This is a genomic window from Actinomycetospora sp. NBC_00405 (genome assembly GCF_036044095.1).
In the GTDB taxonomy this organism is placed as follows: Bacteria; Actinomycetota; Actinomycetes; order Mycobacteriales; family Pseudonocardiaceae; genus Actinomycetospora; species Actinomycetospora callitridis.
This window is the reverse complement of sequence record NZ_CP107938.1, coordinates 115,343-226,555: the sequence shown is the minus strand read 5'-3', so window position 1 is coordinate 226,555 and position 111,213 is coordinate 115,343. Positions and strand designations below refer to the sequence as shown.

The following is a 111,213-nucleotide window of genomic DNA, read 5'->3' as shown; positions in this document are numbered from 1 at the left end:
TCGGTCCGGTCGCTGCGGTCGCCGGCCATCTAGAGCGCCGCCTGCAGGGCGCGGCCCGCGCCGACACGCTCGGCGGCGAGCTCGCGCAGCCGGTAGCGCTGGACCTTGCCGGTCGCGGTGCGCGGGACCTCGTCGATGGCGATGACGTGGCGCGGGCGCTTGAACGACGCCAGGCCCTCGCGGCACCAGGCCACGAGCGCCTCGGGGTCGACGGTGTGGCCCTCGCCCGGGACGACGCACGCCACCGGGACGTCGAGGCCGTCGTCGTCCGACACCGCGACCACCACGACCTCGGCCACGCTCGGGTGCGCGACCAGGCGCTCCTCGACCTCGGCCGGCGTGACCCAGATGCCGCCGACCTTGAGCACGTCGTCGGTGCGCCCGAGGCAGGTGTAGGTGCCGTCGGCGTTGCGGACGTAGGTGTCGCCGGTGCGCAGCCACTCCCCCTCGAACACGAGGCGGTTGGTGGCGGTGCGGCACCAGTAGCCGGTGCAGATCGAGTCGCCGCGCACGTAGAGCGTCCCGGTCTCGCCGTCGGGGACGGGCCTGCCGTCGGTGCCGCGGATCTCGACGTCGTAGCCGGGAACCGGCACGCCCGACGTCCCGGGCACGACCTCGCCGGGCCGGTTCGACAGGTAGATGTGCAGCGCCTCGGTGGACCCGATGCCGTCGAGCACCTCGACGCCGAACACCGAGCGCATCCCGTTCACCATCCGGGCGGGCAGCGCCTCGCCCGCCGAAGCACCCCGGCGCACGGTCGCGAAGGCCGCGGCGTCGATCTGTCCGGACTCGGCGGCGACCAGCAGCGGGCCGTAGGAGCTCGGGGTACCGAAGAACATCGTCACCCGGTGCCGCGCGGCGAGCTCGGCGAGCAGCGCCGGGGTCGGCCGTGACGGCTCCAGCACCACGGCCGCGCCCACCGACAGCGGGAAGAACATCGAGTTCCCGATGCCGTAGGCGAAGAACAGCTTGGCCACCGAGAGGCAGAGGTCGTCGGGGCGGATGCCGAGGACCTGCTGGCCGTAGGTCTCGCACACCATCCGGATGTCGGCGTGGCGGTGCATCGCGGCCTTGGGCTTGCCGGTGGTGCCCGAGGTGTAGAGCCACAGCGCCTGGGACTCGTCCCACGTGTCGTACGCCGGCGGGGTGCCGCCCAGCGCGTCGCCGGCGGCGAGCATCTCGGCCCACGTGCGCGAGCCCACCTCGGGCCCGAAGCCGGACGGGTCGTCGCCGGTGACGACGACCTCGCCGACGTCGCGGCCCCGCTCCCGCGCCGCGAGCACCGCGGCGCGGGTGACGTCGGCGAAGGTCTGCGAGCAGAGCACGAGCCGGCTGCGCGAGTCGGCCACGAGCACCGAGAGCTCCGGGCCGCGCAGCATCGTCGACACCGGCACGGCCACCGCGCCGAGCCGCATCGTCGCGAGGATGCCGGTGAACAGCTCGACCTCGTCGACCATGCACATGACGACCCGCTGCTCGGGCTGGACGCCCAGCGCCGCCAGCCCCGCCGCCACGCGCCCGACCTCGGCGTCCAGCTCCGCATAGGTCAGCGTGCGCGAGGGCGCCCGCACCGCCACCCGGTCGCCCTCACCGGCCGCCAGACGACGACCGACGAGGTAGTCCGTGGCGTTGAACGACTCCGACATGGGCGCCAGCTCCGTGGTGGTCGGCGTGACGGGTGGTGACGGCGAGGATGTGGCTTTCCTGACGTCCAGTGCAAGCGTGGGGGCCACGCTGGCACTCAACGTCAGGAAAGCCCCCAGCTCGCCCCGAGCGGGGTGACGCTCAGTTGAAGTGCACGTACTCGAAGTCCATCGGCTTGTCGTTGATCCCGTTGGACGGCGGGGCGATCCAGCCGGCGATCTTCCCCGGCTCGAGGACGGGGTGCATGAGCCCGCGCACGTGGGTCTTGTCCACGTCGGTGGGCAGCCAGTTCGACTCCTGGGCCTTCCAGTCCTCCGCCGAGATCATCTTGCCCTCGGGGGTGATGTGGCTGCCGGCGAACGCGCCCACCTGGCGGTTGAAGCCGACGTGCGGCAGGGACAGTCGCGCGTCGATCCCGTGCTTCTCGAGGATGCGGTTCCAGCGCTTGAGCCCGCCGCGGCAGTCGCTCATGTACTCGCTGCGCAGGTCCTGGTTCAGGGCCAGCAGCGCCGGCACCTCGGTGGTGGTGATCTGCCCGTCGCGCACGGCGTCCACGGCGCCGGCGTCGTCGGTGAGCAGGTGGTCGTCCTTGCGACGCTCCTCCTGCCACCGGCCCTTGATGCCGGCGGTGAAGTAGTTCGCGGCGTTGGTGGACGACTCGTTGCCGAAGAGGTCCAGCGAGACCGTGTAGTGGAAGTTGATGTACTTCTGGATCATGTCCAGGGGGATGCCGCCGGCGCCGGCGACCTCCTCGGAGTCGTGCTCGTTCATCAGCTGCGCGGTGCGGGTGACGACGCGGTCGATGCCGGTGGTGCCCACGAACATGTGGTGGGCCTCCTCCTTGAGCATGAACTCGCAGGTGCGCGAGAGCGGGTCGAAGCCCGACTCCTTCAGCGTCCCGAGCTGGTACTTGCCGTCCCGGTCGGTGAAGTACGTGAACATGAAGAACGACAGCCAGTCCGGGGTCTCCTCGTTGAAGGCCCCGAGGATGCGCGGCGAGTCGTCCGAGCCGGAGTTGCGGGCCAGCAGCTGGTCGGCCTCCTCGCGCCCGGCCCGGCCGAAGTAGGCGTGCAGCAGGTAGACCATCGCCCAGAGGTGACGGCCCTCCTCGACGTTGACCTGGAACAGGTTGCGCATGTCGTAGAGCGACGGCGCGGTGGCCCCGAGGAAGCGCTGCTGCTCGACCGACGCGGGCTCCGTGTCGCCCTGGATGACGATCAGGCGCTGCAGGTCGGCGCGGTACTCGCCGGGCACCTCCTGCCAGACCGGCTCGCCCTTGTGCTCGCCGAAGGCGATCTTGCGGTCCGGGTCGTGCTCGGAGAGGAAGACGCCCCAGCGGTACTCGTTCATCGGGACGTGGTCGAAGTGCGCCCAGCCCTCACGGCCGACGTCGACCGCCGTGCGCAGGTAGACGTCCTTGGTGTCGACGGCCGGGCCCATGTCGCCCCACCAGTCGAGGAAGTTCGGCTGCCAGCGCTCGAGGGCGCGCTGGAGCTTGCGGTCGGACGCGAGGTCGACGTTGTTCGGGATCTTCGCATCGAAGTCGATCTTCGGGCGTGCAGAGGTCATGGTGTGGTCACTACTCCCGGGAATCAGACACGCTGGTGGTCGAAGTCGGCCTTGCGTCCCGTGCCGTAGCGGCGCAGCGCGCCCTCCGGTCCCGAGGCGTTGGGGCGGATGAAGATCCAGTTCTGCCAGGCGGTCAGGCGGCCGAAGATCCGCGTCTCCATCGTCTCCGGGCCGACGAAACGGTGGTTCGCCTCCATGCCGGTGAGGGCGTCGGGGCTCAGGGAGGCGCGCTCCTCGAGGAGGATGCGGATCTCGTCCTCGTAGTCGATGTCGTCGGGAGCGTCGGTGACCAGGCCGGCCTCCTCGGCCTGCGCGCCGGTGAAGCGCGAGCCGGACTCGAGCGCCGCGAGCGTCTCGTCGTCGCCGTAGAAGCGGGACTGCAGGCGGGTCAGGCCGTTGCCCATCGGGAACGTGCCGAAGTTCGAGGCGGTGAGGACGAGCTGGGCCGGGTCCTGCTCCTCGTCGTGGTCCTCGAACGTGCCCTCGAGCATGTACTGCCGGTCGCACGCGAGGGCCAGCTCGAGCAGGGCGCCGGCGAAGCAGCTGCCGGGCTCGATCAGCGCGATCAGCGTGCGGCTCGTGACGTCGAGGCGCTTGAGCGTCCGCTTGAAGTAGTGGCGGATCTCGTTGACGAGCCAGTCGGAGCCGGAGTGCTCGGCGATGACCCGCTCGAACGCGAGCGCGCCCTCGATCGAGCCCTGCGTCTTGACCAGCCAGGTGCCGATCTCGAGCTCGTTGGTGCGCAGCCGCAGGATCAGGTCGTCGAGCTCGCGGGTCATCGCCAGCGGCCAGAAGTCGGCGCCGAGGGCGTGGATGCGCTCGAGCGACTCGGGCACGGCGTGGGGCTCCGGGCCGAGCACCGTGATCGTCGCGGTGCGTGCGCCGCGGTCGATGTCGCAGCGCACGTTGGGGTAGCGGATGGAAGCCAAAGAATCAGACTCAGCGGTGACCTCGCGCGCCAGGGGCGGCAGGCTGATGCCGTGACCACCGACGGGGCGGTGCGACCCCGCCGCGGCCTCCGCCGCGCGCTCGCGCACCGTGACGTCCCACTGCTTGCGCGACACCGTCTCGTCGACGAGCTTCCAGTCGACGGCCTTCGGCCCCTGGAAGCCCTCGGACTTGGTGGCGAAGATGTCGGCGCGGTCCTTGCGGACGTGGCGCTTGTCGGTGACGCGGGTGAGGCCGCCGGTGCCGGGCAGCACGCCGAGCAGCGGCACCTCGGGCAGCGCGACGGCGCTCGACCGGTCGTTGACCAGCAGGATCGTCTCGCACGCGAGCGCCATCTCGTAGCCGCCGCCCGCCGCGGTGCCGTTGAGCGCGGCCACCCAGGTCTGGCCCGAGTGCGCGCTCATGTCCTCGATGCCGTTGCGGGTCTCGTTGGTGAACTTGCAGAAGTTCACCTTCCAGGAGTGGCTCGACTGGGCGAGCATCCGGATGTTCGCCCCGGCGCAGAAGTTGGACTCCTTGCCGCTGGTGAGCACCACGCTGCGCACCTCGGGGTGGGAGAAGCGCAGCCGCTGGGTGAGGTCGTAGAGCTCGATGTCGACACCCAGGTCGTACGAGTTCAGCTTGAGCTCGTAGCCGGGCACCAGCCCGCCGTCCTCGGCGACGTCGAGGTAGACCCAGGCGGTCTCACCCTCGACCTCGTACCGCCAGTGGCGGTAGCGCGAGGGGTCGGTGTCGAAGTCGACCTGCGGCGGAGCGTCGGCACCGGCAGCCTGCGGAGCGGCCGGAGCGTCCTCGAGAACGGTCACGGTGGTGGTCCTCTCTTGTCGTGCGGACCACACTCTACGAGAATTCGACGCCAGTGCATAGAGCTGTAGAACGTTGGAGGACCCGATGACGTGGCAGTGGATCGCCGAGCAGGAACCCCGCTGGGACCAGGGCAAGGCCGCGGCGCTGGGCGACCTGCCGCCGACGCTCTTCGGGCTCGGCTACCCCGAGGTGGGCCAGCACCTCGGGGACACGTGGTGGCGCGTGGAGGACGACGCCGGCGCGCCCGTGGGCTACGGGCGCCTGGACGACACGTGGGGCGACGCCGAGATCCTGATCGTGGCCGCGCCGGAGGCGCGCGGCACCGGCGTCGGGGCGTTCGTCCTGGAGAACCTCGAGCGCGAGGCCGCGTCCCGGCAGCTCAACTACGTCTACAACGTCGTCCCCACCCGCCATCCCGACGGCGAGACCGTGCGGGAGTGGCTCGGCGCGCACGGCTTCACGGCCACCGAGGTCGGCGAGCTGCGCAAGAAGGTCGCGTCGGGGGCGGCGCCGCGCGGGGCGTGACCCCTCAGGCGACGAGCGTCGGCAGCTGACGACGGACGCCGGCGCGCAGACCGTCGAGGGCGTCCGACGACCCGGCGAGGTGGCGCAGCAGCGCCTGCTGGAACAGGCCGTCGACGGTGGCGTAGGCGAACGACGGGTCGCACGACGGCGTCCGGCCGACCAGCCCGGCGTACGCGTCGACCGTCCGCCAGATCATCCGCTCGAGGCTGCCGTCGATCTCCGCGACGTCGGCGCGGAACGACTCCTCGAACAGCGACTGGGTGCGCAGGTCGTACCAGAGCCGGTGCATCATCGTGTCCTGCGCCAGCGTCCCCGCGAGGGCGTCCGCGACCCCGGCCAGCAGCGCCTCGGGGTCGTCGACCGTCGCCACGATGCCGTCGTAGCGCTCCACGCAGTGGGCCTTGTACTGCCGCACGCAGTAGGTGATCAGGTCGACCTTGTCGCGGAAGTAGTAGTGCAGCACCCCGTGGGAGAAGCCGGAGTCCTTCGCGATCTCGCGCAGGCTCGTGCGGGCGTAGCCGCGCTCGGACAGCGTCAGCAGCGCCGCGTCGGCGAGCCGGCGACGGCGCTCGGAGAACTTGTCCACCTGCCGCCGCGCGATGCGGTCAGCCGTCGCGGTCGAACCCGCCGCGGTCGGGCCGCTCGCGGTCGTGCTGGTGTCGTTCGTGCTGGTCACGGGCGGGCCCCTCGTCGGCGCCGGAGCACCTCAGCGTAGCTCGTGACCTGCGTTGGACACCCGTCCGAGGATTCCTTGACGATCGTCCAAAGCCCTCCCTACGTTGTGACCTGCGTCGCACCAGCGGAGCACGTGGATCTGGCGGCCGACGACACGGCCGGCGGGAGGGACAGCGGATGAGCGAGCAACTCGCCGGCCGGAGAGTGCTGATCACGGGCGGCGCCCGCGGGCTCGGCGCCGGGATGGCGACGGCGATGGCGGCCGCCGGTGCCCCGGTGATGCTCGCGGACGTGCTCAAGGACGTCGGCGAGCAGACCGCGGCCGAGATCCCGGGCGCGCGCTTCGTCGAGCTCGACGTCACCGACGACGCGCAGTGGGAAGCGGCCGTCGCGCACACCGTCACCGCGCTCGGCGGGCTCGACGTCGTGGTCAACAACGCCGGCATCGAGGTCACCTCGCTGATCGTCGACACCGAGCCCGACGACGTCCGTCCGATGCTCGAGATCAACCTCCTGGGCACGATGCTCGGGCTCAAGCACGCCTTCCGCGCCATGCGCCCCGGCGGCGCCGCCGGGCACGGCGGGTCGGTCATCAACATCTCGTCGGTGGCCGCGACCATCGCCTTCCCGGCGATCGGGGGCTACTCGGCCACCAAGTCCGGCGTCGACCGGCTCACCCGCGTCGCCGCGATGGAGTCGGGCAAGCTCGGCTACGGCGTGCGGGTCAACTGCCTCTACCCCGGCCTGGTGCCCACCGACATGGGCGTGAAGCTCGCGGTCGAGACCTCCGCCCTCGGCCTGTTCGAGAGCCCCGACGCCGCCGTCGGCGCGGTCGTCGAGCTCACCCCGTCCGGACGCCTCGCCGAGGTGTCCGACATCGCCGACGCCGCGGTCTTCCTCGCCTCGGACGCGTCCCGGTTCGTCAACGGCGTCGGTCTGCCGGTCGACGGCGGGATGGGCATGTAGTCGTGGCCCTGACGTCCTGGCTGGACAAGGGGGCGTCGCTCGGGCCGGACGCCCCCTGCCTGACCCTCGACGGCACGTCGCTGTCCTACGGCGACGTCGTCGACCTGAGCCACCGCGTCGCCCGGGCGCTGCGACGCTCGGGCGTGCGGCCCGGGGACAAGGTCGGCATCCTCTCGGCCAACGATCCCGTCGCGTTCGCCTGCGTCTTCGGCATCGCCCGCGCCGGCGCCGTCTGGTGCCCGATCAACCCGCGCAACGCCGGCGACGAGAACCGCGAGCTGCTGGACCTGTTCGACTGCGCGGCCCTGATCTTCCAGAGCGGGTTCGGCGAGCTCGTCGCGTCCATCGCCCCGGCGCTCCCCCAGCTGCACACCGTGGTGTGCCTGGACGGGCCGCGCGGCGACGCCCCCGGGCTCACCGAGTGGCTGGCTGCCGCCGACGGCGACCCGCCCGCCGAGGCCGAGCCGCCCGACGAGGTCGTCGCCCTCGTCGGCACCGGAGGCACCACCGGTCGGCCGAAGGGCGTGATGCTGACCGACCGCAACCTGGAGGCGATGTCGGCGATCACGCTGATGAGCTATCCGTTCGAGGGACGGCCCGTCTACCTCGCGCTCGCCCCGCTCACCCACGCCGCGGGCGTGCTCTGCTTCCCGGTGATGGCCCTCGGCGGCGAGATCGTCGTGATGGCCAGACCCGGCGTGGGCCGGTTCCTCGCCCTCGTCGAGCGCCACCACGTCACCCACACGTTCCTGCCGCCGACGCTGATCTACATGGTGCTGGGGCACCCCGACCTGGACCGGACGGACCTGCGCTCGCTGCGCTGCTTCTGGTACGGCGCCGCGCCGATGTCGGTGGCGCGCCTCGAGGAGGCGCTCGAGCGGATCGGGCCGATGGCGCAGCTCTTCGGGCAGTCCGAGGCGCCGATGATGGTCTCGACGATGTCGCCCGCCCAGCACCGCCGGCGGGACGGGTCCGTCGCGCGGTCCCGCCTCGCGTCCGCGGGCCGGCCGTCGCCGCTGGTGACGGTGGCGATCATGTCGGACGCCGGTGCGTTGCTGCCGGCCGGCGAGCGCGGCGAGATCGTCGTGCGCGGGTCGCTGGTGATGGCCGGCTACTACAAGAACCCCGAGGCCACTGCGGAGGTGTCGGCGCACGGCTGGCACCACACCGGCGACATCGGTTATCTCGACGCCGACGGCTACCTGTTCATCGTCGACCGGGCGAAGGACATGGTCATCTCCGGCGGGTTCAACGTGTACTCCGCCGAGGTCGAGCAGGCCCTCATGGCGCACGAGGCCGTGCGCGACTGCGCGGTGATCGGGCTGCCGGACGAGAAGTGGGGCGAGCGGGTGACGGCGGTGGTCGAGCTCGTGCCGGAGCGCTCGGTGTCCGGCGACGACCTCGTCGCGTTCGTCAAGGCGCGCATCGGCAGCGTGAAGGCGCCCAAGCAGATCGAGTTCTGGGACGCCCTGCCACGCTCCACCGTCGGCAAGATCCTGAAGACCGACGTGCGGGCGGCGCTGGCGGGGTCCTAGCCCTTCCCGGCCCCTTCCCACACCTGCCGCGTGCGGTGCGCGCGCAGCTGATCGGGCCGCTCAGCGGTGCCCGGCGACCCCGCGAGGCTCGTAGCGCTCCTCGAGAGCGCGGACCTCGTCGTCCTCGAGGCGCAGGTCGACCGCGGCGACGGCGTCGGCGAGGTGGTGCTCCTTCGTCGCGCCGATGATCGGGGCGTCGACGACGGGGTTGTTCAGCACCCACGCGAGCGCCACCTGCGCGCGGGAGACGCCGCGCTTCTCGGCGATCTCGGCGACGGCCTCGACGATGTGCCGGTCGGTGTCGCGGTAGAGCGACTTGCCGACCTCGTCGGTCTCCTGCCGGCTGGTCGAGTCGTCCCAGTCACGGGTGAGTCGACCGCGCGCGAGCGGACTCCACGGGATGGCGCCGACGCCCTCGTCGCCGCACAGCGGGAGCATCTCCCGCTCCTCCTCGCGGTAGAGCAGGTTGTAGTGGTCCTGCATCGTGACGAACCGGGTCCAGCCGTTGACGTCCTGCAGGTGCAGCGCCTTCGCGAACTGCCAGGCCCACATCGAGGACGCCCCGATGTAGCGGACCTTGCCCGCCTTGACGACGTCGTGCAGCGCCTCGAGCGTCTCCTCGATCGGCGTGCCGTGGTCCCAGCGGTGGATCTGGTAGAGGTCGACGTAGTCCATGCCGAGGCGCCGCAGCGAGGCGTCGATGCCGGTCATGATCGCCTTGCGCGAGAGGCCGCCGCCGTTCGGGCCCTGGCGCATCGGCATGAAGACCTTGGTGGCGACGACGATCTCGTCGCGATCGGCCATCTCGCGCAGCGCGCGGCCGGTGATCTCCTCGCTCGTGCCGTCGGAGTAGGCGTCCGCGGTGTCGAAGAAGTTGATCCCGGCGTCGAGGGCCTGGCGGAAGAAGGGTTTCGACGCCTCCTCGTCGAGGGACCACGGGTGGGTGCCGCGGTCGGGGACGCCGTAGCTCATGCACCCCAGACAGACCCTCGACACGTCGACACCGGTCATGCCGAGCTTCGTGAACTCCATGCCGTCAGCCTGCCCCACGAACCGCCGATCGATTCACACGTCCCCGCGGGAATCGACGGGACCCCGTCCGCGCTCGACCACAGCGTCGGCAGCCAGGGACAACGCCGTTCCCGACTCGGTCGAACCCCTCAAGAATCGCCCAGAACGGTCGTACGCCACGTGAGCACCCCCGAAGCACCACCCGCCCGGCGACGCTGGCTGATCCTCGCCGTGATCGGGATCGCCCAGCTGATGGTGATCCTCGACAACTCGATCGTGAACATCGCCCTGCCCTCGGCGCAGGCCGACCTCGGCTTCGACGACGCGCAGCGCCAGTGGATCATCACGGCCTACGCGCTGGCGTTCGGCAGCCTCCTCCTGCTGGGCGGCCGCCTCTCGGACCTCTTCGGCCGCAAGCGCGCCTTCCTCGTCGGCCTCGTGGGCTTCGCCGTGGCCTCGATCCTCGGCGGTCTCGCGCCGGGCTTCGAGCTGCTGGTGGCGGCGCGCGCCCTGCAGGGCGTGTTCGGCGCGCTGCTCGCCCCGGCCGCCCTCTCGCTGCTGACGACGACGTTCACCGAGGGACGGGAGCGGGCCCGCGCCTTCGGGGTGTTCGCCGCCCTCGCCGGCTCCGGCGCCGCGATCGGGCTCCTGCTCGGCGGCGCGCTGACCCAGTACGTCGACTGGCGCTGGTGCATGTACGTCAACGCGGTCTTCGCGGCGGTCGCCTTCTTCGGGGCCTCGCTGCTGCTCCCGGCGCAGCCGGTCGAGCACCGTCCGCGCCTCGACGTCGTGGGCACGGTGCTGGCCTCGGCCGGGCTGTTCAGCGTGGTCTACGGCTTCGCGAGCGCCGAGACCGACGGCTGGACCTCGCCGCTGGTCTACGCCTTCCTCGCCGCCGGTCTCGTGCTGCTCGTCGCGTTCGTCCTCGTCCAGCGCCGGGTCGAGGCCCCGCTGCTGCCGTTGCGTGTCGTGCTCGACCGCTTCCGCGGCGGGTCGTTCCTGACGATCCTCGTGCTCACCACGGGCATGTTCGGCGTGACGCTGTTCCTCGCCTACGTCATGCAGCAGGTCTTCGGCTTCTCGCCGCTGATGACCGGGGTCGCGTTCCTCCCGATGGTCGCCTGCATCGTGCTGGCGGCGAACACCGTGCCGGCGCTCCTGCTCCCGCGGACCGGGCCCAAGCCCCTCGTGGTCGCCGGGATGCTGCTCGGCGCGGGCGGACTCTTCTGGTTCTCGTTCCTCACCCCGGAGTCGGGCTACGCGGCCCACGTCCTCGGCCCGCTGCTGATGATCGGTCTCGGCATGGGCACGGCGATGTCGACGTCGATCAACACGGCCACCTACGGCGTCGATCCCGGCGACGCGGGCGTCGCGTCGGCCTCGGTGAACACGATGCAGCAGGTCGGCGGGTCGGTCGGTACCGCGCTGCTCTCGAGCATCGCGGGTACTGCGGCCGCCGGCTTCGCGGGGCCGCCGCTCGCCGCGGCGCTGCACGGCTACACGACCGCGTTCACGGTCGCCGCGGGCATCTTCGTCGTCGGCGCCGTCGTCGTCGGGTTCCTCATCCCTGCCGGCCGCACGACCGGACGGGGCGCCGTGACCACCCGGACGGCCCCCGCCGAGCCCGCGGAGCCCGCGGAGCCCGCGGAGCCCGTCGGCACGGGGCTGGTGGGCGCGGTCCGCGACGGCGGCGGCCGCGCCGTGGCCGGGGCGACACTGACCCTCGTCGACACGGCCGGGCGCGAAGCGGGCCGGGCGGTCACCGACGACGCCGGCGGCTACACGCTGCGGGCGACGCCCGGCGACCACCTGCTCGTCGCCGGGGCCGCAGGACGTGCCCCGACCGCGCAGCAGATCGTGCTCGTCGACGGCCTCACCACGCGCGGCGACGTCGTCCTCGACCTGTCCCGGGAGCCCGCCCGCACCTGACCCCGGACGAAGCGAACGGCACCCTCGCTCCGGTGAACGAAGCGAGGGTGCCGTTCGCGTCATCAGGCGACGGTCGGGCGAGGCCCGTCACGAGGTGTGGTGCGACTCCTGGAGCCTGTGCACCGGGGTCGGGATGCCCACCGCGCGGGCCTTGAGCTGCAGCGCGAGGTAGAGCGAGTAGAAGCGCGACTGGTGCAGGTTGCCGCCGTGGAACCAGAGGTTCTCCTGCTGGGTCGGCTTCCACATGTTGCGCTGCTCGCCCTCCCAGGGACCGGGGTCCTTGGTGGTGTCCGAGCCCAGGCCCCACACCTTGCCGACCTTGTCGGCCACGTCCTGGCCGATGATGTCGGCGGCCAGGCCGTTCATGGACCGGTAGCCGGTGGCCCAGACGACGAGGTCGGCCTCGAGACGGGTGCCGTCGTCGAGCACGACCTCCTTCTCGGTCAGCTCGGTGATCTGGCCCTTGGCGAGCTTGACCTTGCCGTCGGCCACGAGCTCGGCGGCGCCGACGTCGATGTAGTAGCCCGAGCCGCGGCGCAGGTACTTCATGAACAGGCCGGAGTCGTCGTCGCCGAAGTCGAGGTCGAAGCCCGCCTCCTCGAGGCGCCGGTAGAAGTCGGCGTCGACCTCGCGGGCCTTGTCGTACGCCGGCTTCTGGAAGTCGTGCATGATCCGGTACGGCAGCGACGCGAAGATCATGTCTGCGGTGTAGGTGTCGACGCCGTTGCGCACGGCCTCCTCGGAGTAGAGGTCCCCGAGCGCGTAGGTCATCAGCGTCTCGGACCGGATGATGTGCGTGGAGCTGCGCTGCACCATCGTGACGTCCGCGCCGACCTCCCACAGCGAGCCGCAGATGTCGAAGGCCGAGTTGTTCGACCCGATGACCACGACCTTCTTGCCCTTGTAGGCGTCCGGGCCCGGGTGCTGCGACGAGTGCTGGATCTCGCCCTGGAAGACGTCCTCACCCGGGACGGACGGGATGTTCGGCTTGCCCGAGACGCCGAGGGCGAACACGAGCTGGCGCGGCTTGAGCGTCACCGTCTCGCCGGCGCGGTCGACGACGACGTTCCACTGGCCGGACGCTTCGTCGTACGTCGCGCTCTGCGCGGTCGTGGAGCCCCAGTAGTTGAGCTCCATGACCTTGGCGTACATCTCGAGCCAGTCGCCGATCTTGTCCTTCGGCGAGAAGACCGGCCAGTTGTCCGGGAACTTCAGGTAGGGCAGGTGGTCGTACCAGACCGGGTCGTGCAGGGCGAGGCTCTTGTAGCGCTTGCGCCACGAGTCGCCGGGCTTCTCGTTGCGCTCGACGATGATCGTCTCGATGCCGAGCTGGCGCAGCCGCGCACCGAGGGCGATGCCGCCCTGGCCGCCGCCGATGACGACGACCTCGGGCTGGCGGGTGTAGCCGAGCTCGGCGGCCTCGGCCTCGCGCTGCTCGGCCCAGGTGACGCGGTCGGGGTTGGCGCCGTGCTCGGTGCCGAACGGCCGGTCGGCGTTCGGGCTCGCCGGCTCCTCGTGGCCCTTGATCTCGTCGAGGGTGGTGAGGAACGTCCAGGCCTTGTCGTCGGCGTTCAGCCGCAGGTGCCCGGTGCCGCGACCGATCGCGGTCTCGAACTTCAGCCACGCCTCGGTGATGCCGTCCGCCTCCGAGGGCTCACCGGAGACCTCGAAGGACACCGGCGCGACCTGCCGGGCGGCGTCCGCGGACACCAGCTCGGACACCTCGGCGGGGCCCTCGACGGTGACCAGGTTCCAGGTGAAGGACACGAGGTCGCGCCAGTAGGACTCGTCGGCGAACAGCGACGCGGCGCGGTCGGCGTCCCCGGCGTTGAGCGCCTCGGTGAACTGGGTCAGCCAGGCATCGACGCGGGTGCCGGCCTGGGTGCGGCCACTCTCGACCGTCTGGGTCACTGCTACCTCCACGCGGGCGACGTACGGCCGACCGCGGGCACTCGCCCACACCCGCCCGCGGTCGTGTGGCGTGAGGGACAGTGAAGCCGCTCACGCGCCCCCGCGGCAGGGGTTGCAGCCAGGTTGCAGCGCCCGTTCAGGTGCGCCGGCTGCCCCGGACCACCAGCGCCACCCCGCCCAGCAGCACCACCAGGCCGGCGAGGGTGGCCGGCGCGAGCCGCTCCCCCAGCCAGAGCGCCGCGACCAGCGCCGCGCCGGGCACCTCGAGCAGCGAGACGACGGCGACCACCGGCGCACCCACGGTCCGCAGGGCGCGGTTGAGCAGCGAGTGCCCGAGGAACTGCCCGCAGAGGGTGATCGCGACCAGCGACATCCACCCGGCCGCGGGCCAGCCCGCGAGCGGCACCCCCGCGACGAGGACGGCGGCGAGCAGGACCAGCGCCGCGGTCGCGTAGCAGAGCAGCGTGTACGTCGAGGTCGCGAGCCGTTCCCGTGCCGCGGCGCCCACCAGCAGGTAGCCCGCCATCGCGAGCCCGCCGAGCAGGGCGAGCGCGTCGCCGAGCAGGGCACGGGGCGAGCCCGCGAGGTCGACCCCGGCGACGAGCAGCACGCCCGCCAGCGCGACCGCCACGCCCGCCCACTCGGCACCGGCGACCCGCCCGCCGCGCAGCCGCGTCAGCACCGCGGTCCACAGCGGCGCGGTGCAGACCAGGGCCGTCGAGGTGGCCACCGAGGTGAGCACGAGGCTCGGCACCCACGTCCCGAAGTGCACCGCGAGCAGCACCCCTGCGACGGCGCAGGTGCGCGCGTCCCGGGCGCCGACCCGCCGACGCGCCGGACGCGCCCCCACCACCGGCGCGAGGACCGCCGACGCCATCGCCGTGCGCCAGAACGCGATGGCCAGCGACGGGACGGCGGCCGCGGCCGCGAGCGGCGCGGAGAACGAGATGCCGACGACCGCGAGGAGCAGCAGCCCCGCCTCGCCCAGCACCGCCTAGAAGATCGAGTACGCGCCGTCGACGACGATCTCGTCGCCGGTGTGGAACCCGCCGACGCCGCCGGCGAGGTACACGGCGAGCCGCGCGAAGTCATCGGGCTCGCCCCAGCGCCGCTGCGGCATCCGCGCCATGACCGCGCGCTCGAAGCGCTCGTCCTGCAGCCGCGGCGAGGCCAGCGGGGTCTCGGTCCAGCCCGCGACGATCGAGTGCGCGTGGATGCCGTACCGCGCCAGCTCGACCGCGCACCCCTTGATCAGCGCGGTCAGCCCCGCCTTGCTGGCCGCGTAGGCCTCCGCGCGCGGGGCACCGTGGACGGTGGACACGCTCGACGTGCCCACGAGCACGCCGCCTCCCCCGCGCTCGACCATGTGCCGGGCGGCGGCCCGCAGCGTCAGGAACGCGCCGTCGAGGTTCACGCGGGTCACCGCGCGGAAGTCCTCGAGGGTGGTGTCGACGAAGCGCGCGCCCGAGCCGGTCACCCCGGCGTTGGCGAAACAGGAGTCGACGCGGCCGAAGTGCTCCAGCGTCGCGGCGAAGGCCTCCTCGACGGCGTCCTCGTCGCCGACGTCGCAGCGCAGGGCCCGGACGCGGGTGCCGTACTCCGCGAGCTCGTCGGCCGCCGTCGCGTTGCGCTCGGCGTGGGTGCCCCAGAGGCAGACGTCGGCGCCGCAGCGCGCGAGCCCGCGCGCCATCCCGAGCCCGATCCCGGAGTTGCCGCCGGTGACGAGGGCGACGTGGCCGGTGAGGTCGAAGAGCCCCGTCACCGGATCGACCACTCCCCGGTGAAGTCCGGGTCGCGCTTCTCGGTGAACGCGGCGAACGCCTCGGGCGCGTCCGCGGTGGCGAAGTTGACGGCCTGGGTGCGCGCCTCGCTCGCGAGGGCCTCGCGCAGGGTGCGGTCGGCGTTCTCGTGCAGCAGGGCCTTCGACTGCGCCGCCGCCACGGGCGCGACGGCCGCGAGCCGGGTGGTGAGGTCGGCGACGAACGCGTCGATCTCCTCGGGCGTCTTCACCCAGGTCACCAGCCCGAGCCGTTCGGCCTCGGCGGCGTCGATCATCTCGGCGAGCAGCGCGAGCCGCTTGGCCTGCTGCATCCCCACGAGGCGGGGCAGCAGCCACGAACCGCCGAAGTCCAGCGAGAGCCCGCGCTTGGCGAAGATCTGCGAGAAGCGCGAGGTCGGGGTGGCGACGACGAGGTCGCAGCCGAGGGCGAGGTTCCACCCGGCCCCGACCGCGACGCCGTCGACGCGCGCGACGGTGGGCTTCGGGAGCTCGTGCAGCAGCAGCGCGATCTCGTTGATCGAGCGCATCCGGTCGAGCGGGTGGCCCTCCCGCTTCACGGAGAGATCGGCGCCCGCGCAGAACGCCCCGCCCGCGCCCGTGATCACCACGACCCGCGTCTCCGGGTCGTCGCGCGCACGCTCGAACCCTGCGCGCAGCGCGTCCCACGTCGGGCCGTCGATCGCGTTGCGGCGCTCCGGCCGGTTCAGCGTGAGGGTCAGGACACCGCTCTCGCGGTGGGCGAGCAGGACCTCGTCGGCCATGGTGCGAAACCTATCGATCGATCGTTCAGGTTGCCAAGCGATCGCCCTATGCTGACCCGATGAGCACCGCCGCGCCGGTGCCGCGCGGGGGCGGCCGGGACGCGATCACGCGCGCGGCGCGCGAGAGCTTCGCCGAGCAGGGGTACCACGGCACCTCGATCCGCGACATCGCCCGCCGGGCCGGTCTGTCCCTCTCGGCGCTCTACCACTGGCACTCCGGCAAGCAGGACCTGCTGGTGCTGCTCATCGAGGAGAGCACCGCCGAGTACTTCCGCCGCTGCGAGGGTGCGCTGGACGGCGTCGGCGACGACCCCTCCGAGCGACTGCTCGCGCTCGTGCGCGCCACCGTGGAGTACCGCGTGAGCCGCCGGGTGGAGAGCACGGTCGCCGCCGCCGAGTGGCGCAACCTCGCCCCGGAGCACCGGGTGCGGCTCGACGGGCTGCGGGAGTCCGCGGGCCGGCTGTGGACCGAGATCGTCGACGACGGCGTCGCGCGCGGGCACTTCCGGTGCGCCCACCCCGAGGACGCCCGGCGCGCGATCGTCGCCGCCTGCAACGCCATCGCGCAGTGGTACGACCCGGCCGGCGACCTCGCCGTGCCCGACCTCGTCGAGCGCTACGGCGAGATCGCCCTGCGGATCGTCGACGCCCCCAGATGACCAACCCCTAGCTGACCGACGCCGCGTCCAGCAGGTGCGCGAACTTGCGCCGCGCCGCCTCGCGGCGGGTCGGCACGTGCTCCGTGGGCACCTCGCGGGGCTCGTAGTCGCGCAGTACCCGGCGCGCGACGGTGACCTTGTGGACCTCGTCGGGGCCGTCGTAGATCCGTGCGGCCCGGGCGTGGCGGTACATCGACTCGAGCGGCAGATCGGTGGTGTAGCCGAGCGAGCCGTGCACCTGGATCGCCCGGTCGATGACGTTGTAGAGCACCGACGCGCCGTAGAACTTGATCATCGCGATGTCGGTGAGCGCCGCCTCGGTGCCGCCCTGGTCCATCTTCCAGGCCGCCTGCAGCGTCATGAGGCGCGCCGCGGTCATCTCCGCGGTCGACGTCGCGATCCAGTCCTGCACCATCTGCTTCTCCGAGAGCAGCGACCCGTGGGTGTGCCGGGAGACGGCGCGCTCGCAGAGCATGTCGAAGGCGCGGCGCGACTGCCCGAGCCAGCGCATGCAGTGGTGGATGCGCCCGGGGCCCAGCCGCTTCTGGGCGAGCAGGAAGCCGTCTCCCTCGGCGCCGATGAGGTTCTCCGCCGGCACGCGCACGTCGCGGTAGAGCACCTCGGAGTGCCCGCCGGCGTAGCCCGTGCCCTCCTCGGGGTGCTCCATGGTCGGGATGTCGCGCACGACGTCCACCCCGGGCGTGCCGACCGGGACGACGAACATCGAGGCGCGCCGCCGCGGCGCCGCGTCCGGGTCGGTGACGGCCATGAGGATGAGGAAGTCGGCCACCGAGCCGTTCGACGTGAACCACTTGTGCCCGTTGATCACGTACTCGTCGCCGACGCGCTCGGCCCGGGTGGTGAGCAGGGTCGGGTCGGCGCCGGCGTTCGGCTCGGTCATGGAGAACGCGCTGCGCAGGCGGCCGTCGAGCAGCGGCTCCATCCACTGCTTCTTCTGCGCCTCGTTCGCCCCCAGCGCCAGCAGCTCGGCGTTCCCCGAGTCGGGGGCGTTGTTGCCGAACACCGACGGCGCGTACACGCACTGCCCGAGGATCTCGTGCATCAGGCCCAGCTTGACCTGGCCGAACCCGCCCCCGCCCAGCTCCGGCGACAGGTGCGCGGCCCAGAGCCCGCGGGCCTTGACCTCCTCCTGCATCGGCGCCGTCGCCGCCCGGAGGGCGGGCCCGTCGAGGTCGAGGGTCTCCAGCGGGAGGATCTCCTCGCGGACGAACGTCCGCATCCACGCGAGCTGCTGCTCGAACTCCGGCTCGGTCGAGAAGTCCCAGGCCATGTGTCGCTCCTTCAGGCCCTGAAGGCCAGGTCGAGCCCCGGGGTGTCCCACTCCAGGGCGTAGAGGACGCCGCGTCCCGACGAGGTGACCCAGGCTGAGTGCGAGTCCGCGCCGGCGAAGCAGATGTTGGTGACGTAGGGGTCCGGGTCGGGCACGGGCACCTGCCGCAGCAGCGTGCCGTCGGGCGAGACGACGCTGATCGCGCCGGTCACCAGCGTCGCGACGCAGACGTTGCCCTCCCCGTCGACCGCCAGCGAGTCGAGCGGCTGGTGGCCCGCGAACCCGTGCAGGAGCCGCCGGGGCCCGTCGAGGCGCCCCGGGCCGGCGACGTCCCAGGCCCACAGCCGGCCCGGCCCGGTCTCGGCGACGTAGAGCCGCGAGCCGTCCGGGGAGAGGCCGACGCCGTTGGGCTCGACGAGGGGGTGCACGACCTCGGTGACCGCGCTGCCGTCGGGTCGCGCGTAGTAGAGCGCCCCGGTGTCCTGGTCGCGCTCGCGCTTCTTGCCGAGGTCGGTGAACCAGAAGCCGCCGTCGGCGTCGAAGACGATGTCGTTGGGTCCGCGCAGCGGGCGCCCGTCGCAGGCGGTGCAGAGGTCGGTGACCGAGCCGGCGTCCGGCCCCTCGAGGACGACGCGCTGGATGCGCCCGCCGATGTAGTCGGGCGGCTGGTGGCCGGGTGCGGTGATCCCGCCCTCGCGGTCGTGCCACGCGAAGCCGCCGTTGTTGCAGACGTAGACCGCGCCGTCCGGGCCGATCGCGGCCCCGTTGGGACCCCCGCCGAGCTCGGCGACCACCGTCGTGGTCCCGTCGGGCGCGACGCGCGTCAGCGTGCCCCGGCGGATCTCGACGACCAGGACGTCGCCGTTCGCCAGCGCGATCGGTCCCTCCGGGAACCGCAGACCGGCCGTCACCGCGCGCATGTCCGGAGCCTCCTTCGCGACGGCCGTCCCGCGCAACGGCCCGTCATCCGGGCGGTCATCCGGGCGGTCATCCGGGTTGGGCCAGGTAGCGCGGGTTGGTGACGGAGAGCCGGTCGGTCGTCGCCGCGCGTACGGTCGCGAGCAGCGCCGGGTCGGTGTCGTCGATCTCCCCGGCGCGGATGGCCGCGGCCAGGGCGGCCTGGTCGGCGTACCCCAGCGCGGCCAGCCGCTCGCGGTGGCGACGCTCGTGCTCGGGGCCCAGCCGCAGTTCCCGCCCGACGCCGCCGAGGACGTTCGCGGCGACGCGGGCGAGGAACGCCACCCGCTCGTCGTCGCCCGTCACGACGTCCTCGCGCAGGAAGGACGTCACGGCGTCGACGAGGTCGACCGCGCTCGGGCGCCCGTAGAGGTCGGAGGGCCCTGCTTCGACGGCCTCGGGGACGGCCCCCTTCTGCGCCGGGACGCCCAGCAGGAGCAGGAGGTCGTGCTCGTTCTCGGCGACCCGCCGCCCGATCGCCGCGAGCTCCACCGACGGCGTCGTCCCGTCCAGGTGCCGCTGCGCCATCTCGCGGCACCCCAGCGCCCACCACGTCGTGCGGTGGATCTGCCACCAGCGCACGGCCTCCGGGTCGGGCCGGTGCCCGGCCACCTCGGCGTAGCCGTCGAGCAGCTCGTCGACGGTGCCGAGGCCGGCGACGGGCAGTGGCGCGCCGAAGCGCCAGCACTTCACGCAGAGCCAGCCGAGGTCCTCGCGCGGGTCGCCGCGGTGCACCAGCTCCCAGTCGAGCACCGCGCGCAGCCCGGTCTCGTCGACGATGAGGTTGCCGAGGCGGAAGTCGCCGTGCACGAGGGTGTCGGGCACCGGCGCAGGCCGGTGCCGGTCGAGCCGGCGCAGCGCGATCTCGACGACGGGCAGCGGCTCGTCGAGGGCGTCGTAGGTCGCCCGGAGGTCCTCGACCGGGTCCCCCGCCGCCAGACCCGGGAGCGCGTTCGGCCGGATCGTGTGGATGCGGGCCAGGGTGCGGCCCAGCTCCGCGGCGAGGCCTTCCCGGGCGTGCGCGTAGCGCTCCTCGCGCAGTAGCCGCGGCCCGAGCGTCTCGCCGTCGACGTGCTCGGTGATCAGGTACGGCGAGCCGACCGTGGCGGTGTCGGTGCCGCTGTCGACGAGCCGCGGGACCCGGACGCCGGCGTCCGCGGCGGCGGCGATCGCGGCCGCTTCGAGCGCCATCCCCTCGGGCCGGTCGTTGCCCGGCGGGTCGCGGCGGAGCACGAGATCGTGCCGCCCGCCGGCGGACGTCGCGGTGAACGCCCACGTCTCGCGGCTGGCCCCGGCGGTGAGCCGGCGCAGGTCCGTCACCGCGACGGCGGCGCCGGAGATCTCGGCGAGGTGCGCCGCCAGCTGATCGCGCAGGGCGTCGGGGTCGTTGCTGCTCACCGCTTGTTCGGCCCCGCGAAGCCGAACAGGTACGCCGCCACCTTGCGCATCTGGACCTCCTCGGCGCCCTCGGTGATCCGGTAGCGGCGATGGTGGCGGTAGATGTGCTCGAAGGGCGTGTGCCGCGAGTACCCGAGGCCGCCGTGCACCTGCATCGCGCGGTCCGCGGCGTCGCACACGAAGCGGTTGGCCCGGTAGTTGCACATCGAGACGCGGTCGCTGATCTCCGTGTGCGGCACGCGGTCGAGCCCCCAGGCCGTCTTGCGCACCAGCCCGCGCAGCATCTCGGCCTCGGTCTGCAGCTCCACGAGCGGCCACTGGATCGCCTGCCGGGTGGCCAGCGGCTCGCCGAACGTCCGGCGCTCCCGGGCGTAGGCGACGCTGCGGTCGACGCAGTACTGGCCGGCGCCGACGCCGGACGCGGCCTGCCGGATGCGGTTCTCGTGCACGAACGTCTGCGCGACCGCCAGGCCGCCACCCTCGTCGCCGAAGATCGCGGAGTCGGGGACACGGACGTCGCGCAGGGTCACCTCGGCGTGGTCGGTGGGCATGTTCAACGTCCACCAGTGGAAGTCGACCGAGAACCCCGGTGTCTCGACGGGGACGAAGAACGCGGTGATGCCCCTCGCGCTCCCGTCGGTGCCCGACGTCCGGGCGAACACGACGTCGTGCGTGGCCGAGTGCATCCCGGAGTTCCAGCGCTTCGTCCCGTTGATCACCCAGTCGCCGCCGTCGCGGACGGCCGCGGTCTCCATCCACGTGGCGTCGCTGCCGTGGTCGGGCTCGGAGAGGCCGAAGCCGACGCGCGCGGTGCGGGTCAGCATCGGCTCGAGGAACTCCTCGCGCTGCTCGGGCGTCCCGTACTCGAGCACCATGTGCACGAACGGGAAGTTGCCGACCACTGACGACTCGTTCTGCAGGTCGTTGTGCAGGCCCAGCCCGCGGTGGGCGAGGTGCTCGCGGATGACGGCCATGTCGAGGTTCGTGCCGTCCGACCCGCCGACGGCCGCCGGCAGCCCGTAGCGCAGCCACCCCGCGGCGTCGGCCCGGCGGAACATCTCGCCGAGCAGCTCCTCCCAGTCCCGTCGCGGGACCCCGCCGCCCTCGAAGTCGGTGCGCGCCCACTCCCGCCGGTGGTCGAAGAAGCGGGCGTTGTCGTCCTGCTCCTCGAGCGGGCGGATCTCGGCCTCGATGAAGTCGTCGAGGTCGGCCAGCCGCTGCGTAAGCTCGGCCGGGAGCTCGAAGTCCACGCTGACCTCCTGCTGAACGGGCGTTCAGCGAGCATGCCAGCGCCGTCGACGCGGACGGAAGGGCGCCCGCGCTCGAAGATCACGGGCGCCTCATCCACGGTGCGGTCGACGACGAGGTGCACCAGGTGCCCGTGATCTCCGCGTCGTCGCGGCGGCCCGCCGAACCAGTCTGTGATCAACGCGGAGTTCGTGCGCCTAGAAGCAGCGAACAGGGCGTTCGCTGCGAAACTGGCGGCATGAGCGAGCAGCGGGTCCGGGTCGAGGTCGTCGACGGGGTCGCCGACGTGCGGCTCGCGCGGCCGGAGAAGCGCAACGCGCTCGACCCGGCCATGTTCGAGGGCCTGGTGACAACCGGCGAGCGGCTGAAGGCCGACCCCGCGGTGCGCGCCGTCGTCCTCTCCGGCGAGGGCCCCGACTTCTGCGCGGGCCTGGACTTCGGCTCGTTCCGGGCGATGGCGAACGGCGAGCGGCTCTCGGCGTCGGCGCAGCTCCCGCCCGCGGACGGGCCGGCGCGGGCCACCGGTCAGCGCGCGGCGTGGGTGTGGGCCGAGCTCGAGGTCCCGGTGATCGCCGCGATCCAGGGCAACGCGCTCGGGGGCGGCCTGCAGATCGCGCTGGGCGCCGACCTCCGCATCGTCGCCCCCGACGCCCGGCTCTCGGTGATGGAGGTCAAGTGGGGCCTCATCCCGGACATGACCGGGACGCAGGTGCTCCCCGAGCTCGTCGGCCGCGACGTCGCCAAGGAGCTGACGCTGACCGCGCGGGTCGTCAGCGGCACCGAGGCCGCGGCCCTGGGGATCTGCACGCGCACCGACCCCGAGCCGCGGGAGGCCGCGCTCGCGCTCGCCCGCGAGATCGCCGGGCGCAGCCCGCACGCCGTGCGCGCGGCGAAGCGCCTGATCGACGCCGCAGGCCGGGTCGACCTCGCCACCGGCTTCGCCGCGGAGCAGACCGAGATCGGCGCGTTGATCGGGAGCCCGAACCAGGTCGAGGCGGTCACCGCGGGCTTCGAGAAGCGGGCGCCGGTCTTCACCGAGGTGGAGTGATGTGAGCGTCGTGGCCATGGCCACGACGCTCACATCAGCCGTCGAGCACCGGCAGGAGCACGGCGGCGACGTCGACACCGAGCTCGCGCGGCGAGCGCGGGCCGGCGGGGTCGAACCACTTGTAGGTCCAGTTCGCGGCGCCGAGGCACGCGTTGACGTAGGTCCGCGGCGTCATCGGCAGCGTCCGCCCCGTGGCGCGCAGGTGGGCGTGCACCGCCTCGAGCACGAGGTCCTCGAACGCGCGGCGGCGAGCGAGGATCGGTGCGGCGAGCTCGTCGGGCAGCTCGGACTCCTCCTCGAAGCAGATCGTGAGCAGGTCCCGGTGCTCGCAGGTGTAGGCGACCCGCTCGACGATGAGCCCCCGCACGGCCTCGCGCGTCGACGACGCCCCGGCGACGATCGTGCGGGCGCTCGTCAGGCTCTCGTCGAGCACCTCCTCGTAGACCGCGACGAGCAGGTCCTGCTTGGTCCGGACGTAGTGGTAGAGCGTCGGCTTGCGCAGGCCGACCTTCTCCGCCACGTCGTTCATCGATGCCGCGCGGTACCCGCGGCGGCTGAACACCTCCACGGCGGCAGCCAGGATCCGCGCGCGGACCTCATCGGCACGACTCACCGCGGCCTCCCCCGGTCCGTGCGGTTGACCCGACTCCTGTGATGTGGGGTACTTTCGTCCGACCGGTCGGTCGAACGCAAGCGAAGGAGCCCGCGTGACCCACGATCTCGACGAAGTCCACGAGGACTTCCGTCGCAGCGTCCGCGCGTTCACCGACCAGCGGGTCCGCCCCGTCGTCGACGAGGCCGAGCGCGAGGGACGTCCCCCGGAGCGGCTCTGGAAGGAGCTCGGCGACGCCGGGCTCCTGGGCCTGCTGACCCCGGCCGAGTTCGGCGGGTCCGCCGGCGAGGGCGGTGAGGCGACCGCCGTGACCGTGCTCGCCGAGGAGCTCACCCGCGCCTGCGGCGGCATCGCCGTGAGCGCGCTGGTCAGCGCCTACATGGCCGCGCCCCACCTCGTGCGCCACGGCACCACCGAGCAGCAGGAGCGCTGGGTCGCCGCGCTCGCCGCGGGCGAGGCCATCGCGGCGATCGCCGTCACCGAACCCGGCGCGGGCTCCGACGTCGCGGGCATCTCCGCCCGCGCGCGCCGCGTGAAGGACGAGCACACCGATAGGGATGGCTGGGTGCTCGACGGCCGCAAGATGTACATCACCAACGCGGGCCTGGCCGACGTCCTCGTCGTCGGCGCGAAGACCGACCCCGAGGGCGGGCACCGCGGGATCACGACGTTCGTGGTGCCGGCCGGCACGCCGGGGCTCTCGTTCGGCGCCCCGCTGCAGAAGATGGGCTGGCACTCGTCGGACACCCGCGAGGTCGTGCTCGACGGCGTCGCCCTCGGCGAGGACGCGGTGCTCGGCGTCGAGGGCCGCGGCTTCCACCAGATCATGGACGCGTTCCAGCTGGAGCGCGTCGTGCTGGCCGCGATGGGGGTCGGCCACGCCGCCGAGGCGCTCGAGACGGTCACCGAGTACCTGCGCGGCCGCGAGGTCGCCGGCGAGCCGCTGACCGCGCGCCAGGCGATCCGGCACCGCATCGTCGCGATGGAGATCGAGCTCGAGGCCGCTCGCGTGATGACCTACAAGGCCGCCGACCGTCTCGACCGCGGCCACCCCGAGGCCGGCCGGTCCGTCGCGGCGGCGAAGTACTTCGCGGCGAAGGCGGCCGCGTGGATCGTCGACGAGGCGGTGCAGCTCTACGGCGGCGCCGGCTACCTCGAGGAGACGCCGATCGCCCGCCACCACCGCGACGTGCGCATCCTGCGCATCGGCGGCGGCACCGACGAGATCCAGCTCGAGATCCTGTCGAAGCGGCTGGTGCCGTGACCGAGACGGCGGCCAACGGCGCGGGTCCCGCGTGGGAGGTGTCGGCGCCCCATCCCCCCGGGGCGCCGGCACCTCCCTCGGGGGATGACGTGCTCGCGGCCGCCGACCGGGCGCGCCTCGGCGGAGACAGCGGGCGCTGGCCCGAGAAGCTCCCCGTCCGGCAGCGCCTCGACGTGCTGCTCGACCCGGGCAGCTTCGTCGAGGACGGGCTCCTCGCCGCGGCGACCGAGCCCGGGATGCCGGGCGACGGCGTCGTCACCGGCGTCGGGACGGTCGAGGGCCGGCCCGTGGCGGTGATCGCGCACGACTTCGGCGTCAAGGCGGGGTCGTGGGGCGAGCGCACCTGCGAGAAGCAGATCCGCATCCTCGAGCGGGCCGACCGCGACCTGCTCCCGGTGTTCTACCTCGTCGACTCGGCCGGCGGGCGGCTCACCGAGCAGATGGGCTTCTTCCCCGGACGCCGCGGCGCCTCGCGGATCTTCCACCTGCAGGTCAGGCTGTCCGGGCGCGTGCCGCAGATCTGCTGCCTGCACGGCCCCTCGGCCGCGGGCGGGGCCTACATGCCGGCGTTCACCGACTGGGTCGGGATGGTCGAGGGCCGCGGGTCGATGTACCTCGCGTCGCCGCGGGTGGCCGAGAAGGTCACCGGCGAGCACACCACCGCCGAGGAGATGGGCGGCGCGCGGATGCACGCCGAGGTCTCCGGCTGCGGCGACTCGGTGTTCGAGGAGGACTGGGAGGCGCTCGCCGCCGCCCGGCTGCTCCTGACCTACCTGCCCGACGACTTCACCGGAACGCCGCCCGAGGTCGAGCCCGTCGAGCCCGAGGCCACCGGCTGGGACGGGCTGGTCCCCGAGGACCCGAACATCGGCTACGACGTCATCACGGTGATCGACCGGCTCGTCGACGGCGGCACGTTCTTCGAGATCAAGCCGGACTGGGCCCAGGAGCTGGTGGTCGGGTTCGCCCGGCTGCACGGCCGCGTCGTCGGCCTCGTCGCCAACCAGCCGCAGGTGCGCAGCGGCGCGATCCACGTCGACTCCGCCGACAAGGCCGCCCGCTTCATCGCCCTGTGCGACGCCTTCAACGTCCCGCTGCTCTTCCTGCAGGACGTGCCGGGCTTCATGGTCGGCGTCGCCGTCGAGCGCCAGGGGATCATCCGCCACGGCGCCAAGATGATCCTCGCGATGTCCTCGGCCGAGGTCCCGAAGTTCACGATCGTCCTGCGCAAGGCCTACGCCGCCGGCTACTACGCGATGTGCGCGCCGGGCTTCGAGCCGCGGGCGACGCTCGCGCTGCCCAGCGCGTTCATCGGCGCCATGGGCCCCGAGGCCTCGGTCAACGCCGTCTACGCCGGCAAGATCGCCGCGATCGAGGACTCCGACGAGCGCGCCGCGTTCCTCGCCGCGCGCGTCGAGGAGCACCGGGCCGAGGTCAACCTGCTGCGCATGGGCGACGAGCTCGTCGTCGACGCCGTCGTGCCCGGCGAGGGCCTGCGCGACGAGCTGATCGCCCGCCTGCGCCACGCCGACGGCTGGACCCGCACCAGCGGGCGCCGTCACCACCCCGTCAGCCCTGTGTGATCCCCACGGAGGAGACCCGATCATGGACGATCGCGACACCCTCGCCACCCTGATCTCCGCACCGCTGCAGCCGCTGGACCAGCGATGGCGCTCTTCCGGACGGGTCGACGAGCTCGCGACGGCCCGCGCCCGCCACGACGCCGACCCCGACGACTACTGGGTCTGGGTGGCCGAGAAGCACCGGTGGCTCGAGCCCTGGCACACCGTGCGCTCGGGCGAGCTGGGCGACTTCCGCTACTTCGAGGGCGGGCGGATCAACGTCGCCGACAACTGCGTCGATCGCTGGGCCGAGGACCCGGCGACGGCCGACCGCGCCGCGATCGTGTGGGAGGGCGAGCCCGGCGACACCCGCACGGTGACCTACGCCGAGCTCGCCGACGAGGTGAACCGGCTGGCCGGCGGCCTGGTCGCCCTGGGCGTCGGGCGTGGCGACGTCGTCGCGGTCTACATGCCGAACCTCGTCGAGGCGTTCACCGCGATCCACGCCTGCAACCGGATCGGCGCGATCTACACGGTGCTCTTCTCCGGCTTCGGTCGCGACGCCGTCGCCTCGCGGCTCTCCGCCGCGCGGGCGAAGGCCGTCGTCGTCGCCGACGCGATCTACCGGCGCGGGAAGCCCGTCGAGCTGCTCGGGACCCTGCGGGCGGCGCGGTCGGACGCCCCGACCGTGGAGCACGTCGTCGTGGTCGACCGCACGGGTCGCGGCGTGCCGCTGGAGGGTGACGAGGTCTCCTACGCCGCCCTGCTCGCCGAGCACCCCGAGGGTGCCCCGATGGCCTCGCTCGACCCCAACGAGGCGGCGTTCCTGATCTTCACCAGCGGCACGGAGTCGAAGCCCAAGGGCGTCGTGCACTCCGTCGGCGGGTTCCTGCTCGGGACCTGGGCCAACGTGCACTGGCAGGCCGGGCCCGTCGACGGCGACGTCTACTGGGTCGCCGCCGACGTCGGGTGGCTGACCTTCCCGATCCAGGCGGTGATCGGCGGGCTGGCCCACGGCTCGACGATCGCCTGCTACGAGGGCGCGCTGGACACCCCGTCGCCCTCGCGGTTCTACGACGTCTGCGAACGCCACGGCGTCACCCAGGTGCTGTGCGCGCCGACGGTGCTGCGGATGCTGCGCAAGTTCGGCAGCAACGACCCAGACCTCGCCGCCGCCCACCCGCTCCCCCGCCTCGCGCTGATCACCGTGCAGGGCGAGCCGCTCGACGGGGAGACGTTCACCTGGGCGAACGAGACGTTCGGCGTCCCGATCGTCAACGCCTACGGGCAGACCGAGACCGGCTCGACGTGGACCTATCCGGTCACCGGCGTCGACGACCTCAAGGCGGGCTCGGCCGGCACCCCGGTGCCCGGCCACGCCTTCGACGTCGTCGACGACGACGGCGCGCCGGTGGCGCCGGGGGTGAAGGGCAACCTCGTGATGACCCGGCCGTTCCCCACCCTGGCGCGCACCGTCTGGGACGACCACGACCGCTACCTCTCCACGTACTTCGGGCGCTTCCCCGGGCGCTACGCCACCAACGACGAGGCCGTCGTGGACGCCGACGGGCACCTCTGGGTGCTCGGGCGCGCCGACGACGTCATCAACGTCGCCGCCCACCGCCTGTCGACGATGGAGATCGAGGCCGTCGTCGGCACGCACCCGCGCGTCGTCGAGGCCGCCGTCGTCGGGGTGCCCGACGCCACCAAGGGCACGGTGCCGGTGGCGTTCGTGACCGTGTCCGGCGAGGTCGAGGGAGTGCCCGACGAGGTGCGGGACCTGGTCGGCGAGACCATCGGCGGGCTCGCGCGGCCCGACCGCGTGATCGTCACCTCGGCGATGCCGAAGACCCGCACCGGCAAGATCATGCGTCGGCTGATGCGCGAGGTCCTGCTGCACGGCGAGGCCCGCAGCGACACCAGCGCGCTCGAGGACCCGGGCAGCCTGGACACCCTCGCCGCGGCGGTGCGCGGATGACCGGGAGACGAAGCGAAGCGGGAGCTCGACCCTGATGGCCGGCCTCTGGTTCGAGGACCTCACCGAGGGCCTCGTGGTCGAGCACGCCGTCCGTCGCACGGTCACCGAGACCGACAACGTGCTGTTCACGACCATGACGATGAACCCCGCGCCGCTGCACCTGGACCACCAGTACGCCGAGGGCACGGAGTTCGGGCGCCCGCTGGTGAACAGCATGTTCACCCTCGCGCTGGTGGTCGGGCTCTCGGTGCCGGAGCTGACGCTCGGGACGATCGTCGCCCAGCTCGGGCTCGACGAGGTGACGTTCCCCGCGCCGGTGTTCCAGGGGGACACCGTGCGGGTGACCACCGAGGTCGTCTCGGCCCGGGAGTCCCGCAAGCGGCCCGACGCCGGGATCGTGGTGTTCGCCCACCGCGCCCACAACCAGCGCGAGGAGGTCGTGTGCTCCTGCACGCGGACCGGCCTGATGCACCGGCGGCCGGGATGAGGGTTCCGCGGAGCCTGCTGTTCGTGCCCGGCGCGCGGCCCGACATGGTGGCCAAGGTGCCGCGCTGGTCCCCCGACGCGGTGGCCGTCGACCTCGAGGACGCCGTGGCCGCGGGCGACAAGGAGTCCGCGCGCGACGCCACGGTCCGCGCCGTCACCGAGCTGCCCCGCGACGGCGGGACGCTCGTGCTGATCCGCGTCAACGGCCCGACGACGCCCTGGTACGCCGACGACGTCGCCGCGGTCGCGGAGTCGGCCGCCGACGGCGTCGTGCTGCCCAAGCTGGAGTCCCCGGAGCAGCTCGAGGACCTGCGCGGGCGACTCGGTGACCGCCCGGTGATCGGCGGCCTCGAGAGCGCCCGGGGGGTGGCGCGGTGCCGGGAGCTGATGACCGGCCTGCTGGCGGCGTACTTCGGCGCCGAGGACTACATCGCCTCGGTCGGCGGCCGCCGCACGGCGGGCGGCCAGGAGGTGCTGTTCGCGCGCAGCGAGGTGGTGCTCGCAGCCGCGGTCGCCGGCGTCGGGCTGCTGGACCAGGCCGTCGTCGCCGCCCACGACGCCGAGGCCTTCCGCGCCGACGCCGCCGTCGGCCGCGACCTCGGGTACGACGGCAAGATCTGCATCCACCCCTCGCAGGTCGCGCTCGCGCACGAGACCTTCACCCCGACCGACGAGGAGATCGCCCACGCCCGCCTCGTGATCGAGGCCGGCTCGTCGGGCGTCGGGGTCGTCGACGGCGAGATGGTCGATGCGGTGCACCTGACGATGGCGAGGGCGGTCCTGTCGCGAGCGGGCGTCGAGGCGTGAGGGCCGACACGTGAGGATCGGCGTGGTCCTGCCGCCCACCGGCGACCCCGCCGACGTCCCGGACACCGCCCGGCGTGCCGAGGAGCAGGGCTTCGACCTCGTCGCGAGCGGCGAGCACGTGCTGTTCGGGAGCCCGACGCCCAACGCGTTCGTCGCCCTCGCCGCCGCCGCGGCCGTCACCACCCGCGTGCGCCTGCTGAGCGCCGTCACACTGCTGCCGCTCTATCCCGCGCCGCTCGCCGGGAAGATGGCCGCGACCCTCGACCGGATCTCCGGCGGCCGCTTCGAGCTCGGCGTGGGCGTCGGCGGCGAGAACCCCGTGGAGTTCGCGGCGTGCGGGGTGCCCGTCCGCGAGCGGGGGCGGCGCACCGACGAGGCGCTCGACGTCCTCGTCACGCTCTTCGCCGGCGAGCCGATCGACGTCGACGGCACGCCCGCCACGCTCGACCCGCTGCCGATCCAGCGCCCGCGCCCACCGGTGTGGGTCGGCGGGCGCTCCGAGGCCTCGATGCGACGCGCCGGTCGCGCGGGCGACGTGTGGATGCCGTACCTGGGCAGCCCGGACCGCGTCGCCCGGGGCCTGGCCACCGCCCGCGAGGAGGCCGAGCGCCACGGCCGCGACCCCGCCGAGGTCTCCGGCGCCTACTTCGCGTGGACGGCCGTCGACCCCGACCCCGCGGTCGCCCGTCGCCGCGCGCGGGACAGCCTCGCCGCGACCTACGGGCAGGACATGGACCGCATCCTCGACGCGGTCGTCCCCCACGGCACGCCCGAGCAGGTCGCCGCCCGTCTCGCGGAGTACGCCGACGCCGGCGCCGACTCGGTGGTCCTCGCGCCGGCGGTCGACGACGCCGCCCGCGAGCGGATGCTGGATCTCGTGGCCGGCGAGGTCCTCCCCCGCCTGCGCCACGCGTAGGCCGTGCCGGTGGGCGGAAGCCACAGTGACGGAGGGCCCCGCGTGGCGCAGAGTGCCGAGGTCATCCCCCTGCCGACGAGGAGCACCCGTGACCGCGGAGTTCGTGACACCGACGTCCGAGGAGACCCTGCCGGGGCGTCCGTCCCCGTTCTTCCTCGCGGCGGGTGAGGGCGAGCGGGCGCACCTGTTCGACCAGCTCTTCACCGTGCTCCTGTCCGGTGACGAGACCGAGGGCCAGTTCGGTGTGTTCACGATGGAGGCGCCGAAGGGGCAGGCCATCCCGGTGCACTCCCACGACGACGTCCACGAGATCTTCTACGTGCTCGACGGGCGTGTGCGCGTCGCCGTCGAGGACGCCGACGGCCGGCTGCTCGACCGCGTCCTCACCACCGGCGACTTCGGCTACGTCCCGGCCGGGCGCAAGCACACGTTCCGCGTCGAGTCGCACCGGGCGCGCACGCTCGGGGTGTCGACCGGCGGCTTCGAGCGCTTCTTCGCCGCCGCCGGCGAGCGGACGGCCTCGACGATGCCGCCCGCCGAGCCCGTCATCCCCTCCCGCGAGCAGCTCGGCGACGCCGCGCGCCGCTACCGCAACGAGTTCCACCACGATGTCCGCTTCCTCGGCTAGAGCACCGAGCGGGCCGCCGAGCGAGCCGCCGGACCTTCCCCAGCCCGTCCTCGCCGACGGCGTCACGACCTGGCGCGCGGTCGAGTACGCGGCCGTCCCCGGGTACCGGCCGCTGCTGCTCGACCTGCACCGACCCGACGGGCCGCTGCCGGCGCTGATCGTCTTCCTGCACGGCGGCGGCTGGCGCGGCGGCAGCCGTGCGGGCTTCGGGCCGGCCTACGCCGACTGGTCCCCGTCGCCGTTCCTGCAGCTCGCGGCGCACGGGTTCGCGGTGGCGTCGCTGGACTACCGGCTCAGCGGGGAGGCCCGCTTCCCGGCGCCGCTGGAGGATGCCGCCGCGGGCCTCGGCTGGTTGCGGGCACACGCCGAGCACCTCGAGATCGACCCCACCCGCATCGCCCTGTGGGGCGAGTCGGCGGGCGGGCACCTCGCCGCCCTGCTCGGCCTCACCGACCCCGGCGTCCGCGCGGTCGTCGACTGGTACGGCCCGGCCGACCTGACGACGGTCGCCGCCGACGCCGCCGCCGGGGGCATCAGCGCCGTCGACCCGGGCGCGCCGGACTCCCGAGAGGCGCTGCTGCTGGGCGTCGCGCCGTCGTCGGACCCCGAACGAGCCCGGGCCGCGAGCCCGGTGACGCACGTCCACGTCGACGCGCCGCCGTTCCTGCTGCTGCACGGCACGGCCGACCGCCTCGTCCCGACCCGGCAGTCGGAGCGCCTCGGCGCGGCCCTGGACGGCGTCGGCGCCGCGGTGACGCTCGAGCTCCTCGACGGCGCCGACCACCTGTGGCTCGGCCGGCCCGACGTCGCCCGGGCCGCCTTCGAGCGCTCCGTCGACTTCGTCCTGGAGCGCCTCACGAGCTGACCTGGCTGCTCGTCCCGGTGCGTGTAGACCTGGTGACGAGCGGTGCTCGGAGCGTTAGCATATGCGGCTCAGACGGCCGCACTCGGCCGTGCCGCGCCCCGGACCCCTGGCGCTCCGTCATCACTGCGTCGCGTCCAGGGGGCCACCGATGAGTCGGACCACCGTCACCCGCACGAGCTCCTCGCGATGGGTGGGCGAGCACCACCGCAAGACGATCTTCGTCATCGGCGGCGCCGTCGACGGTGCCGCCGTCCCGTCCCTGCGCGCCCGGGCGGAGTCCGAGGCCCGCGAGGGCTCGACGCGGGTGGTCCTGGACATCCGCGGGATCGTGTCGTGCGACCGCGCGGGTCTCCTGGGCCTCGCCCGCCTGCGCGGCAGGCTCGACGCCCATCCCGAGTGCGTGGTGGACGTGGTCGGCGCGCGCTGGCCGCAGTTCGCCGACATCCTGGCCCGCGAGGCCGCCGAGGGCACCGAGACGCTCCGGGGGACGGTCCGGGAGCTCCGCCGCCCGCTCATGATCGACCCGCACCGCGTCCCGGTCGTCGCACCCGCGGTCCCGGCACCGCGGTCGATGCCCCCCACCGAGATGCGCCCGGCCGACAGCTGATGATCACCAACCGCGATCTCGAGTGCCTCGGACGGTCCACGGGATGCGTGTGCCCGGCCGGCACGGACTCCGCCGGGGTCCGCGGGGCCTGGCTGTGGGAGCGCCGCCCGGCGCGGCCGGAGACCATCCTCGCGCTCCGCCGTCTCGTCCGGCGGTGGACGGTGGCGACGGTGCTGGACGAGGAGATCGGTGAGTCGATCGTCCTGGTGGTCGACGAGGCGGTGAGCAACGTCGTCGAGCACGCCTATCCGGGCCCCGTCGGGGACGTCTCGCTGTTCGCGGCGCCCCGCCCGTGCGGGAACGGCGTGGTCGTGGTCGTCGAGGACCAGGGGGTCTGGTCGCCGCCGGACGCGGACCCGGGCTTCCGCGGCCGCGGGCTCGACCTCGTGCGCGAGCTCTCGGACCACCACGCCGTGCTGGGGTCGGAGCTCGGCACGACGGTGCGGATGTGCTGGCGAGCCCTCGTGACGAGCTGAGCTCAGCGCAGGAGCGGGGCGGTGTCGAAGGACCCGTCGGTCACGGCGCGAGCCAGGTCGGAGAGGCGCTGCTGGGTCGAGCGGGCGTGGGCCCGCAGGCGGGAGAACGCCTCGTCGAGGGGGATCTGGCCGCGCTCGGCGAGGACGCCCTTGGCCTGCTCGATGATCACGCGGCTGGTCAGCGCCGCCTGGAGCTGCTCGGTGAGCCGCTCCCGCTCGCGGGTGTTGCGGTCCGAGAGGATGGCGATGGTGGCGACGTCGGCCAGGGCCTGACCGATGGCGAGCTCGTCGGCGCTCATGTCCGTGCGGCTGCGGTGGAACAGGTTGAGCGCGCCGATGGTCTCCCCCCGCAGCCGCATCGGGAGCGCGTGCACCGCGGTGAACCCGTTCTCGTCGGCGAGCGTGGCGAACCGCGGCCAGCGGGTGTCGGTCGCGAGGTCGCCGGCATGGATCTGGGCCGAGGTGCGGAAGCAGTCCAGGCACGGGCCCTCCTCGGCCTGGAGCTGGAACAGCTCGACCAGGTTGGCCGCCTCGGTGGACGCGGAGACGACCTGCAGGGTGCCGCGCTGGTCGGTCAGCAGCAGCCCCGCGGCGTCGACGCCGAGCAACGAGACACAGTCGCCGCACAGGCCGTGGAACAGCTCGATCACGTCGTAGTCCGCCACCAGGGTGTCGGCCAGACGGACGAACGCCGTCACCAACGCCTGTTCGCGGGCGGCTGACGGTGTGCTCATGATGGCTTCTCCTCGTCGTCCCGGCTGGGCGGGTCAACCGGGTCGTCGCTACGGGCGTCGCGGTGATCAGTGTGTCCGGAAGCATCGTTGCTCCACACCCCGTCGGGGTGCAGACGGAGGCGGCGGGCGACGACGTCGTCCGCGACCTCGGTGATCGTGCGTCCGGTGCTGAAGGAGTACGCGCGCAGCCGGGCCAGCGCCGACGGCGCGTCGAGCCGTGCCTGCGCCATGAGCATCCCCGTGGCCTGGTGCACCTCGGCGCGCACCAGCGCGGAGCCGTCCGGCGCGCCGGCCGACACGGCGCCCCCCGGGTCGCTGCGGTCGAGCAGGGACCACACCGCGGCGTCGGCCGTGCGGAGGGCTCCGGTCAGGTCCTCGTCGTCCAGCGGGCCGGGAGCGTCGCGGTAGCAGTCGAGCACCCCGATGCGCGCGCCGCCGACCTGGAGGGGGAACACGAACATGCCGCGGGCGCCGGTGGCGGCCGCGGCCGCGGCGAACACCGGCCACCGGGTCTCCGTCGGGTCGGCGATGTCGGGCACGAGCACGGCCCGGCCGGTGCGGAAGGACTCCACGCACGGGCCGTCGCCCAGGCCGAACTGCAGCTCGTCGATGCGGGCGGAGACCGCGTCGGTCGCGCAGACCGGCTCCTGCACCTCGGCCACGGTCATCATCGTGATCGACGCCCCGGTCATCGGCAGCCATTCCACGCAGGCCCGGCACACGGCCAGTGCAGCCTCGGAGCCGCCCCCGGCGACGGCGTCGGCGAGGGCCTGGCTCAACCGGGCCTGATCCACCTCGCACCCGCCGCCCATGGTCGCCGCGTGGGCGGGCTCCCCCGCTCACGCCCCGACGAGGTCCAGGCCGGGCTCCCCGCCCCCGCCGAGAGGTCCCGGAGGAGCAGGTCCGGCGAACCCTACACCCGGGCACGGGCCCCGCCCGGGCTGCGCACTCACCGCCACCACCGCCACGTGTCGCGGCGTTGCGCAGGGAACTGTGGCGCCACCGTGACGGCGGCATAGGCTCGCGCCTCCGGGTCGGCCGGGTTCCATCCCAGGACGTCGATCCCGTGGGCGGACAGGACGCGGACGGCCACCGCCTGCGCGACACGGGTGGGCGCGGCGTAGGCGGCACCGTGCGCGTCGAGGCGGATCGACCAGCTCCAGCGGCTGCCGTGGGCGGCCAGCACGGTCCACCCCGGCCCGCACAGGCCCAGCCCCGGGATCGGGGGCGTCAGGGCGGACGATGTCGGGTCGGGCGGCCGAGCGGGATCGGTGCCGGAGTGGACGAGCACGTACGACACCGTGGGTTCCGGCGGCTGCGGGCGCGCCGGCCCGGAGGGACCGTGGGACGGCTGCAGAGTGTTCATCGGTGCGTCAGGGGTCGAGCCGTGGCGGCGAGCTCGCGACCGCCGAGAGGTGGCGACCGGTGCGGACCGGACCGCGGAACGCCGGCTCGTCGTCCGCGGGGCTGTCCGAGAGGACGGCGAGGGCCGCCGCGTGGAGCGACACGCTCTCCGCGGCGGCGCGGCGACGGAGCGCCTCGGCGCTCTCGACATCGGTGAGGCCGCGCGCCAGACCGAGGAGGACCTGCGCGCGATGGATGTCGCGCCGGTCCTGCAGGTCTTCGGGACTCCTGTGGGCCATTGATCCCCCGGGTGCGATCGACGGGCCCCCGGATCTCGGCGGGGGCGGGTCGGCGACGGGGTCCTGGTCGTCCGCGTCCACGATTGCGCACGACCGCGACGACGTCCAGCCGAAACGAGCACGGTGCTAGGAAGGGTGGCGTGGCTCCGCCCTCCACGCTCGTCCTCGGGCTCGACCCCGTCACCATCCCGGGCCACGACCCGGCGCCGGTGCTCGAGGCGCTCGAGCGCGGACGTCGGCGCTTCGACGAGCTCGGGATCTCCCACACGATGTGCCTGGTGCCGCTCGACGACAGCGCCGAGGGGACGATCGTCGAGCACCTGCGGCGCGAGCCGTGGGAGTGCGTGGTCGTGGGCGGCGGCCTGCGGAAGGACGAGGAGCTGCTGGAGTTCTTCGAGGTCGTCGTCAACCTCGTCCGACGGCACGCGCCTCGGGCCGCGATCGCGTTCAACTCCACCCCGGCCGACTGCGCCGACGCCGCGGCGCGGTGGCTGACCCCCGCGCTGACCCTTCCCCACTGTTCAGTCCTCGCTGTACGGTTCAGCGCATGCTGACCGGTGAGACCCAGGACGCCGCCCTCGCGCGGGTCGGACGGGCGCTGGCCGACCCCACCCGCTGCCGGCTCCTCGTGGCGTTGCTCGACGGCCCGGGCTATCCGGCACAGCTCGCCGGGGCGCTGGGGCTGTCGCGGTCCAACGTCTCGAACCACCTGGCCTGCCTCCGGGGCTGCGGGCTCGTGGTCGCGTCGCTCGAGGGCCGCCAGACCCGCTACGAGATCGCCGACCCCCACCTCGCGACGGCCCTGCGGGAGATGGCCCGGGTCGTCCTCGCGGTGTCGCCGTCCCAGGAGTGCCTGGACGAGGTGGTCCGGCCGTGAGCGCCGGACACCAGGCGCGGCACTCGCTGCCCCTGACCTCGGGCGCGGAGTGCGACAAGGAGTGCTGCGCCGGCCCCGTCGCGCAGCGCGCAAGCGGCGACGCCGACCGCCGCGCCGTCCTCACACGGCGGGTCCGCCTGCTGGTCGCCGCGACGATCACCTACAACGTCGTCGAGGCGATCGTCGCGATCAGCGCCGGCATGGTGGCGTCGTCGTCCGCCCTCATCGGCTTCGGCCTCGACTCGACCATCGAGGTCGCCTCGGCCGCCGCCGTGGCCTGGCAGTTCTCCGGCCGCGACCCCGAGGCCCGCGAGCGCGCGGCGCTGCGCGTCATCGCCTTCTCGTTCTTCGCCCTCGCCGCCTACGTGGGCGTCGAGTCGGTGCGGACCCTGCTCGGCGCGGCCGACCCCCGGCCCTCGACGGTCGGCATCGTCCTGGCCGCGCTGAGCCTGGTCGTCATGCCGTTCCTGTCCGCCGCGCAGCGCCGGGCCGGCCGGGAGCTGGGCTCGAACTCGGCGGTGGCCGACTCGAAGCAGACGCTGCTGTGCACCTACCTGTCGGGCGTGCTGCTCCTCGGCCTCGTCCTGAACGCCACGCTGGGGTGGAGCTGGGCCGACCCCGTCGTCGCCCTCGTCATCGCCGCCGTGGCCGTGCGGGAGGGGATCACCTCCTGGCGCGGGGAGCACTGTTGCTGACATTCTGATCGCAAGCACTGACTGACTCGTCAGTTGAGGGCTTGCGATTCGCGGGACGGGCGACCTACCGTCCGGGGGTGTCCGAGGACGAGGAGGTCCGGCGGCGGGTGCGGGCGGCCGTCGACCGGATCGGCCCGCGACGCCGGGTGGCGAGCGCGATCGGGCTCGACGAGACCAAGCTGTCGAAGGCCCTGGCCGGTCGCCGCCGGTTCACGGCCGGGGAGCTCGCCGCGATCGCGGGCGTCACCGGCGTGCCACTCCCCTGGCTGACCCGTGGTGACGACCCGCCGGTGACGGCGACCCCCGGGCCGGCGATCCGCGAGAACGTCGCGCCCGACCCCGACGGTGCCCGCGCGCGCATCCTCGACGCCGCGTGGACGCTGATCGCCACGGCCGGATACCACCGGGTCCGCGTCGCCGACGTCGCCGAGCGCGCCGGGACGAGCAGCGCCGCGGTCCACTACCACTTCCCGGGACGCGAGGCCCTGCTCGGCGAGGCCCTCCGGCACAACGTGGAGCTCGCGTTCGCGCGCCAGTCCGACGCCCTGCGCGACATCGACGACCCGCACCGGCGGCTGCTCACGCTGCTCGACCTGCAGATGCCCGAGGGCCCCGTCCTGCGGCCCGAGTGGTCGATCTGGATGCAGGTGTGGGTCGAGGCGGTCGTCGACGCCGACCGTCGCGAGCTGTACGCCCTGGCGCAGGACCGGTGGAGCCGCACGGTCCGTATGACGCTGCGCGACGGCGTCGAGGCCGGGATCTTCTGGGCCGACCTGGACGTCGAGCTGCGGGCCCGCCAGCTGACCGCGCTCGTCGACGGGCTCGGCGTCGGCGTCATGACGGGGGCCTCCGACGCCGCCGCCATGCGCGCCGCGCTCCACGACGTCATCGACCACCTCATCGTCCGGAGGGACCTCTCATGCCCCGACCCGTGAACCGCCAGGTCGTCATCACGGCCGCGCTGACCGGGGCCGCCGACAGCGTCGGCAAGAGCCCCCACGTGCCGGTCACCCCGGCCCGGATCGCCGACGACGCGATCGCCGCCGCCCGGGCCGGGGCGGCCGTCGTCCACGTCCACGTCCGTCACCCCGAGACCGGCATCCGCTCCCGCGACGTCGCCCTCTACCGCGAGACCGCGCGCCGGATCCGCGCCAGCGAGGTCGACGTCGTCCTCAACCTGACCGCGGGCATGGGCGGCGACCTCGTGATCGACCAGGAGGACCCGCTCAAGCCGGTCGACGGCACCGACCTCGTCAATGCCATGGACCGGCTCCCCCACGTCGAGGAGCTCCGGCCCGAGATCGCCACGCTGGACTGCGGCTCCTACAACTTCGGGGACGGCAGCGCCCTCTACGTCTCCACCACCGACATGCTGCGCGCCGGCGCGAAGCGTTTCCAGGAGCTGGGGGTGAAGCCCGAGCTGGAGGTGTTCGACTCCGGCCAGCTCTGGTTCGCGAAGGTCATGCACGACGAGGGACTGATCGACGCGCCGGCGCTGGTGCAGCTCTGCATGGGTATCCCGTACGGGGCACCCGCCGACCCCGGCCTGCTCCAGGCGATGGTGAACCTGCTGCCCGAGGACGCCCAGTTCACCTCGTTCGCGCTGGGCCGTGACCAGCTGCCCTGGGTCGCGCAGTCGGTGCTGCTCGGCGGGCACGCCCGCGTCGGGCTCGAGGACAACCTCTACCTCGCGCGCGGGGTGAAGGCGACGAACGCCCAGCTCGTGGACCGCGCCGTGACGATCGTCGAGGGCCTGGGCGCCTCCGTCGCCACCCCGGCCCAGGCGCGCGAGATCTTCGGGCTGGCGGGTGCACGGTGAGCAGGCCGATCGCCTGCATCGGCGCCGGCGTCATCGGCGGCGGCTGGGCCGCGCTCTTCCTCGCCCGCGGCTTCGACGTCGTCGCGTGGGACCCGGCGCCGGACGCGGCGTCCCGCCTGCGCCGGATCGTCGACGCGGCCTGGCCCGCCCTGACGGAGCTCGGTCTGGACGATGCCGCCGACCGTTCCCGGCTTCGAGTGGTGGACTCGTTGGCCGAGGCGTGCCGGGACGCGGTCTTCGTCCAGGAGAGCGCCCCCGAGGACCTCGGGCTCAAGCGCGGGCTGCTCGCCGACCTCGTCGCGGCGACCACGGACGACGTCGTCGTCGCCTCGTCCACCTCGGGCTTCCCGATGGGCGAGATGGCGACGGCGGCGGCCGATCCTTCCCGGCTCGTCGTCGGGCACCCGTTCAACCCGCCGTACCTGATCCCGCTCGTCGAGGTCGTCGGCGGCCCGGGGACCGACCCCGCCGCTGTGCGCCGCGCCGCCGGGTTCTACCGCGGGGTCGGCAAGACGGTGATCGAGATGGAGCGCGAGGTCCCCGGCTTCGTCGCCAACCGGCTGCAGGAGGCGCTCTGGCGCGAGGCGCTGCACATGGTCGCGAACGGGGACGCCACCGTCGACCAGATCGACGACGCGATCACCCAGGGTCCGGGCCTGCGCTGGCCGGTCCACGGCCCATGCCTGACCTTCCACCTCGCCGGCGGCGAGGGCGGCATGGCCCACATGCTCGACCACTTCGGGCCGTCGCTGCGCGCGCCCTGGACCCACCTGGAGGCCCCGGAGCTCACCGACGCGCTGCGGGACGCGATGGTCGAGGGCACGGCGGCCGAGGCCGACGGGCGTGACTACGCGACCCTCGTCGCGGAGCGGGACCGGGCGGTGATCGCGGTCCGCCGGGCCGTCCAGCAGGCGCGCCGGACCTCCGTCAGGCCCTGATCAACGGCCGGTAACCGAGGACGGAGGCGGCGCCGTCGAGGTAGGTCCGGCGGTGGGCCCGCGGGACCCACTCCTCGACGGGGTGAACGGTGAGCATCCCGCCGCCGGCGACGCGCCGGTGCTCCTCCTCGGCCAGCGCGATCGCGGCGTCCTGCTCGCCCTGGGCCTGGGCCTGCTCCCGCTCGGTCATGTCCGGCACGGTGCCCGAGCAGGGCGGCGGCGTCCAGAGCGCCGTGGGTCGGCCCGGCCCCTCATCCGCGCTCGGCGCGCGGAGGGAGGCCGTCGAGGTCGGAGGCGAACGACCCGATGCCGAAGGCCAGGGCGTTCAGCATGCGTCCGTACGCGACGCGGTCGATGTTGCTCGCGGTGTCGCACGCCCGGTGGTAGCAGGCGTCGAAGGGCACGCCGGCCCGACCGCCCCAGAGCGCGGCCTGCTCCGGCGTCTTGCTCGGGGCGTCGCCGGTGAAGACGCCCCCGGACGGGATCGCGGCCTCGACGAACGGGCCGTAGTCGGAGTCACCGTTGAAGGGGGTCCCCTGCGCCGCGACGCCGAGCGAGGCGAGGCGGTCGACGAGCAGGCGTTCGATCGTCGGCGATCCCGCCGCCGCGTCCTCGGTGTTGCCCGCGTCCGACCCGTCGCCGTCGTAGACGAAGTACCCGGCGTTGGGGGACGCGATCATGTCGGAGTTCAGCATCAGGGCGATGTCCTGCCGCTGGTCGGCCGTCAGCCCCTGGACGTACTGCCGCGAACCGACGAGGCCCTCCTCCTCGGCCCCGAACCAGACGAAGCGCACCGCGTTCGTCACCGGCGCCGCGGCCCCCAGCCGCAAGGCGATCTCGAGGTTCGCGGCGACCCCGCTGCCGTCGTCGTTGATGCCCGGCCCCTCGGGGACGCTGTCGAGATGGGCGCCGCTCAGGATCACCTCGTCGGTCCGGCCGGTGCTGGTCTGGGCGATCACGGTGCGGGTGGTCCGGGCACCGGCCGTGCCCTCGGCGCCCTCGCCCTCGTCGTCCTCGCCGGTCACGGCGATGGTGGGGGTCTCCACCCGGAAGCCGGCGCGACGCAGCGTGTCCGCCACGTACTCCACGCTCTGGACGTAGCCGGCAGTGCCCACGGCGCGGTTGCCGCCGGTGCGGTCGGCGATGGCCTGGAGTGCCTCGAGGTGTCCGACGGCCCCGTCGACGGTCGTCTCCGTGGCGAGGCGCTCGGCGAGCGGGCCGCCGCCGACCGGGCCGCCCGGAGCCGGTGGCTGTCCGGATCCGCGTGCGCAGCCCGTCAGGACGAGGGACGCCACGACCGCGGCGAGCAGCGCGCGAGACGGCCGGCCCGAACTGCTCATGACGGGTTCCCCCTCGTGACCGGCCAGGCCGTCGTGCGCCGCTCGGCGCCCGTGCTGCCGCTGTCGGATGTCCGCTCCCGACGTCGCAGGCGCCCGCCGACGACGCCGACGCAGACCAGGGCGGCCACTGCGAGGGCGACATCGATCCACACCCGAGGACTCGACGGGGCGCCGACGGCTCCCGCCCAGCCGGAGCCGATCAACCCGGCGATCAGCACCGTCGCGACCAGGAGCCACCGACGCAGCGATCGGATCGTGGCGTGGTCCATGCCCCCAGGGTGGCCGCCGCCTCCGGAGTTGACCAGGTCGGAGGGGACGGCGACCACCGTCGGGGGACCGGGATGAGGGCGGGTTCGATCGGACGCCGGCGCTCGTGGACAGGTCGCCGCAAGGTCGGCTGTCAGGGTGCCGACCCGAGGGCGTCGTCGAGCCAGTGCAGCAGGGTGGTCGACACCGGCCCGGCGAGGACCGAGAGCAGCTCCCACAGCCCGAGGCCGTGCATGCGCTGGCGCTCGGGCCTGTCGACGATCTCGGCGGCCTTGGCGGTGAGAGCGAGCGCGTGAGCGGTGATCTTCTCCACCGCGGCGATCTGGAGTCCTTCGCCGACCAGCCGATGGACGTTCTGGAGGACGGCGTGCGCGACCACGCGCAGCTTCTCGTCGTCGATGCGTGTGCTCAAAGTCGGGGTCCTGTTCTCGCCGGCCTGCAGCGAACCGCCGGTCGGCCGACGGGTCCGGCGTACGTCAGTCCGCGTCGAGCAGGTGCGTCACGAACGAAGCCCCGGACAACCGGGACGCGCGGGCGTGTACCGCGAGGTCGAGGACGTCCTGGTCGCGCAGCCAGTCCGACATCGAGGCCGGCTCGGGGAGCGGCTCGTCGGCCGGGTCGTAGCCGTCGGCTCTCGGAGTGAACCGACCTCCCTGGGGCCCGCGCATCGATTGTGCCCAACCGATCTGGTGGCGGCGAAGCCGGGTCTCGCTCGTCCGGGTCACCGGTCGCGGCGGATCACAGGTGTGCGGCGGTCAGCGGCCGTCGATCTCCGACTTTCCGGTGGTCTGTCGGCCGCTCACCTCGTCGGTGAGCCACGTCGCGACGTCCGTGAGCTTCATGTTGGTGTCCTGGGAGGAGCTCACCAGCAACTGGAACGCGGCCTCGTCATCGAGGGAGAAGCGCTCCATGAGGATGCCCTTGGCCCGCCCGATCAGGTCCCGGCTGTCCACGGCCCGCTGCAGATGGGCCGCGGTGTCGGCGCCGTAGAGCAGCATCGCGGCCTGGATGCCGAACAGCCCCGCCAGGGTGCGGGCGTGCTCGTCGAACGCGTCCGCACCGGCCGAGTACAGGTTCAGCGCGGCCCGTGGACCCCCCTCGGACGACAGCTGGGTCGACATCAGTGCCCGGTAGCCGGCCTCGACCGCGTACGGCGCGAATCGCGGCCACCGCTGCGCGTCGTCGCCGGTGAAGTCGCGGGCGATGACGGTCCCGTCCTCAGGAGGGTCCTCGATCGCGGACAGGCAGGGCCCTTCGTTGAGCTCGCTCTGGGTGCTGTCCAGCTTGCCAATGGCCTCGGTGGTGGGGGTGCGGGTCTCGACCCGCCCGTGATGGGTGATCGAGATGCTTCCGGCGTCCACCCCGGGGATCGTCGCGACGGCCGAGGTGACGATCTGTCCGAGGGTGTGTTCGAGGTCGCGGATGCTACGGCGATCCCCCAGCTGCCGGGCGGTCCGTCGCAGGGCGGCCACGAGGTCGTCGTGGTCCTGGTCCTTCATGTGGCTGCTCCCGTGGGTTCGGCGAGGTGCGGGGTACACGGGGAGCAGCGCAGGACGAGCGCTGGTCGGGCAGAGCCGAAGCGACATGCGCCGCGATCTGCCCTCCCCACCGAACGGCGGAGGTCGGGGATGCACATGAAGTACGGGACCGGCGGGAGCGTCGAGGAGACAGCACCCCGTGTCCGACAAGCGGCCGTCAGGTCGACCGGACGTCGCGTTGGACGACGAAACGGGATAATTGCCGTCGCGGGGCCGTCGGCAAACGCGACGACGACCGCGTCCTGGCGGACGGGTCCGTCCCGGGGTCTTTCCCTCGGCGGCGCGGGCCATGCCGCTCGTGCGGTGCGAGCGCCCGGTTCGCCGATGGAGCACCGGGTGCGAGGAGCCGTCAGCTGTCAGTGCACCCACAGCGCTCGGGCTCGACGTGCATCGTCGTCTGCGGCTGACTGTCGTGGTCGACGCCGGCCCGGCGGGCCATCAGCGCGCCCACGTCCAGGTGCTCGGCCACGGTGAGCAGGCCGTGGGTGGTGGCGTTGGGGCGTACGCCGACGCCGACCGAGCGCAGGAGGCCGGCGACCGCGTCGAGCGTGACGGCGAGGTCCGCGGCCAGCGTCCGGTAGGCGGTCTCGGTCAGCTCGGCATGGGTGGTGCCGTCCCGGCGGACGCTGAGCGCCCGGGTGGCTTCACGGAGAGCGGCGTGGGCGCCGGTGTCGGTGTCCGAGGTACGCATGAGCTGTTCCCCCGCGATGGTCGTCGCGCTTCGGGTCGGACCCCACCGTGGTGGAGGCCGTCGCCATTGTGCCCCCGCCCGGCCCCTGGGTCGGGCGCGCGCGGCGGATCGGACACAGGAGCGGAAGCGCGCCCGGCCCGGAGGGGCGGGCGCCGGGCAGCAGCGCCGGCCGTCGCCACCTGCGGAGATGGTGGGGCAGGTCGGGCTCGAACCGACGACCTGACGGATTATGAGTCCGCTGCTCTGACCAGCTGAGCTACTGCCCCCCGGGCACCGCGGACCTCCGGCGACCCGCCCCCGGGCGTCGCGGCGGGGCGAGCGTACGACACCGCCGGGTGAGGCAGGCGCGACCACCGCGCCCGACCGTCCACCTCGCACGAGGGGCACCTTGAGCATGATCGACGGGCCGGAACCCCTGCGGAAACGTGCCCCTCGCCGGACGAGGCACCGCCACCGTGTCGATCATGTGACGCCCCGTTACCGAGGCGTGACATCCCCGAGATCCACCGGCACGCGAGCGAACACGGGCTTGACATGCGACATCGACGACGAGGGACGACGAGCGGTCGTCACGGCTCGTGATGATCTCGTTACCGACCGGCCGAAGGGGCCGTTCCGGCTTGAATCGGACGCCTGACGGCGGTCACGGTTCGGCCGTTCGGTCCACTGCTGGTCCGAACGTGTTCACCGTCCTGATCGGGAAGGACCCCCATGAAGAAGAGCACGATGCGTCTCGCGTTCGCCGCTGTCGCCGTTCCGGCGGCCGTCACCGGCTTCGCCGCCCCGGCGGCCAACGCGGTCGAGCTGGCGCCCTACGCCCACCAGCTCGACAAGGACGTCGCGGCCACCGAGGCCGAGGTCGGCGCGGTCGTCGACGACCTGGGCTTCGCCGCCGAGTAGGACAGCACCCACAGCACCACCAGCACGACGAGCCGCTCCCCACAGCAGCTTCGCGAGGGCCCGGGCCGGATCAGCTCCCCACGAGGAGCCCGACCCGGGCCCTCGGCGCTGCCAGGGTGGCGCAGGGGCTGGACATGGTCGCGATCGCCGACGACTCTGTGGGGACGTCACCCCGAACGCTCGGAGGCCGCCATGCGCCTGGGACGTCGACTCTCCGCCGGCATCGCGGAAGACCCGCCGGACACCCCGGAGGTCCCCGCGGACGAGGTCGCCCCGATCAGGGCCGACGACGTGAGGGCGGCGGAGACAGGGACGGGGCAGCGTGGGCCGGTCGAGCAGCTGGTCGATCGCTAGGCACCGCGGGCCGGAGGGTCCGCTCACCGGGTACAAGATCGCCTACCCGATGATCTCGGCGGACTCGCGGCGCGTCGGCTTCAACGGCGTGGCCCTGGGGCGCACCCAGGTCTACGGCCAGGTGGCCGACGCCGTCTGCATCCAGAGTCCCCGCCACCATCCGCCGTCGTCCTGGTGCGACTGCGGGTTCTACTGCTTCCACACCCTCGAGGACGCGCGCGACCTCGCCTGCGACCCGCAGTACCAGCACTGCGTCCTGCTCGAGATCGCCGCGTCCGGCCGCTTCGTGCGGTACGAGCTGGGACTGCGCTACGCGCGCCAGACGGTCCGCACGGTGCGTCTCGGGCGCTGTGGCTGCGGCCGGGTGTCGACGGCCCTGGCCGACGGCGGGCCGGGCGTCGTGGGCTGGCGGCGGCTGCACCCGGTGTGCGGTCTGTGCGCCGGACCGCGGCCCGTCCTCACCCTCGCGGCGTTCGGGACGCTGAGCGACGGCATCACGGTCTGCAGCGACCAGGCCGGCGACGACCCGGACGCCGTCTTCGCCCCGCTCGCCGGTGTGGCCGACGACGTCGACGAGGCCTCGCTGGTCCCGCTGCTCTCCGCCGAGGTCGCGCTCCTGCAGGCCCGCCTCGACCAGGTGCAGAGCCGCCTGGAGCAACTGACCCACCGCTCGGAGTGATCGCGCCACGCCCGGCCCCGGGCGACGTGCCGCGACCCCCCGGCTGGGGTAGGCAGGACCCGTGAGCACCCTGGAGCTGGGCCCCCTCCTGCGCCACGTCGGCACCACCACCGCCACGATCTGGGTGGAGACGAGCGAGGCGTGCACCGTCGAGGTACTGGGCGCGTCGGCGCCCACCTTCCAGGTCTGCGGGCAGCACTACGCGCTGGTCGTCGTCGACGGGCTCGAGCCCGGCACCTGCCGTCCCTACGAGGTCCGCCTCGACGGCGAGCTCGTGTGGCCCCTCGAGGGCACCGGGACGCCGCCGAGCTACCTGCGCACGCGCACGGAGGTCGAGGACACCGGGCGCCTGCGGTTCGTCTTCGGCTCCTGCCGCTACCCCCCGACCGACGACGCCGACCTCGAGGCGTCGCTGGGCATCGACGCGCTCGACGCCTTCTCGGTGCGCCTCATGGACGAGGTCCGGGCGACCGACGACCCGGCGTCGGTCCTGCCCGACGCCCTCTGCCTGCTCGGCGACCAGGTGTACGCCGACGAGATCACCCCACGCACCGAGCAGTGGATCCGCAACCACCGCGACCCCGACGACGAGTCCGGCCCGGGCATGGAGATCGCGGACTTCGGCGAGTACGCGCACCTCTACAGCGAGTCCTGGACCGACCGCGAGATGCGGTGGCTGCTCTCCACCGTGCCCACCGCGATGATCTTCGATGACCACGACGTCCGCGACGACTGGAACACCTCGCAGGCCTGGCGCGACGAGATGGCGAGCAAGCCGTGGTGGCCGCAGCGCATCCGCGCGGGGCTGTCGTCGTACTGGGTCTACCAGCACCTCGGCAACCTCGACCCCGCGACGCGGGACGCCGACCCGCTCTACCGCAAGGTCCTCGAGGCCGACGGCGACGTCTACGACCTGCTCGCGGACTTCGCCGGCCGCGCCGACGCCGAGGTCGGCGAGCCCAGCGGCGTGCGCTGGAGCTACCGCTGGGACCTCGGGAGGACCCGGCTGCTCATGGTCGACTCGCGCTGCGCCCGGGTGCTCAACGAGAACGACCGCCTCATGATCAACGATCACTCGTTCACCTGGATCGAGGAGAACGCGACCCCCGACGCGGGCGAGGAGGTCGACCACCTCCTGCTCGGGTCGTCGATCCCGTGGCTGATGCCGCCCGCGGTCAGCCACTTCCAGTCGCTCGACGAGTGGGCGGCCGCGCGGGGCAGCAAGCTCGCCGAGACCGTCCGCCAGGCCGTCGACCTCGAGCACTGGCCGGCGTTCCGGGCGTCGTTCGACCGGCTCGCGGACCTGGTGCGCGGCGTCGCGTCCGGCCCGGACGCACCCGCGACGGTCTGCGTGCTCTCCGGCGACGTCCACCACAGCTACGCCGCCGAGGTGCGCTACCCCTCCCCCACCCGCTCGCGGATCTACCAGCTCACCTGCTCGCCGGTGCGCAACGGCGTCCCGTGGTTCATGGAGTACGTGTTCGCCGTGGGCTGGTGGCAGGGCCTCACCTCCGCGCTGGCCCGCGTCGCCCGGGCCGCCGGGATCGGTGACCTGCCGATGAGCTGGTCGCCGATCGGCGGGCCGTGGTTCGGCAACGCCGTCTCCACGCTCGAGGTCAACGGCCGCGCAGCGCGGGTCCGGGTGGAGCGCTCGGGCACCCGCGGCGGCCTCGAGGCGGTCGCGGAGCTCCCTCTGACCTGACGGGTCCCTGGGGTTTGTCAGCCTGGGGGCCACGCTGACGTTCAACGTCAGAAAAGCCCCCAGCTCGGACGATTCGACGAGGACCGGGAACCGTCGGCGCGGTCGCTGCGTCGAACCCCATGCCGGATCGGGTGCGATCCGGTGCATGTCGCTACCCGCCCGGGTCGCGGCGTCGTTCTACGGTCGAAGGTCGAGCAGCGGAGGGAGGCGAGCGCGTGCGGTTCGTGCACACCGCCGACTGGCAGCTCGGCATGACGCGCCGGATCCTCGGCGCGCGCCCGCCCAAGGAGGCCGGCGGGCTCACCGGCGAGGCGCAGGCGCGCTTCGCCGAGGCCCGGCTCGACGCGGTCCGCGCGCTGGGACGCCTCGCCGACGAGCAGGACGCCGCGTTCGTGCTGGTGTGCGGCGACGTGTTCGAGTCGAACCTCGTCGGCCCGGACGTCGTCGCCCGTGCCTGCGAGGCCCTCGGCTCGTTCCGCACGCCGGTGCTGCTCCTGCCCGGCAACCACGACCCCGCCGACGCCGCCTGCGTGCTCCGCAGGCCGGACTTCGTGCGGCGGTGCCCCGCGCACGTCCGGGTGCTCGACACCCCGGGGGTGCACGAGATCGCGCCCGGCGTCGAGGTCGTCGCCGCGCCGTGGCGCTCCAAGCACCCGCTCACCGACCTCGTCGGCGAGCAGCTCGCCGCGCTCGAGCCTGCACCCGCGGGCACGCTGCGGGTGCTCGCGGGGCACGGCGAGCTCGACGTGCTCGACCCCGACGACGACGAGCCGGCCCGCATCCGCCGCGACGGCGTGCTCGCGGCGTTGGCCGACGGCCGCGTCCACTACGCCGCGCTCGGCGACCGGCACTCCGCCTGGACCGACGCCGTCGACGACCGCATCCGCCACGCGGGCACGCCGGAGGTCACCGACTTCGACGAGGTCGACCCGGGTCACGTCCTGGTGGTCGACCTCGACGACCGCGCCGCGCGCGTGAGCACGGAGACCGTGGGGCGCTGGCGGTTCGTGCGCCACGACGCCGCGCTCGACACCGACGCCGACCTCGACGCGCTCGACGCCCGGCTCGCCGCGCTGTCCGACAAGGAGCGCACCGCGGTGCGGCTCGCCCTGGTGGGCACGCTCTCGCTGCGCCAGCGTTCCCGCCTCGACGACCTGCTCGCCGGGCACGGGCTCGCGTTCGCGGCGGTGGAGGTGGTCGAGCAGCACTCCGACCTCGCGACCGTGCCCGACGACGCCGACCTCCACGAGCTCGACCTGCACGGCTTCGCCGCCGACGCCGCCTCGGAGCTCTTCGCCGCGGCTGCGCCGGCCGAGGGCACGGGCGACGCCGAGTCCCGGGACGCCCTCCGTCTGCTGCACCGGCTGGTCGGGAGCCCCCGATGAGGCTGCACCGGATCCGGCTGCGCGACTTCCGCGGCGTGCACGACCGCGAGGTGTCGCTCGCCGAGCACGGGGTCACCGTGCTGCAGGGCGACAACGAGGTCGGCAAGACCTCCACGCTCGTGGCGCTCGACCTGCTCTTCGACGCGGCCGACTCGTCGCGCCGCGCGGAGATCCGCGCCGCCCAGCCGGCGGGGGTCGACGCCGGGCCCGAGGTCGAGGCGGAGGTCTCCACCGGCCCGTACCGGTTCGTGTACCGCAAGCGCTGGCTGCGCAGGCCGCGCACCGAGCTGCACGTCACCTCGCCGGCCCCCGAGCAGCTCACCGGCGCCGACGCCCACGCCCGCGTCACCGCGATCCTCGACGAGACGATGGACCGGGCGCTCTGGCGGGGCCTGCGCGTCGAGCAGAACAGCGTCGTCGGGCAGGCCGAGCTCGGCGGGCAGGACGCGCTGACCCGCGCGCTGGACCGGGCCGCGTCGGGGCCGGGCGCCTCCCGCGCCGACCCGAGCGCCGACGACGGGCTGATCGAGCGCGCCGCCGAGGAGCTGCGCCGCTACCGCACCCCGAGCGGCCGGGCCACCGGCGAGCTGCGGGCCGCCGAGGTGCGCCTCGCCGACGCCGAGGCCGAGGAGGGTCGCTGCCGCGCCGCGCTCGAGGCGGTGGAGCGCGACGTCGCCGCCCGCGACCGCCTCGACGCGGACGCCGCGGCCCTCAAGGCCCGCAAGCACGCGCACACCGCCGAGGTCACGGGGCTCGAGGACACCTGGGCCGCCCTGCAGTCGCGGCTGCGCGAGGTCGAGGCCGCCCGCCAGCACGCGGTGCTCGCCCGGGAGCGTGCCGACGCGGCCCGCGAGCGCCGGGAAGCCCGCGACGCGTTGATCGCCGCCGTCGAGGACGAGGCCGGCGCGGCGGCCCGCGCGGCCGAGGCGGTCGCCGCCCACGAGGCCGAGCACGCCGGCGCTCGCGACGAGCGCGACGCCCGCCGTGCCGCCGACACCGCGGCCCGCGCACGGGCGGGCGAGGCCCGCCGGGCCTCCGATGCGGCCGAGCGGGCGGTGTCCGCCGCCCGCGACCGCGCCGAGCTCGCCGACCTCGCCGAGCGGCTACGGCGCGTCGACGAGGCCGCCGCCGGCCTGGCCGCCGCCGAGCGGGCCCTCGCCGCCGGCACCGTGGACGCCGACGACCTCGACGAGCTCGAGGACCTCGCGCGCGACGTGGTGCGCGCCGAGGCCGCCCGGGACGCGGCCGCCGCGCGGGTCGAGCTCGCGGTGCCCGACGGCGCCGGCGAGCTGACCCTCGTGGTCGACGGGGAGACCGTGGTGCTCGCGCCCGGCGGGTCGCGCACGCTGCCCGTCGCCGTGTCGCGGGCGCTATCGCTGCCCGGGGTCCTCGACGTGCGGGTCACCCCGGGCCTCGACGACGCCGGCCGCGACGACGCGGTTCGCGAGCGCTCCCGCGCCCTCGCCGAGGCGTGCGAGGACCTCGGGGTCGCCGATCTCGAGGCCGCCCGCGCCGCCCGCCGGGACGCCGAGGACGCGGCCCGCCGGGCCGACGAGCACCGCGCCGCCCTCGCCCGCGAGCTCGCCGGGCACGGCGAGGCCCCCTCGCTGCGCACCGCCCACGACGCGGTCCGGAGCCGGTTGCCGGACGACGTGACGTCCGCGACCCCGGCGGACGTGACCCCGGCGGACGTGACCCCGGCGGACGTGACGGAGCTGCGCGCCGCCGCCGACACCGCGCGCGCCGACGCCGAGGACGCCGCCCACCGGGCCGACGAGGCCGACGCGGCGTGCCGCAGCGCCGAGGACACGGTCCGCGAGGCCGACACCCGCGCCGCCGTGCTCGCCGAGCGCGCCGCCGAGGCCCGCCACGCGCACACCCGCCGGCTCGAGGAGCTCGACGCCGCCCGCGCCGCCGAGCCCGACGCGACGTTGGCCGAGGCCGAGACCACACGGCTCGCGCGCGCCCGCGAGGCCGAGCGCGAGCACGAGGCGATGGCCGCCGCGCTCGCGGACGACGACCCGGACACCGTCGAGGCCCGCGTCCTGAACGCCCGCGCCGTCGCGGAGCGCCTCGCCGGCGAGGGCGCGCGCCTGGAGCGTGAGCACGCTGAGACCACGGGCCGCCTGCAGGCCGCCGGGCTCGCGGGCTGGCACGACCAGCTGGCCGCCGCCGAGCTCGAGCTCGATGCCGCGGTGCGCGAGCACGCCGCGGTGGCCCGGCGCGCCGCCGCCGCGCGACGCCTGCACGAGACCCTGACGCGGCACCGCGAGCGTGTCCGGCGCTCCTACGTGGCGCCGTTCCGCGCGCAGGTCGAGCGGCTCGCGCGCATCGTGTTCGGCCCCTCGCTGGCACTCGAGATCGATGAGGATCTGCGGATCACCCACCGCACGCTCGACGGCACCACCGTGCCCTTCGGCGCGCTCTCCAGCGGCGCCCAGGAGCAGCTGGGGCTGTGTGCGCGGCTGGCCTGCGCGGCGCTCGTCGACCCGTCCGAGGGCGTCCCGGTGGTCATCGACGACGCGCTCGGCCACTCCGACCCCGAGCGGCTCGCCCGCCTCGGCGCCGTGTTCACCGCCGCCACCTCGGCCCACGGCGCGGCCCAGGTCGTGGTGCTCACCTGCACCCCCGAGCGCTACCACGGCATCGGCGCGGCGACGATCGTGCCGCTCGCGCCGTCCCGCAGGCCCGGCGAGCGTGCCGCCTCGGAGCGCTCGGGCCCCGACGTCGTCCACGCGGCCGAGGACACGCCGGCCGCAACGCCGGGCACGGTCCTCGACCTCCCCCGCGCACCCCGCGCGGGCTGACCCCACACGCGTCCCGCTCCGGGTCGCCGCACGCCCGTGGGGAGCGAAGGACGCCCCGGCTGCGTCCCGCGCGGTCAGGGTGACCCTCGCTCCGTCACCCGGACCGCCCGCGTCAGCGCCGCCGGCGCAGCGCCGAGCGGACACGCGCCCACGCCGACGGCCCGGGAGCCTCGGGGAGCGGCACGTCGGCCGTCGGCCCGGGCAACGACCGCGCCGCACGCCCGGCCCGCCAGGCCTCGACGACGTCGTCGGCGCGGGGCATGCGGACGCTGATCCGGGGGCCGTCGGGGAAGCGCAGCCACTCCGCGACACGGCGGGCGAGGGCGGCGACGGCGTCGCGGACCTCGCGCTCGGTGTCCATGTCCCGCACGGTCTCGGGGAGGCGGTCGATCTCGCGGCGCAGGCGCAGCGGTGTCGGCAGCAGGACGTCGTTGGGCAGGCCCTCGCGCTCGAGGTAGGACCGCAGCCACCAGTTCTCGTCGTGCGGGCCGTGCAGGCCGCGCAGGGGACGCCCGGCGCCGCGCAGGTTCTCGAACGCACCCTCGTCCTGCGCGTCGCGGATCCGCTGCTCCACGACCGATTCGTAACGTTCCCAGTAGGCCTCGTCCGCCATCGGGCACCACGTTACGTCGAGCCGGCCCCCACGGCGATCGCCGTGATCACCAGACCGTCGCGCACCACCCAGCGCCCGGTGAACGCCGTGATCTCGGCGTCGTCGACCACCGGGCCGGGCACGCGCAACGTCGCCCGGAAGGTGCCGTCCGGGGCGGGCGCGAGGTCGGCGTCCTCGAACCCCAGCCACCGCCCGGTCAGCGGGAACCAGGCCTTGTAGACGCTCTCCTTGGCACTGAACAGGACCTTGTCCCAGCGCACCTCGGGCTGCTCGCGGTCGAGACGCTCGAGCAGCGCGCGCTCCCCGGCGTCCGACACCGCCTCGAGCACGCCGTCGGGCAGGGCCGTGTGCGGCTCGGCGTCGAGCCCGACCGTGCGCACCTGCTCGCGCCACGCCACGGCCGCGGCGCGGAACCCGGCGCAGTGGGTGATCGCGCCGACCACCCCGTCGGGCCACACCGGCGCGCGCCTCTCCCCCACCGGCACGGCCGGGGCGGCCAGACCGAGCCGGGTGAGGGCGTCGCGGGCGCACGCCCGCGCGGTGGTGAACTCCGCCCGCCGGGTCGCGACGGCGTTCGCCACCGCCGGCTCCTCCTCGGGAGCGAGCACGGCGTGCGGGTCGTCGTCGGTGCGCGCGGCGACCACCACGGCCGACGGCAGGACGTCGGAGAGGGAGCCGAGGACGGGGGTCACGACCGTGCCCATCGGGCGGACCGCTCGGCGGCCCAGGCGGTGAAGGGATCGGGGCCCTCGTCGACGGGGCCCGGCAGGATCTCGCGCAGCGCGCCGCGCACGAGCCCGTGGCGCTGCCACTCGCGCGGATAGCCGACCGACACCTCCTCGAAGCGCACGCCGTCCTCCTCGGTGGTGCGCGGGATGTGCAGGTGGCCGTAGACGACGGCGACGGCGTCGTGGCGGACGTGCCAGTCGGCGCTCGCGGTCGTCCCGCACCACAGCGAGAACTCGGGATACCGCAGGATGCGCGTCGGCTCCGGGGTGAGCGGCCAGTGGTTCACCAGCACCGTCGGCATCCCCGCCGGACGCTCGGCGAGCCGCGCCTCGGTGACGGCGACGCGGTCGGCGCACCAGGCGGCGGCGTCGGGGAACGGGTCGCTGGACATGAGGATCTCGTCGGTGGCCACGACGCCGGACTCGCGGGCGACCTCGAGCGCGGCCTCGTTCGACCAGTCCGCGGGGATCGACGGCGGGCGCACCGAGTAGTCGTAGAGCAGGAACATCGGGCAGACGAGCACCGGCCCACCCGCCCCGTCCCACACCGGCCACGGGTCCTCCGGCGTGAGCACCCCGAGGTCGCGGGCGACCTTGACGAGGTGGTCGTAGCGGGCGGGACCGACGAGATCGACCTCGTCGCCGGGCGGGGTCCACAGCTCGTGGTTGCCCGGCACCCAGATCACCCGCGCGAAGCGCTCGGCCAGGATCTCCAGGGCCCAGGTGGTGGTGGCGACGCGGTCCCCGACGTCGCCGGCCACGATCAGCCAGTCCCCGGGGTGGGTGGGGTGGAGGTCCTGGACCAGGCTCTCGTTCTCCGAGCGGTTCACGTGCAGGTCGCTCGTGGCCAGCAGACGCGGGCCGCTGCTCATGGGGTCCTCCCTGTCTCCGACCTGCACGCTACGTGCCTGCTCTACCGGGACATCGCCCTCGTGAGCGGACTCCCACACCGTGTCCCCACCTCGCATGTTTGGCACCATGAGCCGGTGCCGCCCCGCCACCGCACATCGCTGCCGATCCCGGCGCGGATCCGGTCGGTGATGGCCGAGGGCGACTACGAGCGGGCCGGGCTCCTCCACGGCCTCACGGGCGAGGACCGCCGCACGCGGGTGTCGGTGCTCGAGTCGCTGGCCGCGGACGGCGTCGCCATCGACGCGATGCGCGACGCCATCGACGGCGACCGCCTCGGCCTGCTCCTGCTCGAGCGGACCCTGCGGCCCGAGGACGGGCACTCGTTCACCGACGTCTGCACGCTGACCGGGATCGAGCCCGACGTCGTCCGGCTCTGGTTCCAGGCCCTCGGACGACCGCTCGCCCCGAGCCCCGACGACCCGATCTACACCGACGAGGACGTCGAGATCGCCCAGCGGATCCACCGCTACCGGAGCCTCGGCTTCAGCGACCAGGAGATGATGCCGGTCGTCCGCGCGATCGGGCGCGGGGTGCTGAACATCGCCGACGCGCTCGGCGGGCTGCTCGGCGAGGCCCTCCTGCGTCCCGGCGAGCCCGAGCCGGAGCTGGCCCTGCGGTACGCCACCGAGGCCCGGCGCATCGTCGAGGACGACTCGCTGCACCTGGTGCACCTCGTCGCCGCCGCCCTCGCGGACCGCATCCGCTCGCACGCGCTGGCCGTCGAGGAGTCGAACGCGGGGCGGCTGCGCGGCGCGCAGGAGGTCACCGTCTGCTTCGCCGACCTCGTCGGGTTCACCGACCTCGGCGAGACGGTGACGGCGGTGGAGCTCAGCGAGGTCGCCGAGATGCTGTCCGCCTCCGCCACCCAGGTCGCGGTGTGGCCGGTGCGTCTGGCGAAGGTCATCGGCGACGCCGTCATGCTCGTCTCGCCCGACCCCACGGCCCTGCTGCGGGCCACGCTCGACCTCGTCGAGTCCTGGTCGGAGGCCGACGACGGCCGTCCCGCGCTGCGCGTCGGGGTCGCGATGGGGGTCGGGGTCCCGCACGCCGGCGACTGGTTCGGGCCGCCGGTCAACCTCGCCAGCCGCGTCACCGAGACCGCGCGTCCGGGCCACGTCACCGTCACCGCGGCCGTCCACGACGCGATCATGGCGAGCGCGCCGGACGACCCGCCGTTCCGCTTCCGAGCGGCGGCACCCCGCAAGTTCAAGGGCGTCCGTGGCGCGCAACGGCTGTACCGCGTCCAGCGTCGCCGGTCCGGGTCGCACGGCAACGCCGCGCTCGCCGATCCGGTGAACTAGCCCGTCAGCACGTGTGTCTTAGGCCATTCGGCCTGCCTCCTGTCCGGAATGTCGGGGAAGTACCGGCGTCACCGGCACGTCGACGACGCTCACGACCTCGACACTGCGGCTGACCATCCACGTGCGTGTCACGGCGAGCGCCGGGAAGTGGACGGGCACGCCGAGCAGCACCGTCAGCAAGACCGTGACCTGCCCCTGAGCTGCTCCGACCGCTGCGATGATGGTGGGCCGGGGCCCGCTCCCCAGCTGCCTGTTCCGGCCCACCACCACGCGGACGGTGCCCCCGGGCACCGGACACCGGGAAGGTCCTCACCGGTGTACGGAGGAGCGTGCGGGCAGTTCGGCCCGGGCACCAGGGGTTTCCCCCGAGGTTCACTCGACGAGGGCACGGGTTCACTCGACCTGGCTAATGACGACGGCGTCCCCGGGTACTGACCAGCGGTGACGTGGCGAGGTCGGGAAGCCGGCCCGGTCGTCGAGCAGGGAGCCCTCGTCGGACCCGTGCCCGGAGATTCGCGGGTTGAGCACCCGTCGTGTGACTGATACAGATATAGGACTACATAGTCCTCAGGAGTACTCATGACGTCGCCACCCCTGCTCGACTCCGCCCTGCCGCCCATCGTCGCGCCGGAGGAGTGGGCCGCCGCCCACGAGGCCATGCTGGTGGAGGAGAAGGCGTTCACCCGGGCCCGCGACGCCCTCGCGGCCCGGCGCCGTCGGATGCCGATGACGCCGGTGGAGACCGACCACCGCTTCGTGGGACCGGAGGGCGAGGTCGGCCTGCTCGACCTGTTCGACGGCCGGCGCCAGCTCGTCGTCTACCGCTTCTTCTACCAGCCCGACGTCGACGGCTGGCCCGACAAGGGCTGCCCGGGCTGCTCCTACCTGGCCGACCACGTCCCGTACCTCGACCACCTCCGCGCCTGGGACACGAACTTCGTGATGGCCTCGCCCGCCGACCAGGAGAAGATCGTCGACCTGCGGCGGCGCAGCGGCTGGGACCACGTCCCCTGGTACACGCTGGTCGGCGACGCCTTCGGCCACGACTTCGGTGTCGCCGAGATGTTCGGCCTCAACGTGTTCCTCCGCGACGACCACGACCGGGTGTTCCGCACGTACTTCGTCAACGGCCGCGGCGTCGAGCCCGTCCTCCCCACGCTGGGACTGCTGGACCTCACCCCGCTCGGCCGGCAGGAGACCTGGGAGGACACGCCGGAGGGCCGGCCGCAGCTCCCGCCGTACCGGGCGCAGCGCCGCGGGGAGTACTCCTGATGCTGATCATCGCCGGGCACGTCCGGGTCGCGCCGGATCGACGGGACGCGCTGGTCGCGGAGTTCGAGGACCTCGTGCGGCGTTCCCGGGCCGCCCCGGGCTGCCTCGACGTCGCCGTGACGGCCGACTCCATCGACCCGGGCCGGATCAACAACTTCGAGCGCTGGGAGTCGCAGGAGCACCTGGACCGGTGGCGTGCCGTGGCCGACGCGCCCGACGTCGGCGACGAGTTCGTCGCGGTCGACGTCGGCCTGTTCGACGTGTCCGGCGAGCGCCCGCCGTTCTGAGGGACCCACTCCACGAGAAAGCCCCAGGTCAGCGCTGTGACCTGGGGCTTCGGCTCCTCCGACTGGACTCGAACCAGTAACCCTTCGATTAACAGTCGAATGCTCTGCCGATTGAGCTACGGAGGACCGTCACGCCCGGACCGTCGTGCTCCCGGACGAGAAACACGCTACAACACCCGCCCCACCGCCTTCCCGCTCGGGGTGGGGCAGGATGGGCCCCGAGACGATGTCGGGGAGGAGAACGTCAGATGGTGATCCCGTTCCTGTTGGGCGCCGGTGTGGGGTACGTCCTCGGCACACGGGCCGGCCGTGAGCGCTACGAGCAGCTCTCCCGTGCGTACCGCCGGGTGGCCGACCACCCGAGCGTGCAGGGAGCCGCGGGTGTGGCTCGTGCGAAGGCCGGAGAGGCCGTCCAGGTGGGGGTGTCGAAGGCCCGCGAGCGGGTCGCGCCCACCGGTGGTCACGAGCCGGCGGCGCCGGGTCGCGCCGCGGCCAACGGGTCGCATGCCCCCGGGCGCTGAGGCCGGCTCAGCGAGCGCCGAGCACCGCGAACACGCGGCGGAACCCGAACCAGGTGACGCCCGCGTCGTCCGGTGGGTAGACGGCACGGAGGCGCGGGGCGAGCTCGGCACGCAGGCGGTCCCACGCCGCGTCGTCGAGCACCCCACGCACCGGCCGTAGCGTCGACCCCGCGATCCAGTGGCCGACGGGATCGTCGCCGGTCAGCGGGTGCAGGTACGTCGTCTCCCAGCAGTCCACGTGCGCGCCCGGCCGCGCGCAGGCGAGCAGTCGGGCGTACTCCTCGGGGGTGCCGACGCCGTACGCGGGCAGGCCCTCGGTGACGAGGCCCGACCACTCCGGGGACGCGAGCAGGTCCCGGGCGGTGGTGTGCGACGGCGAGACCTCGTTGCCCGGCACCTGGATCGCGAGCCAACCCCCGTCCGGGAGCGCCGCGGCCCAGCGGGCGAGCAGGTCCCGGTGCTCGGGCACCCAGTGCAGCACCGCGTTGCTCACCACGACGTCGGTCTCCGGGCCCGGCGCGAAGTCGCGGATGTCGGCCAGCTCGGCGTCGACCCCGTTCTCCCGCGCGGCGGCGACCATGTCCGGCGACGCGTCGGAGGCGTGCACCCGGGCGCCGGGCCAGCGCTCCGCGAGCACCCCGGTGAGGTGCCCCGGCCCGCAGCCGAGGTCGACCACCTCACGCGGCGCCTCGGCGCCCACCCGGGCCACGAGGTCGAGGAACGGGCGCGCCCGGTGGTCGTCGTGGTGGCGGTAGAGCGCCGGGTCCCACGTGTGGGTCACGGCCGGCCCGCGCCCCGGAGCTTCTCCCCCACCCCGGCGGCGACGGTGCGCACCGCCTCCGGATCGGTGCCGGGGTCGGGACGCACGTGGATGGTGATCCCGGCGCCCGGGACGCGTCGCTGCACGAACCACGCGCCGCCGTCGCCGATCTCGTGGTGCTGGCTGTCCTTCACCGCGCCGGTGACGCGGCGGTGCACGGTCTCGGGCAGGCGTCCCGGCGTCACCAGCGGCACACGGCGGGGCGGGCGGTCGGCGAGCAGGACGACACCGCCCTCGAGCTCCTCGACCTCGTCGGCCTCGACGACCTCGAGCGCGCCGCCCGACCACGTCGCCTTCGTCACGAGGTGCCAGTCGACGCGTCGCGAGCCCTCCCCCGACGCCGCGGGAGGCAGCCAGAGTCCGAGGTCGGTGGCGAGCACGACGGACCCGCGCGGCCCGAGGCCGTCGGCGAGCACGCGCTCGTCCTGGTCGAGCGTGCCCGTGAACCCCTCCGGCACGGGCTCGCGGCCGGTCAGCAGGGCCGCGAGCCGCGCACGCACCCCGCTCACAGCGCCACCACCCCGGCCGCCTGGCCGCGCAGGGCCTTCTTGTACTGCTCGAGCGCGACGAGGTCGCCGAAGAGCTCGTGGTACTCGTCGGCGTCGGTGACCGGCGAGAGCCGCTGGAGCCGCGACTTGATCTCGGCGACCTGCTTGCCGACCAGCGACTCCTGCAGGCCCGCGAGCATCCCCGAGATGTAGCGGTGATCGTCGGACTCCCGCGACTGCAGCGCCTCGACGGCCAGCTCGGAGACCAGCGGGCGGAAGCCGGTGGGGACCTCGTCGGCCACCGCGTTCAGCCAGCTGTGGCCCGACAGCCCGGACGCCGTGCCCCCGGCGGCGAGCACCGCCTGGTGCACAGCGAGATAGCCGGGGTGGCTGAACGCGTCGTCGGGCAGCGTGTCGTAGACCGGACCGGCCAGCGCGGGGGCCTGGAGCGCGGCCTTGATCACCTCGCGCTGCACCCGCAGGCGCGGATCGCGGCGATCGGGCATCTCCGGGCCCTCGGTGCGCGTGGCCTGGGCCTGCGTGCGGCGCTGGGTGCGGCGGGTGGGGGTGTCGACGGGCGCGCCGGCGCTCTCGCGCACCCGGCGCACCACGGTGTTCTCGTCCGGCCAGCCCGTCCACCCCGCGAGGCGGCGGGCGTACCCGTCGCGCAGGTCCTCGCGGCGGATCCGCGCCACCAGCGGCACGGTGCGCTGCAGCGCCGCGGTCTGGCCCTCGACGGTGGTGAGGTCGTGCTCGGCGAGGATCGTGCGCACGGCGAACGCGAACAGCGGCTGGCGGCGGGCCACGAGGTCGCGCACCGCGACGTCACCGGAGGCCTGCCGCAGCTCGCACGGGTCCATGCCGTCCGCGGCCGTGGCGATGTAGGTCTGCGCGGCGAACTGCTGGTCGCCCTCGAACGCCTTGATCGCGGCGGCCTGGCCCGCGGCGTCGCCGTCGAAGACGTAGATGACCTCGCCGCGGTCGAACGAGTCGTCCATGAGCAGGCGACGCAGCACGGCGACGTGGTCGTCGCCGAACGCCGTCCCGCAGCTGGCCACGGCGGTGGGGACGCCGGCGAGGTGCATCGCCATGACGTCGGTGTAGCCCTCGACGATCACGGCCTGGCGGGTCTTCGCGATCTCCCGCTTGGCCTTGTCGAGCCCGAAGAGGACCTTCGACTTGTGGTAGACGGGCGTCTCGGGGGTGTTGAGGTACTTGGCCTCGATGCGGTCGTCGTCGAACAGCCGGCGGGCGCCGAACCCGACGACGTCGCCGCCGAGGTCGCGGATCGGCCAGAGCAGCCGGCGGTGGAAGCGGTCGATGTGCCCGCGCTGGCCGGGGCGCGAGAGCCCCGCCTTCTCGAGCTCGTCGAGGGTGTAGCCCTGGGCGAGCAGGTGCTTGGTCAGCCGGTCCCACCCCGACGGCGCGAACCCGCAGCCGAAGTCCTCCGCCGAGGCCTGGTCGAACCCGCGCTCGGCGAGGAACTCGCGCGCCTTCTGCGCCTCCCCCGGCGTCCGCAGCTCGGCGGCGTAGAACTCCGCGGCCAGCTTGTTCGCGGCCAGCAGCCGGGTGCGGGTGCCGCGGTCCTTCTGGACGCTGGACCCGCCGCCCTCGTAGGTCAGCCGGAACCCGACGCGGTCGGCGAGCTTCTCCACGGCCTCGACGAAGCCCAGCTGCTCGATCTTCATGATGAAGTCGATGACGCTGCCGCCCTCGCCGCAGCCGAAGCAGTGGAACGTGCCGTGCGTGGGGCGGACGTTGAACGACGGCGACTTCTCGTCGTGGAACGGGCAGAGCCCCTTCACCGACCCCGCGCTGGCCCGCCGCAGGGCGACGTACTCGCCGACGACCTCGTCCACCCGGTTGCGGTCCCGCACCTCCGCGATGTCCGCGTCCCGGATGCGTCCCGCCATGGCCCCGAGTGTAGGGATCGGGCTCGGGAAGGGTGGGGCGTCCCGTGCGGTTGCAGCCCCAGCACCGCTCACGATCGCGAGGAGGACCCATGCAGCTCGACCTGTCCGGGCGGACGGCCCTGGTCACCGGCTCGACGGGCGGCATCGGCCGGGCCATCGCCGCCGACCTCGCCCGCGCAGGCGCCCGGGTGGTGGTCAACGGGCGGACCGAGCCGCGGGTGGACGGCGCCGTCACGCACCTGCGCGACGAGACCGGCGGCGAGGTCGTCGGCGTGGTCGCCGACGTCGCGACGACCGAGGGCGCCGCGGAGCTCGCCGCGCGTGAACCCCACGTCGACGTGCTGGTCAACAACCTGGGCATCTTCGGCTCGCAGCCGGCCCTCGAGATCACCGACGACGACTGGCGGCGCTACTTCGAGGTCAACGTGCTGGCCGCGACCCGGCTGATCCGCACCTACCTGCCGGGCATGACCGCCCGCGGTTGGGGCCGGGTGCTCGACATCGCCAGCGACTCCGCCGTCGTCACCCCCGCCGAGATGATCCACTACGGCATGTCGAAGACCGCCCTGCTGGCGGTGTCCCGCGGGTTCGCGAAGGAGGCCGCGGGCACGGGTGTCACCGTCAACTCCGTGATCGCCGGGCCCACCCACACCGGCGGCGTCGAGGGCTTCGTGCGCGAGCTGGTGGGCGACGAGCTGCCGTGGGACGAGGCGCAGCGCGAGTTCATGATCAAGCACCGGCCGCAGTCGCTGATCCAGCGGCTGATCGAGCCCGAGGAGATCGCCCACATGGTGACGTACCTGGCGTCGCCGCTGGCGTCGGCCACCACCGGCGCGGCGGTGCGCGTCGACGGCGGCTACGTGGACTCGATCATCCCCTGACGGATCGAGCTCACTGCCCGAACCCGACGTCCACGACCGCCCGGTCGATCTCGCCGTCGCCGACGACCTGGCCGTCGCCGTCCTCGGCCTTGACGGTGAAGCAGAGCTTGGCGCCGTCACGTTCGCGCAGCTCCGCGGTGACCTCGACCCGCCCGCCCACGCGCGTCGGACGGCGGTGACGGATGCGGACCCCGGTGCCGACGGTCGTCTCGCCGTCGGCGAGCAGGGGCCTGGCGGCCTCGACGGTGGCGCCCTCGAGCCAGGCGAGCAGCCGCGGGGTGCCGAGCACCTCGATCTCGCCGCTGCCCAGCGCCCGGGCGGTGTCGTCGGCCGGACCCTAGATCGGTGAGGGGCCTGCGGCCCACGTGTGGGATATGGGTCGTCGGGACGACCCATATCCCTCACGTGGCCGGAGGCCCTCATCCTCCCGGGGTGATGCGGCCCCGCCCGGTCGCCCGTCACCGTCACCGGAATCCCGTTCGTACGGCTGCGGGAGGTCGGGATGGTCACCGCGGGTGCCGCACCGATGGCTGACGGGTCGGTGCGCGGAGGGCCGGCCTGGGTCCGGTTCCTCGTCGGGTTCGGGCTGCTCTGGACGGTGCTCGCGGGCGCCGCGCAACTCGACCCGACGGCGGCGTGGGGCGTCGCGGTCCTCGCCGCGGTCCTGGTGGTCGGCGTCGTCGTCGAGGGCGTCCTGTACGGCTCCGGACGGCCGCTGCGCCGCCTCGGGTTCGGGCGTCCGACGACCCGCGGCCTGTGGCTCGCGGCGGGCGTGTCCGCCGTGATCCTGCTCGTCTACCCGCTCACCACCGCGGTGACCGGTGCCCCGATCGCGCTGCGTCCCGGGTGGCCGTTGTTGCTGGTCGGGGTGTTCGCCCTGCACGGTCTGGCCGAGGAGATCGTGTGGCGGGGCTACGTCTTCCGCCGGCTGCGCGTCGGCCGCTCGTTCCCCGCGGCGGCCGCCCTGTCGATGCCCCTGATCGCGGTCACGCACGTCCCGATCGCCGTGGTGTCGGGCCCCGTGATCGGCCTCGGCGCCATGGCCGTCGCCGCCACCACCGCGGTGCCGCTGGCCTACCTGTTCGAGACCGGGCGCGGCACCCTGTGGGCGCCCGCGATCGTCCACACCGCGATCGACTCGTTCAAGCTCGTGGTCATCCCGGTCGTGGCCCTCACGACCTTCTCGCTGCTGCTGGTGGCCGTCTCACTGCTCGTGCCCCTGCTGGCCCTCGCGGTCCCCCGCCGCGTGCTCGGGGGATGACGTGCTCGCCACCTACGGTCTGCTCGCCGCCGTCGTCGCCACCGCCCTGTGGTCGGGCCTGCTGCTGACCCTCACGACGATCCTGCACCCGCTCTACGTCCGTCGGGACGCGGCGGGGTTCGCGCGGGACATGCACCGGTTCCTGCCGATCGCGCGGCGCTCGCCCACCAACTACGTGCTCGTCGTCGCGATGGCCGTCGCCCCGGTGGTGGCCCTCGTGGGGCTGTGGCCGCCACCGGTCGGCGTCCCGTTCGTCCTGACCGCCCTGGGCCTCGTCGTGATCGTCGCCGGCCCCCTGCTGACCTCGCGCTACGGCGCGGAGCCGAACTACGACGTCATCCTCGCCTGGGACCCCGAGGCGCCGCCGGCGGACTGGCGCGACGTCCGGGCGCGCTACCTGCGCCTGAACTGGATCCGCGGCGCGGCCACGTGGACGGCGCTGGCGCTGTTCGTCGTCGCGGCGCTGTGGCCCGCGGGCTCGTGAGCTCACACCGCGGAGCGGTGCACCCCGAGCAGGTGGCGGTACGTCGCGGCGCCGGCGGCGATCATGGCGCGCTCGTCGTCGGTGACCTCGCGGCGGACCTTGCCCGGCACGCCGGCGACGAGGGAGCCGGGCGGGATCACGACACCCTGGGACACCACCGCGCCGGCCGCGACGATCGAGCCGCGGCCGATCGTCGCGCCGTTGAGGATCACCGCGCCCATCCCGACCAGGCAGTCGTCCTCGACCGTGCAGCCATGCACGACCGCGCGGTGCCCCACCGTCACGTTGTCGCCGATCGTCGCGGGGAACCCCGGGTCGGCGTGCACCACCGTGCCGTCCTGGACGCTCGTGCCGGCCCCCACGGTGACCGCCTCCAGGTCGGCGCGCACGACGGCCGTGTACCAGACACCCGTCTCCGGCCCGAGGCGCACGCGGCCCGCGACGACCGCGCCCGGCGCGACCCACGCGGCCTCGTCGATCTCGGGGGTGTGGCCGTCGACGGTGATCAGCTGCACGCGGGGCAGCCTAGCGTCCGGACGCCGCCGCGCCGTGATCTCGCCGACCGCCGCGTCGGAGCACGACCTACACGCCGGCCGAGGCGTTCGGGCCCGGGCTCGCCGTCGCCGCGGGCGGGGAGCTCCTGCTCGACGGGTCCCGCAGGCGCGCCCACCACCGCTCGGCGCCGGCGTCGGTGAGCACCGCGACCTGGTCGACCACGGCGCGCAGCCGGCCGGCGTCGTCGGCGGCGCCCTCCCACGCGGGCACGAACGCGGGGTCGAGGGCGTGCGGGGCGCCGGCCACCAGCCGTTCGACCAGCTCGGTGACTTGGTCGCGCTGCCGCGCCTGCACCGCGAGCCGGGCGGGATCGCGCATGACCCACCGCAGCGCCGCCGCCTTGAGCACCGCCACCTCCGCGCCCAGCGGGGCCGGGACCACGAGGTCGGCGTCGTACCCGGCGGGCACCACGTCGTCGCCGAGCTCGGTCCGGGTGGCCTCGACGGTGCCGGTGACGAACCGCCCGACGAGCTCGCTGGTGAGCCGCTTGAGCGCCGCGGTGGCCGCGAGCGAGCCGTCGTGCGCGCCGTGCGCCGCGGCGGCCCGCACCGACGGGAGCTCGGCGAGGGTGCCCGCGGCGTCCTCGAGGTCCCGGGGTGACGCGCTCGAGAAGGCCTCGGCGGCGAGGGCCGCGAGCTCGGCGCGCTCGGCCGGGCGTGCGAGCCAGCCCAGGACGATGCGGCCGGCGAGGATGCCGTCCTCGAGGTCGTGGACGGAGTAGGCGACGTCGTCGGCCCAGTCCATGATTTGCGCCTCGAGGCACCGGCGGTCGGCCGGCGCGCCCTCGCGCACCCAGGTGAAGACCGGCAGGTCGTCGGCGTAGACGCCGAACTTGCGGATGCCCGTCCGCCGGGGCCACGGGTACTTGAGGCAGGCGTCGAGCACGCCGCGGGTGAGGTTCAGCCCGCGACAGCGCTCATCGTCGAGCATCTTGGGCTCGAGCCGCGTGAGGATGCGCAGCGTCTGCGCGTTGCCCTCGAAGCCGCCGGCGTCGGCGGTGATCGCGTGCAGGGCCCGCTCGCCGTTGTGGCCGAACGGCGGGTGGCCGATGTCGTGGGCGAGGCCCGCGGTGTCGACGACGTCGGGGTCGGCCCCCAGGTCCTCGGCCATGCCCCGCCCGATCTGGGCGACCTCGAGCGAGTGCGTCAGCCGGGTGCGCGGCACGCCGGTGACCTCGGCGTCCTCGTCGGGACCGACGACCTGCGTCTTGCCGGCGAGGCGGCGCAGCGCCGCCGAGTGCAGCACGCGTCCCCGGTCGCGGGCGAAGGGCGAGCGCCGGTCGCGGCCCGGCTTGGGCGCCTCGTCGAACAGACGCGCGGCGCGGTGCCCGAGGGTGCTCATCCCAGCCCGGGGTCGGAGAAGTCCGACGAACCGTGGGTGAGGTGGTAGTAGATCAGCGCGCCGGTCTCGCGGACGATGTAGCGCAGCTGGGTCTCGCGGGTCTGCACCACCGGGCCGCGCTTGGTCGGCGAGGTGGTGGCCTCCAGCCCGACGTCCGAGGCCATGGTGCGCGACCGCAGCGAGTGCCACGGGTCGCTGACCAGCACCGCGGAGCGCCAGCCCCGTTCCTCGGCGACGCCGGCGACGGCCTCGAAGCTGCCGTAGGTGTCGCTGCCCTCGTCGACGGGCAGGAGCGCCTGACCCGGCACGCCGTTCTCGACGAGCCACTGCTCGCCGGCCTGGGCCTCGGTGAACGCGTCGCCTGCGGCGGCTCCGCCCACGGTGACGATGCGCGGCGCGACGCCCTGCTCGTAGAGCTCGAGCGCGTGCTGGAGTCGGGCCCGGAACACCGGCGAGGGCTCGCCGTCGTACTGCGCGGCACCGAGGACGACGATCATGTCGACCGGCTCGCGCTCGTCGACCCGGCCGAGCTGCCACACCCGGAACGCCGTGCCGCCGACGAGCAGCAGCGCGACGACGAGGGCGCCGAGGACGATCCGGGGCGCCCAGGCGACGGCCTTGATCGCGGACCCGGACGGGGCGGGAGCGGAACGGGGACCCGACATGCGGCTCACGCGCCGATCGGCCCCGCCGCCACGCCGAGCGCCGAGGGGTCGCGCCCGCTGCGGACGGCGAGCACCTCGCCGACGATCGACACCGCCGTCTCGGCCGGCGTGCGCGCGCCGAGGTCGAGCCCGACGGGGCCGTGGATGCGGGCGAGCCGGTCCTCCGTCACGCCGGCGGCGAGCAGGCGCTCGCGGCGGGCGGCCTGGGTGCGCCGCGAACCGAGGGCGCCGAGGAACCCGCGCCCCTCCAGGCCGGTGCGCAGGACGGCGTCGAACGCGGGGTCGTGGTCGAGCAGCACCAGCACGTCGGCGTCGGTGAACGCGGCGACCGCGGCGTCGGCCTCCGCGACGGTGTCGGCGCGGCCCGCGACCCAGCCGAGCAGTCCGGCCTGCGCGATCAGCGCGTCGGCGATCGCGCCGGGGCCGACGATCACCATCGTCGGCACCGGCACCCAGAGGTCGACGAGCACGTCGGCGCCCGCCTCGAGCCTCACCCGCTCCGTGACGGTGGCGCCGCGGCGCAGCAGCTGCCGCACGCGGGACGCCGCCTCCGCGTCGACCGTGGCGAAGCCCAGCGAGCCCTCGACGTCGTCGAGGTCGCCGCCGGTGATCGCGAGCGACGCCGAGCCGTCGGCGCGCGTCACGAGCGCCGCGGGCACCCCGGCCGCGAAGGCCTGCGCGAGCGCGCGGGCCGGCGCGGCGTCCAGGGGGTGGCCGAGCAGCGTGGCGCCGCCCGCGCACGCGAGGCCGGCGGCCACGGCGTCGTCCTCGGCGACGTGCGCCTCGACCACCGACGGCGCCCGCTGGGCGTCGCGGGCGAGGGCCGCGGCGCGGTCGTCGAGCGCGCCGCGCAGCAGCACCCCGCCGAGCGTCCCGTCGGCGCCCGCGACCAGGAGCTGGCCGGGTTCGACGGTGCCGAACCCGTGCCGGTCGAGCACGCGCACCACGGACCGCGCCTCGTCGCCGCGGGCGAGGACGTCGGCTACCTCGGTCAGGTCGCTCACGCCTCCCAGGGTAGGCGAGCGCGGCTCAGCAGCCGATCAGGCGGGCGGCGAGGTAGGACTCGAGCTGGTCGAGGGCCACGCGCTCCTGGGTCATGGTGTCGCGGTGGCGGACGGTGGCGGCCTGGTCCTGCAGCGAGTCGAAGTCGACGGTGACGCAGAACGGGGTGCCGATCTCGTCCTGGCGCCGGTAGCGACGGCCGATGGCGCCGGCGTCGTCGAACTCGACGTTCCAGTGCTTGCGCAGGGTGGTCGCGAGGTCACGGGCGACGGGCGAGAGGTCGGCGTTGCGGCTCAGCGGCAGCACCGCGGCCTTGACCGGGGCGAGGCGCGGATCGAGGCGCAGCACCGTGCGCTTGTCGACGCCGCCCTTGGCGTTCGGTGCCTCGTCCTCGGTGTAGGCCTCGAGCAGGAACGCCATCATCGGGCGCCCCACACCGGCCGCCGGCTCGATGACATAGGGCTTGTAGCGCGAGTCGGTGGCCTGGTCGTAGTAGCTCAGGTCCACGCCGCTGTGGTTCGAGTGGGTCGTCAGGTCGAAGTCGGTGCGGTTGGCGACGCCCTCGAGCTCGCCCCACTCCTGGCCGGCGTTGAACTGGAACTTGTACTCCACGTCCACCGTGCGCTTGGAGTAGTGCGAGAGCTTCTCCTTGGGGTGCTCGTAGTGCCGCAGGTTCTCCGGCGCGATGCCCAGGTCGGTGTACCAGCGGGTGCGCTCGTCGATCCAGTACTGGTGCCACTGCTCGTCGGAGCCGGGCTCGACGAAGAACTCCATCTCCATCTGCTCGAACTCGCGCGTGCGGAAGATGAAGTTGCCGGGCGTGATCTCGTTGCGGAAGCTCTTGCCGATCTGGCCGATGCCGAACGGCGGCTTCTTGCGCGCCGCGGACATGACGTTGGCGAAGTTGACGAAGATGCCCTGGGCGGTCTCCGGGCGCAGGTAGTGCAGCCCCTCCTCCGACTCCACCGGGCCCAGGTAGGTCTTGAGCATCATGTTGAACTCGCGCGGCGCGGTGTACTGCCCGCGCACGCCGCAGTTCGGGCAGGGCACGGTCGAGAGGTCGTAGCCGACCTTGCCCTCGGCGTCGACGGACTCCAGCGACGGGCCGCCGGTGCGCTCGCTGAAGTCCTCGGCGAGCTGGTCGGCGCGGAAGCGGCGGTGGCAGTTCGTGCACTCGACCAGCGGGTCGGTGAACACGTCGACGTGGCCGGAGGCGACCCAGACCTGGCGCGGGAGGATCACGCTGGAGTCCAGGCCGACGACGTCCTCGCGGCCGGTGACCATCGTCCTCCACCACTGGCGCTTGATGTTGTCCTTGAGCTCCACGCCGAGCGGGCCGTAGTCCCAGGCCGAGCGCGTTCCGCCGTAGATCTCCCCGGACGGGAAGACGAAACCGCGGCGCTTGCAGAGGTTGACCACGGTCTCGATGCGGGCGCTGCCGGTGGGGGTGGGCACGGTGGTACTCCGGGATCGCTGGGTGAAGGGATCGCTGGGTGAAGCGGGTGCACCCAGCGTAGCGAGCGCCCCGCCCAGCTCCGTGCCGCGGCTCGTGAGCGGCGTCAGCGGTCGGTGAGCAGGCTCGGGTGCTCGGTGACGCCGTCGGCGTCGGCGACGAGGGCGCGCTCGTGGGCGGCGGGCGCGTCGGTCAGCGCCTCGGAGAGCAGCGGCACCACGTGCTCGCGCACCTCGAACGGCTGCAGCGCGCGACGGTAGGCCGTGACGGTCGTGAAGCGGGCGACGAGCACCCACTGCCCCGGCTCCTCGATCGCGCGGCCCAGGTCGACGCCCTCGCACCCCGGCTGCGCGGCGAGCAGGGCCACGGCGCGCCGGGCGCGGGCGAGGAACGCCTCGTGCTCCGCCTCCGCGGGCACGAAGCGACAGACCAGCAGCATCGCGGACCTCCTCGCTTCCCCCAGGATCGACACCCCTTCGACAACGGGTGCCATTATCGGAGTGATACACCGACGAGCAGCATCGGGAGGCACCCGTGAGCGACCGGAGGACACCCCGCCCGGGGCGCGTCCGGGCGCCGTTCGCCCGCCGGCGGGGACCGATGGTCCCCGGCGAGGGGCCGCTGGCCCGCGTGCCCCCGCTGGTCGTGTTCCTGGCCGTGGTCGTGGTGTTCACCGCGGCCGTGATCCTCGGTGGCGTCGTCGGGGCGCTCCTGCTCGGGCTGCTCGCACTCGGGGTGGCCGGGCTGCTCGCCGCCACGTGGCCGCGCCTGACCCCGAGCGCGCGGGCCGTGCGCGTGCTGGTGCTCGTGGTGCTCGTGGCCATCGCCGTGGGACTGGTGTTCCGGTGACCGCCACCGGCCCCGCCGCGGTGGGACTGCACGACGACCACTTCGTGGAGCCGCCGGCCGAGGCGCCCGATCCCCCCGGCTCCGACGCGCTCGTCGCCGCGGGCGACCTCCTGCGCGCCCTGGCCGCACCGGTGCGCATCGCGATCGTGCTGCAGCTGCGCACGTCGCCGCGCTGCGTGCACGAGCTGGTCGACGCCCTCGCCGTCACCCAGCCGCTGATCAGCCAGCACCTGCGGGTGCTCAAGGCCGCCGGCGTGGTGCGCGGCGACCGCCGGGGGCGCGAGGTGGTCTACCGCCTCGTCGACGACCACCTCGCCCACATCGTCGTCGACGCCGTCGCCCACGTGGAGGAGGAGTCGTGACGACCTCCGGCTCGCGCACCCCCTCGGTGCCCGGCCTGCGGGCCACCCGACAGCGCGCCGCGGTCGCCGGGCTCCTCGACGAGCTCGCCGACTTCCGCTCCGCGCAGGAGATCCACGAGGAGCTGCGCCGGCGCGGCGAGGGCATCGGGCTCACCACGGTGTACCGCACGCTGCAGGCCCTCGCCGACGCCGACGAGATCGACGTCCTGCGCACCGGCACCGGCGAGGCGTCCTACCGGCGCTGCTCCGAGCACCACCACCACCACCTGGTGTGCCGCGTCTGCGGCAAGACCGTCGAGGTCGAGGGCCCGGCCGTCGAGCACTGGGCCGACCGCGTCGCCACCCTGCACGGCTTCGCCGAGATCTCCCACACCGTGGAGATCCTCGGCGTCTGCGCGGCCTGCCGCGCGACCGGCTGACCGGCCCGGCCCCGGCCCCGAGCAGCGAGGGCGTCCCTCGCTGCCTCCCACGCAGCCAGGGAGTCCCTCGCTCCTCCACCGGACCCGCGCAACGGGCCCGCTGACTCCGGACACGACGGGAGCCGGGCCCCCGCGAGGGGACCCGGCTCCGTCTGCCGTCGCGCGCGCCTACTCCCGGTCGGCGCTGGGCCGGCCCGCGGCCTCGGCCCGGGAACCCGGCCCGGTGTCGACGACCTCGGTGCCGCTCGGGTCGTCGTCCTTGGGCACGGAGCGGGCCCGGGCCCGCGCCTCCTCCGGGTCCGCGGGCACGGCCGGGGTCTCCCCCGTCGAGAACGGGTCCTGCACGCCGTACACCTCGGCGTACGTCGGCCCGGTGCCCTCGCCGGTGGCCCGCTGCCGGGCCCTCGTCGTCGGGAAGGCCTGCACGTTCAGGTAGAAGTCCTCGCCGTGCTTGTCGGTGCCGTGGTCGATCGCCTGCTCCATGACCTCGAGGCCCTTGCGCTCGCGCAGGATCACGGGGTCGTGGTTGAGGTCGCGCATGAAGGCGATGCAGAGGAACACCATGATCACGACGAACGGGGCCGCGACCAGGATGGTGAGGCTCTGCAGACCGGACAGGGCGTCCTCGCCGCCGACCAGCAGCATGATGATCGCGACGGCGCCCATCACGGAGCCCCAGAAGATCACGACCCACTTGGACGGCTCGTCCGTCCCGCGCTGCGAGAGCGTGCCGGTGACGATCGACGCGGCGTCCGCGCCGGACACGAAGAAGATCGCCACGAGGATCATGACGAGCAGCCCGGTGAAGGTCGCCCACGGGTAGGCCTGGAGCACCGCGAACAGCTGGGTCTCGGTGTCCGCCGCCGCCGGGTTCAGACCCGCCTGCTGCTGGGTGATCGCCGTGCCGCCGAAGATCGAGAACCAGACGAGGCTCACGAGGCTCGGCACGAGGATCACGCCGCCGACGAACTGGCGGATCGTGCGGCCCCGGCTGATCTTGGCCAGGAACATGCCGACGAAGGGCGTCCAGGAGATCCACCACGCCCAGTAGAAGACCGTCCAGCTGCTCAGCCAGTCGAGCATCGCGGTGCCGCCGGTGGCCTCGGTGCGCCCGACCATCTCCGCGAAGTCGCCGAAGTAGGCGCCGACGGCGGTGGGCAGGAGATCGAGGATGATCACCGTCGGGCCGACGACGAACACGAACAGCGCCAGGACGCCCGCGAGCACCATGTTGATGTTCGACAGCCACTGGATGCCCTTGGCGACGCCGGACACCGCCGACAGCACGAAGGCCGCGGTGAGCACGATGATCAGCGGGACCAGGACCTCGTTGCCGGCGCCGGGCAGGAAGCCCGTCGCGTCGAGGCCGCCGCCGATCTGCAGGGCACCGAGGCCCAGGGACGCGGCCGAACCGAAGATCGTCGCGAAGATCGCGATGATGTCGATGATCCGGCCGATGACCCCGTTGGCCGCCTTCTCACCGATGAGCGGGATGAACGCAGAGCTGATGAGCTGGCGACGGCCCTTGCGGAACGTCGAGTACGCGATCGCGAGGCCGACCACGGCGTAGATCGCCCAGGGGTGCAGCGTCCAGTGGAACAGCGACGTCGCCATCGCCGTGTTCAGGGCGCCGACCTGGTCCCCCGGCACGACCGAGCCGGGCGGGGGCTCCGTGAAGAACGACAGCGGCTCGGCGACACCGTAGAACATGAGCCCGATGCCCATGCCGGCGCTGAACATCATCGCGATCCACGAGACGGTCCTGAACTCGGGCTGCTCGTCGTCGCGCCCCAGTCGGATGCGCCCGAAGCGGCTGAACGCCAGCCACAACGCGAAGACCACGAAGCCGGTGGCCGCGAGGATGAAGCCCCAGCCACCGCCGCGGATGACGCCGCTGAGCATCGCGCTCGAGGCCGCGCTCAGGCTCTCGGTGCCGATGACCCCCCAGGCGACGAAGATGACCGCGAGCCCCGCACCGACGCCGAACACGACCCAGTCGGTGCCGTGCTTGCGGTCGGCCGCGGATTCGGCCGGGACGTCTCCGGGGTCGGCCCCGGGATCACCGGCCGGGGGGCCCGGCGGTGATGAGAGATCCTGTGTCATCGCGAGTCGCGCCTCCCCGTCGGGCTCACCGACGGGAGACGCCCCTCCTCTCCGGCTGGACGGCAGGTGCGGAGTCTACGTGTCGTTCCAGCGGGTTCGTCCCGCTTTCGGCCGTTCGCAGACCCCGCGCGTCGTTTCGGGTCAGTATTCGTACACCGGATCGGGTGTCGCAACAGGCCACCACCCGGTGACCGACAGTGTCGGCACGTGGCCGTCGGCCGGCGTCCCCGTCCCGGCGACGACGCGGCCCCGGATCGTCACCCAGCGGTCGCCCTCCGCGCCACCCGGGACGACCCCGGCGAGCCGTCCCGAGGGGTCGTCGAGGTGCAGACGGACCGCCGAGGCGTCGGCCGCGCAGCACGAGATCACCAGCCGTGCGACGTCGAGGCCCGTGGGGCCGGCGGGCGGGGTCGCGACCGACGGCGCGACGAAGCCCGTGACGGTGATCTCCCGCTCGGTGACCGGTCCGTGAGGGTCCGCCGCGGTCCGCGAGACGACGTCGAGCAGGCCCAGGGCGGGCGCCGCCCCCGGCGGCAGCGGCTCGTCGGCGGGCGTGGCGACGGTCGGGGCCGCGCGCGCCCCGAACCCGGCGAGCGCGCCCGACCCCAGCGCCGGGGGCACCACCAGCAGCAGCGCGAGGACCGGGAGCACCAGCAGCCAGGCGGCGGGGCCGGCGCGCCCGCCGGGGTGGTGATCGTGCCCGTGGTCGCCCGTCGGTGGCCGGCCCCGCAGGTCGCGGACCAGCGCCACGAGGGCCACCGCGACGAGGACGACTCCGGCGACGAGCACGGGCGTCGCCGACCAGGGCCGCACGTAGCGCAGGTACGAGCCGTCGAGCACGATCTTGATCAGCACGCCGCCGACGAGGACGAGCAGGACGTGCTGGGTGTCGCGGGTCATGCCGTCATCCCGTGCCCCCGAACACCAGCAGGCCCGCCAGCACGGCGCAGGACACGGCGACGACGAACGTCAGCGGCGCGAAGCGCAGCGCGAACGCGCGCCCGAAGGTGCCCGCCTGCAGTGCGATCAGCTTGACGTCGACCGCGGGCCCGACCACCAGGAACACCAGGCGCGGCAGCAGCGGCAGCGCCGAGAGGGAGGCGGCGACGAAGGCGTCGGCCTCGCTGCACAGGGCGAGCAGCACCGCGAGCAGCGCCATGACGGCGACGGCGAGGACGACGTGGCCGGCGAGGCCGTCGACCCAGGAGCGGGGCACGAGCACCGTGAACGCCGCGGCCGCGAGACCGCCGAGCACGAGGAACCCGCCGGCGTCGACGACGTCGTGGCGCACGGTCTCGGAGAACACGGCCCACCGCGGCGTGCCGTCGTCCGGCGGTGGCCGGCGCAGCCGGGCGGGGATCCATCCCGGGCGCCCGACCCGAGTCCAGAGCCACCCCACGCCCACGGCCGTGGCGGCGGACCCGAGCAGCCGCGCGCCGACCATCTCGGGGTGGTCGGGGAACGCGACGGCGGTGGCCACCAGCACCACGGGGTTGATCGCCGGGGCCGCGAGCAGGAACGCCAGGGCGGCCGCCTCGGGCACGCCCTGGCCGATGAGCCGGCGGGCCACCGGCACCGACGCGCACTCGCACCCGGGCAGGACCAGCCCCGCGGCCCCGGCGACCGGCACGGCGAGCGCCGGGCGTGCGGGCAGGACCCGGCGGAGCACGGCCGGCGAGACCCACGCCGCGAGCACCCCCGACAGGAGCGTCCCGAGCACGAGGAACGGCAGCGCCTGGACGCAGATCGCGACGAACACGGTGGCCCCGGTGCGCACGGTGGGGGCGTCGAGCAGGCCGACGAGCGGGCCCTGCAGGAGCGTCGCCAGCAGCAGCGTCGCGCAGAGCGCCACGAGAGACGCCGTCCCACGGGACGTCGTCGTGGCCGGACCGGGGGCGCTCACGGACGGCGATGCTGCCAGCCGCCACCGGGCCCGACCGCACCCCGCCGAGCGGCCTGTGGACGGCCGGGGTGCGTGTGGACGGCCGCGGTCCCGCGCCGGGACCGGCGCGGGACCGTTCAGCGGATCAGCTCTCCGCCACCAGGTCGTCCCGCACCCGCTCCGCCGTGGACACGACGAGCATGAGCAGCGTCCCGAGCGGGCCCGTCGCGAGGCCCTCCGCGGGGAACGCGTAGCGCAGGGTCACGTCCCACCCGCGGTCGGTCGCGACGGCGCCGAGCGTCCCGAACAGGCCCTGACCCGCGCGTTCGGCGACCCGGCGCGGGGTGTCGGCGTCCTCGAGGTCCCAGGCGACGACGCAGGTCAGGCTCAGGACGGCGAGGCCCTCGACGAGCTCGACCCCCTGCACCGCGCACGGCACGGCGCCGGACCGGAACGACAGGGCGCCGTCGTCGTCGACGTGCACCTCGACGAACTGCTCCAGCGACTCCCGCGCGGTGATGAGCAGCCCGGCGGTGGTCGCCGCCTCGCGGCTCACGACGTCCCGTTCGTGTCGGTGCGGTCGAGGGCGCCGCCGTAGCGTCGGTCGCGGCCTGCGTAGATCTCGCACGCCTCCCACAGGTGACGACGGTCGAAGTCGGGGAACAGCGTGTCGAGGAAGACCATCTCGGCGTACGCCGACTGCCAGAGCAGGAAGTTCGACGTGCGCTGCTCCCCCGAGCTGCGCAGGAACAGGTCGACGTCGGGCATGTCCGGCTCGTCGAGGTGCCGGGCGAGGGCCTTCTCGTCGATCTTGTCGGGGTCGATCTCCCCGCGGGCGGCCCGGCGGGCGAGCTCCTTCGCGGCGCCGACGATCTCCTGGCGCCCGCCGTAGTTGACACACATCGTCAGGGTGACGACGTCGTTGTCGCGGGTCAGTTCCTCGGCGATCTCGAGCTCCTTCACGACGCTGCGCCACAGCCGCGGCCGCTGGCCCGACCAGCGCACCCGCACCCCCATCGCGTGCATCTCGTCGCGTCGACGGCGGATCACGTCGCGGTTGAAGCCGAGCAGGAAGCGCACCTCGTCCGGGCTGCGCCGCCAGTTCTCGGTGCTGAACGCGTACGCGGAGATCCACTTGACGCCGATGTCGATGCACCCGCGCACGACGTCGAGCAGCTGGCCCTCGCCCTGGCGGTGCCCCTCGATCCGCGGCAGACCGCGCTGGTTGGCCCACCGGCCGTTGCCGTCCATGACGAGCGCGACGTGGTTCGGCACCAGCTCGGCCGGGATGTCGGGCGGGGTGGCGCCGCTCGGGTGCGGCGTCGGCGCCATCACCGTCGGGTCGTCGCGTCCGCGCAGCGCGCGGCCGGTCGAGCGTCCGCGCTCGGGGCGCAGGCGGGGGCTCACAGGGTCACTCCCGGTTCGTCTCGGAGGGCCGGCTCGTCGTCGTCGTGCGCACCTTCGACCGTCGCCGGGATGCCCCCGGCCAGGTCGACGCGGGGGATGCCGCCGCGGCGGTCGACGAGAGGGAGGGAACGCAGGGTCCGCTCGAGGTGCCACTGCAGGTGCGCGGCGACGAGGCCCGCGGAGTCGCGACGGGCGGCGGGGTCGGTGCCCTCTGCCGTGCCCCAGTCGCCGTCGCGCAGCGCCTCGAGCAGCCGCCACGTCTCCTCGGACGGGACGACGGCACCCGACGGGCGGCAGCCCTCGCACACCGCACCGCCCGCGGGCACCGAGAAGCGCCGGTGGTACCGCTCGCCCTCGATCCCGCAGCGCGCGCACTCGGTGATCGCGGGCGCCCAGCCGGCGATGACCATCGCGCGCAGGAGGAAGGCGTCGAGCACGAGATAGGGGTCGCGGACGCCGCCTGCGAGCCCCCGCAGGCCCCCGACGAGCAGCAGGAACAGCTCGCGGGCGGGCTCGCCCTCCTCGGACGCGAGGCGGTCGGCGGTCTCGAGCAGCGCGCACCCCGCCGTGTAGCGCGGGTAGTCGCCGGTGAGCCCGCCGCCGAAGGCGTCGAGGGTCTGCACCTGGGTGACGATGTCGAGGCTGCGGCCGGTGTGCAGCTGGAGGTCCACGTGACCGAACGGCTCGAGCCGGGCGCCGAACCGCGAGCTGGTGCGCCGCACGCCCTTCGCGACCGCGCGGACCTTGCCGTGGCGCTGGGTCAGGAGCGTGACGATCCGGTCGGCCTCGCCGAGCTTCTGCAGCCGCAGCACCACGCCGGTGTCGCGATAGAAGCCCACGCGGTCATCGTCGCACGGGGTGGTTCGCGATCACGTCCTGTAGGAGGCTCCGGGGATGAGCGGAACGATCGCGCGGCAGGTCGTCGAGGCCCTGGCCGATCCCTCCTCGACGCCGCCGGAGGGCCTGTTCGCCCCCGGCGCGGTCACCTGGCACTCGTTCGACGAGGTCGAGGCCCCGACGGTGCCGGACACCTTCGCGTCGCTGGTCGCGATCCGGGCGGTGGTCCCGGACTTCACGATGACCGAGCTACGCACCGGCGACGGCTACGCGCAGTACGTCGTCACGGGGACGCTGCCCGACGGGTCGACGCTGAGGGCCCCGGCGGCGCTGGTCGTCCACGTCGAGGGGGGCATGGTCACGCGGATCGAGGAGTACGTCGACACCGGCCAGCTGGCGCCGCTGTTCGCGCTCCTGGGCTGAGCGGGAACGCGAGCGACGAAGCGGCTTTCCTGGCACCCAGTGCAAGCGAGGACGCAGGGCTTGCACTGACGAGTGCTCAGAAGCCCAGGCGGCGGAGCTGGCGGGGGTCGCGCTGCCAGTCCTTCGCGACCTTGACGAACAGGTCGAGGTGGACCTTCTCGCCCAACAGGGCCTCGATCTGGCGACGGGCCTCGGTGCCGACGTGCTTGAGCCGCGAGCCGCCCTTGCCGATCACGATCGACTTCTGGCTGTCGCGCTCCACGAAGATCTCGGCGCGGATCGTGAGGACCTTGCCGGGCGTCATCTCCTCGACCACGACGGCCAGGGAGTGCGGGAGCTCGTCGCGCACGCCCTCGAGCGCGGCCTCGCGGACGAGCTCGGCGATCATCGTCGTCTCGGGCTCGTCGGAGAGGTCGCCGTCGGGGTAGAGCGGCGGGCCGGGGGGCATCTGCGCGAGCAGCAGGTCGGTGAGCAGGTCGATCCGCACGTTCCCGGTGGCCGAGACGGGGACGATCTCGGCGAACTCCGCCAGCTCCTGCAGGGCCAGCAGCCGCTCGGCGATCACCTCGGGCTTCACGAGGTCGGTCTTGGTGAGCACGCCCAGCACCGGGGTGCGGCCCGCGATCTCGCGCAGCTCGCCGGCGATGAACCGGTCGCCGGGCCCGATCGTCTGGTCGGCCGGGACGCAGAAGCCGATGGCGTCGACCTCGGCCCACGTCGTGCGCACGACGTCGTTGAGGCGCTCGCCCAGCAGCGTGCGCGGGCGGTGCAGGCCGGGGGTGTCGACCAGGATCAGTTGGCCGTCCTCACGGTGCACGATCCCCCGGATCGCGTGCCGGGTGGTCTGCGGGCGCGACGACGTGATCGCGACCTTCGACCCCACCAGCGCGTTGGTCAGCGTCGACTTGCCGACGTTGGGACGCCCGACGAAGCAGGCGAAGCCGGACCGGAAGCCCTCAGGAGACTCAGGCTGCGTCAACGGACTTCCCCTCCAGCCGCGCCACGATCTCGCGCCCGATGGGCAGGGCCGCGGTCGCCGCCGGGGAGGGGGCGTTGAGCACGTGCAGCACCGCCGGCCCCTCGCCTGCGCCGGAGTCCGTGTCCCCGTCCTGCACGAACAGGAAGTCGTCGACCAGCGACCCGTCGGGCCGGACGGCCTGCGCGCGCACCCCGGCGCGGCGGGCGACGTCGTGCGGGGGCCGCAGGTCGTCGGCGGTGACGCCGGGCAGCATCCGGGCGACCGCGGCGGCCATCGCGCGCTTCGACAGCGAGCGGTACATCTCCCCCAGCCCGTAACGCCACTGCTTCCCGGCGAGCTTGACGAACCCGGGGTCGACCAGCGTCCCGGCGAGCTCGCCCGCCCGCAGCGTCCGCCAGTCGTAGCCCTCGCGGGCCAGGGCGAGCACCGCGTTCGGGCCCACGTGGACCGACCCGTCGACCCCCCGCGTGGCGTGCACGCCGAGGAACGGGAAGGCCGGGTCGGGCACGGGGTAGACGAGCCCGCGGACCTGGTCGGCCAGTGACCCGACGAGGTCGGAGTACTCGCCGCGGAACGGCACGATGCGCACGCCGGGGTCGAAGCCCGAGGCCCGCGCGATCTCGTCGGAGCGCAGGCCCGCGCACACCACGACCTGGCCGGCGAGCAGGTCGCCGCGGTCGGTGTGGACGACGGCATCGCGGCGCCGCCGGGTCACCGACGTCACCGCCCGCCCCGTGTGCACGGTGGCGCCGCGGTCGACGGCGAGGCGCGCGAGCGTGCGGGTGATCGCGCCGTAGTCGCAGATCCCGGTGGACGGCACCCAGAGCCCGGCGAGCGCGGCGACGGCGGGCTCGCGCTCGCGGACCCCGGCCTCGTCGAGCTCGGTGACCTCGACGCCGTTCGCGCGCCCGCGGCGCACGAGCTCGGCCATCCGCGGCAGCTCCGCCTCCTCGGTGGCGACGACGACCTTTCCGCACTCCGACCACGGCAGGTCGTGCTCGGCGCAGAACGCCTTCGTCTCCGCGCAGCCCGTGACGGCGAGGCGCGCCTTGAGCGACCCGGGCGCGTAGTACAGCCCGGAGTGGATCACGTTGGAGTTCCGGCCGGTCTGGTGCGTCCCGGGGGTGTCCTCGCGCTCGACCAGCGCGACCGACGTGTGCCCGGCCGCGAGCAGCTCGTGCAGCACCGCGAACCCGACGATCCCGCCGCCCACGACGACGACGTCGTGACGCGGGTTGGACGCGACCGGCAGACTCACGACGACCTCACGACGACGCCACCCGGTGGACCGCCGACGCGTCCGGGCCCGCGACCAGCACCGTCGCCCCGGCCGTGACGTCGGCGACGGCGGCGAGGCCCGGGTCGTCGAACCCGTTCGCGAGGTCCGCGACCCCGACCACCGCGGCGGCCTCGAGGCCCGGCGCCCCGGCGGCGACGGCGGCGGCGACCGCGGCCTGCAGCGCCGTGAGCGACAGCGAGGGCAGCGCGACGGTGCAGGCGGCGTAGGTGCGGCCGTCGAGGTCGCGCACCGCCGCGCCGTGGGCCGCGCCGGTGCGCGCACGGGCGGAGCGCGCCAGCGTGACGATCTTCGCGTCCTCGGCGTCGAGCGCGTCGGGGGCGACGGGCTCGGTGAGGGTCGCAGCGGCGTCAGCCACGGTCGTCCTTTCCGTCGCGGGCGCCGGCCTGGGCCAGGTCGCCCTGGGTGTCGCTCGCGAAGTCGTCACTCATCGAGCCACCCGCATCGTCCCCATCGTCGCCGTCCCGGTGAGCGCCGTTCGTGGGGGCCCCGTCGGCGGGACGGGCCGGGGCGTCGTCGGTGGGCACCGGGTCCTCGTCCGGCGCGGGACGCCGGACCAGCAGGCTCCGGATCCGCATCCGGCCGCGGGCGTCCTCGCCGCCCTCGGCGCGCAGGCGCAGGCCGGCGATCTCGGCCTCGGCGCCGGGCAGCGGCACGCGGCCCAGGCGCTGGGCGAGCAGGCCGCCGACGGTGTCGACGTCCTCGACGTCGAACTCGACGCCGCAGGCCTCCTCGAGGTCCTCGACGGGCAGCCGCGCGGCGACCCGCCACGTCGACTCGTCGAGGTGCTCGAGCGGGCGGTGCTCGGCGGAGTCGTACTCGTCGGTGATCTCCCCGACGATCTCCTCGATCAGGTCCTCGATGGTCACGAGGCCCGCGGTGCCGCCGTACTCGTCGACGACGAGCGCCATGTGGTTGCGGTCGCGCTGCATGTCGCGCAGCAGCGCGTCGGCGCGCTTGGAGTCGGGCACGAAGTTGGCGGGGCGCATGACCTCGCCGACCGAGCCGGCCCCCGCTCCCGCACCCGGGGGGGTGTCCCCGTGGTCGACGGTGCGTCGCACCAGGTCCTTGAGGTAGACCACGCCGACGGTGTCGTCGACGTTCTCCCCGATGACGGGGATGCGGGAGTACCCGCTGCGCAGCGCCAGGGCCAGCGCCTGCCGCACGCTCTTCTCGCGCTCGATCCACACCATCTCGGTGCGGGGCACCATCACCTCGCGCACGCGGGTGTCGCCGAGGTCGAACACCGACTGGATCATCGCCCGCTCGTCGTCGTCGACGAGCCCGCCCGCCTCGGCCATGTCGACCATCTCGCGGAGCTCGACCTCGGAGGAGAACGGTCCCTCACGGAAGCCGCGCCCGGGCGTGATCGCGTTGCCGACGAGGATCAGCAGGGTGGCCAGCGGGCCGAGCAGGCGCGCGAGCATCCGCACGGGCCCGGCCACGGCGAGCGCGAGCCCGTAGGGGTGCTGGCGACCCAGGGTGCGCGGCCCGACGCCGATCAGCACGTAGGACACGAGCACCACGACCAGCGCCGCGACCAGCAGCGCGAGCCCGTCGGGACCGATCAGCTGCAGCGAGACGAACGCCCCGAGCACCGCGGCCGTCGCCTCGCAGGCCACCCGGAGCAGGAGCAGCAGGTTGAGGTGGCGCGGACGGTCGGCGATGATCGCCGAGAGCGCCTTCGAGCCCGTCGCCCCCTCGCGGACCAGGGCGTCGACGCGGGCGCGGGACACCGTCGACAGCGCCGCGTCGGCCGCCGCGAACACCCCGGCCAGGGGCACGAGCAGGATCGCCGCGACGAGCTGGCCGACCAGCGACCCCGTCACCGCGGCGCGCCGCCGGCGGCGTCGTCCCCGAGGCCCACGGTGCCCAGCAGACGGTCGTCCGCGGCCCGCTCGCGGGCGGAGCGCGCCGCGGCCGCGCGCTGGGTGCGCCAGTCGGCGAGCAGCTCGGCCTGCAGCCCGAACATCGTGCGCTCCTCGTCGGCCTCGGCGTGGTCGTAGCCGAGCAGGTGGAGCACGCCGTGGACGGTGAGCAGGTGCAGCTCGTCGTCGAGGCCGTGGCCCGCGGTGGCGGCCTGGTCGGCGGCGAACGCGGGGCAGAGCACGATGTCGCCGAGCAGCGCCGGGCCGGACGACGGCGCGTCCGGACGGCGTGCCGAGTCGTACTCGTCCATGGGGAACGACATGACGTCGGTGGGCCCGGGCTCGTCGAGCCAGCGCTCGTGCAGCTCGGCCATCGGCTCGAGCTCGATCAGCATGATCGAGAGCTCGGCGAGCGGGCTCACGCCCATGCGGTCGAGGGCGTAGCGGGCGACCTCGACGATCGGGCCCTCGGCCACCGCCACGCCGGACTCGTTCGCGATCTCGATGCTCATGTCGGTCCCGTCGGGCTCGGGTGCGGTCATCGTCCCCGGCGCTCGCGGTTGCGCGGGCCCACCGGCGGCCCGGTGCGCGGGGCGCTCGAGACGGCTTGGGGGCGCCGCTGCTCCTGGGCCGCGTCGTAGCGGCCGTAGGCGTCGATGATGTCGGCGACGAGGCGGTGGCGCACGACGTCCTGGCTGGTCAGCTCGGCGAACTCGACGTCGTCGACGCCGTCGAGGATCTCGCGGACGATGCGCAGGCCCGACGTCGAGCCGCCCGGGAGGTCGACCTGGGTGACGTCGCCGGTGACGACCATCTTCGAGTTGAAGCCCAGCCGCGTCAGGAACATCTTCATCTGCTCGGGCGTGGTGTTCTGCGCCTCGTCGAGGATGATGAACGCGTCGTTGAGCGACCGGCCGCGCATGTAGGCCAGGGGCGCGATCTCGATCGTGCCGGCCGCCATCAGCTTGGGCACCGACTCCGCGTCGAGCATGTCGTGCAGCGCGTCGTAGAGCGGGCGCAGGTACGGGTCGATCTTCTCCGACAGCGTGCCGGGCAGGAAGCCGAGCCGCTCGCCGGCCTCGACGGCCGGGCGGGTCAGGATGATCCGGTTGACCTGCTTGGCCTGCAGCGCCTGCACGGCCTTCGCCATCGCCAGGTAGGTCTTGCCCGTGCCGGCCGGACCGATGCCGAAGACGATGGTGTTGACGTCGATCGCGTCGACGTAGCGCTTCTGGTTCAGCGTCTTGGGCCGGACGGTGCGCCCGCGGCGGGACACGATGTCGAGGCTGAGCACCTCGGCCGGCGACGGGCCGGTGTCGCCGCCGTCGTCGCTGTCGTCCTGCAGCATGCGCACCGAGCGGCGCACCGCGTCGGGGTCGATCTGCTGGCCGCGGCTGGCCAGGACGACCAGCTCGGCGAACACCCGCTCGGCGAAGGCCACGTCGGCCGGCTCGCCGCTGAGGGTGAGCTCGTTGCCGCGGACGTGGACGTCGGCGGCCAGCAGGCTCTCGGCCTCGCGCAGGTTCTCGTCGCGCTTGCCCAGCAGCGCCAGCAGCGCCGCCTCGGGCACCACGATCCGGGAGGTTCCGTCACCGGTCACGTGCTGAACAGTCCTGCTTCCTCGCCGTCGTCCGTACCCCGTCATCGTACCGCCCGGTCCCCGGGCTCCGGACCGCCGCTCACAGCAGGCTCTCGACCTCCGCGCGCACGGCGGTCCACGCCGGCTGCGCGGGGTCGATCACGGCGAAGTGGTCGGCGCCGGGCACCACACGCAGGCGGGCGTCGCCCCGGGCCGCCGCCGCGGCGGTGACGTACCGCTGCGACTGGTCCAGCGGCACGATCGTGTCCGCGTCGCCGTGCACGCAGACCACCGGGCCCGCGGCCGGCACGAGGGCCGCGGGCGAGGCGAGCGCGTAGCGGTCGGCGACCGTCGCGGGCGTGCCCCCGAGCAGGTCGACCACCGCGCCGCCGCCGAGGCCCTGGGCGGCGCCGGCGACGAGGTCGAGCACCCCGGCCTGGGCGACCGTGCCGACCGGCCGGACGCGGGGGGCGGCGGCCACCGAGCCGTCGCGCAACCGGTCGCGGCTCGCGGCCCAGGTGGCCAGGTGCCCGCCGGCGGAGTGCCCGAGGAACACGACCCGGTCGAGGTCCAGGCGGCCCGCCGCGGCCTTCTGGACCGCGTCGGGCAGCAGGTCGATCGCGGCGGCGACGTCGGTGAACGTCGTCGGCCAGCCCCCGCCGGCGCCGACCCCGTCGGCGCCGACTCTGCGGTACTCGATGTTCCAGGCCGCGATCCCGCGGTTGGTGAGGTCGACCGCGAGCGGGGTGCCGAGCTCGAGCCCGTACGACGCCCGCCAGTAGCCGCCGTGGACCACGACGACCACGGGCAGGGACTTGCCGTCGCCGGGGGGCAGGTGCAGCACCCCGTACTGGGCGGGGTCGGTGCCGTAGGTCAGGCGGCCGGGCGTCGGGGTACCGGGCTGGGTGGCGGGGACCTGCACGCCGCCGCCGGGCGTCGGGACGGTCGAGCACGCGGCCAGGCCGAACGCCGCGCCGAGGCCCCCGAGTCCGACCGCACCGAGCAGGGTCCGTCGCGGCATGCTCACCCCCACCGCGCCGTCCGGGCACCCAGGGCACCGAGCGCGACCACGGCCGCGGTGGAGGTGCGCAGCACGTCCGGGCCCATCCGCACCTCGCGGGCCCCGGCGTCGGCGAGGACCGCGCGCTCGTCGTCGGTCACCCCGCCCTCGGGGCCGACGACGAGCACGAGCTCGCCCCCGTCCGGGAGCGCGACACCGGCCAGCGTCTCGGCCGCCGTGGCCTCGAGGACGAGCATCGCCGCGCCGCGGTCGGCCAGCTCGCGGGTGGTCACGGGGGCGGCCACCTCGGGCACGCGCGCCCGTCGGGCCTGCTTGGCGGCCTCGCGGGCGGTCGCGCGCCAGCGCGCGATGGCCTTCTCCCCGCGCGGGCCCTCGTCCCAGCGGGCGACGCTGCGCTCGGCGCGCCAGGGCAGCACCGCGTCGACCCCGGCCTCGGTGGCCGTCTCGACCGCGAGCTCCCCGCGGTCGCCCTTGACCAGCGCCTGGGCGAGGACGACGCGCAGCGCCGGCTCCTCGTCGTGGCGCCGCTCGAGCACCGTCGCCGTCACCCGGCCCTTGGCGACGTCGACGACCTCGGCGCGGGCCCGCGTCCCTGCGCCGTCGCCGAGCAGCACGACCTCGCCGGCACGCACCCGGCGGACGTCCGCGGCGTGCCGCCCCTCCGGCCCGTCGAGGACGACCTCGCCCCCGGCCGGCACGTCGTCGACCCAGAACAGCGCCGGGCGGGTCCAGGCCGCCGCCGTGCCAGCGCTGCGTCCACGCTTGCACTCAACGCCAGGAAAGCCGCTTCCTCGATCCGGGTCCGAGCTCTGGCTCACCGAGCGCGGCCACCCGACCGCCGCCGGCCGAACAGGCCGTTGCGGTGCGCGGCGAGGTCGGGGCGCTCCTCGCCGCGGAGCTCGGCGAGCTCGCGGAGCAGCTCGGTCTGGCGGGCGTCGAGCCGGTCGGGCACCTGGACGTCCAGGTGCACGAGCAGGTCGCCCCGCCCGTCGGTGCGCCCGGTGGACCGCAGCCGCGGCATCCCCTTGCCGCGCAGGGTGATCGTCGTGTTCGCCTGTGTGCCGGGCTCGATCGAGAGCTCCTCGTCGCCCTCGAGGGTGCGCTGCGGCAGCGTGGTGCCCAGCGCCGCCGCGGTCATCGGCAGGCTGACGTGGCAGTGCAGGTCGACGCCGTCGCGGGTGAAGTACTCGTGGCGCTCCTCGGAGACCTCGATGTAGAGGTCGCCCGCCGGCCCGCCACCGGGGCCGACCTCGCCCTGGCTGGCCATCCGGATGCGCATGCCGTCGCCCACGCCGGCCGGCACCTGCACGGTGACGGTCCGCCGCGAGCGCACGCGCCCGTCGCCGCCGCACTGGTTGCAGGGGCTCGGGATGATCTCGCCGGTGCCGCGGCAGACCGGGCAGGCCCGCGCCGTGACGACCTGGCCGATGAACGAGCGCTGCACGTTCTGGATCTCGCCGCGGCCGTCGCAGGTGTCGCAGGTCTCGGTGTGCGTGCCCGGCTCGGCGCCGCCGCCGTGACACTTCTCGCAGAGCACGGCGGTGTCGACGGTGAGGTCGCGGGCGACGCCGGTCGCACACTCCTCGAGCGTGAGGTCGATGCGGATCAGCGCGTCCTCGCCGGGCTGGACGCGGCTGCGCGGGCCGCGGCCGCCCGTGGCGCCCGCCGCGCCGAAGAACGCGTCCATGATGTCGCCGAGCCCGCCGAAGCCGGCCGAGGAGAAGCCGCCGCCACCGCTGCCGCCACCGCGCGCGGTCTCGAGCGGGTCCCCGCCGAGGTCGACGATCCGCCGCTTCTGCGGGTCGGTGAGGACCTCGTAGGCGCTCTTGACGTCGTGGAACTTCGCCTGCGTCTCGTCGTCCGGATTGACGTCGGGGTGCAGTTCCCGGACGAGCTTGCGGTAGGCCCGCTTGATCTCGCCGTCGTCAGCGTCCCGGGACACGCCCAGGATTCCGTAGTAGTCCTTCGCCACGCTGGTCCTCGTCCGTCCTGTCGTTGCGTGCTGTCGCCGCCCTGCGAGGCGAGCGCTCAGCGTCCCCCGACGATCTCACCGACGTAGCGGGCCACCGCACGCACCGCCGCGATCGCACTGGGGTAGTCCATCCGCGTCGGCCCGACGACGCCCATGCCGCCGAGGGCAGTAGTCCCCGCTCCGTAACCGATCGACACCGTGGCGGCGCTCCACAGGTCCTCGGACTCGTTCTCCTCGCCGATGCGCACGGTCACGGTGCCCGGGTCGCTCGCCGAGGTGAGCAGACGGAGTACCACCACCTGCTCCTCGAGCGCCTCCAGCATCCCCCGCAGCGCACCGGCGTCGGTGCCCGCCCGGGTGAGGTTCGCCGTGCCGCCGAGCACCAGGCGCTCCTCGGGCCGCTCGAGCAGGGCCTCGACCAGCACCGCGGCCACGCTGAGCAGCGGGGAGCGCAGGCCGTCGGGGGCGTCCTCGGGCAGCTCGGACATCCTCGTCGAGGCCGTGGCCAGAGGCTGGCCGACCAGCGAATTGTTGAGCAGGGCACGCAGCCGTGCGACGTCCTGCTCGTCGAGCACGTCGCCGAGGTCGACGACGCGCTGGTCGACCCGTCCGGCGTCGGTGATGAGCACCAGCATCAGGCGGGCCGGGGTCAGGCGGACGACCTCGAGGTGGCGCACGGTCGAGCGGGACAGCGTCGGGTACTGGACGACGGCCACCTGGCGGGTGAGCTGCGCGAGCAGCCGCACGCTGCGCTTGAGCACGTCGTCGAGGTCGACCGCGCCCTCGAGGAACTGCGTGATCGCCCGGCGCTCGGCCCCGGAGAGGGGCTTGACCTGGTGCAGGCGGTCGACGAAGAGCCGGTAGCCCTTGTCGGTGGGGATGCGCCCGGCGCTGGTGTGGGGCTGGGCGATGTAGCCCTCCTCCTCCAACGCCGCCATGTCGTTGCGCACCGTCGCGCTCGAGACGCCGAGGTTGTGACGGTCGACGAGGGCCTTCGACCCGACCGGCTCGTTGGTGGCCACGAAGTCGGCGACGATCGCGCGCAGGACGGCGACGCGGCGCTCCTCGGCGTTCACCGCGTCCACCTCCCGAGCCTCCGTGACGTCCCGGCTGACGTCCCGACCTTCCATGGTAGGCGAGGTGCGGCGGGCGGGTGGGGGCGTCAGGGCAGCGCCGGTTCTGTCGCCGGGACCGCTGCCGGGACCACTGCCGGGACCGCCGCCAGGATGCCCTCCACGCTGCGCGCGACGACGCGGGCGAGGTCGGTGCGGGCGCGGTCGGCGCGGGGGTCCTCCCCGGCGCGGCGCCAGCGAATCAGGGCGTCGAGGGCCAGCCCGCGGACGTCGGCCGCCGGGAGGTCCGGCGGGGCGCCGAGGCGGGCGGCAGCGGACGGCCCGTCGCCGCCGAGCAGCCGGCGGGCGTCCTCGACCTCACCGCGCTCGCCGGTGCCCGGTCGGGTGTGCAGGGCGACCAGCGCGTCCTGCTCGACGAACTCGTGGGCCCCGGTGAGCACCCGCTCGACGGCACCTCCGAGCTCGGTGGCGGCCGCCTCCCCGCCGGCCCGGGGGTGCGGGACGGCACGCAGGACGCGCTCGAGGGCGCCGAGGGCCGCGCGGGCCCGGAAGACGCGCGATCTCGACCCTTCTCGCCTGCGCGCGCGACCTGAACCCCGCCACCGAGCCGGTCGCCGACGACGCCACCCCGGACCTGCCGACGCCCCGGGTCGCCCTGACCGAGCGCGAGCGGGAGGTCGCCGCCCTGGTCGTCGAGGGCCTGACCTACCGGGAGATCGGCGCGCGGCTGTTCCTGTCGGCCAAGACCGTCGAGCACCACGTCGCCCGCCTGCGCCACCGGCTCGGGTCGGCGACGCGCAGCGAGCTCTTCGGCGACCTGCGCGCCGCGCTGGGGCGCTGAGACGCCACTTCGGTGGCGATACCCGCGCTCAGCGCGGGAATCGTCACCGAGGTCGTCCTGTCCTGAGTGGACGCCCACGCCGTCATTCCCTCCCTCGACCTGCCGAGCGAGACCCCGGAATGCTTCGGTTCCCGAAGCATCCGGGTCGGACGAGTCGAGCCTCCGGGGGTATGGGGAACTCCTCTGACGCAAGCACGCAGGGAACGCGGCGAGGGGCGGACAGCCGCCCTCCCTCGACGTCCGGAACACGGAGCGCGCCGGGCAGCCCTGACGGTCGTCGGCGGGCGCTGCAACGCCACCTCGGTGGCGAAACCCGTGCTCAGCGCGGGATCCGGCACCGAAGCCGCAGCGTCACGCCCCCGCGAGCGAGATCGCGACACCGTCGGCGAGCAGCCGCCCCCGCCTCGTGAGCACCGCACGCCCGCCCGCCCAGGCGTCGGGAGCGAGCAGGCCCTCCTGGGCGGCCTGTTCGCCGGCAGCCCGACCCGGTCCGTCGAGGGCCTCCGCGGCGAGACCGTCGACCGTGCGGACCTCGAGCAGCACCTGCTCGAGGTGGGCCTCCTCCGGCGTGACGCGCTCGCGGGCCTCGGCGGGCGAGCGCCCCTCGGCGAGAGCAGCCGAGTAGCGCGCAGGGTGGCGCACGTTCCACCAGCGTGTGCCGCCGACGTGGGAGTGCGCGCCCGGTCCGGCACCCCACCAGTCGCCGCCGCCCCAGTAGATCTGGTTGTGGCGGCAGCGGGCGTCGGTCGAGCGCGCCCAGTTCGACACCTCGTACCAGCCGAACCCGGCGGCGCCGAGCGTGTCGTCGACGATCTCGTAGCGGTCGGCGAGCACGTCGTCGTCGGGCATCGGCAGCTCGCCGCGTGCCACCCGGCGGGCCAGCGCGGTGCCCGCCTCGACGATCAGGGAGTACGCCGAGACGTGGTCGGCGCCGGAGGCCAGCACGGCATCCAGCGAGCGACGCAGGTCGGCGTCGGTCTCGGTCGGCGTGCCGTAGATGAGGTCGAGGTTGACGTGCCCGATCCCCGCGTCGAGGGCCTCCCCCACGACCCGCGCCGCGGCGCCGGGCGTATGACGGCGGTCGAGGACGGCGAGGACGTGGTCGACGTCGGACTGCATGCCCAGCGACAGGCGGGTGTAGCCGGCGTCGGTGATCGCGGCGAGGAGCTCGGGGGTCGTCGACTCGGGGTTGGCCTCGGTGGTCACCTCGGCGCCGGGCCGCAGGCTGAACGAGCTCCGGACCGCGTCGAGCACCGCGACCAGACCCTCCGCGCCGAGCAGCGAGGGCGTGCCGCCACCGAGGAAGACGGTGTCGGCGGCCGGGGGCGTGCCGAGCACCTGCGCGGCGAGGTCGAGCTCGCGGCGCAGGCCCTCGAGCCAGGAGGCGGGCGAGGCGGGGTCGTCGGACGACGTCAAACCCAGGTCGGACGCCGTGTAGGTGTTGAAGTCGCAGTAGCCGCACCGGGTCGCGCAGAACGGGACGTGCACGTAGATCCCGAAGGGTCGCGTGCCGAGCGCCGTGAGCGACGACGCCGGCAGGGCGCCGTCGGGGGGCGCCGGCTCGCCGGACGGGGGGACGGAAGGCACGGATCCAGTGTGCCCCCGCTCGTGGCGGGCCCGGCCGGCGCAATCCGTAGTCCCGTCGCGCGCTTGCCGTGGTCCACCCGGCGAGATCGCACTGACCTTCGCCGACGACCGCACGAGCACCGCGAAGTGGGCCGGACCTGGGCATCGACACGCAGAGCTTCGCGGGTCTGCCGATCGACGCGTTCGAGGTGATGCGACCACGGACCCGAGGTCCCGGTGACCTACGAGTGCGTGCGCTCCGGCCGCTGAGCGAGTGCGTGGCGTGACGGACACCCAGTGTCTGCGGCGCCACGCCGCTGACACTCCCGACGCCCCCCGGCCGCCGTCCCCGTCGCGCAACAGCACTGTGGGCGAAGGTCACGTGGAGAAAGACCCCTCCTCATGGCAGTCTGGGAGGCGTGCGCGCGACCGGACTGCTCCTCGTGAGCCGACGTCACGTCGACCTCGTGCGCCTCGCGAGCTCCCTCTGCCGGGCTCACTGAGCGCGAAGCACCGCCACCACATCCCAGCGGGTCCCGCGCGCCACGGCATCGAGGGCCGCCTCGTCATGCCTGCGCGCGGCCGTGCACCACCCCGGAGGAACCCCGAGACATGGCTGCTAGTTCTGGCGCCCCCTCGTCCGAGAAGGCCGCCACCTCGGAGGAGTCGTACGCGGAGACCACTCCGCTGCGTCACTCCGGGGCCACCGAGGACGCCCCGCCGCAGCCCAGGCCCGCCCGGGCGCGCAAGGGCAAGGCGGAGGGCCAGTGGGCGCTGGGCTACCGCGAGCCGCTGAACAAGAACGAGCAGTCCAAGAAGGACGACCACCCGCTGAACGTGCGGGCGCGCATCGAGAACATCTACGCCCACCGCGGCTTCGACTCGATCGACCCGGCCGACCTGCGCGGACGCTTCCGGTGGATGGGGCTCTACACCCAGCGCGCCGAGGGCTTCCCGGGCACCGACACCGGGCACGTCGACGAGGAGGAGCTCGACGCGCCGCACTTCATGCTGCGGGTGCGCGTCGACGGCGGCGGCCTGACCACCGAGCAGCTGCGCGTCATCGGCGAGATCTCCCAGACCTTCGCCCGCGACACGGCCGACGTCACCGACCGCGAGAACATCCAGCTGCACTGGATCCGCGTCGAGGACATGCCGGAGATCTGGCGTCGGCTCGAGGCCGTCGACCTCTACACCACCGAGGCCTGCGGCGACTGCCCCCGCGTCATCCTCGGCTCGCCGGTGGCGGGCATCAGCGCCGACGAGATCATCGACGGCACCCCGGCGATCGACGAGATCGTGGAGCGCTTCATCGGCGACCGCTCGCTCGCGAACCTCCCCCGCAAGTTCAAGACCTCGATCTCCGGGCAGCAGGACGTCGCCCACGAGGTCAACGACGTCGCCTTCGTCGGGGTGGACCACCCCGAGCACGGCCCGGGCTTCGACGTGCACGTCGGCGGTGGGCTCTCCACCAACCCCAAGCTCGCCGTGCGCCTCGGTGCCTGGGTGCCGCTCGACGAGGTCGCCGACGTCTGGCACGCCGTGGTGCAGGCCTTCCGCGACTACGGCTACCGCCGCCTGCGCACCCGCGCGCGCATCAAGTTCCTCATCGCCGACTGGGGCCCCGAGAAGTTCCGCCAGGTCATGGAGGACGAGTACCTGGGCCGGAAGATGCTCGACGGCCCGGCGCCGGAGGCCATCGCCGGCACCATCGACCACATCGGCATCCACGACCAGATCGACGGCAACCACTACGTCGGCGTGGCCCCGCCGGCCGGCCGCACCAGCGGGTCGACGCTCGTCGGCGTCGCGAAGGCCGCCGAGGAGGCCGGGTCGGGCCGCGTCCGGCTCACGCCGTACCAGAAGATCCTCGTGCTGGACGTGCCCGGCGAGGAGCTCGACGGGCTCACCGCCGCGCTCGACCACCTCGGCCTCCCGGCCCGCCCGACGCCGTGGCGCCGGGCGACGATGGCGTGCACCGGCCTGGAGTTCTGCAAGCTCGCGTTCGTCGACACCAAGAACCGCGCGGGCGAGCTCGTCGAGGAGCTCGACCGGCGTCTCGCCGACGTCCAGGACGCCCTCGAGCACCCGGTGTCGATCCACCTCAACGGCTGCCCGAACTCCTGCGCGCGGGTCCAGGTCGCGGACATCGGCCTCAAGGGCCAGATCGTCAACGACGCCGAGGGCAACCCGGCCGCCGGGTTCCAGGTGCACCTCGGCGGCGGGCTCGGCCTCGACGCGGGCTTCGGCCGCAAGCTGCGCGGTCACAAGGTGCTCTCCGCCGACCTCGGCGACTACGTCGAGCGCGTCGTGCGCGCCTACGCCGAGCAGCACGAGGCCGGCGAGCGCTTCGCCCAGTGGGTCGTGCGGGCGGAAGAAGGACAGCTGACATGAGGCTGGTCCTCCAGTACTGCCCCTACTGCGGCGAGCAGGACCTGCGGCCCCGGGAAGAGCCTGCGGGCGCCTGGGAGTGCGCTGACTGCCGCAGCACCTTCGTCGTCACCCCGGCACCGGCTCCGGCGAGAGGATCCGCATGACCACCACGACAGGCACGCGGGACGATCTGCGCACCGAGGCGCTCGCCGCCGGCGAGCGGTTCGCCGCCCGCGAGGGCAGCGTGAGCCACGAGGAGCTGACCCGCGAGATCCTCGCCTGGGCCGCCGAGACGTTCGGCGAGGGCCTGATCGTCGCGTCGAACATGCAGGACGCCGTGCTCGTCGAGCTGGGTGCCGCCGCCCGTCCGGGTGTCGACGTGCTGTTCCTCGAGACCGGCTACCACTTCGCCGAGACGCTCGGCACCCGCGACGCGGTGGCCCAGACCTACGGCGTCACCATCGTCCAGGCCGAGCCCGAGCTGACGGTCGCCGAGCAGGACGCGACCTTCGGCAAGGATCTCTTCAACATCGACCCCGGCCAGTGCTGCAACATGCGCAAGGTCGAGCCGCTGCGCAGGACGCTCGCGCGCTACGACGCCTGGGTCACCGGCGTCCGCCGCGTCGAGGCGCCGACCCGCGCGGCGACGCCCCTGGTCACCTGGGACGAGCGCCACGACCTCGTCAAGATCAACCCGATCGCCCACTGGTCCGACGAGCAGATGGACGCCTACATCCGCGAGCACGCGGTGCTCGTGAACCCGCTGGTCGAGGCGGGCTACCCCTCGATCGGCTGTGCGCCCTGCACCGCCAAGCCGGCCCCGGGCGCCGACCCGCGCAGCGGGCGCTGGGCGGGCTTCTCCAAGACCGAGTGCGGGCTGCACGGATGACCGCCGCCGCGGTGGAGACGCTCCACACCGACCAGCTCGACGCCCTCGAGTCCGAGGCGATCCACATCATGCGCGAGGTCGCGGGCGAGTTCGACCGCCCGGTGATCCTCTTCTCCGGCGGCAAGGACTCGATGCTGCTGGTGCACCTCGCGCGCAAGGCGTTCTGGCCCGCGCCGATCCCGTTCCCGGTGCTGCACGTCGACACCGGGCACAACTTCGACGAGGTGATCGAGTTCCGGGACGCCGTCGTCGAGCGCTACGGCCTCGAGCTCGAGGTGGCGCGCGTCCAGGACTACATCGACGACGGGCGGCTCGAGGAGCGCGCGGACGGCACTCGCAACCCGCTGCAGACCACCCCGCTGCTGGACGCCATCGCCGAGCACCGCCACGACGCGGTGTTCGGCGGCGGGCGCCGCGACGAGGAGCGGGCGCGCGCCAAGGAGCGCGTGTTCAGCCTGCGCAACGCCTTCGGCCAGTGGGAGCCGTCGCGCCAGCGGCCCGAGCTGTGGAACCTCTACAACGGGCGCCACAAGCCCGCCGAGCACGTGCGCGTGTTCCCGCTGTCGAACTTCACCGAGCTCGACGTCTGGCGCTACATCCGGCGCGAGGGCATCGAGCTCCCGTCGATCTACTACGCGCACACGCGTGAGGTGTTCTCCCGCGACGGGATGTGGCTGACCTCAGGGCCGTGGTTCGGGCCCCGCGACGACGAGGAGGTCGTCGCGAAGACCGTGCGCTACCGCACGGTCGGCGACGGCTCCTGCACCGGCGCCGTGGAGTCGGACGCGTCGACGCTCGACGAGGTGCTGGACGAGGTCCGCGAGAGCCGGTTGACCGAGCGCGGTGCCACCCGGGCCGACGACCGTCTCTCGGAGGCCGCCATGGAGGACCGCAAGCGAGAGGGCTATTTCTGATGCCGGACCTGCTCAAGCTCGCGACCGCGGGCAGCGTCGACGACGGCAAGTCGACGCTGGTCGGACGTCTGCTCTACGACACCAAGTCGGTGCTCGCCGACCAGATGGAGGCCGTCGAGCGCGCCACGCAGGGCGGCGGAGACCCCGACCTGTCGCTGCTTGTCGACGGGCTGCGCTCGGAGCGCGAGCAGGGCATCACGATCGACGTCGCCTACCGGTACTTCGCCACGCCGCGGCGCTCGTTCGTCCTCGCCGACACCCCCGGGCACGTCCAGTACACCCGCAACACGGTCACCGGCGCGTCCACCGCGGCGCTCGCCGTGCTGCTGGTGGACGCCCGCGCCGGGATCGTCGAGCAGACGCGCCGGCACGTCGCGGTGATGGGCCTGCTGCGCGTGCCGCGCCTGGTGCTCGCGGTCAACAAGATGGACCTGGTCGACCACGACGAGAACACCTACTGGCGCATCGCCAAGGAGTTCTTCGGGCTCACCGAGGCCCTCGGCTACGCCGACGAGGACGTCGTGGCGATCCCGCTGTCGGCGAAGAAGGGCGACAACGTCGTCCTGCGCTCGGAGAACACGGCCTGGTACGAGGGCCCGACACTGCTCGAGCACCTCGAGTCGGTGCCGGTCGCGGGCGCCGACCACTCCGCGCCGCTGCGCTTCCCGGTGCAGTACGTCGTGCGCCCCCGCACCGAGTCCCACCCCGACTACCGCGGCTACGCCGGCCTCATCGCCGCGGGCACGGTGCGCGCCGGTGACGAGGTGATGGTCCTGCCCGACGGGCAGCGGACCCGGGTCGAGGGCATCGACACCTTCGACGGCGAGCTCGACGCCGCCCACGACGGGCAGAGCGTCGTCCTGCGCCTCGCCGACGACCTCGGGATCGCCCGCGGCGCCGTCATCGCCGCCCCGGGGGCGGCGGAGCCGGTCACCGAGTTCGACGCGACGCTCGCGTGGCTGCACGAGAAGCCGCTCAAGCCCGGCGCGCGCCTGCTGCTCAAGCACGGGACGCGCACCGTGCAGGCGATCGTGAGCGCGGTGACCCACCGGCTCGACACCGAGACCCTCACCCTCGACGAGGACCCCGGCGAGCTGGCGATCAACGACATGGGCCAGGTGTCGCTGACGGTGTCCGAGCCCCTGCCGCTCGACGACTACGACGTCGTCGCCGCCACCGGCTCGTTCCTGCTCGTCGCCCCGCAGGCCGGCGACACCCTCGGCGCGGGCCTCGTCGGCCGCCCGCTCCTCACGGCGCCGCTCGACCACGCCTGAGGATCGCACTCCGCCGACACGTGCAAGAACGCTCGGCCGGGTGCGCATCCCTCGGGGTGGGGGTAGCCCTGCCCATGCCCGTCGAGTTCATCGGCCAGATCAGCACCCAGTTCGCCTCGGAGATCCACCCGTCGTCGGGCCCGGCGATCGACCCGGACTTCGTCCGCCGCTTCGTCGGCGCCCACGAGGACGCCGGGTTCGACAAGGTGCTGGTCGGGCACAGCGCGTCGTCCGCCGACGGGCTGCAGGTCGCGGCCTTCGCCGCGGCGCACTCCGAGCGTCTCGGGTACCTCGTCGCCCACCGGCCCGGCTTCATGGCGCCGACGATGGCCGCGCGCGCCTTCGCGACGCTGGACCGCTTCTCGGGCGGGCGCGTCGCCGTGCACACCGTCTCCGGCGGCAGCGAGGCCGACCAGGCCCGCGACGGCGACCACCTCGACAAGGAGGGGCGCTACCGGCGCACCGACGAGTACCTCGAGGTCATGGAGCGCACCTGGACCGCCGAGGAGCCCTTCGACCACCGGGGCGAGTTCTACGACGTCGCCGACGTCCACGCGGTCGCCCGGCCGGTGCAGCAGCCGCGCATCCCGATCTACTTCGGCGGCTCGTCGCAGGCGGCCTACCGCGTCGGCGGCAAGCACGCCGACGTCTTCGCGCTCTGGGGCGAGCCGCTCGCCGAGACCGCGGAGCAGATAGCCGCGGTGCACGAGGCCGCGCGCGCCGCGGGCCGGTCGACGATGCCCCGGATCAGCGTCTCCTTCCGCCCGATCCTCGGCACCACCGAGGAGCAGGCCTGGGAACGCGCCCACGACGTCCTCGACCGCATCGTCGCCGCCGACGGCGGTGGTGGGTCGTTCACCGGGCGGACGACCCACCGCCGGGGCCACGAGACCACCCGCACCAACGCCGGCTCCCAGCGCCTGCTCGCCGCGGCCGAGCGGGGCGAGCTGCACGACCGCGCGCTGTGGACCCCGACGGCGGCGGCCTCCGGGGCCGCCGGGAACTCGACCGCGCTCGTCGGCACGCCCGAGACGGTCGCGGCCGCCCTGCTGGACTACGTCGACATCGGCGCGACGACGTTCCTGCTGCGGGGGTACGACCCGCTCGACGACGTCGCCGACTACGGCCGGCGGCTGCTCCCCCTCGTGCGCGAGGAGCTGGCCCGGCGCGAGAGGGTCCCGGCGTGACGACGCCCTCCGCCGCCGTGAGCGCCGCGGCCCGCTCCCCCGACGTCCGCACGCTCCTGGCCGGGATCGCCGAGGGCGCCGCGGAGCGCGAGCGCCGCGACGAGAGCCCGTTCGCGCAGGTAGCGGCCGTCGCGAAGGCGGGGCTGGGCGCGTTGTCGCTGCCCGTCGACGAGGGCGGGCAGGGCGCCTCGGTGCGCGAGCTCCTGGCCTTCGTCATCGACCTCGCCGAGGCCGACCCGATCGTCGCCCACGTCCTGCGCACCCACTACAGCCAGGTGCTCGGGTTCCTGCGCAGCCCGCACCCCGACGTGCGGCGCCGCTGGCTCGACCGGATCCGCGCCGGGACGGTGCTGGGCAACGCGATCTCGGAGACGGGCCCGTCCGCGGCGGGCGGCCACGAGTACGACACGCGCCTCGACGAGGTCGACGGGCGCCTCGTGCTCAACGGCACGAAGTACTACAGCACCGGGACCCTCTACGCGGACTGGATTGCCGTCGCGGCCCGCGTCGAGGGCGACCTCGTGGCGACCGTGATGGTCCCGGCCGACCGCGCGGGTGTCTCGGTGGTCGACGACTGGGACGGCATGGGGCAGAGCCGCACCGGCACGGGGACGACGACGTTCACCGACGTCGTGGTCGACCCCGACGACGTCCTGTCGCGCCGCCCGCGTCTCGAGCCGCGGGCCCCCGGCGACGTGGCGTTCCTGCAGCTCTACCTGCACGCTCTGGTCGCGGGCATCCTGCGCTCGGTGGTCGCCGACGCGACCGGGGTGGTGCGCTCGCGCAGCCGCACGTTCGAGCACGCGCCCGCGCCCCGGGCCGTCGAGGACCCGATCCTGCACGAGAAGGTCGGCACCCTGGCCGCCACGGCGTGGATCGCCGAGTCGGCGGTGCTCGCCGCGGCGGACGCCGTCCAGGGGGCGATGGACGCGGCGGGGCGCGGCGAGCCGACCGACGAGCTGCGCACCGCCGCGGCGCTGGCCCACTGCGCCGTGAAGATCCACCTGGACCCGGCGTCGCTGGCGGCCGCCTCGGACCTCTTCGACGTCGGCGGCGCGTCGGCGTCGAGCCGCGCGCGCAACCTCGACCGGCACTGGCGCAACCTGCGCACGCTCACGCTGCACAACCCGGCGTCGTACAAGGCCGCCGCGATCGGGCGTCACCTCGTCACCGGCGAGCCGCTGCCGGTGAACGGCTACTTCTGACCCAGCTTCGCCACCGTCAGCAGCACGACCGCGTCCTCCACGGCCTCGAGGCGGTGGCGTTCGTCGGGGACGACGAGCAGGTCGCCGCGCCGCCCGTCCCACGAGTCCTTGTCCGACACGAGTCGGACGCGGCCGCTGAGGACGACGAGGGTCGCCTCACCGGGGTTCTCGTGCTCGCCGAGCTGGCGACCCTCGGTCAGCGCGATCACGGTCTGCCGCATGACGTTCGAGTGCCCGCCCACGACGGTGTGGGCGGCCCGGCCCGCGGTGCTCGCGCGCGCCGCCGTGAGCTGCTGGCGGGCCATGGCGTCGAGGGAGAGCTTCAGCATTGGTCGTCCTCGTCCCGGCTGTGGTGGTGGACGACCATGCTCGCTGCTCGGAGCCCCCGTGAGCGAACTTTGGGCCTATCGGCCCAGAATTCGCCCACGGACGAGGGCGGCGACGGCCGGGGCGGACTGGTCAGCCGGCGACGTCGTCGACGCCGAGGGCGAAGTCCCCGTGGCCCACCCCGTGGCCGGCGAGTCCCACCGTGACCACACCCATTCCTTCCAGCCAGTGCGCCATCGTCAGGCCGCCGACGTCGAGCGGACGCAGCCCGAGGCTCTCGATGAACGCCGCCACGCTCGCCTTCGCCTGCGCACCGTCGCCGGCGATGAAGACGTCGGGTCGGCCCTTCTCCAGGACGCCGCGGAAGATGGTGTTGAACGCCTTCACGACGCCGGCGCCGGCCGGGGCCACCTCGGCGACCTCCCGCGCGATCGAGGTCTCCTCGCCGTGGGCGAGCCCGTCGAACGTCGCATTGAAGGGGTTGCTGATGTCAACGATGATCTTGCCCGCGAGGGCGTCCCCGTACTCGACGACGACCGGGACGACTCCGTCGTACAACAGGGCCGTGATGACGATGTCCCCGGCCGGGACGGCGCCCCACTCCCCCGCCGTCGCGCCGCCGCCCAGAGCCTTGGCCAGGTCGTCGGCCTTGGACTGATCGCGGCCCAGGACCTCGACGGTGTTGCCGCCCGCGACCGCCAGCGTGCCGATGGTCCGTGCCATGTTCCCGGTACCGAGGATGGTGATGCTGCCCATGAGGTGCGCTCTCTTCCTTTATGTACACCGATCTGTTTCTGCAACGTAGGTGACCCCGGGCGGAAGAGCAAGCTAGGTACACCGCTGCGTACCCCACGGGGCTACAGTCGGGGACATGACGGAGCCGGAGAAGGGCCCCCTGGGCCGGCGCCGCGGCCGGGGCGCGCGCGAGCGCATCCTCAGCGCGTCACAGCAGCTCTTCCGTGATCAGGGCATCAACCGCACCGGCATGGACCAGCTCTCTGCGGTGGCCCAGGTGTCCAAGCGCACGGCCTACCAGCACTTCACCAGCAAGGACGAACTCGTCGCCGAGTACCTGCGCCGGTTCGATCCCGACGTCATGTCCGGAGTGTTCGACCGCACCGACCTCACGCCCCGCGAACGACTCCTCGCCGCCTTCGACGTGCCTGCGTCCACGCCCCTGTGCCCCTACATCGCGGCGGCCGTCGAACTCCACGACCCCCGCCACCCCGCGTCGCGGTACGCACGCGAGTACAAGACCGCCATCGCCGCGCGGCTCACCGAGACCGCCCGCGAGGCCGGTGCCTCCGACCCGGGACGACTCGGCGAACAACTGGCGCTCCTGCTCGACGGCGCCTCGGCCCGCACCCGGGTCCTCGACAGCGAATCCTTCTCCACCGCCGCCGCCATCGCCGCGGTCCTCATCGACGACGCCATCCCGTCGCCATCTCCCGGGCAACCCGGCGAGGACCGCGGAACCACCGGGTCTGCTCCGGTTCCGGTGGGAGGCTCGTGACAGCCGGGCACACCTCGCAGGCCGGCGGCGTCTCAGGTAGGTGCCGGGGGGACCTCGAAGGCGAGCACACGTCGCGCACGGCGGTGGCGCGGTACGACGAGCTCCGGAGACGCGGTCGGAGCAGTGGGTGCCGTCGACACCTCGCACCGACGCTTCGATTTCCGAAGCTTTCTCCGCAGGTCGGTGCGGCCTCGCCCGCTACGGCACCTCGGGGGACGGCTCCGTAGGCTCCCTGACCCCGAGCGCACGGCGACCGGGGGACCCGGCGGCCACCCAGGACAGCAGCACGGCCGGGCCGGCGATCTGCGCGGCGTAGAGGACGGCGAACAGCCAGCCCGAGCCGACGATGTTGGAGAACCCGATCGCCGTCAGGGCCCCGACTCCGAAGTGCCGGCGCAGCCGCCCTCCTCCTCACCGACGTCGGCGTCGACCTGCTCGTCCGGTGTCGTGGTCACCGTGCCCCTTTCCCGAAGTCGGGGTCGGCGCACGCACGGGTCGCGGAATGGTCGTCGGGACGGGGCGGTTGTCCTCGACGTGGCACCCGCAGCGACAGGACCGCTCGACGACCCGGTCCGGGCCGCCCTGCTCGGTCCGCACGCGCACCTCGCGCAGCGCCACGGGAACGCGGTCCGCTACCAGCCCGACGTCTCCCCGTTCCTCGCGGAGCCGCACAGCGTCGCGGAGTGGGACGACGTCGCCGCCCTGGTCGGCGACGGGCGCTCGGTGATCCCGGCGTTCGCGCCCCTCGACCCGCCCGATCCCCTCGAGATCGGCATGTTCCTGCCCGGCGTGCAGATGGTGGGCGACGCCGTCCCCGGCCGTCCGGACCCCGACGCCGTCCGCCTCGGCCCCGACGACGTGCCCGCGATGCTCGCCCTCGTCGCCCGCACGCGGCCCGGGCCGTTCGGGAGCCGCACCGTCGAGATGGGCACCTACCTGGGCTTCGTCGAGGACGGCGTGCTGATCGCCATGGCGGGTGAGCGCCTCCACCCGCCCGGGTACACCGAGATCAGCGCGGTGTGCACCGACGCGGCCCACCGCGGCCGGGGGCTCGCGACCCGGCTCGTCCTCGCGGTCGCGGCCGGCATCCGTGCCCGCGGCGAGGTCCCGTTCCTGCACGCCGCGGCGGACAACACCACCGCGATCCGGCTCTACGAGCACCTCGGGTTCCGGCTGCGCGCCCGGCCGGACTTCGTGGCGCTCACCGTCCCGAGCGACGTCGCGGCCCGAACCTGACGAGCCCTGAGACAGGAGGACCATGACCTTCCACCTCGCGGTCGCCCTCGACGGCACCGGCTGGCATCCGGCGTCCTGGCGTGAGTCCGGCGCCCGCGCCGACGAGCTGCTGACAGCGGGCTTCTGGGTCGACCAGGTCCGCGAAGCCGAGGCCGGGCTCGCCGACCTCGTCACGTTCGAGGACGCCTTCGCCCTGCCCGGCAGCGAGCGCGCCGACCGCGTCCAGGGCCGCGTCGACGCCGTGCTGACCGCGCTGCGCGTCGGGCCGGTCACCTCGCACATCGGGCTGGTCCCGACCGTGATCGCGACCCACACCGAGCCGTTCCACGTGTCGACGCAGATCGCGACGCTGGACTGGGTCACGTCCGGGCGGGCCGGGCAGCGGATCAAGGTGTCGGCGGACCCGGCCGAGTACGCGCTGTTCGGTCGCCGCGATCCGGAGGACCGCGAGTCGCTCTTCGGCGAGGCCGCCGACCACGTCGAGGTCCAGCGCCGGCTGTGGGACTCGTGGGAGGACGACGCCGAGATCCGCGACGCCGCGACCGGCCGGTTCATCAACCGCGACAAGCTGCACTACATCGACTTCGAGGGCCCGCACTTCTCCGTGCGCGGCCCGTCGATCACGCCGCGCCCGCCGCAGGGCCAGCCCGTGGTCACCGCGCTCGCGCACGTCGACACCGCGTACCGGCTCGCCGCCCGCAGCGCCGACGTCGTGTTCGTGACCCCCGACGGCACCGGCCGCGACGGCCCGACCGGGGACGCGGCGTCGATCCTCGCCGAGGTCCGGGCGGCCGAGGGCGCGACCGACCGCACGACCCCGCTGCACGTGTTCGGCGACCTGCTGGTGCTCCTCGACGACACCGCCGACGCCGCCCGCGAACGACTGCGCCGCCTCGACGCCGCCGACGGCACGGAGCTGCGCAGCGACGCCCGCATCCTCGCCGGCACCGCGGGCGACGTCGCCGACGTCCTCGCGTCGTGGCGGGACGCGGGGCTGACCGGCGCCCGGTTGCGCCCGGCCGTCGCCGCCCACGATCTGCCGCGCATCACCCGCGAGCTCGTGCCCGAGCTGCAGCGCCGGGGCCTGCACCGCACCGCCTACGACGCCGACACCCTCAGGGGGCTGCTCGGTCTCGAGCGCCCCGCCGACCGCTACGCCACGGCCTGAGGAGGACCCCGTGCCCAAGCAGATCCACCTCGCCGCCCACTTCCCCGGCGTCAACAACACGACCGTCTGGAGCGACCCGGCGGCCGGCAGCCACATCGCGTTCGAGTCCTTCCGGCACTTCGCGCAGACCGCGGAGCGCGCGAAGTTCGACTTCCTGTTCCTCGCCGAGGGCCTGCGCCTGCGCGAACAGGGCGGCAAGATCTACGACCTCGACGTCGTCGGGCGCCCCGACAACGTCTCGATCCTCATGGCGATGGCCGCGGTCACCGAGCGGATCGGCCTCGCCGGCACGGTGAACTCCACGTTCAACGAGCCGCTCGACGTCGCCCGCAAGCTCGCCTCGCTCGACCACCTCTCCGGCGGCCGCGCCGCGTGGAACGTCGTGACCAGCTGGGACGAGTTCACCGGCGAGAACTTCCGCCGTGGCGGCTACCTGCCGAAGGACAAGCGCTACCTGCGCGCGCAGGAGTTCCTCGAGACCGCGAAGACGCTGTGGGACGCCTGGGACGTCGACGAGGTGCTGGCCGACGCGACGTCGGGGCGGTACCTGCGCCACGGCGACGCCGGCCGGTTCGAGGTGCACTCCGACCAGTTCGACATCTCGGGGCGGTTCGCGACCCCGCGCAGCCCGCAGGGCCACCCGGTGATCATCCAGGCGGGCGACTCCGAGGAGGGTCGCGAGTTCGCCGCGGCGAGCGCCGACGCGATCTTCACCCGGCATGCGGAGCTGGAGGCCGGCAAGGAGTTCTACGCCGACGTGAAGGGACGCCTGGCGAAGTTCGGGCGTCGCCACGAGGACCTCAAGATCCTGCCGGCCGCGACGTTCGTCCTGGGCGCCACCGAGGAGGAGGCGGCGGAGAACGCGCGCGGGGTGCAGTACCAGCAGGTGGGCCCGCAGACCGCGATCGCGTTCGCCGAGCAGATCTGGAACCGCGACCTCTCTGACGTCGACCCCGACGGCCCGGTGCCGTCGTTCGACCCGAGGACCGAGGACGACGTCGACAGCGGCGCCCACATCTCCAAGGGCCGCGCGAGCGTGCGGATGTACAAGGACCCGGTCGCGATCGCGAACGAGTGGCGCGAGCTCGGCGAGCGCGAGGGCCTCTCGCTGCGCGAGGTCGTGATCCGCAAGAACGGGCGCCACACGTTCGTCGGCACCCCCCGGCGGGTCGCCGACACCATCGACGAGTTCGTGCAGTCCGACGCCAGCGACGGCTTCGTCCTCGTCCCGCACGTCACCCCGGGCGGGTTGGACGTGTTCGCCGACGAGGTGGTGCCGCTGCTGCAGGAGAAGGGCTCGTTCCGCACCGAGTACGACGGCACGACGCTGCGCGAGCACCTCGGCCTGCAGCCCTCGCCCACCACGACCGCCCCGGCGGAGGCGCGCGCCTGACCCGCGACCGGCCGGGGTGAGACGATCCGCGGCGTGGCCGACCCCCGCCCGGACAAGGAACGCCCCGAGTCGCTGGGCTTCGCGACCCAGGCCGTGCACGCCGGCAACGCCGTCGACGCCGGCAGCGGCGCGATCCGCACGCCGTTGGTGATGGCGAACTCCTACGCGCTGCCCGAGGACCCCTCGGAGCTGTCGTGGTCGGGGTTCGACGTGCCGCTCTACACGCGCAACACCGGCGCCAACCAGCGCGCGCTGCAGCAGAAGCTCGCGCACCTCGAGCAGGGCGAGGACGCCGTCGTGCTCGCGTCGGGCGTCGCGGCGCTGCACGGGGTGTTCTTCACGTTCCTGCGCACCGGCGACCACGCGGTGGTCTCCGACGTCACCTACGAGGCGTCGTGGCGGCTCTTCGCCGACATCCTCCCGGCGCGCTACGGCATCGAGGCGACGTTCGTCGACACCAGCGATCCCGAGGCCGTGCGCGCGGCGATGCGGCCGACGACGCGGCTCGTGCACACCGAGGTGATCGCCAACCCGACGACGCGGGTGTGCGACGTCGCCGCGATCGCGGAGATCGCGCACGAGGGCGGCGCGCTGCTCTCGGTCGACTCGACGTTCACCCCGCCGCCGCTCTACCGCCCGCTCGCCGACGGCGCGGACCTCGTCGTCCACTCGCTGACCAAGGTCATCAACGGGCACGGCGACGCCATGGGCGGGGCGGTGATCGGGGCCCGCGAGCACATCGACGCGATCCGCGCCGAGGCGATGGTCGACGTCGGCGGCGTGGTGTCGCCGTTCAACGCGTGGCTCATCGCGCGCGGGGCGATCACCCTGCCGCTGCGGCTGCGCCAGCACCTCGCCTCGGCCCAGCGGGCCGCGGAGTTCCTCGCCGGCCACCCGGGCGTCGCCTACGTCGCGTACCCGGGGCTCGCCGGCCATCCGCAGCACGAGCTCGCGACCCGGGTGCTCGGCGGGCGGGGGTACGGCTGGATGCTCGCCTTCGCCCTCGACGGGGACGCCGACCGGCAGAACCGCTTCGTCGCCGACCTGCGCGTCATCACCTCGGCGGTGTCGCTCGGCCACGACGAGAGCCTGATCGTGCACGTCGGGACGACCGGGGCGCGGGCCGCGCACTGGCCCGAGGAGTTCCGGCGCTACGGGCACCTGCGGTTCTCCGTGGGCCTGGAGGACCCCGACGACCTGATCGCCGACCTCGACGCCGCCCTGGCCACGGTCGGTAGGTGATCGAGCTCGCTGGGTACTGGTCCGGTTGTGCGCGATCGGGTAGGAAGGTGATCGTGGGCTTCGGTGGCGGACTGGTGCGACGTCTCCACGTCGACCTCTGCCGGCTCGCGACGTGCACCTGTCGTCGCGGCTGATCTGCCCGCGTCTCTCCCCCTTCTCACGCCCGCCCGTCACGCGCGTCCGGGCGCTCCCCCACGCCTCCAGAGAGGTCCCCCATGGCTGTTCGCCCCAAGGAATCCGTCGTCCCGTTCGCCCTGCACGGCGAGGGCACCGGCGTCGCGCAGGAGCTGACCGCCGGCGGTCACGTCTTCACGACCGACGCCTACCCCGCCTTCGGCGGCGCCGACGAGGCCCCCAGCCCGCTCTTCTACGCGCTCGGCTCGCTGACCTCGTGCAACCAGGTCACCGCCGCTCTCGTCGCCAAGGACCTGGGCATCCAGCTCGGGAAGTGGACCTTCGACATCCAGGGCGACCTCGACACCGCGGTGCTCGTCGGTGGCGCCGAGGGCAACGCGAACTTCGACAGGGTCGAGGTGCGCGCGACCGTCGAGACCGACGCCAGCGAGGAGCAGTTCGCCACGCTGATCTCCGAGACCGCGCGCCGCTGCCCCGTGACGCAGCTCTTCCAGCGCTCGGGCCTGGAGTTCGAGAACAACTGGACCCGCGCGGAGCTGCCCGCCGCGGTCTGACGGGCCCCCGAGATTCGGGACGAACGGGCCGTTCGCTGCCTCTGTCGCAGCGAACGGCCCGTTCGCTTCTCCACGACAGCACGATGCGACCGCCCACGCCGGTGCGGGAGCCTGGGGACGTGACCGGTCTCCCCGTCCTCGACCTCGCCCGCTTCCGCTCCCCCGAGCGGGACGCGTTCCTCGACGACCTGCGCCGCGCGGCCCGCGACGTCGGCTTCTTCACCGTCGTCGGCCACGGGATCGCGCCGGAGCTGACGGCGCGCCTCGACGAGGAGGTGCGGCGGTTCTTCGCGCTGCCGCTCGAGGAGCGCCTCGCCATCGAGAACACCGCCTCGCCGCACTTCCGCGGCTACAGCCGGGTGGGCACGGAGCGGACCGGCGGCGAGGCCGACCAGCGCGAGCAGATCGACGTCGGGCCCGAGCGGTCGCCGGTGCGGCACGGGGAGGCGCGGTACTGGGGGCTGGTCGGGCCGAACCAGTGGCCGCCGGCGCAGCCCGCGCTGCGCGACGCCGTGCTCGCCTGGCAGGACGAGGCGCTGCGCGTGAGCCGGGAGATCCTCCGCGCGCTGGCGGCGTCGCTGGGCCGGCCCGAGGACCACTTCGACCGCTGGTTCGACGACGAGTCGCACCTGCACCTCAAGGTCGTCCACTACCCCGGCGGGGCGTCCACCGGGCAGGGCGTCGGCGCGCACAAGGACTACGGGTTCCTCGCGCTGCTGCACCAGGACGACGTCGGCGGGCTGCAGGTGCAGGTCCCGGGCACCGACGAGTGGCTCGACGCCGCGCCCGTGCCGGACGGCTACGTCGTCAACATCGGCGAGATGCTCGAGGTCGCGACGCGCGGCTACCTCACCGCGACCCGCCACCGCGTCGCGAGCCCGCCGCCGGGCGTCGACCGCTACTCGGTGCCGTTCTTCCTCGGCCCGCGCCTCGACGCCGTCGTCGAGCCGGTGGACCTGCCACCGGAGCTCGCGGCCGAGACCGCGGACTGGGACCCGAACGACGACCCCGACAACCCCCTGCTCGCGGCGTACGGCGAGAACGCGCTGGTCGGCTGGCTGCGCTCGCACCCGACGGTGGCGGCGCGCTTCTGGAGCTGAGCGCCGGCCTCCATTCCGCGCGACGGGCACCTTCGGCCGGTTAGAGCGGCGAGGGCCACCCTTCGCCGGAACGACCACGCCCACGACGGGCACGTTCCGCATGATCGACCGCTGGATCCGGCTGCGGAACGTGCCCGTCGTGGCGGCCCCGCAACGCATCCTGCGCTGGCGCTCACGCCGCTGAGGTGCGTCCCGTGGGTCGGGATGAACCGGCCGACCTCGCGACGCTGGTATGCCACGGGGGTCGTGCAGGCGCGCGCACGTTGCGCCAGAAGCGGTCGAAGCGCAACGCGGACGCCGTGGAACGCGCGGCCCGTGACCTCGAAGATGCCGCTCGTGATCTCGAGCGCCACCTCCGTGGCGCGCAGTGACCGTCGCGACGCGCACCTCGTGCTCCCCGCGCGTCCGCTCGGTCACCGCCGGGTGGGCAGCGGGTGGCGGCGCAGGTCGTCGCGCAGCCGCGCCAGGGCCGTGGCGACCTCGGCCGCGATGCGCTCGGCGTCGCGGTCCCAGTGCTCCGCGCCGGCGCCGTCGCGGGTGACCTCGCGCCGGACGAGGCCGTCGAGGTCGGTCAGGAGCTCGGCGACAGCGGCGCCCCGTGGACTGAACCGGGGGCTGAAACGGGGGATGACGGTGGCCATGCGGGGTTCCTCCGGTGGACCTCGGCGGGCGCGGTCGGGGCGCACGGCGAGGAGGTGTGGACCAGGGCGAGCAGCGGTGCGCGACGACACAGGTCGTCGAGCAGGCGCGTACGAACGGCCCGGAAGGGCGTCATGTCGACTCCGACGAGCAGGAGGGCGGCACCCGGGGATCACCCGGGCGGTGCTCATGCGGTCAGGATCGACAGATCGCGGCGGAGGTCCGGCAGAGATCGACATGACGGCGCCACGCGTGCCACACGGTGGTCGGCGCCTCGGTCACGGGACAGGACGGTACGCATGGCCGACGCCCCGGCGCCACCACCGTGTGAGCGAGATCGGTCGGCTGCCACAGTGACGGCCATGGACGACGAACTGGTGCACCTCGAGGTCTCGGGCGGCATGGCGACGATCACGCTCGACTCGCCGCGCAACCGCAACGCGCTCTCCGCGCAGGTCCGCCGGGAGCTCTCCGCCCACCTGGACACCGCGACAGTCGACGAGACGGTGCGCGTCATCGTCCTGACGCACACCGGGCCCGTGTTCTGCTCGGGGATGGATCTGCGCGAGTCGCGCGGGGCGGGGTCGGACGACCAGGGCGTCAACGAGTTCCCCGCGATCCTCAGCACGCTCTGGACGTCGGACACGCCCGTCATCGCCCGTGTCGCGGGCCCGGCACGCGCCGGTGGCGTCGGTCTCGTCGCCGCCTGCGACATCGCGGTCGCCGTGCGCGAGGCGACCTTCGCGTTCACCGAGGTGCGCATCGGCGTCGTCCCCGCAGTGATCTCGTCGGTGGTGCTCCCCCGCCTGCTCCCCCGCGCCGGCAGCGAGCTGATGCTCACCGGCGAGACGTTCGACGCCACGCGCGCCGAGGCGGTCGGCCTGATCAACGCCGCTGTCGACGCCGACGGTCTCGACGCCGAGGTCACCCGCTACGCCGACATGCTCGCCCGGGGCGGGCCCCGCGCCCTCGCGGCCACCAAGGCACTCCTGCGCCGCGACCGGGGGGAGCACCTGCAGCAGGACCTCGAGGCGATGCTCGGGCTCTCGGCCGAGTTCTTCGCCTCCGAGGAGGGCCAGGAGGGCATGGCCGCGTTCGCGGAGAAGCGGGCGCCGTCCTGGGTGCCGGGCCCGGCGGCCGAGTGATCCCTCGTCAGACGAGGTTGACGACGACCACCAGCACGAGCAGGGCCAGCAGCGTGGCCGTGACCCAGATCCGCGCGACCCGGCGGTCCACCTCAGGCCTCGGGCGCGGTCGTGGCGTCGGTGCGCCGCCGCTCACGCCGCTCCTGGGCCTCCAGGCGGGCGGCCACCGAGCGCTCGACGACCGTGTCGATGATCGCCGCCGCGCCCCAGCACACCGGGCCCACGACGGCGACGACGAGGACGACCTGGACGGTGAAGTCGAGCTGGGTCAACCACAGCTCGACGCCGTCCCACCAGGTCGCGACGGCACGCAGCACGTGGTCGACGGTACGCGGGGCACCGGGGCCCCGGTCAGCGGGCCAGGAAGTCCTCGACCAGGGGCGCGACCAGGTCCACGCGGCTGATCAGCTCGGTGTGCTTCGTGCGCGGGAGGACCGCGAGACCGGCGTCGGGGATCGCCTCGGCCATCGCCACGGCGGCGTCGACCCGGACGAAGTCGTGGTCGCCGATCATCAGCAGCGTCGGCGCCGTGATGCGCTCGAGGTCGGCAAGCGACCAGTTCTCCTCGGCGGTGACGATGGGGTCCAGCTTCGCGGCGACGGTCTCGAAGCTGCTCAGACCGTGGCGCTCGTACTCGGCGAACATCGCGCCGAACTCGGCCTCGGTGGGCATGCGGGTCGACGTCGCGTACTGCGAGGGGTCGTGGATCTCGGCGTGGTAGTCGTCCTTGCGCCGGTGGACGGCCCCGAGCACCAACCGGTCGACGCGGTCGGGATGGCGCACCGCGGTCTCGAGGGCCACGAGCCCGCCCCAGCTGAACCCGAGCACGTCGGCACGCTCGAGACCGAGGTGGTCGAGCACGCCGACGACGTCTCCGGCCTGGTTGGCGAGGGTGATGTCACGGTCGACGTCGGCGGTGCGGCCGTGCCCCTGCAGCTCGACGGGGACGAGGCGGCGGGTCGGGCGCAGGCGGGGCATCAGCGCCCCGAAGCTCAGGTCCAGCGTCATCATCCCGCCGTGCAGCAGCACCAACGGCGTGCCGGTGCCGTGGTCCTCGTAGTAGACGTCGATACCGGGCAGCTGGGCGTACACGGGTCCTCCAGGAGGTTCTCGGTTCGTTTCGGGGCTCTCACCGATGGAACTGCGTCCGCCCACCGAACTCATCGGGCATCGGGCAAGTCGTCCCGGATAGGTTGCGGGGCATGTTCGCGGTCTACGCCTCCGAGCCCAACGCCGACGACCCGATCGCCTCCCTCGTGGTGGGCGAGCGGCCCGATCCCGACGTCCCCGAGGGCTGGGTACGGGTCAAGGTCGAGGCGGCGAGCCTCAACATGCACGACCTCTGGACCCTGCGGGGCGTCGGGATCAAGGAGGACCAGTTCCCGATGATCCTCGGCTGCGACGGCGCCGGGACGCTCGACGACGGCACGCCCGTCGTCCTGCACTCGTTGATGGGCGACCCGGACTGGAAGGACGACGAGACCCTCGACCCGAAGCGCAAGATGCTCACCGAGTGGGCGCAGGGCAGCTTCGCCGACTACGTCGTCGTCCCGAAGCGCAACGCACTCCCCCGCCCCGAGGGCATGACCGCCTCCACGGGCGCGGTCATGGGCACGGCCTGGCTGACCGCCTACCGGATGCTGTTCACGAAGTCCGGGCTGCGCGGCGGGCAGACGATGCTCGTGCAGGGCGCCTCCGGCGGTGTCTCGACGGCGCTCATCCAGCTCGGCCGCGCGGCCGGAATGCAGGTGTGGGTCACAGGTCGCTCCGACGAGAAGCGCGAGCTGGCCCTGCGTCTCGGCGCACACCAGGTCTTCGAGTCGAACGCGAAGCTCCCGGGCAAGGTCCAGGCGGTGTTCGAGACCGTGGGCGAGGCGACCTGGAAGCACTCGCTGCGCTCGCTCGTCCCGGGCGGCACGATCGTCTGCTCCGGCGCGACCTCGGGCAACGCGCCCAGCGCCGACCTCGCCCAGGTCTTCTTCCTGCAGAAGAACGTCGTCGGCTCGACGATGGGCACGCTCGCCGAGCTCCGCGACCTGCTCGAGTTCGTCGCGGCCACCGGCATCGTCCCGGAGATCGGCCAGGAGATCCCGATGGCGGACGCGAAGGACGGGTTCCAGTCGATGCTCGACGGCGTCACGGCCGGCAAGATCGTCTTCACGCGCTAGTCCCACGTGAGCGATCTTCACGGCTATCACCGTGAAGATCGCTCACGGGTCAGGCGGAGAGGCGGCCCTCGGCGGGCGCGGACTCGGCGAGCTGGGTGAGGACCGCGCGGGCGAGGGCGTCGTTGGCCCGGAAGCTCAGCGCGTTGGTGTTCGGGCGCGTGAAGGCCCCGGGCAGTCGGACGTTGGTGTGCGGCCCGATCGCGAAGCGGCACGGGTCGGGCCGGCCCTCGGCGTCGACGAGGCGGAAGTCCGAGGTGCGCACCCGGACGAGGCCGGTGTTGTGCAGGGTGACCGCGGCGCCGGAGTGCGCGACCGCCGCGTCGGCGGCGTGCACGGCCGTCGCGGAGTCGGTGTGCTCCTCGCGCAGGGTCTCCTCGTCGAGCAGGCCCTCGGCGTGGAGCCCGGCGAGCATCGGGTCGTCGCTGCGGCTCACGCTCGGGGAGGACAGGCGCGCCTCGACGAACGTCCGCGCCGTGACCGCGACGCGGGCCAGCGAGGCGCTGGTGGCCCGGAAGCCGCCGTCGACGGGGTGCACCTGCACGCCCGCGCCGAGGAAGACGACGTAGCCCGCGCGCGAGAGCGCGAGCAGCTGGCGCAGCCGCGGTCCGGGCGGGCCGCTCGCCAGCGAGCTGAAGAAGTTCTGCCACCATGCGAGGTCCTGGGCCCGCGAGCGCGGCGTCAGGGCCGGCGTACCCGCGAGCTCCGCGACCTGCGCGAACACCGACAGCAGGCCGACGAACGCCCCGAGCTCGGCGGTGTAGCGGTCGTCGACGTGGCGCGCGAGGTCGTCGAGCACGTAGGACCGCAGGCTCTCCTGCAGGCTCGGGAGATCCGGCGCGCTGACGTCGTCGAGGGGGCGGTCCATGCGCTCGAAGTCGAGGCGGTCGGAGGGGTCGGGCACGAACCCGGCGACCAGCTCGTGCATCGCCGGGGTGTACCAGTCCAGCGCGGCGAAGCGCAGGGCGAAGTCGTCCCACACACCGCGCACGCGGTCGGGGTGGCCGGCGAAGAGCTCGTGGTAGTACGCCCAGCCGACCTCCTTGGCCATGAGCGGCCACACGTCGCGGCGCAGGTCGACCGACCCGCGACGGACGAACCCGGCGATCTCCTCCGGGCCGAGGAACCGCGGCAGCGGGGGCCGCGGTCCGCGCAGCGCGTACTCGGTCTTCGCGTGGTACGGCACCCCTCGTCCCGACCCGACGTGCACGACGGGCTCGCGGCCGGAGGGCTCGTAGTCGAGCGTGCCGTCGCCGCGGTCGTGGAAGCGGCCGCCGCGGCCCTCGAAGAGCAGGACCATGAGGTCGATGAACGCGAGGCCCATCCCGCGCGCGATCACCGTCTCCCCCGCCGGGATGCGGTCGAGGTCGGAGTCGGTGGTCTGCTCGGGCGGGAAGTAGCGCAGGCCGTGCTCGGCGGCGTGCGCCGCGAGCGCGGCCTCGGCCTCCGTCGGCGCCGCGTCGAGGTGGCCCGAGGCGAGCACGAGCACGTCGGCGGGCAGCTCCGGAGGCTTCTGGTCGGAGTCGCCGTCGAGCAGCACGACGTCCGGCGCGCCGCGTCGCAGGCCCACCGCCCGCGTGCGATGGCGGTGCACCCGGACCTGCGGCGGGAGGGTGGCGAGCACGCGTCGCAGCACGAAGTCGAGGTAGTGGCTCTGCAGGCGCCGGGTGGCGAACGTCGCCGGCCCGAGCGCGCGGAGCTCGTCGCCGACCGGCCCGTCCGGCACCGACTCGCCGTCGAGCTCGCCGTCGCGGACCGCCACGGCCCAGTCGTAGAGGGACGGGCCGGGAACGATCGGGCCCTCACAGCGCACGCTGTCGTCGGTGAACATCGTGACGTCGGCGGCCATGGAGTTCATCCACAGCAGCGCCGACTGGTCCTCACGCCAGATGCGTCCCGCGCCGTCCGGGTAGGGGTCGACGAGGTGGACGTCGAGATCCTCGACGAACTCGGGCGCGCTCGCCGCGAGGCGTTCGAGCACGCCGGTCCCGCGAGGCCCGCCCCCGACGATCACCACCGATCGCGTCATGACGCTCCCTCCGCGTACTTCCACGGTAGGTCCGCGCCCGGGGCCGGGCCACTCCGCGCTCCGCGCCTGTGAGCGCTTGCACGTGCGCACGCACGAGAGCGCAGCGCGGAACCTCAGCGGCGGGGGCGGCTCGGGCGCGAGGACGGGCTGGCCGCCTCGGCGCCCGACGCGCGACGCAGGCCCATCGGGCGACCGGCGACGCGGGCGCGCTGCAGGCGCTTGACCACGTGCCCCGGCACGTCGGCCGGGAGCTCGACCAGCGTGTGGTCGGGCCGGATGTCGATGTGGCCGATGTGCTGCGAGTCGAGGCCGGCCTCGTTGGCGATGGCGCCGACGATCGCACCGGGACGCACCCGCTGGTTGTGGCCGACGTCGATCCGGTAGGTGTCGGTGCCCGAGCCGACGGTCCACTCGGGCGCCTTGCCGCTGCGACCCTGGCCGCGGTCCGGCTTGCCGCCACCCTCGCGCGGGCTGCGCTTCTCGCCGCGCGGCGGCGCGGCGGGCAGGTCCTCGACGA

The 111,213-nt window shown here is 73.9% G+C and carries 120 protein-coding genes, 2 tRNA genes and 1 pseudogene (2 of these 123 only partly in view); 56 read left to right on the top strand and 67 right to left on the bottom strand.

Annotation, left to right across the window (positions count from 1 at the left end; all coding sequences use genetic code 11):
- From OG774_RS01105 to boxC, 4 genes are all read right to left on the bottom strand, one after another.
- A protein-coding gene (locus OG774_RS01105) for a hypothetical protein (RefSeq protein WP_328306103.1) crosses the window boundary here: on the bottom strand, window positions 1-29 show its 5' portion. 148 nt of this gene lie to the left of the window's left edge; 29 of the gene's 177 nt are visible here — the first part of the coding sequence; it begins with the start codon at window positions 27-29; its stop codon lies off the left edge, out of view.
- Window positions 30-1,646, bottom strand: a complete 1,617-nt coding sequence (locus OG774_RS01100) for a benzoate-CoA ligase family protein (protein ID WP_328306102.1) — start codon at window positions 1,644-1,646, stop codon at window positions 30-32.
- Between the two features lie 139 nt (window positions 1,647-1,785).
- Window positions 1,786-3,213: a benzoyl-CoA 2,3-epoxidase subunit BoxB gene (gene boxB / locus OG774_RS01095; RefSeq protein WP_328306101.1), complete on the bottom strand. Its 1,428-nt coding sequence runs from the start codon at window positions 3,211-3,213 to the stop codon at window positions 1,786-1,788.
- Window positions 3,214-3,236: 23 nt separating this feature from the next.
- Window positions 3,237-4,967 carry a 2,3-epoxybenzoyl-CoA dihydrolase gene (gene boxC, locus OG774_RS01090; protein ID WP_328306100.1) on the bottom strand — a complete coding sequence of 577 codons (1,731 nt, stop codon included), beginning with the start codon at window positions 4,965-4,967 and terminating at the stop codon, window positions 3,237-3,239.
- 85 nt (window positions 4,968-5,052) lie between these two features.
- On the opposite strand from boxC, the gene OG774_RS01085 reads away from it, so the two are divergent.
- Window positions 5,053-5,493, top strand: a complete 441-nt coding sequence (locus OG774_RS01085; RefSeq protein WP_328306099.1) for a GNAT family N-acetyltransferase — start codon at window positions 5,053-5,055, stop codon at window positions 5,491-5,493.
- 4 nt (window positions 5,494-5,497) lie between these two features.
- Here OG774_RS01085 and OG774_RS01080 read toward each other — a convergent pair whose 3' ends face one another.
- The gene (locus OG774_RS01080; RefSeq protein WP_328310712.1) at window positions 5,498-6,094 is read right to left on the bottom strand and encodes a TetR/AcrR family transcriptional regulator; all 597 of its coding nucleotides are present in this window, start codon (window positions 6,092-6,094) and stop codon (window positions 5,498-5,500) included.
- A gap of 251 nt (window positions 6,095-6,345) precedes the next feature.
- Here OG774_RS01080 and OG774_RS01075 point away from each other — a divergent pair, with 251 nt between their 5' ends.
- Together OG774_RS01075 and OG774_RS01070 are read left to right on the top strand one after the other, a co-directional pair.
- Entirely contained in the window at window positions 6,346-7,134 is a 789-nt protein-coding gene (locus OG774_RS01075) for an SDR family NAD(P)-dependent oxidoreductase (protein WP_328306098.1), read from the top strand.
- A gap of 2 nt (window positions 7,135-7,136) precedes the next feature.
- Entirely contained in the window at window positions 7,137-8,669 is a 1,533-nt protein-coding gene (locus OG774_RS01070) for an acyl-CoA synthetase (protein WP_328306097.1), read from the top strand.
- 60 nt (window positions 8,670-8,729) lie between these two features.
- On the opposite strand, the gene OG774_RS01065 is transcribed toward OG774_RS01070, so the two are convergent.
- Entirely contained in the window at window positions 8,730-9,701 is a 972-nt protein-coding gene (locus OG774_RS01065) for an aldo/keto reductase (protein ID WP_328306096.1), read from the bottom strand.
- A gap of 159 nt (window positions 9,702-9,860) precedes the next feature.
- Here OG774_RS01065 and OG774_RS01060 point away from each other — a divergent pair, with 159 nt between their 5' ends.
- Window positions 9,861-11,609, top strand: a complete 1,749-nt coding sequence (locus OG774_RS01060; RefSeq protein ID WP_328306095.1) for an MFS transporter — start codon at window positions 9,861-9,863, stop codon at window positions 11,607-11,609.
- Between the two features lie 87 nt (window positions 11,610-11,696).
- On the opposite strand, the gene OG774_RS01055 is transcribed toward OG774_RS01060, so the two are convergent.
- The 4 genes from OG774_RS01055 to OG774_RS01040 form a co-directional block, all read right to left on the bottom strand.
- Window positions 11,697-13,520: an NAD(P)/FAD-dependent oxidoreductase gene (locus OG774_RS01055; RefSeq protein WP_328306094.1), complete on the bottom strand. Its 1,824-nt coding sequence runs from the start codon at window positions 13,518-13,520 to the stop codon at window positions 11,697-11,699.
- A gap of 136 nt (window positions 13,521-13,656) precedes the next feature.
- Entirely contained in the window at window positions 13,657-14,511 is an 855-nt protein-coding gene (locus OG774_RS01050) for a DMT family transporter (RefSeq protein ID WP_328306093.1), read from the bottom strand.
- 3 nt (window positions 14,512-14,514) lie between these two features.
- Entirely contained in the window at window positions 14,515-15,282 is a 768-nt protein-coding gene (locus OG774_RS01045; RefSeq protein WP_328306092.1) for an SDR family NAD(P)-dependent oxidoreductase, read from the bottom strand.
- Window positions 15,279-16,061 (bottom strand): enoyl-CoA hydratase-related protein, encoded by a 783-nt coding sequence (locus OG774_RS01040; protein WP_328306091.1) that lies wholly within the window; start codon window positions 16,059-16,061, stop codon window positions 15,279-15,281. Before OG774_RS01040 ends, OG774_RS01045 begins: the two co-directional genes overlap by 4 nt.
- Before the next feature lie 59 nt (window positions 16,062-16,120).
- Here OG774_RS01040 and OG774_RS01035 point away from each other — a divergent pair, with 59 nt between their 5' ends.
- Window positions 16,121-16,720 (top strand): TetR/AcrR family transcriptional regulator, encoded by a 600-nt coding sequence (locus OG774_RS01035; protein ID WP_328306090.1) that lies wholly within the window; start codon window positions 16,121-16,123, stop codon window positions 16,718-16,720.
- Window positions 16,721-16,727: 7 nt separating this feature from the next.
- On the opposite strand, the gene OG774_RS01030 is transcribed toward OG774_RS01035, so the two are convergent.
- From OG774_RS01030 to OG774_RS01015, 4 genes are all read right to left on the bottom strand, one after another.
- Window positions 16,728-18,011 carry an acyl-CoA dehydrogenase family protein gene (locus OG774_RS01030; protein ID WP_328306089.1) on the bottom strand — a complete coding sequence of 428 codons (1,284 nt, stop codon included), beginning with the start codon at window positions 18,009-18,011 and terminating at the stop codon, window positions 16,728-16,730.
- Window positions 18,012-18,022: 11 nt separating this feature from the next.
- On the bottom strand, window positions 18,023-18,931 hold the full coding sequence (locus OG774_RS01025; protein WP_328306088.1) for an SMP-30/gluconolactonase/LRE family protein: 909 nt from the start codon (window positions 18,929-18,931) through the stop codon (window positions 18,023-18,025).
- Between the two features lie 67 nt (window positions 18,932-18,998).
- On the bottom strand, window positions 18,999-20,366 hold the full coding sequence (locus OG774_RS01020; protein WP_328306087.1) for a phosphotransferase family protein: 1,368 nt from the start codon (window positions 20,364-20,366) through the stop codon (window positions 18,999-19,001).
- Window positions 20,363-21,616 (bottom strand): acyl-CoA dehydrogenase family protein, encoded by a 1,254-nt coding sequence (locus OG774_RS01015; RefSeq protein WP_328306086.1) that lies wholly within the window; start codon window positions 21,614-21,616, stop codon window positions 20,363-20,365. The genes OG774_RS01020 and OG774_RS01015 overlap by 4 nt, the downstream gene beginning before the upstream one ends.
- Window positions 21,617-21,852: 236 nt before the next feature.
- Between OG774_RS01015 and OG774_RS01010 the strand changes: the two genes are divergently transcribed.
- A complete protein-coding gene (locus OG774_RS01010) occupies window positions 21,853-22,662 on the top strand; it encodes a crotonase/enoyl-CoA hydratase family protein (RefSeq protein WP_328306085.1) in 810 nt (269 codons plus the stop codon).
- Between the two features lie 34 nt (window positions 22,663-22,696).
- On the opposite strand, the gene OG774_RS01005 is transcribed toward OG774_RS01010, so the two are convergent.
- Window positions 22,697-23,275, bottom strand: a complete 579-nt coding sequence (locus OG774_RS01005; protein ID WP_328306084.1) for a TetR/AcrR family transcriptional regulator — start codon at window positions 23,273-23,275, stop codon at window positions 22,697-22,699.
- 94 nt (window positions 23,276-23,369) lie between these two features.
- Here OG774_RS01005 and OG774_RS01000 point away from each other — a divergent pair, with 94 nt between their 5' ends.
- From OG774_RS01000 to OG774_RS00955, 10 genes are all read left to right on the top strand, one after another.
- Complete coding sequence (locus tag OG774_RS01000) at window positions 23,370-24,539, top strand: acyl-CoA dehydrogenase family protein (RefSeq protein WP_328306083.1); 1,170 nt, start codon at window positions 23,370-23,372, stop codon at window positions 24,537-24,539.
- Window positions 24,536-26,122: an acyl-CoA carboxylase subunit beta gene (locus OG774_RS00995; RefSeq protein ID WP_328306082.1), complete on the top strand. Its 1,587-nt coding sequence runs from the start codon at window positions 24,536-24,538 to the stop codon at window positions 26,120-26,122. Before OG774_RS01000 ends, OG774_RS00995 begins: the two co-directional genes overlap by 4 nt.
- A 22-nt stretch (window positions 26,123-26,144) precedes the next feature.
- A complete protein-coding gene (locus OG774_RS00990) occupies window positions 26,145-28,079 on the top strand; it encodes an AMP-binding protein (RefSeq protein ID WP_328306081.1) in 1,935 nt (644 codons plus the stop codon).
- Window positions 28,080-28,113: 34 nt separating this feature from the next.
- Window positions 28,114-28,566, top strand: a complete 453-nt coding sequence (locus tag OG774_RS00985; RefSeq protein WP_328306080.1) for a MaoC family dehydratase — start codon at window positions 28,114-28,116, stop codon at window positions 28,564-28,566.
- Window positions 28,563-29,372, top strand: a complete 810-nt coding sequence (locus OG774_RS00980) for an HpcH/HpaI aldolase/citrate lyase family protein (protein ID WP_328306079.1) — start codon at window positions 28,563-28,565, stop codon at window positions 29,370-29,372. Before OG774_RS00985 ends, OG774_RS00980 begins: the two co-directional genes overlap by 4 nt.
- Window positions 29,373-29,394: 22 nt before the next feature.
- Window positions 29,395-30,288, top strand: a complete 894-nt coding sequence (locus tag OG774_RS00975) for an LLM class flavin-dependent oxidoreductase (RefSeq protein ID WP_328306078.1) — start codon at window positions 29,395-29,397, stop codon at window positions 30,286-30,288.
- A gap of 88 nt (window positions 30,289-30,376) precedes the next feature.
- Window positions 30,377-30,916 carry a quercetin 2,3-dioxygenase gene (locus tag OG774_RS00970; RefSeq protein ID WP_328306077.1) on the top strand — a complete coding sequence of 180 codons (540 nt, stop codon included), beginning with the start codon at window positions 30,377-30,379 and terminating at the stop codon, window positions 30,914-30,916.
- The gene (locus tag OG774_RS00965) at window positions 30,897-31,781 is read left to right on the top strand and encodes an alpha/beta hydrolase (protein WP_328306076.1); all 885 of its coding nucleotides are present in this window, start codon (window positions 30,897-30,899) and stop codon (window positions 31,779-31,781) included. The genes OG774_RS00970 and OG774_RS00965 overlap by 20 nt, the downstream gene beginning before the upstream one ends.
- A 148-nt stretch (window positions 31,782-31,929) precedes the next feature.
- Complete coding sequence (locus tag OG774_RS00960) at window positions 31,930-32,388, top strand: STAS domain-containing protein (protein ID WP_328306075.1); 459 nt, start codon at window positions 31,930-31,932, stop codon at window positions 32,386-32,388.
- The gene (locus OG774_RS00955) at window positions 32,388-32,864 is read left to right on the top strand and encodes an ATP-binding protein (RefSeq protein ID WP_328306074.1); all 477 of its coding nucleotides are present in this window, start codon (window positions 32,388-32,390) and stop codon (window positions 32,862-32,864) included. The genes OG774_RS00960 and OG774_RS00955 overlap by 1 nt, the downstream gene beginning before the upstream one ends.
- Before the next feature lie 2 nt (window positions 32,865-32,866).
- Here the strand turns inward: OG774_RS00955 and OG774_RS00950 are convergent, their stop codons facing one another.
- The 4 genes from OG774_RS00950 to OG774_RS00935 form a co-directional block, all read right to left on the bottom strand.
- Window positions 32,867-33,598: a GAF and ANTAR domain-containing protein gene (locus OG774_RS00950; protein ID WP_328306073.1), complete on the bottom strand. Its 732-nt coding sequence runs from the start codon at window positions 33,596-33,598 to the stop codon at window positions 32,867-32,869.
- Window positions 33,595-34,377: a GAF and ANTAR domain-containing protein gene (locus OG774_RS00945; protein ID WP_328306072.1), complete on the bottom strand. Its 783-nt coding sequence runs from the start codon at window positions 34,375-34,377 to the stop codon at window positions 33,595-33,597. Before OG774_RS00945 ends, OG774_RS00950 begins: the two co-directional genes overlap by 4 nt.
- A gap of 170 nt (window positions 34,378-34,547) precedes the next feature.
- Window positions 34,548-34,889 carry a hypothetical protein gene (locus OG774_RS00940; RefSeq protein ID WP_328306071.1) on the bottom strand — a complete coding sequence of 114 codons (342 nt, stop codon included), beginning with the start codon at window positions 34,887-34,889 and terminating at the stop codon, window positions 34,548-34,550.
- A gap of 82 nt (window positions 34,890-34,971) precedes the next feature.
- Window positions 34,972-35,241, bottom strand: a complete 270-nt coding sequence (locus OG774_RS00935; protein WP_328306070.1) for a hypothetical protein — start codon at window positions 35,239-35,241, stop codon at window positions 34,972-34,974.
- A gap of 140 nt (window positions 35,242-35,381) precedes the next feature.
- On the opposite strand from OG774_RS00935, the gene OG774_RS00930 reads away from it, so the two are divergent.
- From OG774_RS00930 to OG774_RS00905, 6 genes are all read left to right on the top strand, one after another.
- On the top strand, window positions 35,382-35,795 hold the full coding sequence (locus OG774_RS00930; RefSeq protein WP_328306069.1) for a hypothetical protein: 414 nt from the start codon (window positions 35,382-35,384) through the stop codon (window positions 35,793-35,795).
- Window positions 35,789-36,118 (top strand): Cd(II)/Pb(II)-sensing metalloregulatory transcriptional regulator CmtR, encoded by a 330-nt coding sequence (cmtR, locus tag OG774_RS00925; RefSeq protein ID WP_328306068.1) that lies wholly within the window; start codon window positions 35,789-35,791, stop codon window positions 36,116-36,118. The genes OG774_RS00930 and cmtR overlap by 7 nt, the downstream gene beginning before the upstream one ends.
- Window positions 36,115-36,813, top strand: a complete 699-nt coding sequence (locus tag OG774_RS00920; RefSeq protein WP_442873929.1) for a cation transporter — start codon at window positions 36,115-36,117, stop codon at window positions 36,811-36,813. Before cmtR ends, OG774_RS00920 begins: the two co-directional genes overlap by 4 nt.
- A gap of 77 nt (window positions 36,814-36,890) precedes the next feature.
- Window positions 36,891-37,748: a TetR family transcriptional regulator C-terminal domain-containing protein gene (locus OG774_RS00915; RefSeq protein WP_328306067.1), complete on the top strand. Its 858-nt coding sequence runs from the start codon at window positions 36,891-36,893 to the stop codon at window positions 37,746-37,748.
- Window positions 37,733-38,632, top strand: a complete 900-nt coding sequence (locus OG774_RS00910) for a 3-keto-5-aminohexanoate cleavage protein (protein ID WP_442873928.1) — start codon at window positions 37,733-37,735, stop codon at window positions 38,630-38,632. The genes OG774_RS00915 and OG774_RS00910 overlap by 16 nt, the downstream gene beginning before the upstream one ends.
- Window positions 38,629-39,570, top strand: coding sequence for a 3-hydroxyacyl-CoA dehydrogenase NAD-binding domain-containing protein (locus OG774_RS00905; RefSeq protein ID WP_328306066.1), 942 nt, complete (start codon window positions 38,629-38,631; stop codon window positions 39,568-39,570). The genes OG774_RS00910 and OG774_RS00905 overlap by 4 nt, the downstream gene beginning before the upstream one ends.
- Here the strand turns inward: OG774_RS00905 and OG774_RS00900 are convergent.
- From OG774_RS00900 to OG774_RS00865, 8 genes are all read right to left on the bottom strand, one after another.
- Window positions 39,560-39,760: a hypothetical protein gene (locus OG774_RS00900; RefSeq protein WP_328306065.1), complete on the bottom strand. Its 201-nt coding sequence runs from the start codon at window positions 39,758-39,760 to the stop codon at window positions 39,560-39,562. The two genes, OG774_RS00905 and OG774_RS00900, sit on opposite strands and share 11 nt — an antisense overlap.
- Before the next feature lie 61 nt (window positions 39,761-39,821).
- Window positions 39,822-40,910 carry a M28 family metallopeptidase gene (locus OG774_RS00895; RefSeq protein WP_328306064.1) on the bottom strand — a complete coding sequence of 363 codons (1,089 nt, stop codon included), beginning with the start codon at window positions 40,908-40,910 and terminating at the stop codon, window positions 39,822-39,824.
- Complete coding sequence (locus OG774_RS00890) at window positions 40,907-41,179, bottom strand: hypothetical protein (RefSeq protein ID WP_328306063.1); 273 nt, start codon at window positions 41,177-41,179, stop codon at window positions 40,907-40,909. Before OG774_RS00890 ends, OG774_RS00895 begins: the two co-directional genes overlap by 4 nt.
- 131 nt (window positions 41,180-41,310) lie before the next feature.
- On the bottom strand, window positions 41,311-41,589 hold the full coding sequence (locus OG774_RS00885) for a hypothetical protein (RefSeq protein ID WP_328306062.1): 279 nt from the start codon (window positions 41,587-41,589) through the stop codon (window positions 41,311-41,313).
- A gap of 64 nt (window positions 41,590-41,653) precedes the next feature.
- Entirely contained in the window at window positions 41,654-41,845 is a 192-nt protein-coding gene (locus OG774_RS00880; protein WP_328306061.1) for a hypothetical protein, read from the bottom strand.
- An 87-nt stretch (window positions 41,846-41,932) separates the two neighbouring features.
- The gene (locus OG774_RS00875) at window positions 41,933-42,676 is read right to left on the bottom strand and encodes a GAF and ANTAR domain-containing protein (RefSeq protein ID WP_328306060.1); all 744 of its coding nucleotides are present in this window, start codon (window positions 42,674-42,676) and stop codon (window positions 41,933-41,935) included.
- A gap of 388 nt (window positions 42,677-43,064) precedes the next feature.
- Window positions 43,065-43,406 carry a hypothetical protein gene (locus OG774_RS00870; protein ID WP_328306059.1) on the bottom strand — a complete coding sequence of 114 codons (342 nt, stop codon included), beginning with the start codon at window positions 43,404-43,406 and terminating at the stop codon, window positions 43,065-43,067.
- Window positions 43,407-43,594: 188 nt separating this feature from the next.
- Window positions 43,595-43,672, bottom strand: a tRNA-Ile gene (locus OG774_RS00865).
- Window positions 43,673-44,117: 445 nt separating this feature from the next.
- Between OG774_RS00865 and OG774_RS00860 the strand changes: the two genes are divergently transcribed.
- The 5 genes from OG774_RS00860 (at window position 44,118) to OG774_RS00840 (ending at window position 51,233) form a co-directional block, all read left to right on the top strand.
- Entirely contained in the window at window positions 44,118-44,306 is a 189-nt protein-coding gene (locus OG774_RS00860) for a hypothetical protein (protein ID WP_328306057.1), read from the top strand.
- Window positions 44,307-44,628: 322 nt separating this feature from the next.
- Window positions 44,629-45,339, top strand: a complete 711-nt coding sequence (locus OG774_RS00855; protein ID WP_328306056.1) for a hypothetical protein — start codon at window positions 44,629-44,631, stop codon at window positions 45,337-45,339.
- A 61-nt stretch (window positions 45,340-45,400) separates the two neighbouring features.
- The gene (locus OG774_RS00850) at window positions 45,401-47,041 is read left to right on the top strand and encodes an alkaline phosphatase D family protein (protein ID WP_328306055.1); all 1,641 of its coding nucleotides are present in this window, start codon (window positions 45,401-45,403) and stop codon (window positions 47,039-47,041) included.
- A 215-nt stretch (window positions 47,042-47,256) separates the two neighbouring features.
- Window positions 47,257-48,426 carry a metallophosphoesterase family protein gene (locus tag OG774_RS00845; protein ID WP_328306054.1) on the top strand — a complete coding sequence of 390 codons (1,170 nt, stop codon included), beginning with the start codon at window positions 47,257-47,259 and terminating at the stop codon, window positions 48,424-48,426.
- Window positions 48,423-51,233 (top strand): AAA family ATPase, encoded by a 2,811-nt coding sequence (locus OG774_RS00840; protein WP_328306053.1) that lies wholly within the window; start codon window positions 48,423-48,425, stop codon window positions 51,231-51,233. The genes OG774_RS00845 and OG774_RS00840 overlap by 4 nt, the downstream gene beginning before the upstream one ends.
- A 112-nt stretch (window positions 51,234-51,345) precedes the next feature.
- Here OG774_RS00840 and OG774_RS00835 read toward each other — a convergent pair whose 3' ends face one another.
- Genes OG774_RS00835 through OG774_RS00825 form a run of 3 tightly spaced genes read right to left on the bottom strand, consistent with a single transcriptional unit; the run spans window position 51,346 to window position 53,446 of the window.
- Window positions 51,346-51,846 carry a J-domain-containing protein gene (locus tag OG774_RS00835; RefSeq protein ID WP_328306052.1) on the bottom strand — a complete coding sequence of 167 codons (501 nt, stop codon included), beginning with the start codon at window positions 51,844-51,846 and terminating at the stop codon, window positions 51,346-51,348.
- An 11-nt stretch (window positions 51,847-51,857) separates the two neighbouring features.
- Window positions 51,858-52,550: a 4'-phosphopantetheinyl transferase family protein gene (locus OG774_RS00830; protein WP_328306051.1), complete on the bottom strand. Its 693-nt coding sequence runs from the start codon at window positions 52,548-52,550 to the stop codon at window positions 51,858-51,860.
- Complete coding sequence (locus OG774_RS00825) at window positions 52,535-53,446, bottom strand: metallophosphoesterase family protein (protein WP_328306050.1); 912 nt, start codon at window positions 53,444-53,446, stop codon at window positions 52,535-52,537. Before OG774_RS00825 ends, OG774_RS00830 begins: the two co-directional genes overlap by 16 nt.
- Before the next feature lie 114 nt (window positions 53,447-53,560).
- Between OG774_RS00825 and OG774_RS00820 the strand changes: the two genes are divergently transcribed.
- Complete coding sequence (locus OG774_RS00820) at window positions 53,561-54,787, top strand: adenylate/guanylate cyclase domain-containing protein (RefSeq protein WP_328306049.1); 1,227 nt, start codon at window positions 53,561-53,563, stop codon at window positions 54,785-54,787.
- An 18-nt stretch (window positions 54,788-54,805) separates the two neighbouring features.
- Here the strand turns inward: OG774_RS00820 and OG774_RS00815 are convergent, their stop codons facing one another.
- Entirely contained in the window at window positions 54,806-54,967 is a 162-nt protein-coding gene (locus tag OG774_RS00815) for a hypothetical protein (protein ID WP_328306048.1), read from the bottom strand.
- A 399-nt stretch (window positions 54,968-55,366) separates the two neighbouring features.
- Between OG774_RS00815 and OG774_RS00810 the strand changes: the two genes are divergently transcribed.
- Window positions 55,367-56,059 carry a DUF899 family protein gene (locus OG774_RS00810; RefSeq protein WP_328306047.1) on the top strand — a complete coding sequence of 231 codons (693 nt, stop codon included), beginning with the start codon at window positions 55,367-55,369 and terminating at the stop codon, window positions 56,057-56,059.
- The gene (locus OG774_RS00805; RefSeq protein ID WP_328306046.1) at window positions 56,059-56,346 is read left to right on the top strand and encodes a putative quinol monooxygenase; all 288 of its coding nucleotides are present in this window, start codon (window positions 56,059-56,061) and stop codon (window positions 56,344-56,346) included. The genes OG774_RS00810 and OG774_RS00805 overlap by 1 nt, the downstream gene beginning before the upstream one ends.
- A gap of 53 nt (window positions 56,347-56,399) precedes the next feature.
- On the opposite strand, the gene OG774_RS00800 is transcribed toward OG774_RS00805, so the two are convergent.
- A tRNA-Asn gene (locus tag OG774_RS00800) sits at window positions 56,400-56,472 on the bottom strand.
- Between the two features lie 122 nt (window positions 56,473-56,594).
- On the opposite strand from OG774_RS00800, the gene OG774_RS00795 reads away from it, so the two are divergent.
- Complete coding sequence (locus OG774_RS00795) at window positions 56,595-56,867, top strand: hypothetical protein (RefSeq protein ID WP_378014917.1); 273 nt, start codon at window positions 56,595-56,597, stop codon at window positions 56,865-56,867.
- A 7-nt stretch (window positions 56,868-56,874) separates the two neighbouring features.
- On the opposite strand, the gene OG774_RS00790 is transcribed toward OG774_RS00795, so the two are convergent.
- From OG774_RS00790 to dnaG, 3 genes are read right to left on the bottom strand one after another with little or no spacing between them, the layout of a single operon-like run.
- A complete protein-coding gene (locus OG774_RS00790; RefSeq protein ID WP_328306045.1) occupies window positions 56,875-57,648 on the bottom strand; it encodes a trans-aconitate 2-methyltransferase in 774 nt (257 codons plus the stop codon).
- A complete protein-coding gene (locus OG774_RS00785; protein WP_328306044.1) occupies window positions 57,645-58,196 on the bottom strand; it encodes a hypothetical protein in 552 nt (183 codons plus the stop codon). Before OG774_RS00785 ends, OG774_RS00790 begins: the two co-directional genes overlap by 4 nt.
- On the bottom strand, window positions 58,193-60,088 hold the full coding sequence (gene dnaG / locus OG774_RS00780) for a DNA primase (RefSeq protein WP_328306043.1): 1,896 nt from the start codon (window positions 60,086-60,088) through the stop codon (window positions 58,193-58,195). Before dnaG ends, OG774_RS00785 begins: the two co-directional genes overlap by 4 nt.
- A gap of 89 nt (window positions 60,089-60,177) precedes the next feature.
- Here dnaG and OG774_RS00775 point away from each other — a divergent pair, with 89 nt between their 5' ends.
- Window positions 60,178-60,969 carry an SDR family NAD(P)-dependent oxidoreductase gene (locus OG774_RS00775; RefSeq protein WP_328306042.1) on the top strand — a complete coding sequence of 264 codons (792 nt, stop codon included), beginning with the start codon at window positions 60,178-60,180 and terminating at the stop codon, window positions 60,967-60,969.
- Between the two features lie 10 nt (window positions 60,970-60,979).
- Here OG774_RS00775 and OG774_RS00770 read toward each other — a convergent pair.
- Window positions 60,980-61,285: pseudogene (locus OG774_RS00770) on the bottom strand (thioesterase family protein); the annotation flags it as partial.
- 210 nt (window positions 61,286-61,495) lie between these two features.
- Here OG774_RS00770 and OG774_RS00765 point away from each other — a divergent pair.
- Window positions 61,496-62,230 (top strand): CPBP family intramembrane glutamic endopeptidase, encoded by a 735-nt coding sequence (locus tag OG774_RS00765; RefSeq protein ID WP_328306040.1) that lies wholly within the window; start codon window positions 61,496-61,498, stop codon window positions 62,228-62,230.
- A gap of 1 nt (window position 62,231) precedes the next feature.
- Entirely contained in the window at window positions 62,232-62,714 is a 483-nt protein-coding gene (locus tag OG774_RS00760) for a hypothetical protein (RefSeq protein ID WP_328306039.1), read from the top strand.
- A 2-nt stretch (window positions 62,715-62,716) separates the two neighbouring features.
- On the opposite strand, the gene OG774_RS00755 is transcribed toward OG774_RS00760, so the two are convergent.
- From OG774_RS00755 to OG774_RS00730, 6 genes are all read right to left on the bottom strand, one after another.
- Complete coding sequence (locus OG774_RS00755) at window positions 62,717-63,229, bottom strand: gamma carbonic anhydrase family protein (RefSeq protein ID WP_328306038.1); 513 nt, start codon at window positions 63,227-63,229, stop codon at window positions 62,717-62,719.
- A gap of 67 nt (window positions 63,230-63,296) precedes the next feature.
- Window positions 63,297-64,610 carry a deoxyguanosinetriphosphate triphosphohydrolase gene (locus tag OG774_RS00750; protein ID WP_328306037.1) on the bottom strand — a complete coding sequence of 438 codons (1,314 nt, stop codon included), beginning with the start codon at window positions 64,608-64,610 and terminating at the stop codon, window positions 63,297-63,299.
- Window positions 64,607-65,275 carry a YdcF family protein gene (locus tag OG774_RS00745; RefSeq protein ID WP_328306036.1) on the bottom strand — a complete coding sequence of 223 codons (669 nt, stop codon included), beginning with the start codon at window positions 65,273-65,275 and terminating at the stop codon, window positions 64,607-64,609. Before OG774_RS00745 ends, OG774_RS00750 begins: the two co-directional genes overlap by 4 nt.
- A gap of 5 nt (window positions 65,276-65,280) precedes the next feature.
- The gene (locus OG774_RS00740; protein ID WP_328306035.1) at window positions 65,281-66,279 is read right to left on the bottom strand and encodes an XdhC family protein; all 999 of its coding nucleotides are present in this window, start codon (window positions 66,277-66,279) and stop codon (window positions 65,281-65,283) included.
- Window positions 66,280-66,304: 25 nt separating this feature from the next.
- Entirely contained in the window at window positions 66,305-67,732 is a 1,428-nt protein-coding gene (locus OG774_RS00735) for a glycine--tRNA ligase (RefSeq protein ID WP_328306034.1), read from the bottom strand.
- A gap of 104 nt (window positions 67,733-67,836) precedes the next feature.
- On the bottom strand, window positions 67,837-68,169 hold the full coding sequence (locus tag OG774_RS00730) for an antibiotic biosynthesis monooxygenase (RefSeq protein WP_328306033.1): 333 nt from the start codon (window positions 68,167-68,169) through the stop codon (window positions 67,837-67,839).
- A gap of 95 nt (window positions 68,170-68,264) precedes the next feature.
- On the opposite strand from OG774_RS00730, the gene OG774_RS00725 reads away from it, so the two are divergent.
- Genes OG774_RS00725 through OG774_RS00715 form a run of 3 tightly spaced genes read left to right on the top strand, consistent with a single transcriptional unit; the run spans window position 68,265 to window position 69,360 of the window.
- Entirely contained in the window at window positions 68,265-68,579 is a 315-nt protein-coding gene (locus tag OG774_RS00725) for a DUF6703 family protein (protein WP_328306032.1), read from the top strand.
- A 44-nt stretch (window positions 68,580-68,623) separates the two neighbouring features.
- Window positions 68,624-68,941, top strand: coding sequence for an ArsR/SmtB family transcription factor (locus OG774_RS00720; RefSeq protein ID WP_328310705.1), 318 nt, complete (start codon window positions 68,624-68,626; stop codon window positions 68,939-68,941).
- On the top strand, window positions 68,938-69,360 hold the full coding sequence (locus OG774_RS00715) for a Fur family transcriptional regulator (RefSeq protein ID WP_328306031.1): 423 nt from the start codon (window positions 68,938-68,940) through the stop codon (window positions 69,358-69,360). Before OG774_RS00720 ends, OG774_RS00715 begins: the two co-directional genes overlap by 4 nt.
- 168 nt (window positions 69,361-69,528) lie before the next feature.
- On the opposite strand, the gene OG774_RS00710 is transcribed toward OG774_RS00715, so the two are convergent.
- From OG774_RS00710 to recO, 6 genes are all read right to left on the bottom strand, one after another.
- Complete coding sequence (locus OG774_RS00710; protein WP_328306030.1) at window positions 69,529-71,463, bottom strand: BCCT family transporter; 1,935 nt, start codon at window positions 71,461-71,463, stop codon at window positions 69,529-69,531.
- Window positions 71,464-71,604: 141 nt separating this feature from the next.
- Window positions 71,605-72,363, bottom strand: a complete 759-nt coding sequence (locus OG774_RS00705; protein WP_328306029.1) for a TIGR03943 family putative permease subunit — start codon at window positions 72,361-72,363, stop codon at window positions 71,605-71,607.
- Between the two features lie 4 nt (window positions 72,364-72,367).
- A complete protein-coding gene (locus OG774_RS00700) occupies window positions 72,368-73,366 on the bottom strand; it encodes a permease (protein ID WP_328306028.1) in 999 nt (332 codons plus the stop codon).
- Window positions 73,367-73,490: 124 nt separating this feature from the next.
- Complete coding sequence (locus OG774_RS00695) at window positions 73,491-73,901, bottom strand: hypothetical protein (RefSeq protein ID WP_274195710.1); 411 nt, start codon at window positions 73,899-73,901, stop codon at window positions 73,491-73,493.
- Window positions 73,898-74,677 (bottom strand): isoprenyl transferase, encoded by a 780-nt coding sequence (locus OG774_RS00690; protein ID WP_328310703.1) that lies wholly within the window; start codon window positions 74,675-74,677, stop codon window positions 73,898-73,900. The genes OG774_RS00695 and OG774_RS00690 overlap by 4 nt, the downstream gene beginning before the upstream one ends.
- A gap of 71 nt (window positions 74,678-74,748) precedes the next feature.
- Window positions 74,749-75,591: a DNA repair protein RecO gene (gene recO / locus OG774_RS00685; RefSeq protein WP_328306027.1), complete on the bottom strand. Its 843-nt coding sequence runs from the start codon at window positions 75,589-75,591 to the stop codon at window positions 74,749-74,751.
- Window positions 75,592-75,646: 55 nt separating this feature from the next.
- Between recO and OG774_RS00680 the strand changes: the two genes are divergently transcribed.
- The gene (locus OG774_RS00680) at window positions 75,647-76,012 is read left to right on the top strand and encodes a nuclear transport factor 2 family protein (RefSeq protein ID WP_328306026.1); all 366 of its coding nucleotides are present in this window, start codon (window positions 75,647-75,649) and stop codon (window positions 76,010-76,012) included.
- 76 nt (window positions 76,013-76,088) lie between these two features.
- On the opposite strand, the gene era is transcribed toward OG774_RS00680, so the two are convergent.
- From era to OG774_RS00625, 11 genes are all read right to left on the bottom strand, one after another.
- On the bottom strand, window positions 76,089-76,991 hold the full coding sequence (gene era / locus OG774_RS00675) for a GTPase Era (RefSeq protein ID WP_328306025.1): 903 nt from the start codon (window positions 76,989-76,991) through the stop codon (window positions 76,089-76,091).
- Entirely contained in the window at window positions 76,978-78,249 is a 1,272-nt protein-coding gene (lhgO, locus tag OG774_RS00670) for an L-2-hydroxyglutarate oxidase (RefSeq protein WP_328306024.1), read from the bottom strand. The genes era and lhgO overlap by 14 nt, the downstream gene beginning before the upstream one ends.
- A 7-nt stretch (window positions 78,250-78,256) precedes the next feature.
- A complete protein-coding gene (locus OG774_RS00665; RefSeq protein WP_328306023.1) occupies window positions 78,257-78,646 on the bottom strand; it encodes a cytidine deaminase in 390 nt (129 codons plus the stop codon).
- On the bottom strand, window positions 78,639-80,117 hold the full coding sequence (locus OG774_RS00660; protein WP_328306022.1) for a hemolysin family protein: 1,479 nt from the start codon (window positions 80,115-80,117) through the stop codon (window positions 78,639-78,641). The genes OG774_RS00665 and OG774_RS00660 overlap by 8 nt, the downstream gene beginning before the upstream one ends.
- The gene (ybeY, locus tag OG774_RS00655; RefSeq protein ID WP_328310701.1) at window positions 80,114-80,668 is read right to left on the bottom strand and encodes an rRNA maturation RNase YbeY; all 555 of its coding nucleotides are present in this window, start codon (window positions 80,666-80,668) and stop codon (window positions 80,114-80,116) included. Before ybeY ends, OG774_RS00660 begins: the two co-directional genes overlap by 4 nt.
- Before the next feature lie 26 nt (window positions 80,669-80,694).
- Complete coding sequence (locus OG774_RS00650) at window positions 80,695-81,801, bottom strand: PhoH family protein (protein ID WP_442873927.1); 1,107 nt, start codon at window positions 81,799-81,801, stop codon at window positions 80,695-80,697.
- 34 nt (window positions 81,802-81,835) lie between these two features.
- Entirely contained in the window at window positions 81,836-82,756 is a 921-nt protein-coding gene (locus OG774_RS00645; protein WP_328306020.1) for an alpha/beta hydrolase, read from the bottom strand.
- Between the two features lie 2 nt (window positions 82,757-82,758).
- Window positions 82,759-83,472, bottom strand: a complete 714-nt coding sequence (locus OG774_RS00640; RefSeq protein WP_328310699.1) for a 16S rRNA (uracil(1498)-N(3))-methyltransferase — start codon at window positions 83,470-83,472, stop codon at window positions 82,759-82,761.
- A gap of 98 nt (window positions 83,473-83,570) precedes the next feature.
- Window positions 83,571-84,728: a molecular chaperone DnaJ gene (dnaJ, locus tag OG774_RS00635; protein ID WP_328306019.1), complete on the bottom strand. Its 1,158-nt coding sequence runs from the start codon at window positions 84,726-84,728 to the stop codon at window positions 83,571-83,573.
- 56 nt (window positions 84,729-84,784) lie between these two features.
- On the bottom strand, window positions 84,785-85,858 hold the full coding sequence (gene hrcA / locus OG774_RS00630; RefSeq protein WP_328306018.1) for a heat-inducible transcriptional repressor HrcA: 1,074 nt from the start codon (window positions 85,856-85,858) through the stop codon (window positions 84,785-84,787).
- Window positions 85,859-85,890: 32 nt separating this feature from the next.
- Window positions 85,891-86,241, bottom strand: coding sequence for a hypothetical protein (locus OG774_RS00625; protein ID WP_328306017.1), 351 nt, complete (start codon window positions 86,239-86,241; stop codon window positions 85,891-85,893).
- Window positions 86,242-86,360: 119 nt separating this feature from the next.
- Here OG774_RS00625 and OG774_RS00620 point away from each other — a divergent pair, with 119 nt between their 5' ends.
- A complete protein-coding gene (locus OG774_RS00620) occupies window positions 86,361-86,642 on the top strand; it encodes a helix-turn-helix domain-containing protein (RefSeq protein ID WP_328310697.1) in 282 nt (93 codons plus the stop codon).
- A gap of 351 nt (window positions 86,643-86,993) precedes the next feature.
- Here OG774_RS00620 and hemW read toward each other — a convergent pair whose 3' ends face one another.
- Window positions 86,994-88,229, bottom strand: a complete 1,236-nt coding sequence (hemW, locus tag OG774_RS00615) for a radical SAM family heme chaperone HemW (protein ID WP_328306016.1) — start codon at window positions 88,227-88,229, stop codon at window positions 86,994-86,996.
- 398 nt (window positions 88,230-88,627) lie between these two features.
- On the opposite strand from hemW, the gene OG774_RS29770 reads away from it, so the two are divergent.
- The 7 genes from OG774_RS29770 (at window position 88,628) to OG774_RS00585 (ending at window position 96,050) form a co-directional block, all read left to right on the top strand.
- On the top strand, window positions 88,628-88,711 hold the full coding sequence (locus tag OG774_RS29770; protein ID WP_420791816.1) for a putative leader peptide: 84 nt from the start codon (window positions 88,628-88,630) through the stop codon (window positions 88,709-88,711).
- Window positions 88,712-88,820: 109 nt separating this feature from the next.
- Window positions 88,821-90,602 (top strand): nitrite/sulfite reductase, encoded by a 1,782-nt coding sequence (locus tag OG774_RS00610; protein ID WP_328306015.1) that lies wholly within the window; start codon window positions 88,821-88,823, stop codon window positions 90,600-90,602.
- A 139-nt stretch (window positions 90,603-90,741) separates the two neighbouring features.
- Window positions 90,742-91,470, top strand: coding sequence for a phosphoadenylyl-sulfate reductase (locus OG774_RS00605; RefSeq protein WP_328306014.1), 729 nt, complete (start codon window positions 90,742-90,744; stop codon window positions 91,468-91,470).
- Entirely contained in the window at window positions 91,467-92,384 is a 918-nt protein-coding gene (cysD, locus tag OG774_RS00600) for a sulfate adenylyltransferase subunit CysD (RefSeq protein ID WP_328306013.1), read from the top strand. Before OG774_RS00605 ends, cysD begins: the two co-directional genes overlap by 4 nt.
- Window positions 92,384-93,658: a sulfate adenylyltransferase subunit 1 gene (locus OG774_RS00595; protein WP_328306012.1), complete on the top strand. Its 1,275-nt coding sequence runs from the start codon at window positions 92,384-92,386 to the stop codon at window positions 93,656-93,658. Before cysD ends, OG774_RS00595 begins: the two co-directional genes overlap by 1 nt.
- A 74-nt stretch (window positions 93,659-93,732) precedes the next feature.
- A complete protein-coding gene (locus tag OG774_RS00590) occupies window positions 93,733-94,845 on the top strand; it encodes an LLM class flavin-dependent oxidoreductase (protein ID WP_328306011.1) in 1,113 nt (370 codons plus the stop codon).
- On the top strand, window positions 94,842-96,050 hold the full coding sequence (locus tag OG774_RS00585; RefSeq protein ID WP_328306010.1) for an acyl-CoA dehydrogenase family protein: 1,209 nt from the start codon (window positions 94,842-94,844) through the stop codon (window positions 96,048-96,050). Before OG774_RS00590 ends, OG774_RS00585 begins: the two co-directional genes overlap by 4 nt.
- Here the strand turns inward: OG774_RS00585 and OG774_RS00580 are convergent.
- Together OG774_RS00580 and OG774_RS00575 are read right to left on the bottom strand one after the other, a co-directional pair.
- Complete coding sequence (locus tag OG774_RS00580) at window positions 96,041-96,379, bottom strand: cupin domain-containing protein (RefSeq protein ID WP_274195731.1); 339 nt, start codon at window positions 96,377-96,379, stop codon at window positions 96,041-96,043. The two genes, OG774_RS00585 and OG774_RS00580, sit on opposite strands and share 10 nt — an antisense overlap.
- A gap of 130 nt (window positions 96,380-96,509) precedes the next feature.
- Window positions 96,510-97,133, bottom strand: a complete 624-nt coding sequence (locus OG774_RS00575) for an NADPH-dependent F420 reductase (protein WP_328306009.1) — start codon at window positions 97,131-97,133, stop codon at window positions 96,510-96,512.
- A gap of 115 nt (window positions 97,134-97,248) precedes the next feature.
- Between OG774_RS00575 and OG774_RS00570 the strand changes: the two genes are divergently transcribed.
- The 8 genes from OG774_RS00570 (at window position 97,249) to OG774_RS00540 (ending at window position 104,718) form a co-directional block, all read left to right on the top strand.
- Window positions 97,249-97,890: a TetR/AcrR family transcriptional regulator gene (locus tag OG774_RS00570; protein ID WP_328306008.1), complete on the top strand. Its 642-nt coding sequence runs from the start codon at window positions 97,249-97,251 to the stop codon at window positions 97,888-97,890.
- A 534-nt stretch (window positions 97,891-98,424) separates the two neighbouring features.
- Complete coding sequence (locus OG774_RS00565) at window positions 98,425-99,126, top strand: GNAT family N-acetyltransferase (RefSeq protein WP_328306007.1); 702 nt, start codon at window positions 98,425-98,427, stop codon at window positions 99,124-99,126.
- 22 nt (window positions 99,127-99,148) lie between these two features.
- Window positions 99,149-100,294, top strand: a complete 1,146-nt coding sequence (locus OG774_RS00560) for an LLM class flavin-dependent oxidoreductase (RefSeq protein ID WP_328306006.1) — start codon at window positions 99,149-99,151, stop codon at window positions 100,292-100,294.
- A 10-nt stretch (window positions 100,295-100,304) separates the two neighbouring features.
- The gene (locus tag OG774_RS00555) at window positions 100,305-101,687 is read left to right on the top strand and encodes an NtaA/DmoA family FMN-dependent monooxygenase (RefSeq protein ID WP_328306005.1); all 1,383 of its coding nucleotides are present in this window, start codon (window positions 100,305-100,307) and stop codon (window positions 101,685-101,687) included.
- A gap of 33 nt (window positions 101,688-101,720) precedes the next feature.
- Window positions 101,721-102,929, top strand: a complete 1,209-nt coding sequence (locus tag OG774_RS00550; RefSeq protein WP_328306004.1) for a trans-sulfuration enzyme family protein — start codon at window positions 101,721-101,723, stop codon at window positions 102,927-102,929.
- Window positions 102,926-103,063: a putative leader peptide gene (locus OG774_RS29765; protein ID WP_442873926.1), complete on the top strand. Its 138-nt coding sequence runs from the start codon at window positions 102,926-102,928 to the stop codon at window positions 103,061-103,063. Before OG774_RS00550 ends, OG774_RS29765 begins: the two co-directional genes overlap by 4 nt.
- An 81-nt stretch (window positions 103,064-103,144) precedes the next feature.
- On the top strand, window positions 103,145-103,618 hold the full coding sequence (locus tag OG774_RS00545) for an OsmC family protein (RefSeq protein ID WP_328306003.1): 474 nt from the start codon (window positions 103,145-103,147) through the stop codon (window positions 103,616-103,618).
- 119 nt (window positions 103,619-103,737) lie between these two features.
- Window positions 103,738-104,718: an isopenicillin N synthase family dioxygenase gene (locus OG774_RS00540; protein ID WP_328306002.1), complete on the top strand. Its 981-nt coding sequence runs from the start codon at window positions 103,738-103,740 to the stop codon at window positions 104,716-104,718.
- Window positions 104,719-105,131: 413 nt separating this feature from the next.
- On the opposite strand, the gene OG774_RS00535 is transcribed toward OG774_RS00540, so the two are convergent.
- Complete coding sequence (locus OG774_RS00535; protein WP_328306000.1) at window positions 105,132-105,359, bottom strand: hypothetical protein; 228 nt, start codon at window positions 105,357-105,359, stop codon at window positions 105,132-105,134.
- Window positions 105,360-105,719: 360 nt separating this feature from the next.
- Here OG774_RS00535 and OG774_RS00530 point away from each other — a divergent pair, with 360 nt between their 5' ends.
- Window positions 105,720-106,502 carry an enoyl-CoA hydratase-related protein gene (locus OG774_RS00530; protein WP_328305999.1) on the top strand — a complete coding sequence of 261 codons (783 nt, stop codon included), beginning with the start codon at window positions 105,720-105,722 and terminating at the stop codon, window positions 106,500-106,502.
- 92 nt (window positions 106,503-106,594) lie between these two features.
- Here the strand turns inward: OG774_RS00530 and OG774_RS00525 are convergent, their stop codons facing one another.
- A complete protein-coding gene (locus tag OG774_RS00525) occupies window positions 106,595-106,819 on the bottom strand; it encodes a hypothetical protein (protein ID WP_328305998.1) in 225 nt (74 codons plus the stop codon).
- Window positions 106,820-106,853: 34 nt separating this feature from the next.
- Window positions 106,854-107,594 (bottom strand): alpha/beta fold hydrolase, encoded by a 741-nt coding sequence (locus OG774_RS00520; RefSeq protein WP_328305997.1) that lies wholly within the window; start codon window positions 107,592-107,594, stop codon window positions 106,854-106,856.
- Between the two features lie 110 nt (window positions 107,595-107,704).
- Here OG774_RS00520 and OG774_RS00515 point away from each other — a divergent pair, with 110 nt between their 5' ends.
- Complete coding sequence (locus tag OG774_RS00515) at window positions 107,705-108,670, top strand: quinone oxidoreductase family protein (protein ID WP_328305996.1); 966 nt, start codon at window positions 107,705-107,707, stop codon at window positions 108,668-108,670.
- A gap of 49 nt (window positions 108,671-108,719) precedes the next feature.
- On the opposite strand, the gene OG774_RS00510 is transcribed toward OG774_RS00515, so the two are convergent.
- Entirely contained in the window at window positions 108,720-110,696 is a 1,977-nt protein-coding gene (locus OG774_RS00510) for an FAD/NAD(P)-binding protein (RefSeq protein ID WP_328305995.1), read from the bottom strand.
- Between the two features lie 113 nt (window positions 110,697-110,809).
- Window positions 110,810-111,213: the final stretch of a DEAD/DEAH box helicase gene (locus OG774_RS00505; RefSeq protein ID WP_328305994.1), read on the bottom strand. It continues 1,525 nt past the right edge of the window; only the last 404 of its 1,929 coding nucleotides appear in the window; its start codon lies beyond the right edge, outside the window; the stop codon is at window positions 110,810-110,812.

Bases quoted from the DNA above. Each gene is read 5' to 3' on its own strand.
- OG774_RS00610 (WP_328306015.1), top strand. From the start codon at position 88,821: ATGGCTGCTAGTTCTGGCGCCCCCTCGTCCGAGAAGGCCGCCACCTCG.
- OG774_RS00645 (WP_328306020.1), bottom strand. From the start codon at position 82,756: ATGCCGCGACGGACCCTGCTCGGTGCGGTCGGACTCGGGGGCCTCGGC.
- OG774_RS00530 (WP_328305999.1), top strand. From the start codon at position 105,720: ATGGACGACGAACTGGTGCACCTCGAGGTCTCGGGCGGCATGGCGACG.
- boxB (WP_328306101.1), bottom strand. From the start codon at position 3,213: ATGACCTCTGCACGCCCGAAGATCGACTTCGATGCGAAGATCCCGAAC.
- OG774_RS00680 (WP_328306026.1), top strand. From the start codon at position 75,647: ATGAGCGGAACGATCGCGCGGCAGGTCGTCGAGGCCCTGGCCGATCCC.
- OG774_RS01030 (WP_328306089.1), bottom strand. From the start codon at position 18,011: ATGGCCTGGGACTTCTCGACCGAGCCGGAGTTCGAGCAGCAGCTCGCG.
- OG774_RS00935 (WP_328306070.1), bottom strand. From the start codon at position 35,241: ATGGCCCACAGGAGTCCCGAAGACCTGCAGGACCGGCGCGACATCCAT.
- OG774_RS00515 (WP_328305996.1), top strand. From the start codon at position 107,705: ATGTTCGCGGTCTACGCCTCCGAGCCCAACGCCGACGACCCGATCGCC.
- OG774_RS00710 (WP_328306030.1), bottom strand. From the start codon at position 71,463: ATGACACAGGATCTCTCATCACCGCCGGGCCCCCCGGCCGGTGATCCC.
- OG774_RS00590 (WP_328306011.1), top strand. From the start codon at position 93,733: ATGCCCGTCGAGTTCATCGGCCAGATCAGCACCCAGTTCGCCTCGGAG.
- OG774_RS00560 (WP_328306006.1), top strand. From the start codon at position 99,149: ATGACCTTCCACCTCGCGGTCGCCCTCGACGGCACCGGCTGGCATCCG.
- OG774_RS00965 (WP_328306076.1), top strand. From the start codon at position 30,897: ATGTCCGCTTCCTCGGCTAGAGCACCGAGCGGGCCGCCGAGCGAGCCG.
- OG774_RS00775 (WP_328306042.1), top strand. From the start codon at position 60,178: ATGCAGCTCGACCTGTCCGGGCGGACGGCCCTGGTCACCGGCTCGACG.
- OG774_RS00900 (WP_328306065.1), bottom strand. From the start codon at position 39,760: ATGACCGAGCGGGAGCAGGCCCAGGCCCAGGGCGAGCAGGACGCCGCG.
- OG774_RS00750 (WP_328306037.1), bottom strand. From the start codon at position 64,610: ATGAGCACCCTCGGGCACCGCGCCGCGCGTCTGTTCGACGAGGCGCCC.
- OG774_RS00595 (WP_328306012.1), top strand. From the start codon at position 92,384: ATGCCGGACCTGCTCAAGCTCGCGACCGCGGGCAGCGTCGACGACGGC.
- OG774_RS00980 (WP_328306079.1), top strand. From the start codon at position 28,563: ATGAGGGTTCCGCGGAGCCTGCTGTTCGTGCCCGGCGCGCGGCCCGAC.
- OG774_RS00570 (WP_328306008.1), top strand. From the start codon at position 97,249: ATGACGGAGCCGGAGAAGGGCCCCCTGGGCCGGCGCCGCGGCCGGGGC.
- OG774_RS00875 (WP_328306060.1), bottom strand. From the start codon at position 42,676: ATGAAGGACCAGGACCACGACGACCTCGTGGCCGCCCTGCGACGGACC.
- OG774_RS01100 (WP_328306102.1), bottom strand. From the start codon at position 1,646: ATGTCGGAGTCGTTCAACGCCACGGACTACCTCGTCGGTCGTCGTCTG.
- OG774_RS00990 (WP_328306081.1), top strand. From the start codon at position 26,145: ATGGACGATCGCGACACCCTCGCCACCCTGATCTCCGCACCGCTGCAG.
- OG774_RS00835 (WP_328306052.1), bottom strand. From the start codon at position 51,846: ATGGCGGACGAGGCCTACTGGGAACGTTACGAATCGGTCGTGGAGCAG.
- OG774_RS00890 (WP_328306063.1), bottom strand. From the start codon at position 41,179: ATGGACCACGCCACGATCCGATCGCTGCGTCGGTGGCTCCTGGTCGCG.
- OG774_RS00870 (WP_328306059.1), bottom strand. From the start codon at position 43,406: ATGCGTACCTCGGACACCGACACCGGCGCCCACGCCGCTCTCCGTGAA.
- OG774_RS00880 (WP_328306061.1), bottom strand. From the start codon at position 41,845: ATGCGCGGGCCCCAGGGAGGTCGGTTCACTCCGAGAGCCGACGGCTAC.
- OG774_RS00765 (WP_328306040.1), top strand. From the start codon at position 61,496: ATGGCTGACGGGTCGGTGCGCGGAGGGCCGGCCTGGGTCCGGTTCCTC.
- OG774_RS00985 (WP_328306080.1), top strand. From the start codon at position 28,114: ATGGCCGGCCTCTGGTTCGAGGACCTCACCGAGGGCCTCGTGGTCGAG.
- OG774_RS00955 (WP_328306074.1), top strand. From the start codon at position 32,388: ATGATCACCAACCGCGATCTCGAGTGCCTCGGACGGTCCACGGGATGC.
- OG774_RS00805 (WP_328306046.1), top strand. From the start codon at position 56,059: ATGCTGATCATCGCCGGGCACGTCCGGGTCGCGCCGGATCGACGGGAC.
- OG774_RS00745 (WP_328306036.1), bottom strand. From the start codon at position 65,275: ATGTCGGGTCCCCGTTCCGCTCCCGCCCCGTCCGGGTCCGCGATCAAG.
- cysD (WP_328306013.1), top strand. From the start codon at position 91,467: ATGACCGCCGCCGCGGTGGAGACGCTCCACACCGACCAGCTCGACGCC.
- OG774_RS00580 (WP_274195731.1), bottom strand. From the start codon at position 96,379: ATGCTGAAGCTCTCCCTCGACGCCATGGCCCGCCAGCAGCTCACGGCG.
- ybeY (WP_328310701.1), bottom strand. From the start codon at position 80,668: ATGAGCATCGAGATCGCGAACGAGTCCGGCGTGGCGGTGGCCGAGGGC.
- OG774_RS00895 (WP_328306064.1), bottom strand. From the start codon at position 40,910: ATGAGCAGTTCGGGCCGGCCGTCTCGCGCGCTGCTCGCCGCGGTCGTG.
- OG774_RS00825 (WP_328306050.1), bottom strand. From the start codon at position 53,446: ATGAGCAGCGGCCCGCGTCTGCTGGCCACGAGCGACCTGCACGTGAAC.
- OG774_RS01010 (WP_328306085.1), top strand. From the start codon at position 21,853: ATGAGCGAGCAGCGGGTCCGGGTCGAGGTCGTCGACGGGGTCGCCGAC.
- dnaG (WP_328306043.1), bottom strand. From the start codon at position 60,088: ATGGCGGGACGCATCCGGGACGCGGACATCGCGGAGGTGCGGGACCGC.
- OG774_RS01025 (WP_328306088.1), bottom strand. From the start codon at position 18,931: ATGCGCGCGGTGACGGCCGGTCTGCGGTTCCCGGAGGGACCGATCGCG.
- OG774_RS00535 (WP_328306000.1), bottom strand. From the start codon at position 105,359: ATGGCCACCGTCATCCCCCGTTTCAGCCCCCGGTTCAGTCCACGGGGC.
- OG774_RS00860 (WP_328306057.1), top strand. From the start codon at position 44,118: ATGAAGAAGAGCACGATGCGTCTCGCGTTCGCCGCTGTCGCCGTTCCG.
- OG774_RS00510 (WP_328305995.1), bottom strand. From the start codon at position 110,696: ATGACGCGATCGGTGGTGATCGTCGGGGGCGGGCCTCGCGGGACCGGC.
- OG774_RS00795 (WP_378014917.1), top strand. From the start codon at position 56,595: ATGGTGATCCCGTTCCTGTTGGGCGCCGGTGTGGGGTACGTCCTCGGC.
- OG774_RS00830 (WP_328306051.1), bottom strand. From the start codon at position 52,550: ATGGGCACGGTCGTGACCCCCGTCCTCGGCTCCCTCTCCGACGTCCTG.
- OG774_RS00950 (WP_328306073.1), bottom strand. From the start codon at position 33,598: ATGAGCACACCGTCAGCCGCCCGCGAACAGGCGTTGGTGACGGCGTTC.
- OG774_RS00730 (WP_328306033.1), bottom strand. From the start codon at position 68,169: ATGCTGCTGGTCTGTCGCTTCGTGCCCGCGGAGGCGGAGCACGAGGCG.
- OG774_RS00910 (WP_442873928.1), top strand. From the start codon at position 37,733: ATGCCCCGACCCGTGAACCGCCAGGTCGTCATCACGGCCGCGCTGACC.
- OG774_RS00840 (WP_328306053.1), top strand. From the start codon at position 48,423: ATGAGGCTGCACCGGATCCGGCTGCGCGACTTCCGCGGCGTGCACGAC.
- OG774_RS00545 (WP_328306003.1), top strand. From the start codon at position 103,145: ATGGCTGTTCGCCCCAAGGAATCCGTCGTCCCGTTCGCCCTGCACGGC.
- hrcA (WP_328306018.1), bottom strand. From the start codon at position 85,858: ATGGAAGGTCGGGACGTCAGCCGGGACGTCACGGAGGCTCGGGAGGTG.
- OG774_RS00690 (WP_328310703.1), bottom strand. From the start codon at position 74,677: ATGGCGCCGACGCCGCACCCGAGCGGCGCCACCCCGCCCGACATCCCG.
- OG774_RS01085 (WP_328306099.1), top strand. From the start codon at position 5,053: ATGACGTGGCAGTGGATCGCCGAGCAGGAACCCCGCTGGGACCAGGGC.
- OG774_RS00705 (WP_328306029.1), bottom strand. From the start codon at position 72,363: ATGACCCGCGACACCCAGCACGTCCTGCTCGTCCTCGTCGGCGGCGTG.
- OG774_RS00575 (WP_328306009.1), bottom strand. From the start codon at position 97,133: ATGGGCAGCATCACCATCCTCGGTACCGGGAACATGGCACGGACCATC.
- cmtR (WP_328306068.1), top strand. From the start codon at position 35,789: ATGCTGACCGGTGAGACCCAGGACGCCGCCCTCGCGCGGGTCGGACGG.
- OG774_RS01035 (WP_328306090.1), top strand. From the start codon at position 16,121: ATGAGCACCGCCGCGCCGGTGCCGCGCGGGGGCGGCCGGGACGCGATC.
- OG774_RS01075 (WP_328306098.1), top strand. From the start codon at position 6,346: ATGAGCGAGCAACTCGCCGGCCGGAGAGTGCTGATCACGGGCGGCGCC.
- OG774_RS00960 (WP_328306075.1), top strand. From the start codon at position 31,930: ATGAGTCGGACCACCGTCACCCGCACGAGCTCCTCGCGATGGGTGGGC.
- OG774_RS00605 (WP_328306014.1), top strand. From the start codon at position 90,742: ATGACCACCACGACAGGCACGCGGGACGATCTGCGCACCGAGGCGCTC.
- OG774_RS01065 (WP_328306096.1), bottom strand. From the start codon at position 9,701: ATGGAGTTCACGAAGCTCGGCATGACCGGTGTCGACGTGTCGAGGGTC.
- OG774_RS00650 (WP_442873927.1), bottom strand. From the start codon at position 81,801: ATGACGGGGTACGGACGACGGCGAGGAAGCAGGACTGTTCAGCACGTG.
- OG774_RS00810 (WP_328306047.1), top strand. From the start codon at position 55,367: ATGACGTCGCCACCCCTGCTCGACTCCGCCCTGCCGCCCATCGTCGCG.
- OG774_RS01040 (WP_328306091.1), bottom strand. From the start codon at position 16,061: ATGGCCGACGAGGTCCTGCTCGCCCACCGCGAGAGCGGTGTCCTGACC.